We start from the raw sequence: 84,228 nt of genomic DNA, 5'->3' as shown, positions 1-84,228 counted from the left end.
GTCTGCCCCGATCCGTGGGCGCGTTTTTTATGTGACCGCGCGTTATTTTTCGAGACTATTGCCCGAGCAGCCAGATTCGTGCAAGCACTTTCTAGATTTAGTGGCAATCTGTTAGGCCAACACAAGTGTCGTGTTCAGAGGAGCCCCAACTTTTCCGCACGCTCAAGCAGCATTTTGACCGAAGACGGCTGCCAGCTGGTGCGCCCTCGAGGGGTGCGCTCACGCATCGATTCCAGCCGGTCGCAGATCGCCTGCAGTGTTATTTCGGGGTCCGAGCCTTTGATGGCAGCCACGATAGCCGGCAGGCGGTCATCGGTTTCGCGGCGTCCGGCGCGGCCAAGCACAGCATCTGGTAGAAACCCGTCGCGGACATAGGCTTTCACAGCACGGAGTAGGCGGCTTTGGGTCCAGTGCCGGTCGTGGGGCAGGGGGCCATTAATGATTCGCAAAACATCTTCCCAGGCCATATCCGGCCGCAGGCGTCGCACGTGGGGCACCCAATCCTGCGCGGTTTCGTTCAGGCGCTCCATGTAGCCGTCCTGTCGTGCCAGCCACACCTTGCGCAGCGCGGCGGGGTCTTTGGTGCGAAGCCCAGGATTGCCACCAACGCGGCCCTTGGCGCGCGCAGAGACAAGCCCGGCCTTCGTGCGCTCACGTATCAGCGCGCGTTCGAACTCCGCCGCGGCGCCCAGAACCTGCAATGTGAATTTTCCTTGAGGGGAGGCGGTGTCGATGGGGTCCTGCAGCGAGCGGAAGAAAGCTCCCTTGGCCTCCAGACGCTCGATCACCTCCAGTAAGTGCGACAGAGACCGCGCAAGCCGGTCGATCCGCACGACGACCAGCGTATCGCCGCTCTGGACGCGTTCGAGCACCCGCGTGAGCACAGGACGCGCGCGATTGCCGCCTGAGGCGTGCTCTTCAAAGATCTCGGCACAGCCCGCCGATTGCAGCGCCTCGGACTGGGGCAGGGGGGTCTGATCCTCTGTGGAAACGCGGGCATAGCCTATCAGGGGCATGAAATCTGGCCGTTTGCAATTTTATGTATCACTAATAAACGACCGCTTGCGGACTGAAGGCTATAGGCGGGCGGACTTGGTCAGGTTCCGCCGGAACCGATCTCGGAGGCGCTGGTAGCGACGTGTCATCTTGGCCGAAGTGTGGCCAAGCTGTTTCCGGACACAGCGCTCGTCGACCTCGGCTGAACTCGCGAGACTGGCGCGCAGCGAGTGACCGGAAAACAGCGCCAAACGGTTCGCCTGCGGTAGGTCGGCCCGGATGTCGGCGTCCAGAACGGTGCGTTTGATCAAACGCGACGTGTTTATCGTTGAGCCGCGTTTCGAGTGCGTTGTTGCCGTCCCGCGAGGTGGCAACGAAGACCGGACAGAAAACGATCCTGGCGAAGTGCAGCCATCGCTGGAGGGCGTGGACCGGGCAGCCCTGTTCCTTGGAGCCGCGGCCGATCTCGACTTCGCGCCGGCCGCTATTTGCATTGAGGGTGAGAAGAGCACCCTTCTTCAGGATCTCGACCCATCCGCCACTGTCTGGCGTGTCGTCCTTACCCACATCGAGGGTCACGATTTCTGTGCGACGAAGGCCGCCAGCGTAGCCAATCAAAAGGAACGCGCGATCTCGCAGCCCGCGCAGAACGAAAGGAAGGGTGGCGACCATCGCGAGGATGTATTCGGCGAGAATTACGGCCTTCTGGACTGGCGGGCGCGCGTGTCTCTGGATTATTCCAGCCAGGACAGTCGCGATGTGGCGGTCCTTGCGATCTAGAGTGAGGCCCCGCTGCGCGTAGGTCCAGGCGAGACCCGAGAGGCGGCGGTCAATCGTGCTGACAGCGAGGGCAGGGGAGGGGCCCGACCCGGCCGCCAGGTCCGCGAGATAGTGTCCGGTCATCTCTGGGGATGGGGGCAGTGGCTCCGCGCCTTTCATGCGGCACCAGCGTGCGAAGTGAGCCCAGTCCTTGGTTAAGGCCTTGATCGCGTTCTCGGAAGCCGCAGCCTGGGCGTAATCGCGCGGTGTCGAAAAGGCGACCCAGCGTGCCCGACCCGGCGACATGGGCGGGCAGGGCGATGTTATTGCCTGCCTTTTGCTCTCTCGTCGCCGCTCGCATCATCGAGCGCACCGGAGGGCGCTGATGTCGATTTGTCGGTCTTTGAATCTATCGCTTTCCCTGAAAATTCGCTGATTTTGAGACTGTGTCGCAGTATATCTCTTCACGTCCGATAAGGGAACTTCATAGGACTTGCAGCGCCGGAAATCCGCCGCTTTGCGTGTGCGGAAATGCAACACGAGCATGACAAAAATTCTGCTGCCAAATGGTGCGTTCTCAAGTCATCTCAGGTTGCCTTAAGACGGCGGAAAAACTTTTCAGAAGACGCACACGGCATTTGAGGCGGCATAGATGATCTCTACAGGTTTGAGGAAGCTTATGAAGGTGGCACTGGGGCTACTCTTCCAAAGCGTCTTGTTCACGATTTCATTCGTGACCGTAGCATTGGCTCAGTCCTTCTCGGTGAGCTCGGTCCCCAATGATGACACCGTCATCATGTCGGATGGGAACGGCAATACTATAACAATTACAGGCACTCCATCTCCTGCGGCGTGCTTCAGCTCAGATGCATCTGGTAGAGTCACTGTGAACGCTGGCAGTGGAGTTGGTTGTGCTGCTGGTCAAACGGTTGCGATGCAGTTCCGAACAAATGGCTTTTTTATTCGCCAAATCGGATTTCTGGACATGGACGACTTCGACGGCAGCGCGTCCAGAGATGCTTTTTCGGCAAGCGTTCCAGGCACGTGGTCCAACTTGAATGGGATGGAAGTTAACAGCTTTGCGTCACCTCCAGCTTATGCCAATCAAGTTGCGCGGCTGAGTTCTGCTGGCGGAGTAGGTACATTTGTCACCGGTCCAGACGGCGTGAACAACCCGACGGACGGCCAAGCAAGCTTTAGTCCCTCAACTCCGACGGATGCATTTACCATTTACTATGACGATGTTGAGGGGACTCAAAATGTTCGCGCATTCTTTGATTTCTCCTCTCCTGTACCTGTAACAATCAGCGCCCCTACCGCAGTAGATGATATTTCTAACAACAACACAGCTGATGCGATAGTCACTGTCTCTGTTCTAGCCAACGACGTGGAAAATGATTTTCCAATCGATCCAACAACCGTAGTACTTACAGGAACAGGAGCGCCTGCGGGCTCGATACTTGCTGCGGATGGAAAGACGCTCTCGGTTCCAAATGAAGGTGTCTGGGTTGTCAATCCTATCACAGGTGACGTCACCTTTACTCCCGAGGCTGGGTTTGCATCCGATCCAACCGTTGCACCGTACATCGTTTCGGATACGAATGGAGCACCGTCCGCAGCGGCAGACATCTCGATCAGTTACGATTTTCTCCCGACCGCCGTCGATGACACTGTGACGGGCCTGCCCACCAACACACCGGCCGTGGCCGATGTCCTGGGCAATGACAGCGACCCAGATGGCACGCTCGATCCGGCCACCGTTCAGATCGCGGGCACCGCGGCTGCGGGCGACGACCTGATCGTCCCGGGCGAGGGCACCTGGTCGGTGGATACCACCACCGGCGAGATCACCTTCACCCCCGAGGCGGGCTTCACCGCCGACCCGACGCCGATCACCTACACGGTCGCGGACAATGACGGTAACGTCTCGAACCCGGCCTCGGTCGCGCTCGACTTCGACGCGCAGTCGCCGACCGCCGTCGATGACACCGTGACGGGCCTGCCCACCAACACACCGGCCGTGGCCGATGTCCTGGGCAATGACAGCGACCCAGATGGCACGCTCGATCCGGCCACCGTTCAGATCGCGGGCACCGCGGCTGCGGGCGACGACCTGATCGTCCCGGGCGAGGGCACCTGGTCGGTGGATACCACCACCGGCGAGATCACCTTCACCCCGAGGCGGGCTTCACCGCCGACCCGACGCCGATCACCTACACGGTCGCGGACAATGACGGTAACGTCTCGAACCCGGCCTCGGTCGCGCTCGACTTCGACGCGCAGTCGCCGACCGCCGTCGATGACACCGTGACGGGCCTGCCCACCAACACACCGGCCGTGGCCGATGTCCTGGGCAATGACAGCGACCCAGATGGCACGCTCGATCCGGCCACCGTTCAGATCGCGGGCACCGCGGCTGCGGGCGACGACCTGATCGTCCCGGGCGAGGGCACCTGGTCGGTGGATACCACCACCGGCGAGATCACCTTCACCCCCGAGGCGGGCTTCACCGCCGACCCGACGCCGATCACCTACACGGTCGCGGACAATGACGGTAACGTCTCGAACCCGGCCTCGGTCGCGCTCGACTTCGACGCGCAGTCGCCGACCGCCGTCGATGACACTGTGACGGGCCTGCCCACCAACACACCGGCCGTGGCCGATGTCCTGGGCAATGACAGCGACCCAGATGGCACGCTCGATCCGGCCACCGTTCAGATCGCGGGCACCGCGGCTGCGGGCGACGACCTGATCGTCCCGGGCGAGGGCACCTGGTCGGTGGATACCACCACCGGCGAGATCACCTTCACTCCCGAGGCGGGCTTCACCGCCGACCCGACGCCGATCACCTACACGGTCGCGGACAATGACGGTAACGTCTCGAACCCGGCCTCGGTCGCGCTCGACTTCGACGCGCAGTCGCCGACCGCCGTCGATGACACCGTGACGGGCCTGCCCACCAACACACCGGCCGTGGCCGATGTCCTGGGCAATGACAGCGACCCAGATGGCACGCTCGATCCGGCCACCGTTCAGATCGCGGGCACCGCGGCTGCGGGCGACGACCTGATCGTCCCGGGCGAGGGCACCTGGTCGGTGGATACCACCACCGGCGAGATCACCTTCACCCCCGAGGCGGGCTTCACCGCCGACCCGACGCCGATCACCTACACGGTCGCGGACAATGACGGTAACGTCTCGAACCCGGCCTCGGTCGCGCTCGACTTCGACGCGCAGTCGCCGACCGCCGTCGATGACACCGTGACGGGCCTGCCCACCAACACACCGGCCGTGGCCGATGTCCTGGGCAATGACAGCGACCCAGATGGCACGCTCGATCCGGCCACCGTTCAGATCGCGGGCACCGCGGCTGCGGGCGACGACCTGATCGTCCCGGGCGAGGGCACCTGGTCGGTGGATACCACCACCGGCGAGATCACCTTCACTCCCGAGGCGGGCTTCACCGCCGACCCGACGCCGATCACCTACACGGTCGCGGACAATGACGGTAACGTCTCGAACCCGGCCTCGGTCGCGCTCGACTTCGACGCGCAGTCGCCGACCGCCGTCGATGACACCGTGACGGGCCTGCCCACCAACACACCGGCCGTGGCCGATGTCCTGGGCAATGACAGCGACCCAGATGGCACGCTCGATCCGGCCACCGTTCAGATCGCGGGCACCGCGGCTGCGGGCGACGACCTGATCGTCCCGGGCGAGGGCACCTGGTCGGTGGATACCACCACCGGCGAGATCACCTTCACTCCCGAGGCGGGCTTCACCGCCGACCCGACGCCGATCACCTACACGGTCGCGGACAATGACGGTAACGTCTCGAACCCGGCCTCGGTCGCGCTCGACTTCGACGCGCAGTCGCCGACCGCCGTCGATGACACCGTGACGGGCCTGCCCACCAACACACCGGCCGTGGCCGATGTCCTGGGCAATGACAGCGACCCAGATGGCACGCTCGATCCGGCCACCGTTCAGATCGCGGGCACCGCGGCTGCGGGCGACGACCTGATCGTCCCGGGCGAGGGCACCTGGTCGGTGGATACCACCACCGGCGAGATCACCTTCACTCCCGAGGCGGGCTTCACCGCCGACCCGACGCCGATCACCTACACGGTCGCGGACAATGACGGTAACGTCTCGAACCCGGCCTCGGTCGCGCTCGACTTCGACGCGCAGTCGCCGACCGCCGTCGATGACACCGTGACGGGCCTGCCCACCAACACACCGGCCGTGGCCGATGTCCTGGGCAATGACAGCGACCCAGATGGCACGCTCGATCCGGCCACCGTTCAGATCGCGGGCACCGCGGCTGCGGGCGACGACCTGATCGTCCCGGGCGAGGGCACCTGGTCGGTGGATACCACCACCGGCGAGATCACCTTCACTCCCGAGGCGGGCTTCACCGCCGACCCGACGCCGATCACCTACACGGTCGCGGACAATGACGGTAACGTCTCGAACCCGGCCTCGGTCGCGCTCGACTTCGACGCGCAGTCGCCGACCGCCGTCGATGACACTGTGACGGGCCTGCCCACCAACACACCGGCCGTGGCCGATGTCCTGGGCAATGACAGCGACCCAGATGGCACGCTCGATCCGGCCACCGTTCAGATCGCGGGCACCGCGGCTGCGGGCGACGACCTGATCGTCCCGGGCGAGGGCACCTGGTCGGTGGATACCACCACCGGCGAGATCACCTTCACCCCGAGGCGGGCTTCACCGCCGACCCGACGCCGATCACCTACACGGTCGCGGACAATGACGGTAACGTCTCGAACCCGGCCTCGGTCGCGCTCGACTTCGACGCGCAGTCGCCGACCGCCGTCGATGACACCGTGACGGGCCTGCCCACCAACACACCGGCCGTGGCCGATGTCCTGGGCAATGACAGCGACCCAGATGGCACGCTCGATCCGGCCACCGTTCAGATCGCGGGCACCGCGGCTGCGGGCGACGACCTGATCGTCCCGGGCGAGGGCACCTGGTCGGTGGATACCACCACCGGCGAGATCACCTTCACTCCCGAGGCGGGCTTCACCGCCGACCCGACGCCGATCACCTACACGGTCGCGGACAATGACGGTAACGTCTCGAACCCGGCCTCGGTCGCGCTCGACTTCGACGCGCAGTCGCCGACCGCCGTCGATGACACCGTGACGGGCCTGCCCACCAACACACCGGCCGTGGCCGATGTCCTGGGCAATGACAGCGACCCAGATGGCACGCTCGATCCGGCCACCGTTCAGATCGCGGGCACCGCGGCTGCGGGCGACGACCTGATCGTCCCGGGCGAGGGCACCTGGTCGGTGGATACCACCACCGGCGAGATCACCTTCACTCCCGAGGCGGGCTTCACCGCCGACCCGACGCCGATCACCTACACGGTCGCGGACAATGACGGTAACGTCTCGAACCCGGCCTCGGTCGCGCTCGACTTCGACGCGCAGTCGCCGACCGCCGTCGATGACACTGTGACGGGCCTGCCCACCAACACACCGGCCGTGGCCGATGTCCTGGGCAATGACAGCGACCCAGATGGCACGCTCGATCCGGCCACCGTTCAGATCGCGGGCACCGCGGCTGCGGGCGACGACCTGATCGTCCCGGGCGAGGGCACCTGGTCGGTGGATACCACCACCGGCGAGATCACCTTCACTCCCGAGGCGGGCTTCACCGCCGACCCGACGCCGATCACCTACACGGTCGCGGACAATGACGGTAACGTCTCGAACCCGGCCTCGGTCGCGCTCGACTTCGACGCGCAGTCGCCGACCGCCGTCGATGACACCGTGACGGGCCTGCCCACCAACACACCGGCCGTGGCCGATGTCCTGGGCAATGACAGCGACCCAGATGGCACGCTCGATCCGGCCACCGTTCAGATCGCGGGCACCGCGGCTGCGGGCGACGACCTGATCGTCCCGGGCGAGGGCACCTGGTCGGTGGATACCACCACCGGCGAGATCACCTTCACTCCCGAGGCGGGCTTCACCGCCGACCCGACGCCGATCACCTACACGGTCGCGGACAATGACGGTAACGTCTCGAACCCGGCCTCGGTCGCGCTCGACTTCGACGCGCAGTCGCCGACCGCCGTCGATGACACCGTGACGGGCCTGCCCACCAACACACCGGCCGTGGCCGATGTCCTGGGCAATGACAGCGACCCAGATGGCACGCTCGATCCGGCCACCGTTCAGATCGCGGGCACCGCGGCTGCGGGCGACGACCTGATCGTCCCGGGCGAGGGCACCTGGTCGGTGGATACCACCACCGGCGAGATCACCTTCACTCCCGAGGCGGGCTTCACCGCCGACCCGACGCCGATCACCTACACGGTCGCGGACAATGACGGTAACGTCTCGAACCCGGCCTCGGTCGCGCTCGACTTCGACGCGCAGTCGCCGACCGCCGTCGATGACACCGTGACGGGCCTGCCCACCAACACACCGGCCGTGGCCGATGTCCTGGGCAATGACAGCGACCCAGATGGCACGCTCGATCCGGCCACCGTTCAGATCGCGGGCACCGCGGCTGCGGGCGACGACCTGATCGTCCCGGGCGAGGGCACCTGGTCGGTGGATACCACCACCGGCGAGATCACCTTCACCCCGAGGCGGGCTTCACCGCCGACCCGACGCCGATCACCTACACGGTCGCGGACAATGACGGTAACGTCTCGAACCCGGCCTCGGTCGCGCTCGACTTCGACGCGCAGTCGCCGACCGCCGTCGATGACACCGTGACGGGCCTGCCCACCAACACACCGGCCGTGGCCGATGTCCTGGGCAATGACAGCGACCCAGATGGCACGCTCGATCCGGCCACCGTTCAGATCGCGGGCACCGCGGCTGCGGGCGACGACCTGATCGTCCCGGGCGAGGGCACCTGGTCGGTGGATACCACCACCGGCGAGATCACCTTCACTCCCGAGGCGGGCTTCACCGCCGACCCGACGCCGATCACCTACACGGTCGCGGACAATGACGGTAACGTCTCGAACCCGGCCTCGGTCGCGCTCGACTTCGACGCGCAGTCGCCGACCGCCGTCGATGACACCGTGACGGGCCTGCCCACCAACACACCGGCCGTGGCCGATGTCCTGGGCAATGACAGCGACCCAGATGGCACGCTCGATCCGGCCACCGTTCAGATCGCGGGCACCGCGGCTGCGGGCGACGACCTGATCGTCCCGGGCGAGGGCACCTGGTCGGTGGATACCACCACCGGCGAGATCACCTTCACTCCCGAGGCGGGCTTCACCGCCGACCCGACGCCGATCACCTACACGGTCGCGGACAATGACGGTAACGTCTCGAACCCGGCCTCGGTCGCGCTCGACTTCGACGCGCAGTCGCCGACCGCCGTCGATGACACCGTGACGGGCCTGCCCACCAACACACCGGCCGTGGCCGATGTCCTGGGCAATGACAGCGACCCAGATGGCACGCTCGATCCGGCCACCGTTCAGATCGCGGGCACCGCGGCTGCGGGCGACGACCTGATCGTCCCGGGCGAGGGCACCTGGTCGGTGGATACCACCACCGGCGAGATCACCTTCACTCCCGAGGCGGGCTTCACCGCCGACCCGACGCCGATCACCTACACGGTCGCGGACAATGACGGTAACGTCTCGAACCCGGCCTCGGTCGCGCTCGACTTCGACGCGCAGTCGCCGACCGCCGTCGATGACACTGTGACGGGCCTGCCCACCAACACACCGGCCGTGGCCGATGTCCTGGGCAATGACAGCGACCCAGATGGCACGCTCGATCCGGCCACCGTTCAGATCGCGGGCACCGCGGCTGCGGGCGACGACCTGATCGTCCCGGGCGAGGGCACCTGGTCGGTGGATACCACCACCGGCGAGATCACCTTCACTCCCGAGGCGGGCTTCACCGCCGACCCGACGCCGATCACCTACACGGTCGCGGACAATGACGGTAACGTCTCGAACCCGGCCTCGGTCGCGCTCGACTTCGACGCGCAGTCGCCGACCGCCGTCGATGACACCGTGACGGGCCTGCCCACCAACACACCGGCCGTGGCCGATGTCCTGGGCAATGACAGCGACCCAGATGGCACGCTCGATCCGGCCACCGTTCAGATCGCGGGCACCGCGGCTGCGGGCGACGACCTGATCGTCCCGGGCGAGGGCACCTGGTCGGTGGATACCACCACCGGCGAGATCACCTTCACTCCCGAGGCGGGCTTCACCGCCGACCCGACGCCGATCACCTACACGGTCGCGGACAATGACGGTAACGTCTCGAACCCGGCCTCGGTCGCGCTCGACTTCGACGCGCAGTCGCCGACCGCCGTCGATGACACTGTGACGGGCCTGCCCACCAACACACCGGCCGTGGCCGATGTCCTGGGCAATGACAGCGACCCAGATGGCACGCTCGATCCGGCCACCGTTCAGATCGCGGGCACCGCGGCTGCGGGCGACGACCTGATCGTCCCGGGCGAGGGCACCTGGTCGGTGGATACCACCACCGGCGAGATCACCTTCACTCCCGAGGCGGGCTTCACCGCCGACCCGACGCCGATCACCTACACGGTCGCGGACAATGACGGTAACGTCTCGAACCCGGCCTCGGTCGCGCTCGACTTCGACGCGCAGTCGCCGACCGCCGTCGATGACACCGTGACGGGCCTGCCCACCAACACACCGGCCGTGGCCGATGTCCTGGGCAATGACAGCGACCCAGATGGCACGCTCGATCCGGCCACCGTTCAGATCGCGGGCACCGCGGCTGCGGGCGACGACCTGATCGTCCCGGGCGAGGGCACCTGGTCGGTGGATACCACCACCGGCGAGATCACCTTCACCCCGAGGCGGGCTTCACCGCCGACCCGACGCCGATCACCTACACGGTCGCGGACAATGACGGTAACGTCTCGAACCCGGCCTCGGTCGCGCTCGACTTCGACGCGCAGTCGCCGACCGCCGTCGATGACACCGTGACGGGCCTGCCCACCAACACACCGGCCGTGGCCGATGTCCTGGGCAATGACAGCGACCCAGATGGCACGCTCGATCCGGCCACCGTTCAGATCGCGGGCACCGCGGCTGCGGGCGACGACCTGATCGTCCCGGGCGAGGGCACCTGGTCGGTGGATACCACCACCGGCGAGATCACCTTCACCCCGAGGCGGGCTTCACCGCCGACCCGACGCCGATCACCTACACGGTCGCGGACAATGACGGTAACGTCTCGAACCCGGCCTCGGTCGCGCTCGACTTCGACGCGCAGTCGCCGACCGCCGTCGATGACACCGTGACGGGCCTGCCCACCAACACACCGGCCGTGGCCGATGTCCTGGGCAATGACAGCGACCCAGATGGCACGCCTCGATCCGGCCACCGTTCAGATCGCGGGCACCGCGGCTGCGGGCGACGACCTGATCGTCCCGGGCGAGGGCACCTGGTCGGTGGATACCACCACCGGCGAGATCACCTTCACCCCGAGGCGGGCTTCACCGCCGACCCGACGCCGATCACCTACACGGTCGCGGACAATGACGGTAACGTCTCGAACCCGGCCTCGGTCGCGCTCGACTTCGACGCGCAGTCGCCGACCGCCGTCGATGACACCGTGACGGGCCTGCCCACCAACACACCGGCCGTGGCCGATGTCCTGGGCAATGACAGCGACCCAGATGGCACGCTCGATCCGGCCACCGTTCAGATCGCGGGCACCGCGGCTGCGGGCGACGACCTGATCGTCCCGGGCGAGGGCACCTGGTCGGTGGATACCACCACCGGCGAGATCACCTTCACTCCCGAGGCGGGCTTCACCGCCGACCCGACGCCGATCACCTACACGGTCGCGGACAATGACGGTAACGTCTCGAACCCGGCCTCGGTCGCGCTCGACTTCGACGCGCAGTCGCCGACCGCCGTCGATGACACCGTGACGGGCCTGCCCACCAACACACCGGCCGTGGCCGATGTCCTGGGCAATGACAGCGACCCAGATGGCACGCTCGATCCGGCCACCGTTCAGATCGCGGGCACCGCGGCTGCGGGCGACGACCTGATCGTCCCGGGCGAGGGCACCTGGTCGGTGGATACCACCACCGGCGAGATCACCTTCACCCCGAGGCGGGCTTCACCGCCGACCCGACGCCGATCACCTACACGGTCGCGGACAATGACGGTAACGTCTCGAACCCGGCCTCGGTCGCGCTCGACTTCGACGCGCAGTCGCCGACCGCCGTCGATGACACCGTGACGGGCCTGCCCACCAACACACCGGCCGTGGCCGATGTCCTGGGCAATGACAGCGACCCAGATGGCACGCTCGATCCGGCCACCGTTCAGATCGCGGGCACCGCGGCTGCGGGCGACGACCTGATCGTCCCGGGCGAGGGCACCTGGTCGGTGGATACCACCACCGGCGAGATCACCTTCACCCCCGAGGCGGGCTTCACCGCCGACCCGACGCCGATCACCTACACGGTCGCGGACAATGACGGTAACGTCTCGAACCCGGCCTCGGTCGCGCTCGACTTCGACGCGCAGTCGCCGACCGCCGTCGATGACACCGTGACGGGCCTGCCCACCAACACACCGGCCGTGGCCGATGTCCTGGGCAATGACAGCGACCCAGATGGCACGCTCGATCCGGCCACCGTTCAGATCGCGGGCACCGCGGCTGCGGGCGACGACCTGATCGTCCCGGGCGAGGGCACCTGGTCGGTGGATACCACCACCGGCGAGATCACCTTCACTCCCGAGGCGGGCTTCACCGCCGACCCGACGCCGATCACCTACACGGTCGCGGACAATGACGGTAACGTCTCGAACCCGGCCTCGGTCGCGCTCGACTTCGACGCGCAGTCGCCGACCGCCGTCGATGACACCGTGACGGGCCTGCCCACCAACACACCGGCCGTGGCCGATGTCCTGGGCAATGACAGCGACCCAGATGGCACGCTCGATCCGGCCACCGTTCAGATCGCGGGCACCGCGGCTGCGGGCGACGACCTGATCGTCCCGGGCGAGGGCACCTGGTCGGTGGATACCACCACCGGCGAGATCACCTTCACCCCGAGGCGGGCTTCACCGCCGACCCGACGCCGATCACCTACACGGTCGCGGACAATGACGGTAACGTCTCGAACCCGGCCTCGGTCGCGCTCGACTTCGACGCGCAGTCGCCGACCGCCGTCGATGACACCGTGACGGGCCTGCCCACCAACACACCGGCCGTGGCCGATGTCCTGGGCAATGACAGCGACCCAGATGGCACGCTCGATCCGGCCACCGTTCAGATCGCGGGCACCGCGGCTGCGGGCGACGACCTGATCGTCCCGGGCGAGGGCACCTGGTCGGTGGATACCACCACCGGCGAGATCACCTTCACCCCGAGGCGGGCTTCACCGCCGACCCGACGCCGATCACCTACACGGTCGCGGACAATGACGGTAACGTCTCGAACCCGGCCTCGGTCGCGCTCGACTTCGACGCGCAGTCGCCGACCGCCGTCGATGACACCGTGACGGGCCTGCCCACCAACACACCGGCCGTGGCCGATGTCCTGGGCAATGACAGCGACCCAGATGGCACGCTCGATCCGGCCACCGTTCAGATCGCGGGCACCGCGGCTGCGGGCGACGACCTGATCGTCCCGGGCGAGGGCACCTGGTCGGTGGATACCACCACCGGCGAGATCACCTTCACCCCGAGGCGGGCTTCACCGCCGACCCGACGCCGATCACCTACACGGTCGCGGACAATGACGGTAACGTCTCGAACCCGGCCTCGGTCGCGCTCGACTTCGACGCGCAGTCGCCGACCGCCGTCGATGACACCGTGACGGGCCTGCCCACCAACACACCGGCCGTGGCCGATGTCCTGGGCAATGACAGCGACCCAGATGGCACGCTCGATCCGGCCACCGTTCAGATCGCGGGCACCGCGGCTGCGGGCGACGACCTGATCGTCCCGGGCGAGGGCACCTGGTCGGTGGATACCACCACCGGCGAGATCACCTTCACTCCCGAGGCGGGCTTCACCGCCGACCCGACGCCGATCACCTACACGGTCGCGGACAATGACGGTAACGTCTCGAACCCGGCCTCGGTCGCGCTCGACTTCGACGCGCAGTCGCCGACCGCCGTCGATGACACTGTGACGGGCCTGCCCACCAACACACCGGCCGTGGCCGATGTCCTGGGCAATGACAGCGACCCAGATGGCACGCTCGATCCGGCCACCGTTCAGATCGCGGGCACCGCGGCTGCGGGCGACGACCTGATCGTCCCGGGCGAGGGCACCTGGTCGGTGGATACCACCACCGGCGAGATCACCTTCACCCCGAGGCGGGCTTCACCGCCGACCCGACGCCGATCACCTACACGGTCGCGGACAATGACGGTAACGTCTCGAACCCGGCCTCGGTCGCGCTCGACTTCGACGCGCAGTCGCCGACCGCCGTCGATGACACCGTGACGGGCCTGCCCACCAACACACCGGCCGTGGCCGATGTCCTGGGCAATGACAGCGACCCAGATGGCACGCTCGATCCGGCCACCGTTCAGATCGCGGGCACCGCGGCTGCGGGCGACGACCTGATCGTCCCGGGCGAGGGCACCTGGTCGGTGGATACCACCACCGGCGAGATCACCTTCACTCCCGAGGCGGGCTTCACCGCCGACCCGACGCCGATCACCTACACGGTCGCGGACAATGACGGTAACGTCTCGAACCCGGCCTCGGTCGCGCTCGACTTCGACGCGCAGTCGCCGACCGCCGTCGATGACACCGTGACGGGCCTGCCCACCAACACACCGGCCGTGGCCGATGTCCTGGGCAATGACAGCGACCCAGATGGCACGCTCGATCCGGCCACCGTTCAGATCGCGGGCACCGCGGCTGCGGGCGACGACCTGATCGTCCCGGGCGAGGGCACCTGGTCGGTGGATACCACCACCGGCGAGATCAACTTCACTCCCGAGGCGGGCTTCACCGCCGACCCGACGCCGATCACCTACACGGTCGCGGACAATGACGGTAACGTCTCGAACCCGGCCTCGGTCGCGCTCGACTTCGACGCGCAGTCGCCGACCGCCGTCGATGACACTGTGACGGGCCTGCCCACCAACACACCGGCCGTGGCCGATGTCCTGGGCAATGACAGCGACCCAGATGGCACGCTCGATCCGGCCACCGTTCAGATCGCGGGCACCGCGGCTGCGGGCGACGACCTGATCGTCCCGGGCGAGGGCACCTGGTCGGTGGATACCACCACCGGCGAGATCACCTTCACCCCGAGGCGGGCTTCACCGCCGACCCGACGCCGATCACCTACACGGTCGCGGACAATGACGGTAACGTCTCGAACCCGGCCTCGGTCGCGCTCGACTTCGACGCGCAGTCGCCGACCGCCGTCGATGACACCGTGACGGGCCTGCCCACCAACACACCGGCCGTGGCCGATGTCCTGGGCAATGACAGCGACCCAGATGGCACGCTCGATCCGGCCACCGTTCAGATCGCGGGCACCGCGGCTGCGGGCGACGACCTGATCGTCCCGGGCGAGGGCACCTGGTCGGTGGATACCACCACCGGCGAGATCACCTTCACTCCCGAGGCGGGCTTCACCGCCGACCCGACGCCGATCACCTACACGGTCGCGGACAATGACGGTAACGTCTCGAACCCGGCCTCGGTCGCGCTCGACTTCGACGCGCAGTCGCCGACCGCCGTCGATGACACCGTGACGGGCCTGCCCACCAACACACCGGCCGTGGCCGATGTCCTGGGCAATGACAGCGACCCAGATGGCACGCTCGATCCGGCCACCGTTCAGATCGCGGGCACCGCGGCTGCGGGCGACGACCTGATCGTCCCGGGCGAGGGCACCTGGTCGGTGGATACCACCACCGGCGAGATCACCTTCACCCCCGAGGCGGGCTTCACCGCCGACCCGACGCCGATCACCTACACGGTCGCGGACAATGACGGTAACGTCTCGAACCCGGCCTCGGTCGCGCTCGATTACGATCAACTCCCGAGCATTACGCTTTCAAAATCCGCAACGCTGGATAATGGTGGTGATGGTGTTGCCAGTGTTGGTGACTTGATCACCTACACCTTCACCGTGACAAATACGGGCAATGTGACGCTCACCGGCGTGACCGTCAGCGACCCGCTTGTTCCAATCATTGGAGGCCCGATCGATCTTGCTCCCGGGGCTTCGGATGCGAATACCTTCCGGGCGAGTTACGAGCTGACACAGGATGATATCGACAATGGTAGTGTGACGAACACGGCCCGGGTCACTGCAGAGGATCCGGATGGCGCGGCTGTCTCAAGCCTGTCCGACGATCCGTCGGATCTATCGGATCGTGACAGCGATGGCGACGGAAACCCCGATGACCCGACTGTGACGCCGCTTCCGGATGCGCCTGGCATTGCCCTTGTCAAGCAGGCGACCGTTGCCGACACGAACGGATCTGGTGTGACTGATGCCGGTGACGTGATCACCTACACATTCGATGTGACGAATACAGGAAACGTGACCCTGAGTTCCATTGATGTAGATGATCCGCTTCTCGGCGGAGTCATTGGTACGATTGCCGGGCCATTGGCGCCAGGTGCAACAGACAGCTCCCTGACTGCGACCTATACGATCGTTCAATCCGACGTAGATGCAGGATCTGTGAATAACACGGCCATTGCGTCGGGCGATACACCGACCGCTGCGGCGGCTGTCAGCGATATTTCCGGATCTCTGAACAGCAACAACGATCCAACGATCCTTCGGATTCTGAGTTTGCCCGAGCTTTCAACGTCTCTCAGCGTTGACATCACTCAAGTTACAAATCCGAATGTCGGGGATATCCTCACCTACACACTGGTCGTTACGAACACCGGCAACGTGGTTCTGAGCCCGGTTAATCTTTCGGATGAATTGGGTGTGGGTGCGGACGTTGTTCCGGCTTTGGCGCCGGGCGAGTCCGTGACGCTCACATTCACATATGCGCTCACCTATGAGGATATTCGGAGCGGGTCCGTCACAAACGTCGCACAGGCACTTGGCCAAAGCTCGGCAGGCGCAAACGCAAGCTCGACCTCAAATGAGGTTGCGACAATGATCGGTCTCGATCTAGTTGGCCAGATCAAGGACGAGCTGGAGCAGATTCTTGAGGATGACCTGCGGGAAACCACAACCAAACAGTCGATGTTATTCGAAGATATCGCTGGTGGTGCACGCGACCGTCTTGCGGCCCTGTTGCCGGACCGCTGTGTAGCCGCGTTGAATGATGAGGTGCGCAGACAGCCCATCTTGTTCGACACGGCGAGCGCTGTGATCAGGGATGAAAGCGCGGCCCTTCTGGATCGTCTGGCACGCATCATGGGGTCTTGTGAAAGCGCCCGCATCGAAATCGGCGGGCACACAGACTTCCGCGGCGGTAAGGACTACAATCTCGATCTTAGCCACCGTCGTGTGAACGCGGTGCTCGAAGCCTTGCGAAAGCGTAATGTCAATGTCGATCGTCTCATGGCGGTCGGATATGGTGAGAACTTGCCGATCGCAGATAACAGCACCCCCGAAGGCATGGCGATGAACCGCCGGGTCGAGTTCAGAGTTATCCAGCGGAGTGCACAAGAGATCGCGGAGAACATGCCCTGCGGAGTGATTACGCCTTTCGACGTTGCAGGCTCTGCGGAGGCCGGTGCCGCCGGTCTCAACACGAAGGGAACTTTTGGCGGTGAAACCTATGATTGCTTCACTGGCGAACGTCAGATCATTCGTGGCGATTTCAGCCTGAGCGACACGGATGATTTGGGAATGCAGGCAGCACTCTCCGCAACTTGGCAATACGAACGCTTGGTTGGCGCCGAGCATCTGCGGGGCTATTTCCTTGGCCTCTACGGCAGCCAGACGAGTGTGCTTTCCGGTCGCGCAGATGGCAATATCACAGGAATCGGAGGATTTGGTGGACTCTACGGAGCAAAAGCTTTCAACCAGAGCAGATTGATCTTGGACTATTATGCTGCTGGCTCCATCGGCCGTCATGACTATGACCTGACTTTCTCGAATACCGCGCCTACGGACATCGACGCGGATGGACGCTACGACTACTGGGCTTTGTTCGGTGGATTGTCCGTTTCGGGCGAGCGGGAATACGAAAGCTTTACTCTGGTGCCACGTTTCGGAGCACATTTGCGTTATGCCTCAGCATTAAATGCGAACGTGACCGCTTCAATTCCAGGTTACAATGAAAGCTCGACACTGAGTCTCGAGGATCAAAGCGGGATACGCTTCCTGGGAGAATTGGATTTTGCGTTTGGTGACACAGATCCGTACTCAGGCGAGGAACGATACTCTCAAACGACAATCTTCGCCCCGGGCATATACTGTGATGCCACTTTTGGTGCTGACCATGGTTCGATTTGTGGCATACGAGGTGGTGTTGAACTGGTTCGCACGGACGCGCTCAACGGGACGTCCTGGGGCTTCGAAGCCAACTTGGAGGTCGATAGCAACGCACGTAGAAGCTCCATGGGCGCCTTCTATGAACGACGGCTAGGAGCTGTCGGCAGCTTAAACTTTGGCATCGATTTAATTGACACAATGAGACCGAGCGTGACAGGGAACCTCGAAGTCAAATTCTAAGCTTAGAATTCATGTGACTAGATGACGTTACCGGCAGAAGCGACGGTAGAACAGACAGCTATAGGGCATTTGGAGCATCAAACGGCGTCAAAGCTTGAGCAGGAAAACGTGCGCTTAAGAAGATCGTTGCCGATCTTTCGCTGGACAGTAACCGACGACCTCGTCGCACCTTCCCGCGCCTGGTCTGATCTGAGATCGGCCCGTTCATGAACTAACCTGCCACAGAATTCTTGCTGCACCGTCCATTAAAGTCCGGCCCAACCTTGATGTGCTGCCCAACGCGCCCTCGGCCGTTGTCAGAGTTTCCGCCCTGCGATCAGGTGCACGGGCTGGTGTCGTGCGCTGATTTCATCAACTCCGCCGGGACCTTGTGCCCGACGGCGCTGTGCGGCCGTTCCTCATTGCAGTCTCTACGCCAAGCCTCCAACTTTTCCGCCGCATCTACAAGGCTCATGAACCAATGGCAGTTCAGGCATTCTGCCCGGAATCGTCGATTGAACGCCTCGATGAAGGCGTTGTCCGTCGGTTTGCCTGGCCGAGTGAAGTCGAGGGTCACGCCGCGCTGGTAGGCCCAGAGGTCCATATCGCGTGAGATGAACTCGCTGCCCTGATCGACCCGGATCGTGTCCGGATATCCGATACGACGGCACACCTGGTCGAGCGTAGCCACCACGTCTTCCCCACGGTAGCTAAACCGCACATCGAGCACCGGCACGTAGCGGGAGAAGGTCTCGACAACGGTCAGAATCCTGATCTTCCGCCCCGTTGCGAGTTGGTCATGCACCAAGTCCATGGCCCAAACGTCGTTCGGCCCGACGGCTTCCGCCCGATCCTCCCGAAGCTTCGCCTTCACCCGGCGCTTCGGCGTCTTGTTCCAGAGCTGCATGCCCAACTCCTTGTAAATGCGGTAGGTCTTCTTCGCATTGATCTCTCAGCCCTCGCGCTTCAGCAGCACGTGCACCCGCCGATATCCGAACCGGACACGGGTCTGGCAAATCTTCCTGATCCGCTGTTCCAACGCGGCCTGTCCGGGCCGACGAGACTTGTAGCGGTAGGTCTTGGGATCGAACCGGATCACCGCACAGGCCCGGCGGATCGAAACCTGCCAATCCGCCCGCATCTCATCGACCTGCGTCCTCTTCCGGGCAGGCCTCAGAGCTTTCGCTTAATGACGTCCTGCAGCATCTCCTTGTCTAGCGACAGGTCAGCGACGATCTTCTTCAGCCGCGCATTCTCCTGCTCCAGCTCGCGAAGCCGCTTTATCTCCGACGGCATGAGCCCCGCATACTTCTTCTTCCAATTGAAGAAGGTCGCCGAACTGATGCCCGCCTTCCTGCAGACTTCCGCGACAGACGTCCCGTCCTCCGCCTGCTTGATGATGAACGCCTTCTGCGCGTCGGTGAACTTCGATGCTTTCATGCGTTTCCGCTCCTCTCCCAGCCAAGGCTTCGATGCGGAAAACTCTTACCAAAATCGGGGGCGTTTCAGGGGATCACATCACGCTCCTCTCCCAGCCTGGGAAACTTAGCGGAAAACTCCAGCTTCAACCAATCCATTTCCCGGGGGCAGAGCGCAACCCACTCGCCATAAACACGAGACTAACGAAAAATGACATGTCAAGTTTTCCATAGCGCCTCCTTCAGTTGTCGCCGCTATCACGCCAGAGTTACTCGTTTTCAGACATAATTTTTCACTAAATCGGTCTAAAAAAATCATAATTCACGTGCCTTAATAGCAGTCCGATGTCGAAGGAAATCGAAGATGCGCATACTTATTGTAGACGACGATCGACTATTTTTGGAGTTGGTTTCTGTCAATCTAGAGAAAAAGGGTCTGGCTGATCTCACGTTCGCCGTGTCCGCCGAAGACGCCCTGAAGGTGATCGATAAGCAGATTGTACCATTCGATTGCGTCCTCTTGGATATTGTAATGCCCGATATAGATGGCATCGAACTATGTACCAATTTGAGGCAGCGACCGGAATACCGTACCACGCCCATCATAATGATTACGGCATCCCAGTCAGCTAAACAAATGGATTGCGCTTTCGAAGCAGGCGCCACAGATTTTTTACGAAAACCACTTGATGATATAGATCTTACTGGCCGGATCCATGCGGCAATGCTTCTGGTGGAAGCCTTACGGAATGAGAAAAAAAGCCGCAAAGCACTTCAGGCTGTTTTTGATCGTAGCTCGCAATATGACTTGATTGATCCAAACAAGCGAACTTGCTTCCCTGATGCCGAAGGCATGCTGGACTACTTCCAGTTTGAGAATAAGATACTACAGCTAGTGGAAGGTAGCTATCAGGCCGCACTGTACCGGATAGATATGACTGACGTGTTTCGAAGTCTGAGACGGCATCCATCGCAAAATTTAGTCGCATTTTTACATATGTTTAGCAAAGAACTTGGCAACATCAGGCTAAAGAAGTCTTTCTGGTACTCCTATATTGGATCTGGTCGCTTTATTTGCTGTGTTATCGGTCGACTTCCCGTTAATGCAACATCTCTTGATGAGCAGATCGATGAGATTATCCATAAAACATATCAGACAGCCAACTATCTGAGTTCCGACACTTCTTCGATTACTAAAACGTCACTCAACGAACAGCGAATCGTTTCTAGGTCGACTCTTCTTGGTCTTATTCGGAGTGAATTTCAGTCAGCAAGAAACTCCGTGCTTCAAGGCTTGCCGGAGGTACGGATGATCGAAGATAATATTTTCGCGCAAATCTCTGAGGCAATGACTATCAATTCGTAACCTCAGCGGGCCAAGATAGTTCCATTGAGCCGACGGCCTGAAGCAACGATTATAGTCAAGATTCGTCAAGAATCTTCGATCCGCTCAAGATCATACTCAGCCATTAATCGCTTGCACTCGACTGAATAGCCCCGTGTATCGTGGACGCCTTCTTTGCTAATTTTGAGGCAAGGAGGCCATGATGAGCAGCACCAAGTTCAGCGACGAATTCAAGAGAGACGCGGTCGCGCAAATCACGGAGAGGGGCTACCCGGTCAGGGAGGTGGCTGAGCGTCTGGGCGTGAGCCAATACTCGCTCTACTCCTGGAAGAAGAAGTTCGCGAAGGCGTCATCGGGAGAGGTGGAGAAGGACACGGAGATCCGTCGGCTCAAGCGTGAGCTCCTGAGAGTGACGGAGGAGCGTGACATCCTAAAAAACCGTTCCGGTCCGCAGCCCGCCTGTGCGCGGTAGTAACAGCCTGTGCTACGCTTCGCCCGAAGGGCAGTTGCCGATCGCTTATTGGTGGGCTGGACCCCGTTAAAAAACGTGGCACATGGGCTGATGCGCACTTGAGAGTGGTGACGCCGCCATCGCGGCGATCCCGGTTAGGAAGATGACGAACTTGCATGGCCCACGCTCTTCGCCTTGAACGGAGGAGAAGCCATGACGAAGCATAAGACCGGCGACCACCCGGACCTGAAGTTGGTCAACCCTCAGGCGGCCGCGATCGACATCGGCTCGACGATGCACATGGCGGCTGTGAACCCTGACGCCGATATTATGCCAGTGCGTGCTTTCGGGACATTCACTCAGGATTTGCACGACCTTGCCGACTGGTTCAGGTCCTGCGGCGTCACCAGCGTGGCCATGGAATCGACCGGCGTCTACTGGATACCGGCCTTCGAGATCCTGGAGGCACATGGCTTCGAGGTTATTCTCGTGAATGCCCGCTATGCCAAGAACGTGCCAGGTCGCAAAACTGATGTGAGCGATGCGGGATGGCTGCGCCAGTTGCATTCCTACGGCCTGCTCCGTGGCAGTTTCCGCCCTGAAGCGGAGATCACCACCTTGCGCGCCTACATGCGCCAGCGAGAGCGTCTGACAGAATATGCCGCCGCGCATATCCAACATATGCAGAAGGCGCTGATGGAGATGAACCTGCAGCTGCATCACGTCGTGTCCGACATCACCGGCGCAACAGGCATGCGGATCATCCGTGCCATCGTCGCCGTCGAGCGCGATCCGGAGGTTCTCGCCGCTCATCGTGATCTGCGCTGCAAAGCGTCCACCGAGACGATCAAAGCCGCGCTGGTCGGCAACGACCGTGAGGAGCATGTCTTCGCGCTTACTCAGTCTCTGGAACTTTACGACTTTTACAAAGCACAGATCGAGGTGTGCGACCGAAGGCTGGAGGCGGCGGTTGGAGCGCTTACTGTCCGGGCAGACGATGATCTGGCTCCGCTGCCGAAGGCACGGATCAGAGGCAGGCAGCAAAATGCACCGTCCTTCGATGTTCGGGCCGCACTTTACGGGGTGTTGGGCACGGACCTGACGCAGATCCACGGGCTTGGGCCATCGCTGGCTCTGAAGCTTGTGGCCGAATGCGGCACGGACCTGTGCGCCTGGAAAAGCGCCAAGCACTTCACGTCGTGGCTCTGTCTGGCCCCGGGCAACAAGATCTCTGGGGGTAAGCTGCTGTCCTCTCGGACACGCCGATCCTCCAGTCGTGCCGCTGCACTCTTGCGTCTGGCGGCAGTCACGATTGGCCGAAGCGACACGGCATTGGGCGCGTTCTATCGGCGGCTGTCATCACGCATTGGCAAGCAGAAGGCGGTCACGGCGACAGCGCGCAAGATCGCAGTGCTGTTTTACAACGCTGTGCGGCATGGCATGACCTATCAAGATCAAGGCGCCGCAGCCTACGACGAACGACACAGGCAACGTGTTCTCTCAAATCTCCAGCGGCGCGCCAGGATACTGGGTTACGCCTTGGCGCCCATGCCAGAACAGCAGGCTGTTTCTTAGGAAGGCGACCGCGTATTTCGCCAGGGATGCAAAGTGAGATACGCGTTCGTGGCCGAGCATCGCGGACAGTTTTCTGTCAGGGCCATGTGCCGTTGCCTGCGCATACAGCCGAGCGGGTTCTACGCGTGGCTGAAGGCGCCGCTGAGTAAGCGAACTCAAGAAGACAAGCGGCAGACCGAGATGCTGAAGGAGGCGTGGATGGAAAGCGGCAAGGTCTACGGCCACCGCAAGCTGCATGACGACCTTCTCGAGCAGGGCGAAAGCGTCTGCTTGAACCGTGTTGCCCGCCTAACGAAGCTCGCCGGCATCAAGGCGCAGATCGGCTACAAACGCCGACCGGGAAAACATGGCGGGAAGCCTTCGGTGGTCGTCGACAACACGCTCGACCGGCAGTTCGACGTGGCGACACAGGATACGGCTTGGGTGACCGACATCACCTACATCCGCACGCAGGAAGGCTTCGCCTATCTTGCCGTGGTCATCGATCTGTTCTCGCGCCGTGTCGTAGGCTGGGCGATGCAGAGCCGCCAGACGACAGACGTTGTCCTGCAAGCGCTGCTGATGGCGACATGGCGGAGAAAGCCCAAGGGGAAGGTTCTGATCCATTCGGACCAGGGCAGCCAATTCACCAGCATGGACTGGGCCGCGTTCCTTCAGGCACATAATCTGGAGCATTCTATGAGCCGCCGCGGAAACTGCCATGACAACGCGGTTGCGGAGAGCTTCTTCAACCTGCTGAAGCGAGAGCGGATCAGGCGACGGACCTACCGAACACGCGAAGAGGCCAGACAGGATGTGTTCGACTACATCGAGATGTTCTACAACTCGAAGCGCAAACACGCCCGGAACGGAATGATGTCGCCGGTCGACTTCGAGCGGCAGCAGAAACTGAGACACGAAGGCGTCTAAGAAACGCGGGGCTATTCAAGCAGCGCCTCAAGCGCGACCTTAGCCTTGAATTGATCTGTAAACTTCCGGCGTTTCTCCTTCTCGTATCCCTCCAAAAGGTTCAGGATACACCTTAGCCAACCGTCCGAATTTCCGGGACCACTTCACATAGCTCTTCCAAAACGAATCGATATGCACACTACCCTGCAAACCTACACCAGGATTAAACTGACCTTTTCAGTTTCGCGTGCAGTATCGAGGCTAATTTGGCATCTTTGTAAGCATTGTTTCGATTTCCTACGATATAGTTAAAAAAGTCAAAATTTTAGAGCTTTCGTGGCGGTTGTGTGGCAGGAATGCGGCGGGGAAATTTTGAGGTTTGACATGGAATATCTGTTGCTGCTTCTAGTAGGTTTTTCGGGTCTCGCTTTCTTAGGGGGAGGAGATAACGATAGCTCGTCAGATGACGACCGCTCCTCCGACGATGGAGGCGATCCGGCCCTGAATGGAGATGACACTGCTGGCGGTGGTGGTGAAGGTGACGCTGCTGGCGGTGGTTCGGGCTCTATCGAGGATGTCTTGTTTGGCACAGAGAATGCAGATGATCTCGAGGGGACCGACGGTGAAGACACTGTCGTTGGAGATGAAGGCGATGACACGATAGATGGTGGCGCCGGTCATGATGTCTTGGATGGATCATCAGGCGATGATCAAATCTTTGGTGGTGATGGGGCAGACTCGTTGTTCGGCGCTGACGGGAACGATCAACTCGACGGTGGGAACGGCGATGACCTTGTTGCAGGCGAAGATGGCGATGATCAGGTTCAGGGTGGTTCGGGAGACGACCAACTCTTTGGCGACGACGGGAACGATGAACTCAATGGCGGAGATGGCGATGATGAACTCGTTGGCGGTGTAGGGAATGACACGATAGAGGGGGCTTCAGACAACGACTCCCTTTTTGCGGGCAGTGGAAACGACATCCTGGATGGTGGAGACGGAGACGATTTCCTCAGAGGCAATGAAGGTGAGGATACTCTAGAAGGAGGCTCTGGGAACGACATCCTTTGGGGCTACACAGACGGTGAAAACGACGAAAACTTCCGCGGGTCGGATATCATTGACCCTGACACCATCAATGGTGGAGAAGGCTTTGATCAGATTATTTTGGGCAGTGGTGACACAGCTACTGGTGGCCCGGGCGGAGACTCCTTCTTTACCGGTACCTGGGTAGATCCGACGTCGCCCCCAGTTATCGAGGATTTTGAAAGCGATGACGTGTTGCTAGTCGTTCATTCCGAAGTTGATGGACTTGGTGGAGATCTGACGACTGAGGTCGACCTGGCCACTGGAGATACCCGCGTGCTAGTCGGTGACCAAACGGTGGCCTTGATCCGTGCAGGAGCAGTCGCTGTCGATCCATCTCAAGTCGGGTCGCTTGCAAGAGCCAACTTCGTATAACTCTATCCAAAAGGAAGAAACCTATGCTTCGTCTTATCGCAGCTACTGTGGGCTTTGTGGCTTTGTCGACACTTCCTGGCTTTGCACTTACAGAGCCGCCGTCTGAGCCAAGCTACGATCGTCCCAGCTTTGACCGCACACCTGAGCCTCCGTCTCACAATGCCAATCCGCCTGAGCCGCCTTCTCATGGTGGTAACGACCCAAGGAAACCGCCGCGAAAAGTCTCCGTGCCACCGGAAGAACACGTCGTAGTTTGTGAAGTCGAGAACCATGAACTGGTTGTTAGATTCACGCGGAACGTAGAACCTCGATTCTATAAAGAAGGGATCAAGTTTTGTAAGAAACAGCATCCCATTCAGCCAGCAAAGCTTCGGTGTGTGAATGATGATGGAGATCGCAAGATCCTTGCAAGCAAGAATTCGTCTAGTTATGCACAAAGGCAGGCTAACCGCTTTTGTATGTGCGTCTGGGGTTTGGACTAAAAGCAACAATAAAGTCGCTTGGCTTTCTCAATAATTCTGGCTGGTGTTCTCTCGCAACGTCGGCCAGTAGCACGTTTTCACGTGGCGTTTCTGAGTAGTGTTTGGTGCCTCAATTGCACATGTCAAACTAAATTCAAAAAATAGTTCATTATCCACTTCCATCTTCACCTGAAGCTTTATGGTGTTGAGCTACTTAGCAAATTGAGTCTGTTACTTGTTGTTAGGCATTCGAACTTCAGAGGCGTAATCGGAAACCTTGGTGTCGCGAAGTCAGAATGCGAGAGAGGCATCAATCCACTTGATCTATTGTAATTCTGGCGCCTCGCGTTTTGCTTTTTAGTGCAGATAAAGTCGAATAGACTGTTAAGAATCGAAATACACAGTCAAAAAAAGGGGGCATATTCGAAGCCCCCGCCACTGGGGCGAGTGTGGCGAGGGCACTGGGTTGTGTGTGCTGTGAACACACATGCATAATACTCAAAGAAATCGATATGCCAAGCGCTTTTTCTTCAACCGTAAGTTACCTAGGAAGCTTCGGCGAGAGGCATCATAAGGCTTTCGGTTATTGCAAACTGCAAATCTATTCGCTCGTGTTTAGACTGTGACGCCTTATGTCGAACAGACTGTTTCCCAATTGACTATAAATACGAGGTGTCGACTGTAGTAGAAAAATCAGGCTTGGATATAATCATGTGGCAAATGAAATGCCTCTAACCAGTTAAAGTGTCCTGTGTATAATCTGCTTGCGTGATTGCGATCAAACAAGCCGAGTTTCCTTTGGGGTAAATGATTGAAAAGTGAAAAGCTGCCGGTGCGAATAAAACCGTACATTTTCGGCCTTGTGTTAGCTGTGATTGCGGCGATTACAGCCAACGCGGATACGTTATCTAAACTACCGAAGGCACCTACCGCCAGCGAGTTCCCAGTAGACGATCCACTTCTTGTGATGTTGGGGCAGAAGTTGTTTTATGACCCAATATTAAGCGGCAACAAGAACATCTCCTGCGGGACATGCCACAACCCGTTGCTGGGCACATCCGATGGATTGTCTCTCGGTTTGGGCGAGGGCGCGATAGGTCTTGGCTCGGCCCGTCGCATCACGGAAACAAACATCAATCGCCAGCGTATCCCACGCAATGCACCGGCGCTCTGGAACAAGGGCAGTGATACGTTTCGCGCATTGCTACACGATGGTCGGGTCATGATCGATCCAGATGAACGCTTTGGAATCAAAATGCCGTCCGGTCGTGAACTCGAGCGACCCGTGAATAGTCTCCTAGCCGCACAATCCTTGTTACCCATTCTTTCCGCTGATGAGATGGCAGGACATCCCGGTGAGAATAACATTGGCAATGCTGTCAATGAGGAACGTATTCACGGACCTCAAGGTGCTTGGCAGCTGCTCGCCGACCGCGTCTCGGGTATCCCTGAATACCGCATTTTGTTCGAATGGCTGCACGGCCCTGACCACGCGCTGCACATAACGGATATTACGAATGCCATAGGCGCATTTGTCGCGTTTGAATTTAGGAGCACGTCTAGCCCATTCGATGCTTTTCTCGCGGGCGACGAAAACGCTTTGAGCCCCGCACAAGTAGCTGGTATGGAACTGTTCTACGGCTCGTCTGGGTGCAGCGCGTGTCACTCGGGCAAATACCAGACCAGCCAAACCTTCCAATCCATCGGCCTGCCCCAGATCGGTCCTGGCAAAGGTCAAAAAGGAGAAGACACCACTGACAAGGGGCGGTTTCTTGTCACGGGGGAGCAAGATGACACTTATAAGTTCCTGGTGCCGAGCTTGCGCAACGTAACGCTGACCGCACCTTATGGACATGATGGCGCCTACCCGTCACTGCGAGAGATCTTGGCGCACCACCTGAACCCCTTGGAGCGCCTGATGGATTATCAGATCTCGCAGGCCAGGCTCTTCGATGTTCCCCAATGGCGACAAAATGACCGAGCAGTGATGGATGACATCAATGAACTTGTCCGGATCGGCGCAGCGATTGATGTTCGTCTTCCATCCTTAAGCTCCAACGAACATGATAACATCATCGCCTTCTTGGGCGCCCTCGAGGACCCCTCGGCGGCAAGAGGGCGCCTAGGTGTTCCCGATCGCGTACCTTCTGGATTGCCTGTAGAAAGCATTGAAGACGTCTCTTCAATTTCCACGTGGGAGAATGCCGGATTGAGTGAGATTGACAACGAAGCTCCGATAGCAAAAGTCATCGCTTCGGCAGCAAAGATGCGTTCGGGCCCGAGTACGAAAGACAGCGCCATTGCCGTGCTGATGCACAATTATATCGTCGATTTGCTCGACACGAGCAAAGTTGGCTGGTGGAAGGTCAGTACTCATGACGGAATAGAGGGCTTTGTCGCCTCTAGCTTGCTCGAAAGAACTGAGCCTTAATGATCGCTACCAGATTTCAATTATTTCGAGTTTGGAGCTGATTAGCGATCAGCCTCGCTGAGGCCGCAGACGGCCTTTGCGACTGTTTCAGTGACGTCGGCTCAGCGTACTTTTTAGTCGCAACTTGATATAATCGACGGCTCCGAATACGCGGCCGTGACATGAACGCCTTGTATTGACTGACCGAACCGCGCCGGGGTTGCCGGAGGCTCCAACTCTTGAGTAGGATGGAGCATCATGAGCCAGACCAGGAACATGTTTTCCCTTGAAGTGCCTGAGCGTGCCGTGCGGATGGTCCGCGACGGCGCGGGGCAGCATGGATCTCGCTGGCACGCGATCACGTCGATTGCCGCGAAGGTCGGCTGCTCGGCGAACACGCTGAACGACTGGGTTAAGAAGGCGGAAGTCGATAGCGGCGAGAGCGCAGGTATTCCCAGCGAGATAGCTGAGAAGATGAAGGCGCTGGAGCAGGAGAACCGAGAGCGCCGGCAGGCTAACGACATACTTCGCAAGGCCTCGGCGTTTTTTGCGATGGCGGAGCTAGAACGCCGGTCGAAGTGATGGTGGATTTCATCGAAGCGCATCGTGGCGCGCACGGGATCGAGCCGATCTGCGCTGTGCTGCCGATCGCCCCTTCCACCTATTACGATCACCTGGCGAAGCGGGCCGATCCGGCTCTGCGTTCGTATCGTGCGCGTAAAGACGAGGCTCTGCGGCCCGAGATCCGGCGCGTCTTCGAGGAAAACTGGCGCGTCTACGGCGTCCGCAAAGTCTATCACCAATTGCGCCGCGAGGGGTTCGACGTCGCCCGCTGCACGGTGGCACGTCTGATGAAGGACATGGATACTCAAGGTATCATCCGTGGGAAGCCGCACAAGACGACGATCCCGGACAAGAATGCGCCGTGCCTCTTGGACAAAGTGAACCGCGAATTTCGCGTACCCGTGCCCAGCATGCTCTGGGTCAGCGATTTCACCTATATCGCGACCTCGAAGGGGTTCGTGTATGTCGCCTTCGTCATCGATGCCTACGCGCGCAAGATAGTCGGTCGGCGCGCCAGCACATCAACGTAGACTGGTTTCGTCCTCGATGCGTTGGAACAGGCCGTCCATGATCGGCGGCCTACGAAAACCATGGGTCTCGTTCACCACAGCGATCGTGGCTCGCAATACGTGTCCATTCGCTACACCGAGCGCCTCGCTGACGCAGGCATCGAACCATCGGTCGGAAGCGTCGGCGACAGCTATGACAATGCTCTCGCCGAGACCATCAACGCCCTCTTCAAAGCCGAGGTCATTCACCGCCGCGGCCCATGGCGCAGCTTCGAGGCCGTCGAATACGCCACGCTGGAATGGGTCAACTGTTTTGGCAACCGCCGTCTTCTCGAGACCATCGGGAACATCCCGCCGACCGAGGCAGAAGCCAACTTCTACGCGGCTGTGAAAACCAAAGACATGGCCGCATAACTAACTAAAATCAGCCTCCGGAAAACCCGCGCGGTTCAAACCCTTACCAGAGATGGGGTCAAGTCCAATCGGGATAAAACTATCTCAGTTGGTGGAACACTTCATTGGAGGCACTCAAATGCGTCGAAACAATATTGCGATGAAAATCGCGGGTGGAACGACAATGAGACAAGCGGCGGAGGATGTGGTCAATTTCAGCCCATCTTAGTTCATTCGCGATTTCAAGCGCATTTATGGGCAATCGCCGCGACAATGGGGTTAGGCGCAGCAGCTGCCGATGGGTTTTGCATGACCACGCTCAAGCTAGCAAAGAGCGGACTTTTTTCCACCCAGCTGACACCGCAACTTCTAGCGCACGAGCGGCCGAAGTGCCGTATGGATTTCAGTAATAAAAGCAATTTTCAATGAACGTTCTCGCGACATACGCCGCAATGCAGCAATGATCCAGCTGCAACAGCGAGTGAATGCGGCGTCAGCGACAGTCGCAGCTGCACAAGCCTGAGCTGTCCTGTGAATAGCGCCTTGGCCAAGTTAATAATGCGCACCGATCAATAACGTTCTTCTCAACATAAACTTCATTATGCGATTTTATACTTAGTGTTGCGATAGTATACTATCGTATGTATGCTGAACTCCTCTCACGGAGGATCCTCAGCATGCGCCATTTACTCAAGAAGCTCCTCTCCCCGGCCGCCGTCGCTTTGACCGTGACAAGTTTCGCGCTGCCGGCACCCGCCCGCGCGCAGACATACCCGATCGACTGTGCGATCCTCTTATGCCTGTCTGGCGGCTGGCCTGCATCTGTCCCGTGCGCCCGGGCCCGCGCCGAATTCATCAGGCGGATCAAGCCCTGGCCGGTGGAACCGCCACTGCAAATCTGGCGCTGTCCCATGGGCGCCTCCTATGAGAACGATCGGCCATCAAACAACGCTGGCCGCATCTTTGAAGCCTTGTACCAAGCGGACAGCCGTCGACCGCTCCAATCCTTGCCAGTCGACGATCTCGCTCCTACCGACCAGGCACTCCGGCTCGTTCAGGATCGCGCGGACATCGATATCAGCGGACCTGAGTTCAACTTCGTGCGGTCCATCCGAGTCTTTGATGTTCGCTATGCCCGGCAGCATGAATCCGGTCGTGACGGCGACTGCAATCGCAGCGCGACCGTGGTCATCGGCACTTACGGAACCCAAGGCGATTTCTCTTGGCAGAGGTCTTCCGTAACTGCCCTACCCTCAGTTCATGAGGGTCTTGAAAGATGGGGCCAGAATTGCCCCAGTATCTATCATCGATCCGTCTTCGTCGATTGGCGTGACTATGAAGGCACCTACGGGTTCGAGCAGGTGAATTACTAGCGCCGACAAAGACAGTATTGTCATAGAACCGCAGTAATTTAATCTTGCTGCGTCACTCAATTACCGGCCGTTCGCTGATGTCGGCGCCAAGGTCCGGGGAGCGGACCTTGCCGACCTTCGAAGAATGGCCGCTTCCGGCGAGAGGCAAATTCGGCTCAAGCTGCAAAGACCGGGGCAAGGCGCGATTTTCGACACAGCCATTGGAGACAAGCGCTAGGAAAGGGTCTCGCAGGCTGGGAACGGTCGCATCTCTCGTCCCAAATCAAAACGGGCTTAATCATCGATCACGCCCGTAGAGACGACTTCACTCGTCGTCCGACGTGACAAGCGCCTAGCCGCCGCGATAGGCGAGCTTGCCAGCGCCCACGGCGCCCTTGGCGACGAGACGCGTCGTGCCGGCCGCGACATCCACGGTATTGTCGATGGCTTTCTCCGTCGAGCAGGCGGAAAGAGCCATAGCGCCGGACAACAGGACGGTCAGAGCAGCAGTGCGGATCGAAAGCGTCTTCATGGTCGGATCCTTTCTTTCAGAAGGTTCGATGGAAGCCGCCAAGATCGTTCGAATTTCCCGCCTCGGTCAGCTTGCCTGATGCCGAGATACGCACTGGCCACGCATAAGGGAAACGAGATCGAATTGCTGTTGAGGCGAGTTTATGTCATGCATCGTCCCTATGGACATCACCCTCATGCGAACCTTTCTCGAAGTGGCGGCGAGCGGCAGCTTCGTGCATTCGGCCGACAAGCTGTTTGTCACCCAATCGGCCGTCTCCCTGCGGATTAGACGGCTTGAGGAGCAGTTGGGTCACGCGCTCTTCACCCGCTCGAAGGCCGGTGCGGAACTGACACCGGAAGGCGAGGCGTTCTCAGCCTACGCGCTCTCTCTCGTGAAGATCTGGGAAGAAGCGAGACAGCAGATCGGCGTGCCTGAGGGCTTCACCAAGGCGATCACCATCGGTGCGGAACACTCGCTCTGGTCGCGCTGCGGTTTCCGCTGGATCGACGAGATGCAGGCGCGAACGCCGTCACTCAGTATTCGAGCCGAGTTGGGCACGCCCGATCGCCTGACGCGCTTCCTGATCGAGGGCGTGATCCAGGCGGCTCTGACTTACCTGCCCCAGATCCGGCCTGGAATCCGGGTCGAGAAACTCTTTGAGGAAGACCTTGTTCTCGTGGCCGGCTGGCCCGAGCCGGACCTGACCGTCATGGACGACCGCTACGTGATGGTCGATTGGGGTCCGGAGTTCGTGCAGGCGCACGCAATTGATCTGCCAGACCTGCGCTCCGGCAAGACGCTCGCACTCGGGGCGCTTGCGACCGATTTTGTGGTGGGCCGCGGCTTGGCGGCCTATCTGCCTGCGCGAACGGCGGCGCCGTATCTGGATGCCGGGCAGCTACACCTTGTGCCGGACGCGCCGATCTTTCCTTACGCTATCTGGCTTGTTTGGCGCGAGGACATGGACGACGAGATAAAGCAGTGCGCCCGCGCGGCGCTGACGAAGGTCGTGGCCGGAGCCGTTTCGGTTCAAGAGGATGTCATCGAAGAGCTGGAGCAGGCGTCGGACGATGAGATCGAGATACTGGGGCAGTTAGATGAGCAATAATCGCTTTAAGGCAGAGTATTTCGAATTTCCCTAATTGATGGATCGAGGGCATGTGAGCTTCAGAGGGAAGCGCCGGCTTGGATAATCCAGCAGGCGGTCTGCCCCAAAGGAGAGGACTGCCTCCATGACCAAGTTCCTTGCAACCACCGCCGTAGCGCTGCTGATGGCGTCCCAAGTCCACGCGCAAGCCACTGGCCTGACCGGTGTTGACCGGCTGGATGATCGTATCGACGACATCACCGAAGATGCCCGCGACGACCTCGATGAGGGCAACGACGCTCAGCGGTTTTCGATCAATGGTGTGCCTCAGGGCCTTCGCGGATCGGCCGCGCTACAATTCTCTGCCGCCGACGGCAACTCCGACACCGTGGAGCTCTCCACTGCCGCACGTCTGACCTACGGTGTGGGCGACTGGTCGCACTCGTTCGGCCTGGCCGCCGAGTTCGGCGAGGCGAATGGTGAGCGCAACGAAGAGAACTTTTTCGGCACGTACGAGGCGTCGCGCGCCTTCACTCCCCAACTCTACGCCTTCGGCACCGGCCGGTTCGAATATGATGACTTCGAGACGGTCGAGCGCGATGCCTTTATCGGCGGCGGCCTCGGCTATCGGATCGTCAACACCGAGCAATTCGCATGGCGCGTCCAGGGCGGACCCGGCGTGCGTTACACCCGGCTCCAGGACGGCACTGACGAGACCGAAGGGGCGGGCATCCTGTCGTCGCGGTTCTTCTACGGCCTGACCGATGCGGTCTCTCTGACCAACGACACAGATATCCTGGGCTCAGACACGAACACCCTGCTCACGAACGACTTCGGCGTGAACTTCCGCAGCACGGACACCTTGTCGACGCGGGTCAGCTACCGGTCCGAGTACAACGACAATCCGCTCGCCGGTTTCGAGGAATGGGACAACACGTTCGGCATTTCCCTTGTGGTCGGCTTCTAGGCCGACACGCTGGGAAATCGTGGCCGGCGGCGGCAGTCCCGCCGCCGGCCTCACGGCTGCCGTCCGGGAGCACCTCATGCCCGGACGGCACGCTGAACGCGGGAGGATCGATCATGCTTGACGATCAAGACCTGACCATGGCGCCGTTCGTGGAAGTGTTGACCGCGGCTGTGTCGGGACGGCTGATCGGTTATCGCCTGCCCGGCAGCCGTCCAGGGCCGCAGGTCGTGATCGCAACCTACAAGGCGTTGCTTGAACCACTTGGCTCTCGTCTTTCTGCCCTACCGACGCTTGCCTGGATGCGTGGCACGCTGTTCGTCGTCGACATCGATGCGATCGGAGACAGCGCTTGGCAAGTTCCTCATGTTGTCGACGCTATACTCGCGCTGCCAATCCATTCGGGAGGCGAGGTTGCTGAAACGCAGATATACTGGTCCACTCTTCGTCTTTGCGCTCGTCTTCGAATGATTGAAGGTCGAGGCGTCACGCTCCGATAAATTTCGCGAGGTTGATGGCGGAGAGGTTTGCCACCAGCACTCCCTATCAGAACTCGTGTGGTTCAGTATTTCTGTTTATCGTGTCACTGGCCGACAAGCCTCTCGCTGCGTCGAAAAACGCCCTTCGCCTCCCTCCCCGAAAGTGCAAGTTGGGCTCAGAGTCCGCATTCGCCGCGTGCGACCCCAATGTCCGGTATACCGGCCGACCCCAACCATCAAATATGAACTGGCGGCTAGCTGCGGAGCCTATCCGCCTTCGCCGCTTCCGATCCGCTTCAAACCATGGAAGTCGATTTCCTGCTGCTGTTCGGCAGTCAGATCCGGCCGGATTTCCTGCACCGGCTGGGGCCCGTGTACGTCCCACATCACCGCATGCGCGCCTGTCGTCCAGCGATACACCCAACCAACAATGCTGCACCCATCGGCCCCGATCAGATTGGCGATCGCGACGCCCTCACCTTTGTCATCGTTCACTGTTTACTGACTTCCTGCACTTTGGCTCTTCTTTTGCGGCGTGACGTGCTTTGGTGCTTGCTTGCACCGCATGCCGCACTTGGTGGATGTTGGCTGATAGCTCTTCCCTGAGGGAACTCACTTCACGTGGGAACGTCCGAAGCGGAACGTCCCAAAAATTCTTTGCTGTCAAATCCTGTGGTCGGGCTCCGTGGCGGCTTCGACGATCGACAAGACTTCATCTTTGTCAAAGCCAATGACCCTCGCCAGAACTGTAAACTCCACGACGTCGATTCGGCGCTCGCCGCTTTCGAGACGCGCCACAAACGACTGGTGGCGTTTGAGCTTGGCCGCCAACTGCTGCTGGCTGAGACCCGCATTCTGACGTGCATCAACCAACGCACGGACGAGCGCCAACTGGCCATTTGTTCTGATTGTTTTCGCCACGCGTCACATACCTTTTGTGACGTCGCTAGGGGATGAAATCTGTTATCTAAAAAGTAGATATATGAGGGTGTTATCGGCGTCTGGTTTCCATGGGCTGCAAGTCTGATGCTCCCGAGGTTGCCCATCAATCCCCTGCCAATTGCAGAAATCGGCCATAGTCCTCGCTGACTTCGCGCGCTTCCTCGAAGGCGCGGGCGCGTTCGCTGTCGAGGCAACGGAAGTAGCTCTGGATATCCTGAATGTAATCTTCGAAATCGCCACGGATGATGTCTGCATAGTCCCGCGCTGCCTGCGAATCGCTTGGCAGGAAGGGACGGGCCGGGGCGAAGCAGGATTCCGCCAAAACTGGTCCGGGAACGCAGATCAGAAGGACCATAGCTTGCAATGGGAGCAGGCCTGTCAACCTTGGGTTTCTCAAACCTGTTATCTCCTTGATCGCAGACACTGGCCGTGACTAGTGTTTGCGTGACCAAACTACAGCTAAAGCACGATATTACATCTTGCGGTTGATAGTATACTATCGTAACTCTGGGCTTCAAGTGGGAATGCCTGGGGTCGCGCCATTGGAGAAAGCGTGAGCCGGGCCATGAACTGGGACATCGAAGCACCAAATGTGGTTACGGAAGCCAGGTTCCGCGAACTCGTGGAAAGCGGCTATAGCGCAGAAATCCTGTGCCAGGAGTCGGCACATAAGAAAGGCCCCAGCTATTACGGGGTCTGGATTATGCGCGTTGTCTCTGATGATGGCGTGGAAAAGCTCCTCGTCACCGCCCGCACGCGGACGACCTACAACGATATCAAGATCCGCGAGTTCAAGACGATCTCCGGCGTGGTGTCTTTCTTTATTGGCCTTGGCTTTGCACATGTCGACCTGCCGCTTGAGGCGGGGACAAGCCGTACGCATAAACTCGCCCCGCCAGACAAAGCGCCATCAGACAAGGGCGCTGGCAGCTAACCTCGTCTGTCTCTGGCTGGTCGCAGCACCTGCCTCAGCGCAAATGGTCCTGGTCATGGAGAGCGACGGCTCTCTGACCCCATCCCGGTCTCAGAGCAGTTTTGCTCGGAACTACAATGACGGCATCGGTCAGGGATCGGCAGCCGACGAACTTGCGATTTTCGGCAGCGATGAAACTGTGCCAGAGCGAGAAGCGATGCGCTTTGCAGCCCGTGTCGGTCCGGCACCCCTGCCCCGTGCCGATGTCCTAAACGCCATAGAGACCACGGCCCTGCGTTATGCCAGCCACCCCGGCCTAAGGCGCGCGGAGCTTTCCGTCACGGACTGGCTGAGCCTCTACCGCGCCAATATCGAGGTTGAGAGCGCCTATCGGCAGGATGCGATCTCACATGCGGGCGCCATTGGCCTTGGTCAGCTGATGCCTGACACCGCGCGTGATCTGGGCGTCGACCCGCGTGACCCCCAACAGAACCTCGACGGCTCCGCCCGCTACCTCGCGATGATGCTGGAGACGTTCGGCGATCCGCATCTGGCGTTGGCGGCCTACAACGCGGGGCCGGACGCCGTGCGCCAACACGGTGGCATTCCCCCTTACCGAGAAACCCAGAACCACGTGGCCCGCGTCATGGCTGTTACGGCCCGATTGGAAGGATCAAATTCATGAGACAGATTTCAAACCTATTCATCGCAAGTTTGGCCCTCTTTCTGGTCATTTCCGAACCCGCCCTTGCGCAAAGCATCGATCTCTCCCCGATCCAGAGCTTGTTGCAGGGCATTGTCGATGCGCTGACCGGCCCTCTTGGTGTGGTCATCGCCACACTCGCGGTCCTCGGGGTCTTTCTCAGCTGGTTCTTCAACATCATCGATCTGCGCCAAGCGCTCTGGGTCCTCGTGGGCATCGCCGGTGTTGCGGCCGCCCCCACCATCGTTGCCGCGGTATTTGCCGGTGGCTGAGCGCGCGCCTCTCTTTCTTGGGCTCGTGCGCCCGCCCAAGCTTCTTGGCCTGCCCATCATGTATGCGATGGTCTGGCTCTTCGGTTCGGTGCTCTTGTTCGTCTGGGTCCAGCACATCGCGGTGCTGGGTTTCGCGGCCCTGCTCTATCCGGTGCTGTGGAAGGCCGCAGATTGGGACCCGCGTTTCATCGACGTGATGATGACGGCCCTGCAGGAGACACCGCCCACGCGCAACAGGTCCATCCATGGCGGGGACAGCTATGCCCCGTGATGACGCCCCTGATGCTGCGCTCGATCCCCGCACGATGACGCCAGAATGGTATGCGCGCGAGACCCGCCTCGCGCATATGCTGCCCTATGTGAGCCTCGTCGACGACCAGACCGTGCGCACCCGGGTCAACGAGCTCTTCCGCTGCATCCGGCTCGAGGGGATCAACAGCTACACGACGGACGATGCCTATCTCGACAAGGTGACCGCCCTCTTTGCCCGCATCGTCGCGCAGCTCGGGCCGGAATTCAGCTATTACGTCCACAAGGTCTCCAAGGCCATCAAACCTGATCTCGACCCCATCCGTGAGGACAGCTTCGCGGGCGAGGTGGACCGGCGCTGGCGCGCGAAACTCGAGACCAGCGGGCTCCGCGACAAGACGCTGACGCTCACCGTCATTCACCGCCCGCCCCCGAAAAGCCTCCTGCCGCACCTCGGCCGCAGCGCGCCGGACCGACTGAAGGAGGAGACCCGCAAACGCCTGCAGCGCTTGGGCGAGGCCGTGAACGTCTTCCTTTCGGGGCTTACCGAGCTCAAGCCGCGCCTGCTGTCGGCTGCATCGGGGGAATTGGTGGGGTTTCTGGGCGCGCTGAACACGGGCACCGAGCTGCCGCTCTACCCTGCAAACACCTACGGCTTTTTGTCCGTCAATGTCGCCAATACCCGCGTGACGTTTCATGGCGATCATTTCGAGCTCTCTGAAGGCGTCGTGGGGCATCGCTACGGCAAAAGCTTCACCATCGGGGAATACTCCGAAGGCACCTCCTGCACCATGTTCGACATGCTGAACCTGCCGGTCGACATGATCGTGACGCACTCCTTCACGCCGATCAATTCGAACCTCATGGCCGGCCGCATCAAGCGGCAAAAGCGGCAGATGCAGGCGAGCCAGGACGCGGCCCTCTCGCTCCTGGAAGCCCTCGATATCGCCGCCGATGATCTCGAGGCCAAGCGCCAGAGCTTTGGCGAGCACCATATGGTCGTGACGCTCTTCTGCGACACGCTGGAGGAATTGCAGACCCTCAGCGCGGAGATCGTAAACGCCGCCGCGACTGAGGGCGTGAAAATGATCGGCGAGCGGGTCGCCGCAAAGGCCCATTACCTCAGCCAGCATCCCGGCAACCAGCCCAAGCGCGTCCGCGCCAGCGCCGTCACCAACCGCAACTTCGCGGATTTTGCGGCCTTCCACCGGACACAGCTCGGCAAACCTGCAGCACTTACCCCCTGGGGCCGGGTCGTCACATATTTGCCCACGCCGGAGCAGAGCGCCTACCGGTTTTCCTATCACGAGCAGGGCGCGCCCGACAAAGAACCCACCAGCGGGCATACCCTGATCATGGGACGGCCCGGGTCGGGCAAATCGGTGCTGTCGGCCTTCCTGATGACCCAGGCCCGTCGCGCAGGTGCCCGGATCTTCGTCTTCGATTACCGTCTTGGTATGGAGATGGCGGTCCGCGCCAATGGCGGGCGCTACGCGTCTCTGAACGCCGGTCAGCCCACGGGCCTCAACCCGCTCTGGACAGAGACCGATGCCCGCGGCACCGCCTGGCTCTCGGACTGGCTTGCCACCCTGCTCTACCGCGCTGACAAACCCCTGACCCCGGCGCAGACCAATCGCATCCAGGAAGTCGTGCGCCAGAACGCGCAGGCCACAAACCCGGCCCTGCGGAACTGGCGGGATTTCGCATCGCTTTTTGTGTCCACCGACGATGGCGGCGATCTGCACCAGCGCCTGCTCGAATGGACCGAGGACGGCCGCTATGGCTGGATCTTCGGGCAGAGCCTCGAGGACACGTTCTCGCTCAAGGGCGATGTGGTGGGCTTCGATCTGACCGGCATTCTCGACAGCGAGGCCGACAAGGAACGGATGGCGGTCCTCTCCTATCTCTTCCGCCGGGTCGAGCGCGAAATCGAGGATCGCCGCCCCACCATCATCGTGATCGACGAGGCCTGGAAGGCCCTCGATAACGCGTATTTCGCCGAGCGGCTGTCGAACTGGCTGGTGACAGCGCGCAAACAGAACACCGTCGCGGTGATGATGACGCAATACGCAAGCCAGCTCGAGCGCACCCGAACCGGCAAGACCATCGTCGAGGCGGTGCCGACGCAAATTCTCCTCCCGAATATCCGCGCCCATGCGACCGACTACGCGATGCTGAACCTCTATGAGAAGGAACTCGACGTGCTTCTCAACACCGGCAGCGACAGCCGCCTTGCGCTGATCCGCGATGACCAAGGATCGATCGTCGTCGATGCCGATCTGAGCGCCCTTGGGCCCAATCTCACCATCCTCGGCGGCATGGAAAAAGGCGAGGCCCTCGTCGGTGCCGACTACCGCAACCGCCCAGACTTCTGGAGACTTTCATGACACGCATTGTGTTGCTTCTCGCCGCGCTCGGCGCTTTAGCCTCCTGCGCACAGTATCAGGAACCGCAGGCCAATTGCTTTACCTTCCTGGCTTCGACAGCCTTCGTCGCGCCAGATTGTTCCTTCACGCCTCTTGATGCGCCGGAGGGCGACATTGAAGTCTAGCCTGCTCCATATCCTTGCGCTTTGCCTGCTTCCCGGTCTCGCCCTATCCCAAGGTGTGCCGACCAATGACAGCGGGCTGACCGCGCGTGACATCGTCGAGACCGGCGATCGCGAGGCTGACTTGGCCGCTCAGGCCGACAAGCTTGCCGTGCGCGAACTCATCGCCGAGATCGAACGCGAACAGCTGGAAACCCTGCAACGCATCCTCGATGCCCAGACCAGCTTCGGCGGTCAGGGCCTGCCGGCGATGGTCTCGGGGCTGGAGAGCGGCAACGGCGATCCAGCCCGTTCCGTCGAAACGGTCTACGGCAATGCCGAGATCGATCCAAATCCCGGCGGCGCGCAGATGTTCGGCGATGCGGCGGAAAACATCGAGCAACTCATCATCCGCGTCGCGCAGGAGACCAGCGGGTTTGCAGGCGTGGGGCGCGCCGGTCTCTCCCCAGTTCAATGGCGGGCCCTGCTGCAGGCGCTCATCTGGCAGGAAAGCCGGTTTACGATTGGTGCGCGCTCGCCGGTCGGGGCCTTCGGCCTCACCCAGATCATGCCCGGTACGGCCAGCGATCTCGGCATCAACCCGGAATATTACGACAGCCCCTACCTGCAGGTGCATGGCGGCGCGCGCTATCTCGCCACCCAACTCAACACCTTCGATGGCAACATCATCAACGCGCTCGCGGCCTATAATGCCGGCCCTGGCCGGGTCTTTGAATATGGCGGTGTCCCGCCCTTTGCCGAGACCCAGCACTACGTCCAGGTCATTCCTGAACGCTACAATCTCTATCTGAGCCGCATCGGTGGGATCGAAGCGCTCGGCACGATCGATCCGGCGCTTCTAGCTAATGCGAACCTCTCAATCACCGGGCACGGCGCGGCCTTCTATGCCAGCAACTCGCCCGCCGCGATCCGACAGTCCGCCCTGCGCATAGCGGATATCGTCGAGCGGATTTCCGAAATGGAAGATGTGCAGGAGAGCGTCGCACTCAACACCTATGCCCGCGCCGAACTCGTGCGCCTCGTCGCGGCGCGCATCCGGCTTCAGGCGGCGCGCACCCGCGTCCTGAGCGCAGAAGAATTGGCGCAGGCCAGCGCCCGCATGGCCGAGGGCGCATTCATGGATTTTACTATCAGGGAGATTGAATGATGGGACGGATGTTTCTGAGAACAGCTTTGGCCACGGCACTTGGGATTGGCCTGCATCTCGGCACGCTATCCCCTGCTCTGGCGCAAGGCGTACCCGTCGTCGATACCCAGAACATCGCGCAAAACATCCAGCAGCTCCGGCAGATGATCGAAGACGAGATCCTGCAGAACGAGCAGCTGACGCAGCTCCGTGAACAGCTTGCGACACTCACGGAACAACTTGGCGAATTGCAAAAAACCTATGAAGCCCTCACCCGCCTCGCCGAACTGCCGGAAATCATCCGCACGGAGATGGAAGATGAATTGAACGGTCTTCTCGACCAGGAGTTCGGGGACATCCTTGCCACGATTGAGGCCATCAAAACGGGTGACTTCTCCGGCCTCTCTGGCTCCGGCGCGGGCGAGATCGAAACCCAGATGGACCGGGTGCTGGCCGATCTCGGATTTGACGACAACACCCTCTCGGAAATGGCCACCAGCGGAAATCCCGGGGCCAACCGCGTGGCGACGCAGGCCACCACCGGTGCCCTTGTGTCGGCCGCGGCCCAGAACAGCTATGAGGACGCGGGCCAATCGCTGGAACGCGTCGACCGCCTCGTCGGTCTCATCGACGACATGGACGAACTCAAGGAAAGCGTCGATCTTAATACCCGCGTCACAGCGGAACTGGCCATCGCGCTCGTCGCCATGTGGCAGCTCGAAGCCGTGCAGACCGTGGGCGATGGCACCGGCGGCGTCATCGATGCCGCCACCATCGCCGAGGAGCAGCGCTTCATGGATTTTACGCTGCCTGACCTCAGCGCGGACTAATTTCGAGGTGTGACGCGTGGTGAGTGAACAAGAAGTCATCGAAGAAGAGCTGGTCTATGGCGCGTTGCGCCGTGAACGGTTCTGGCAACGCCTTGGGCTCGTCGGGCTGATCTTCGGCATCCTCGGGTGCCTGAGCGCCGCGGCTGTCGCAATCCTCGATGTCGACCCCCCGCCCGTTGTTGTCCCCTATGATCCCGCCACCGGCTTTGCACTCCCCGAAGCCTCGGTGGGCGCCTCCTCGGTGACCGCCAACCAGGCGATCATCGAGGCGGAAGTCTTCCGCTATGTGACCGACCGGGAGGTCTATAACCAGCTCGACAATGACCTGCGCATCCGAAGTGTCCTGCGCCGCTCGGACGGGGCTGCAGAGAGCGGGCTGCGCCAGATCTGGAACAGCGCCAACGAGAATTACCCGCCGACGGTCTATGGCCCCAATGCGCGGCTCGACGTGGAAATCCTCAGCATCAACCGGATCGGAACCAACCGCGCGACGGTCCGCCTGCGCAAGCGCCTGACGTCCATTAACGGCACCCAGACCGGCCTCTTCACTGCGACGCTACTCTTCGAGTTCCGCCCGGAGACCCGTCGCTCCATCGATGAGGTCTGGACCAATCCATTCGGCTTCACGGTCCTCGAATATTCCATCCGCTCCGACAGATTGGAGAATTAATGCGTTTCCGGAATTCAAATCAAAATACTCTGTCGCCAATGTCCCGAGAGCGCGCAGCGCGGCAGGGTATTGGCGACACTCCTCGTTCCGGAAACGCATGTTTGTTGTTCACAAGATCGCTTGTTTTTGTCATTGCCCTGTTGCCCGGCCTTGCCTCCGCCGAAGCAATTCCGCGTGGCGGTCCCAACGACAGCCGGGTTCGCTTGGCCACCTACCAGGAGGGTCAGGTCTACCGTCTCAGCGTCTCGCTCACCCATGTCACCACTGTCGAATTTGGAGAGGGTGAAAGCATCCGCTCAATCATCGCGGGCGACACGGAGGGCTTCGAGATTGACGGCGTCCCCGGCGGTCAGGCCTTTGCGATCAAGCCGGTGGCGCGCGGTGTCCATACAAACGTTACCGTCTACACGAACAGGCGGAGCTACTATTTCAACGTCCAGGAGGTCCGCAGCCCAACCTTCTACGTGGTGCAGTTCCACTATCCGGACGACAATGCACGGCCCACGCGTGCCATCGCGGCCCAGGCCCCGAATTACAATTACGGGGCCAGCGCGCGCACCGAGTTCACCCCGACCCGCGTCTGGGATGACGGGACCTTCACGTATTTCGAATTCCCGCGGAACGCGCCGGTGCCCGCGATCTTTCGTTACGCCAATGGCCGTGAGCGCACGGTCAACACGCAAGCCACCGACGATGGCGTGATCCGCGTCTCCGGGGTGAACCGGCAATGGGTGCTGCGGATCGGTGACGAGGTGGTCTGTATCGCGGCCACACCGCCTGCGGGGGTGGGATCATGAGCGATACTGGAAACGCAGACCTCGAGAAACGCCTCGCTGCTCTCGAGCACGGCAAAGGCGCGAGCTCGCCCCCTACCCCACGGCGCTCACCGCTGCTTGCTTTGGTCGTCGTCCTCGTGATCGGCGCGGGCGGTGCCTTGCTCTATCTCATGCCACAACCCGAGGAAGAGGAAGCCCTGCCCACGGCGACGCCGGATGTGTTTCAAAACGAAGGCGACGGCTTCGGCGCCATCGAAACCCTGCCCCCACCCGAGCCCGAAGTGGTTTTGGTCGCTCCCGAGCCTGTCGAGCCCAATGCCGAGCTTCTGGCACAGCTCGCAGCCCTTCAGGCCCAGATCGAGGAATTGCGCAACGCGCCCGAACCCGTCGTCGAGGAAGACACGGCTGCCGCCGAAGCCATTGATGCACTGACAGCGCAGATCGCCGCCCTGCAGTCCGCCTCGGAAGCCGCACAGCAACAGTTTCGCGATGAGCTCACGGCCCGCGATCGCGAGCTTGAACAACTCCGCATGGATCTGGAACTGGCCCAACTCGAGGCCAACCGCCCCGTCCCCGCACCCATCGGTCCCACCGAGGACGAGTTGCGCGCGCGAGAAGAAGAACGGCTGCGCCGCGAGGAGGAAGCAAGACGGCTCGCGGAACTTGAGCGCCGCGCGGCCGAAGAGCGTGCGTTTCAGGAGCGCCGGATCGCCTCGCCCACCATCGCCTTTGGCGGCACATCAGGCGCGAATGAAACGGCACTGACCGAGCGCACCTTTGGCGAGGTGACGGATTTCGTGCTGAACGGCGCGCTGCCAACGTCCGTGACGCAGGCTGAGGTCATCGCCAACCCCTCCAACACCATCATCCAGGGCACGATGATCCAGGCCGTCATGGAAACCGCCCTCTACAGCTCCCTGCCCGGTCAGACCCGGGCCGTTGTTTCCGAAGACGTGTTCAGTTTCGATGGCAGCCGTCTCCTGATCCCGCGTGGGTCCCGCCTCATCGGGCGCTATCGCTCTGGCGTCGATATCGCGCAACGCCGGGTCACCATCGCTTGGGACCGGATCATCCTGCCCGCGGGCCAAACCGTCCAGATCAGCTCCTTCGGCGGTGATGAACTTGGCCGTTCGGGTGTCACCGGTTTCGTGGACACGCGCTTTGATGAGCGCTTTGGCTCGGCAGCGCTGATTTCGCTGATCTCCGCCGCGCCAAGCGCCGCCGCTGCCAATGTGCAAGATGAGACCACAGCGGATGTGCTCGAAGACGTGGGCGATGATCTGGCCGATGCCACAGACAGCGTGATCGGCGATTATCTCTCGATCGGTCCGGTCATCTATGTCGACCAGGGGGCCCGCGTCACAGTGATGGTCGACCGCGACCTGGAGATATTCTGAGCCCATGTCGCTGAGTTATCTCCAGACCTCTCTCGACCGGATCGATGCCGCCGCCCGCGACGATGTCATCGAGATCTGCATCAATCCCGACGGCACCTGCTGGGGAGAATTTCAGGGCGATCACTTCATGCGAAAGCTGGACCAGGCACTGACCGCGACGGACGTGAAGGACCTCGGCAACCAGATCGCCTCCTCCGCCAACACCACGATGAGCAAGGACCGCCCGATCGTCTCGGTCTCGATCACCTACAAGGGGCGGCCGATCCGGGCGCAGGTCATTACCTCGCCCGCCGTGCTCTCGGCCATGTCGATCAGCCTTCGGTTCTTCTCAAGCCTGCCGCTTGACGGGATCGCGCTCGACTTCCTCTATGGCAAGGAGCGCAAACTGGAAGAGCTCCGTCTCGAGAAAACCCGCGAACTCCGCGAGGTCGTGGCCGCGGGCGTAATCGAAGATGCGCTGGCCTTCTGCGTAGACAACAAGCTCAACATGATCGTCTCGGGCGGCACCTCCACCGGCAAGACCGTCGCCGCGCGGAAGATCCTTGCTCATGTGCCGTCCGCGGAACGCATCGTCACCATCGAGGAAGCCGCCGAGCTTCTGTTGACCCAGCCCAATGCCGTAACCCTCATCGCCAATCGCGACGCGGAGTTCCAGACTGCTGACGTGCTGCTCACTGCCACGCTGCGCATGCGCCCCGACCGGATCATCCTCGGCGAGGTGCGCGGCAAGGAGGCCATGACCTTCCTGGAGGCTATCAATACCGGCCATGGCGGGTCCATGACTACCCTTCATGCCGAAACCCCGCAACTCGACGTGCAGCGTCTGGCCATCGCCGCGCTCAAGACCGAGATCCCGATGACCTATACCGACATGATCCAGTACATCGAGAACTCCATCGATGTGATCATCCAGGTCGGCCGCCATGACGGCAAACGCGGCATCACCGAATTCTACCTCCCCGGCGCCAATGAGATCGGAGCTTCCCAATGAAGACCTTTGAGTACGACATCCTGTTTTTCCAGGTGAAGAAACAAAAAGACTACGACGCGATGCGAAGCGCCTTGAATGAGCGCGGCGCAGAGGGATGGGAAGTCATTACAGCTGAAGCCGGTGACTACGGCTATACTACGTTCTTGAAGCGTGAATCTTTGGCGACGGAAGTGGCTTCAGAATGATCCAGGTCGTTGCGATGGCAGGCCTGCTCGCCGTTCTCGATGGGACCGCTGGCGTCGCCGAACGGAACCTGATCCCAACGCTCGAAAACCAGCCAGATGTCTGTCCCGACCAACCTCCAGAGCCACAATGGATGCAAGACATCGATGTACGCGAGTCCCACAAGCGGCTTCTGATCCAACAAATCTATCGGGCACAGAGCATGCAACGCATCTTTGAAGCCCAAAGCTGTGAATGTCCAACACGTTATCCGTCTTGGGAGGCAGCCGAAGACGTCTTCGTCGAGCATTTCGCCGCATCTGAATACTGGGATATCGTCGAAGCGACGTCCACGTACCGACGCCAGGCAAATGAGCTTCGGCGCGAAGCCATGCAAATCTGCGAAGCTGCTGGAAACTGGTAGGGTTCCATGAGCGTCGTCACCTACTTCGTGGAAACGGCGGAAGGCTATCTAAATACCGCTGCCGAGACACAATTTGGCGCGGTCGCTGCAACAGTCGGAACGATGCTCGTCCTCGGCACCACGTTCGTTGTCATTCTGGTTTTCATCAACACGATCTACCAGTATCGCGCCATGGACGGGCGCACGGCCATTTGGCTCGCCGTGAAGGTCGCGCTGATAGGCGCATTTGCAACCAACTGGGTACAGTTCAACATCCTTGCTGCGGCGATCCTGAACGGGATCGACAGCATTGCCGGGTCGCTCGTGGCCTCTGTCGGCGGCGGATCACCGGGCCCATCCGGTACCTTCGCAGAGGAGTTCGATGACCTGATCGCAGCGCTCGGGGACTATCTGAATGCCGCGGGGTCTGAACTGAACTGGATGGCAGGTGCCCTGTTGGACACACTTGGCGTTTTGCTGCTCTCGATCCTCGGTGGCTTGGCGGCGTTCATAGTCGTTGCGTCCAGGCTCATGATCGCTCTACTTATCGGGATCGCGCCGGTCATGATCTTCCTGACACTGTTTGAAGTGACCAAGGATTATTTCGCGCGCTGGCTTTCGGCGCTGATTTCCTTTGCGATGTACCCGATTGTCGTTGCCGGCGTGTTCGCAACGATCACGGGTGTCTCGCGAGCGCTTCTTGCCGAGCTGGGCGACCCGGAAGGCGCCTCCAACATCGGCGCGCTCATCCCGTTCTTCATGATGGTGCTGATGGCGAAGGGATTCATCATAGCAACGCCCTTCCTTGTTCGGGCGATCTCCGGAAACATCATGATGCCAGCACTCTCAGCCGGCTTTGGAGGAAGCTATGCCTTTGCCCGAGGGCTTGCCGGCAGCCAACAGGTCTACAACCGGTACGCCATCGGAGGTGCGACTGGCGCGGAGTACGCAGCCCTGCGCGCGCGCCAATTCTTTGGTGTTCAAGCGTTGCCAAGCCGACCCAACACTGCGGGAGGGCCAACTGCAGCTCCTCCCCGCGACGGGACCGGCACAGGAGCCCGAATGCTTGCACAGCTTTCAAGGTTGGGTCGCCTCGGCAGGCGGTGACGGCCCTTACCTACCGCTCAAGCAGCGGCCCGTCGCTGCAGTGCAGCCACCCCGAACCAGCCATCCGTGGCCACGTGCAGCATAGCCTGGCAGCCCAAAGTCAGCAGTACGGGACAGGGCGGACATTCATTCATGATTGCAGATCGGCGAGAAACTCCCGGCAGAAAAGATCGCGCGCTTCACGATCTTGCGCAGCCGCAATCCAGCGACAGTCTAACTCCAGTTTTCCGACCGCGACGATCTCTTTCGCGATCGCTCTCGGGGTGGTCTCGTCGATCCGACCTTGAGCCCAGTCATGAAAGGCGGATGAGTATCGGGCAACCGCGCCGTCTGTCGACAGGTCAATTGCCCCACCTTCCGCGAAGAACGTAAGGTCGTCCCCCATCTCTTCGCCAATCAATCTAAGCCGCGCTCCGAGGCGGTGTTTCAGGATGGCGACGAAGACGATTGCAGCAGAGAAGGTGAACTTGTCGACAATAACACCAACCCGCCGGTCCTCTCCGCCCTCCGAGATCGCGTCGATCAATGGCAGGGCCTTGAAGAAGTTGCCGCCTGTATTTCCTCTGATATCGATTAGAAGGGGCGTCGAGGGGCGCGACCGTGCCAGCTCCGACGCTTCGTCAATCGCATTGGCGAGCATCGTTTCACCGGGATCGAAGAAGCTCGGAAGCACCATCAGCAGTCCGTGTCGGCCGAAATCCTTGATCTCTAAAAAGGTCCCATGAGGCCAGGTCACTTCGGATTTCCCATGCTCGTTTCGCGGGTAAAGTGATGATCCGGGAACCCTGTTCTTCCAATCCGGAACAAGCTCGATGAGCCGCCCCGTCTGGTCGCGCATCTGGTATTTGATCGGCCCGTTTTCGGAACACACGCCCAAACGGACCAATGCACTCGGCCAGGCGAAGAGGATTGGCCCAATGACCCGTTTTCGCTGTCTCGTTCCCGCCAGAAAAGGCGATGCGGCGTCCTCGATCTCGCTGACGGGAAAGTCATTGATGGAAACCAATTCGCTCCCGGTCGACGCGTCGAAATCAGTCGGGACACCGAGCAATCGCACGGCCGTCCCTACCGTTACAAAGCGAAGCGGCAGCACCGAGATCGCATGGTTCGGGATCAGGCGAGTATGCCCATTCCCCGGAAGTGCGAGAAGTCGCATCAGAGACAGAAGAAACGCATCCTTTTCTGTCGCGAGTGCATTTTGCCGGACGTCATTGATGTGACGATCCATTTCCTCGATATCGATGGCACGAAAGCTCGGATCGGTCGGCAAGACCAATCTCTCAATTCTCTTTAAATCTTCGATCATCGACATGGAGCATGTCTGTATCCAGATGTTGCCGAATGTCGAGAAAGGCTCAAAGCTACCATGCGGCGCTGCGGCAGGCGCGCACCGCCGCAATTGCGACACAGCGCCGGGGATTTGCTATGCCAAGTCGTCGGCATGATGCCGAAGACGTGGCGGGCGTGGTGGATCGGAGGAACCACCATGCCGACTACAAACCTGCCAGCCATCCGAGCCTGCCGTCCCGCTTGGAACAAGGGCCGCATCGTCGGCCAGAAGCGTCCGCTCGAGCCGAAGCATGTGTGGGCGATCCGGGTCCGACTCGAGATCGCCCAGCGGCTTCGCGAACTGGCGCTCTTCAGTCTTGCCATCGACAGCAAGTTGCGCGGATGCGACCTTGTAAAGCTTAAGGTCGCTGACGTCTACGCGGCCGGACATGTCAAACACCGCGCTTCGATCGTCCAGAGCAAAACCCATAAGCCGGTGAGCTTCGAGATCAGCGAGGGAACGCGAAAAGCCATCGCGGTTTGGCTCGAGGCTCCACTGATGATCGGGTCGGAGCATCTCTGGCCCGGTCGCTTTCACGAACGCCAGCATATTTCAACAAGGCAATACGCCCGCCTCGTTCGGAATTGGGTGACGTCTATCGGTCTCGAGCCAAGCGCCTACGGCACGCACTCCATGCGCCGGACCAAGGTGGCGCAGATATATCGCAAGACTGGCAACCTCCGCGCAGTGCAGCTTCTCCTCGGCCATACGAAAATGGATAGTACGGTGCGCTACCTCGGCGTCGAGCTCGAAGATGCGCTCGCCATCGCGGAGGCGGTGGAACTCTAAGAAGTCGGGCCGGTCTGTAGAGGTCGGCCCGAAGTCGACATTACTTGAAGTACGAGCAAACGGCGGCCTTGGCTCAGCGCGAGGATGTCAGCGTGAACTGGCCCAAAAGCCATCTGTGCGGTTGTTGCACAGCAAAACCGGCCATCAAACCAGCGGCACATATCGAAGGGCTGGAAGTGTTCAAACGTTCTTGCCTCGACGTATCTCGTCCGCTTGCACAAAAAACCAAGCCAATCCCTCTACAAGATATTGACATCGCCTCATCACGAGGATCAACATGCAGTTGTCTTGGTGCCCGCGAGTCATTGCGTCGGGTGAAAAGGGAAGCTGGTGAAAATCCGGCACTGCCCCCGCAACTGTAAGCGGCAAGCTCAGGTCAAAGCCACTGGTGCGTGATGTGCCGGGAAGGGGACCTGCGCACTTGAGCCGTGAAGTCAGGAGACCTGCCAGGACCATATAAACGACGACCGCGGGCGGAGGGCCTGGGCGCGTGATCGGGTGTCGCGTGTCGCGCACGCCCCGGTTCCGTGTCCCTGTCCTGTAGACCGCATAACAGACAAGGGACAAAGAGATGACCATCACCGTCTATTCCAAACCTGCCTGTGTGCAATGCACCGCGACCACCCGCGCGCTCGATGCCCGCGGCTTGCCCTATGAGGTCGTCGATCTGACCGAGGATGCCGCAGCGATGGATCGGGTCCAGGCGTTGGGCTACCGCCAGGCCCCAGTGGTCGTCGCGGGCGAGGACCACTGGGCGGGCTTTCGTCCCGACATGATCGGTCGGCTGTCCTAATCTGATGGCCGGGCTGGTCTACTTCTCAAGCGGGTCGGGCAATACGGCGCGGCTGGTGGAACGGCTGGGCCTGCCCGCGGTACGCCTGCCCATCCGCAAGAGTGATCCGCTGCCGCAGACGGATGGCCCCTTCGTGCTGATCAGCCCGACCTATGCCGATGCCGAGGGCCGCGGCGCGGTGCCGAAACAGGTCATCCGTTTTCTCAACGACCCTTCAGCTCGTGCGCGCTTGCGCGGCGTCATCGCAGGCGGCAATCGCAACTTCGGATCCACGTTCGCAATGGCCGGCGACGTGATCGCCGCCAAATGCGGCGTGCCCGTCCTGTACCGGTTCGAATTGGCTGGAACCGACACTGACATCACCCGCATCCGCTCCGGGCTCGCCCGGTTTTGGGCCGATCAAGAGGACAAGACATGCTTGATGCAAGCGTAACCGCAGATCTCGACTACCACGCGCTGAACGCGATGCTGAACCTCTACGACGAGGAAGGCCGCATCCAGTTCGACGCCGACCGCAAGGCCGCGCGCCAATATTTCCTGCAACACGTTAACCAGAACACCGTGTTCTTCCACTCGCTGGATGAAAAGCTCGGCTACCTGGTAGATGAGGGGTACTACGAGCCCGAGGTACTGGCGCAATATGACCGCGCCTTCCTGCATGAGATCTGGGATGCCGCCTATGCGCTGAAATTCCGCTTCCCGACCTTCCTCGGCGCGTTCAAATATTACACCTCCTATACGCTGAAGACTCGCGACGGGCAGCGCTATCTTGAACGCTACGAGGACCGCGTGGTGATGAACGCGCTGACGCTGGCGCGTGGGGACACGGCGCTGGCGCTACGCCTGATGACCGAGATCGTGGAGGGCCGTTTTCAACCAGCGACGCCCACCTTCCTGAATGCCGGAAAGAAGGCCCGCGGCGAGTTCGTCTCGTGCTTCCTTCTGCGGCTCGAAGACAACATGGAAAGCATCGGACGCGGCATCAATTCGGCCCTTCAGCTCAGCAAGCGCGGCGGAGGCGTGGCCCTGATGCTGACCAACATCCGCGAACACGGCGCACCGATCAAAGGGATCGAGAACCAGTCCTCGGGTGTAATCCCGGTGATGAAGCTTCTTGAGGACAGCTTTTCCTACGCCAATCAGCTGGGCGCGCGTCAGGGCGCGGGCGCGGTCTATCTAAACGCGCACCATCCCGACATCCTACGCTTCCTCGATACCAAGCGCGAAAACGCCGATGAGAAGATCCGCATCAAAACGCTGTCCCTCGGTGTGGTGATTCCCGACATCACCTTCGAGTTGGCTAAGAAGAACGAGGACATGTATCTCTTCTCGCCGCATGACGTCGAAAAGGTCTATGGCTGCGCCTTCTCCGATCTTTCCGTCTCCGAGAAGTATCACGAGATGGTCGACGATCCGCGAATCCGAAAAAACAAGATCAACGCGCGCGCCTTCTTTCAGACCATAGCCGAGATCCAGTTCGAAAGCGGCTATCCCTACATCATGTTCGAAGACACGGTGAACCGTGCCAATCCCATCGCGGGTCGCATAGCCATGTCGAACCTCTGCTCCGAGATCCTGCAGGTGAACGAGGCGTCGGAATTCAACGACGATCTGAGCTACGCCCATATGGGCACCGACATCTCGTGCAATCTGGGCTCGATGAACATCGCTCGGGCGATGGATGGCGGCGATCTGGCGGCCTCGGTTGGCACGGCGATCCGCGCGTTGAACGCGGTTTCCGAGATGAGCGCTATCGACAGCGTGCCTTCGATCCGAAAGGGCAATGACCGCAGCCATGCGATCGGGCTGGGGCAAATGAACCTACACGGCTATCTGGCGCGCGAATGCATCCATTACGGATCGCGCGAAGGGATCGACTTCACCAATATCTACTTCTGCACAGTGCTCTACCACGCGCTTACCACCTCGAACTCTTTGGCGCGAGAACGCGGCACGCACTTTGAGGGCTTTGAGAAATCCGCCTATGCCGACGGGTCGTTTTTCGCCAAATACGTCGATCGCGACTGGCAGCCCGAAACCGACCGTGTCCGCGATCTCTTCGCAAAAGCGGGCATCCCGGTGCCTTCTCGCGCGGATTGGACGGCCCTGCGAGACGCGGTGATGAAAGACGGACTTTATAACCGCAACCTGCAGGCCGTGCCGCCCACCGGGTCAATCAGCTATATCAATAACGCCACCTCCTCGATCCATCCGATCACTTCGAAGGTCGAGATCCGCAAGGAGGGCAAAATTGGCCGGGTCTACTACCCCGCCCCCTACATGACCAACGACAACCTCGAATATTACCGCGATGCCTACGAAATCGGCCCGGAGGCTATCATTGACACCTATGCAGCGGCGACGCAGCATGTCGATCAGGGCCTTTCGCTGACCCTGTTCTTCCCCGCCGAGGCTACGACGCGCGACATCAACCGTGCGCAGATCTATGCGTGGAAGAAAGGCATCAAGACAATCTACTACATTCGCCTGCGCCAAATGGCCCTTGAAGGGACCGAGGTGCAGGGCTGCGTTTCCTGTTCCCTGTGAGGCCGACATGAAAGACTTCATCCAAACACAATCCCGCCCGATCCCCCGCGCGATCAACTGGAACCGTCTGGAAGACGACAAGGACCTGGAAATCTGGAACCGGCTGACGGTCAATTTCTGGCTGCCGGAGAAGGTGCCGCTGTCCAACGATGTGCAAAGCTGGTCGCAACTGACCGAGGATGAGCGCGCGCTGACGATCCGCGTCTTCACCGGGCTGACGCTTCTGGACACGATACAGAACTGCGTGGGCGCGCCGACATTGATGGCAGATGCAATCACTCCGCACGAAGAGGCGGTGCTGAGCAATATAGCCTTCATGGAGGCCGTGCATGCGCGCAGCTATTCGTCGGTCTTCTCGACCCTGTGCCAGACCGCCGAGGTCGACGAAGCCTTCCGTTGGTCAGCCGAAAGCGAGCATCTGCAAGCCAAGTCACGGCTGATCCTCGACGAATACGATGCAACCGCTTCGCCCCTGCGCAAGAAGATCGCAAGCGTCTTTCTCGAAAGCTTTCTGTTCTATTCCGGCTTCTACCTGCCGATGCATTGGTCCTCGCGGGCACGGCTGACCAACACCGCCGACCTGATCCGCCTGATCATCCGCGACGAGGCGATCCATGGGTACTATGTCGGTTACAAATTCCAGCGCGGGTTGGAACGGATCGGCGCGGCCGAACAAACAGAGCTGAAGGACTTCGCTTTTTCGCTTCTGTTCGATCTCTACGAGATCGAGGCACGCTATACCGAACACCTTTACGACCAGCTGGGCCTGACCGAGGATGTGAAGCAGTTCCTGCACTACAACGCCAATAAGGCGCTACAGAACCTCGGCTTCGAGGCGCTGTTTCCCGACGAAGCTTGCAAGGTCAATCCGGCGATCATGGCCGCGCTCTCGCCCAATTCGGACGAAAATCACGACTTCTTCTCTGGATCGGGCTCGTCCTACGTGATCGGCAAGGCGGTCGCGACGGAAGACGACGATTGGGACTTCTGATTTCGGAAGTCTGGGCTTTGAGAAAAGCGGCCATTCGTCTAAGGCGCAGCGAATGGCCGTAAACCGCCCCGGTCGACCGGCATACGACCCTCGCTACCCTATCGGGTTACCAGCTTTTGACCACCTTCCTCCTGCAGCATCGCTTCCATGTCTTCTAAGCCATCGACTGCAGAGCGCATCTGCGCCTCATCATCCACGCGCACTGTCTCGGTATCCGCGACCGGGCCCCCAAAATCCATCTCCATCTGTCGCTGTTCCTCCGCGACGACGGCGTAAACGACAGGCGCAGTCTTTTTTGGTGCGACGTCGGTTTGCCCTGACGTTTGACTACCCGCTTCTTGGCGTGTGGTCTCCACAACGGCGTCAGACCCACTTGGTCCGTTCGCGGGCGGAGTCATCGGCATGGCGCGCACGCTCAGCGGCAGGTTCCCCTGCGGCCCCCCTCCTCCCGGCTTCGGAAACGGCAACTCCCCCGTCTGTGCCGCGTGGATTGCCTTGAACAGCCGATCGTCGAAGTACTGGATCCGCTTTGCCCGGACCGGCATCTGGGCATCGATGACCATGACTATCTCGTCGAGCGGCAGGCGGCGCGCTTCATCTTCAGGAAGCAAGGAGCTTTCCTCGGTCCGTGTTGATTGGCTGCGCCCCTCGAAGGGGTTCTTGCCGATGGATTGCGACCGCGTGACCACGGTCTTCGTGGTCTTGCCGACCGCCTTGCTCAGCTCCTCGACGGTCTTTTCGTCAGAGGGCGTGAGGTAGAGCTTCACGCCGGCGTTACCCTGCAGGGCGCGGCGGGTGTTCTCGCCGTAGATTTCATCGAGGGCGGGGATGGTTTGCGTGACCACGGCCAGATGACCGCGATAGGTCCGCAGCGTCTCGATGCTCTCGACCACGATCGGCATTTTGCCCAAGCGGTTGAACTCGTCGAGCATGATCATCACGGGCCACGGCTCGTCAGGCCCCGGGTCCTTTTCCTGCATGGCGGAAAGAAGATCGGAGAAGAAGAGGCGGATCAGCGGCGCGAGCGGTTTCACCATCAGCGGCTGGACCACGAGATAGACCGAAAAGGGCTTCTTGCGGATCGTCCGGAAATCAAAATCCGAGACCGCCGTCGCCTCGTCTATGGCAGGATTCTGCCATTGGTCGAGCCCCGAGGTCATCAGGAGCGAGACATAGGAGGTCAGCGTGTCGTTATTGGTCGAAGCGAGCCGCGTGAAGATCAGTTTGGCCGCCCTGTTGTCGACCTCGTGGCCCCGCGCGAAATACTCCTTCTGCTTGTTCCCGCCCGAGGCCGCGATGCGGTAGATCTCGCCCAGGGTCGGGCGCTTGCGCTGGAAGGCCAGCAGGCCTGCCGCCACGAAGAGATCGATCCCGCCTTTGAGGAGGCCCTGCACCCGGTCATTGTCGCTCTGCAGGAAGAGCGTCGCCAGAAGCTGCAATTCCATCTGCTGGCGCGCGGGGTCTTTCAGTTGATAGATGCGCAGGAGCGGGTTGTAGCGATGCGTGCGCTTGCCCTCCCAATCGGTGGGGGCAAACCGATAGACCTTGTCGCCCTGTGCTGCGCGGTGGCGGGCGGTGGCCTCGAAACACTCGCCCTTCACATCAAGCGTCACGGCAGAGCCTTGCCAGGTCAGCAGGTTCGGAATGACAAAGCCCGTGGTCTTACCGCGACCCGTGGGCGCCACGATCAGCGCATGCGGGAAGACCTTGGAGCAAATGTATTTTGCGCGGGAGCCGGGCGTCCCCAGCTTGCCGAGGATGAAGCCGGTGCCGGGCGCGCCAAAAAACCCGTTGGCCTTCATCTCGCGCGCGCTCTGCCAATGGGTTTGGCCAAACCGTGTCAGAGCTGAACCTGAGAGAGCGAGGCTCAGCATCATGCCAGCGGCGGCGAAGCTGCCGATGATCAGGTGAATAAGTTGCGCGTCCTCCGGGCGGCGATCGCGGATCCCCATGTAGTTCTGCGCGATATAGGCGAAGTCGATCTCGGCCCCGAAGCCGAGATCCTGGTAGGTCAGCACCGCCGAGGCGATGGTATAGCCCATGGCGGCGGTCACCAGCGTTACCAGCAAAACGCCGGTCGCGATCCGCGCCTTTCCCATGGGCGCGCTCAATGGACCTGGCCCCGCTCAGTCTCGCCGTCCACGTCTGTCGCGCGGTGTTTTTCATACTCGGCATCGGCCAGATCATCGACCACTTGACGCAGGGCCTCGGTGTTGGCCGTTGCGGCATCGGATTGCAGGTAGACCTTGGCGACATAGAGCCGGTCGAGGCGGTCCTCGAGAACCTTGTCCAGCGCATCGGCATCGCCGGATGTGAGCCGCGCAAGTTGGCGGTCATCCAGCACCCGCGCGATCTCGCCGCGGAAAGCGTCCCGCTCCGCCTCGGTCTCGAAGGGCGCGGACAACTCCCCCGCCCGCTCATGGTCCAGGACACGCGCGATTTCGTCTGCGAGAAGGTCGGTACGGTCAGTCTGCGGCGCCGTTTCATCGCGGGTGGCTAGACGTTCGTCACGCGTGCCAACCCCAAGCCCCTCGCGCAACTCGTTGTCGCGGCGAACCTGATTGATGGCCTCCGTGTCCCGCATATCGACGACGTCGGCATAGGTCGCGCCGAGCCCACGGGCGAGGTGGGACGGCATGTCTGGATAGCGCGCGCGCAAGTCCTTGGTGACAGCATCCGCAACTGGGGTGCGGACATCGCGACTCTCCATGATCCGGTCGACCTCGCGGGTGATCTCGCTGGCGCGGGCCGCATCGGTGATGGCCTCCCTGTAGGGTTCAGACCGGTCGATCACATCGCCCGGCCGTGCCAGCAGCTCCGGGTGTTTCTCGAGATACGCGCGCTGCTCCGCCTCAACCCGGTGCTCCGCCCTTGCCACAACCTCCCAGTCCCGGTCCTCGATCTGCTGCGCTGTCAGGCCGTCTGCGCGCATCTCCTGACGGATTGTCCCTTCCATCGCCCGGACCGCGTCCTCGTGATAGTGGAACCGCTCGCTGACCGGTTCCGCTTCCATGACGCCATCCCGACGCAGCACGTTCTCCCGTTCCAGAAGCGTGCCAAGCGCGACATGCACATCGTTGAGAATGTCGCGCGCCTGCTCCAGATCGGCGCGGCGTTCAAGGGTCAGATCGCGCGCCTCAGCTACTTTGGAGAGATCATTGGCGATCCATTGATGCTCGAGCGCTGCATTTGAGGCGCCCGTCTCGATCCGGGCCACCACTTCCGATGTGCTGATCCCGGTGCCCCGTAGTGCCGCGTCAATGCGCGATCTCAGGTCGGGCTCGGCCAGTCGCTCGCGCTGGCTGGCGTCAATATTGGCCTCGGAATAGATCCCGCCCTCCGAGGGGGTTTCTGACAGCGTGGATGATCGCAAACCGAGAGGCTGCATGTGCTGGACCTGCGTCTGGATCTGGATGAGGCGTTTTTCCAGCACAGGACGTTCCGCATCGGACTTCTCGGCGATCATGCCCTGCACCCGCGCGAGCTTTTCCGCATAGAGGCTTCTCAGATCCTCGAAACTTTGATCCTCGGCCATGTACACATCTCCTGTTCGGTCCACCTGCCCGCCATGCGCCAGCACCTCGCCCGCGCGGAAGAGGGCCGCAGCGATGTCTTCCCGCGCCTCGCGCGAAGCCTCCGCGGCAAGCGAGTGGTAGACAGTTCTTGTGTTGGCGATCTCCGCCAGCGTCCGCGTCAGGTCCTGCCCCACGCGTTCCCGTTCGCGGGGCGCGCGGCCCTCTTCCCTCGCCGCATAGACCTCGCTGGTCCGGGCGGGGTAATGCACGACGCCGCGATCCACCCGGCGCGCGGCTTCCAGGCGCACGCCGTACTTCTCCGCCTCCTCGACCATGGCGAGGCGGAAGTCGTCATAGTTGAAGCGATGGTTGCGCCCGAGGAAAAAGAACTCGCCTTCCTGCGAGCGGCGGTTCAGCACCAGATGCGCATGGGGGTGATCGCGGTCCTCATGCACCGCGATGATGTAATCGAAATGCCCCTCATCAGTCTGGAAGAACCGCTCGGCTACATCCGTTGCGATGTCGCGCACATCCTCGCCGCGCGTGCCGATGGGGAAGGACATGAGCATGTGGGTGGTCTGGCCAAGCTTGGGTTTGAAGCCTGCATCCCACCGCTTAGCAAAGCGCTCGGTCAGATCCTTGATGTCACCCGCCTCGAGCTTTGCCTTGCCATCCAGAAACCCGCTACTGTCCACGATATGGGTGGACTTGGTGGTGAGGTACTCGAGCTGGTTTGTGAGCTGTGATTTGGTATGCGTACCGCCGCCCCGGATCGCCTTAAAGACGGCTGGCCGATGCCCTGCCGCCGCGCGCACAAGCTGGCTCTGCTTGGCGACATGCAGCCCCTGCATCGAGCCCCGGATCCGGCTCCAGCCGTCCCGGAAGACCTCGCCCGTGACGGCATCGACGGCATCATTCAGCCGCATGGGCAAACTCCCTCAGCGCGGCCGTGGCCTCCAGCTGCATCGCGTCCCGACGGCGGCGCAGAAGCAGGTCGATCTCGTCAGCACTGTCTAGGATGAACCGCGCCAACCTGCGCATCTGCGCGAGGCGCAATTCGGTGAACGCGGCACGCGTGCCACCGTCAGTCCCCTGCCCCATCCGGTTGGCCCGCGTCATCTGCTTGGCGATCTGCGCGACCCCATTGCCAACCTCGTGCAGAGAGGCGCGGTAGCGCGCCATCTCTGCTGCCATCTGCGCGTCCGGAACGAACACCCCGCCTGCCGCTTGAATGAGCCGCCGCAGCCCCTCGGCCCGGCTCTCGATCCCCGCCTTCGCCAGTACCTCGTCGAGCGCCTCAAGCTCCTCAGCCGTAACCTTCACACTGACTGCTGAGACCGGGATCGCGGCATCCGTCTGGCGCTCGGCATCGGCTTTGAGCGTGTACTGGATCGCCCGCACCGAAACGCCAAACCGTTCCGCCAGCACTGAAGTGGAAACGCCTTCCGCAGCTTCGCGAACGATCTCCATGCGGTCCGCATCTGTGAGACGTTTTGAGCGCGACATGCGAAGAAAGACCCCCTATTTCCTGCCACCTTCCACCAAGGCTGCCCCTACCTTACGATAATATACCTAGCTGTCAATTATATACTTACGTCGTATTCAGGCTCAGGCAGCCTTGGTGTCCGCTTGACGCCGCGGCCCGCAGGGACGCGGCTCTGCCGCCCTCACCACCAGCACAGCCTCCAGCTTCAAAGGCCCCTTCTCCAGCACCGCCCGAGGGTCTGGACGAACACGCATGTGTTCGGACGGAACCGCGGGCGGGCGCAAACCCCACCGACAGGGCGGACAGTCAGGGTCAAGGCGGGCCAGATTTGGCTTGCCAAATCTCCGCCGCAAAAACCGGGAGGCCCTGGCCGATAGGTTTTTGTGGATGGCCCCCTTGAGGCTGACTGGCCGGTCTGTCGCGGCCTGATCATTTCGGGGGGAGTGCGTCCGTTGAACGCGCAGCGGCCGACGGCTTCGTGAAGTCGCCTCGGGCGATCTGACCGCCGGTGACGGCATCCCTGGAACAGGGATCGGGCCGCCCCAAGATCGTCCCGGGGCGGCCCATCCTCGTCAGAGGATTCAGTCCTGAGGGTCCTTTGCGCTCGGCGGGAACATCACCAGCTCCGAGACCGCGACCGGGAAGTCGAGCTTGAGGCTGAAGAACTCCGATCCGTCCCCGTTGCGGGTGTTGCGGAACATCGCGCCCACGCGCTGAAAACGGGTGCGCTCCTGGCCATCGGTGTCGGTGAACTTGACGGGGACGGTGGCGACGTAGTGGTTGGTCATTTGGGTTACTCCTTGTTGCGATGGGGATCACCCGGCACGGGGGCAAGAGGCCCGGTCGCAAGCGCAAATGCGGAGGGTCCGCGGCTAGCCGTGGAAGCCGTATTTGGGCTTGCCGGAGCGAAGCGCAGGGCACGATTGGGCCGACCCCGTGCGATCCACATCTATGAGCAATAAGGAGAGACCCGATTTTGTGCCGCCACTTTGCAGTCGCGTTCGCACCCGTCGATACCGGTCTGAGGTGGCTTGGTTCGTTCTGATCCAATGCATCTGGATAATGATCCGTCACGCGCACCACACAGCGGGTCAGCGTTCAGCCGCGCGCGAAGATTCGTCGTCTGTGTTGGGTGAGTGCCCCTGCTATCGGCACCAGGGTTGAGGGCGTGGGGGACAGCTGGTGCGACCACATCTGTACGGCACGGCCAGACCTTCAGCAATGAGCGTGCTGCCGACGTCCCGACCGTCAACGAACAACGAGCCGCAGAACCGCCCAAAGTTGCACTGATCCGTGCCCTCTGTCCCGGGCCGGCAGGAACAGGCCACGCGCTCAAATTCAATTGATGTCGCACCCCGCACTAATTGACCTAGACGCGCAGTCGCGCGATCCCCGACCTCACGCTCTGCAGTGCAGGCTGGTCTCCATGTCTCAGGCGCGTTAAATCCAACGAGACGCACGTTCGCTCTCAGGCCTCGAACATTGATCGTATCACCGTCGATGATCCGCACATCGCTGGCGCGAAGCGACCGGTCCTGCGCAGCGGGTCGCTCTGTAGGTGGTGCCACCGACGACAAGAAGCTGGAAGACATCCAGCCCGTACCAAAGTTGGATCGAATCTGGGTCCACTGCCCCTCATCGCGCAGCGTTTCGACGCGGGTCCCCTCGCTCAAGACACCCATCACGGCATTCGAAGTAGACGGTCCAGCACGTTGATTGACACGTGTCCCTATCACATAGACGTAAGCGGCGTCGGCAGTTTGCGATGAGGGAACAGCTGACGGATTGTAGGGTGTGGATCGCGTGTTCGATGATTCAAACAATGATCCAACCAATGCGAAGAATCCGTCAGCGATCACCAACGGCACCATGATTTGGCGTTGAGCCTTGCGCACGGCCCGCCGAGGTGCATTGATCGCGCGGGTCACGGAGACCAGACGGGGTCTTGCCTGACCCGTTCTAGTACTGCGCTTCGGTGCTGGTTGAGAAGTTTTGTGGTCGGCTGCTGCCCTTGTCTGGGCCGGTTTTTCCCGTTCCAGTTTCAAGACTTTGTGCAGGCTCGCATACTGCGCTTTGCTCAGGCGCGTCTCCGTTCCATAACGCTGAAACCGTTCAGCCATGTTTGTGAGAAAAGACACTTCCCAATCGTTTGCCTGCCCGGACCGCAAACGCGCATCAATGCGTGATTGGATCTCTTTGGTGCGTTCCGGAGAAAAAGGCATCGAGGAAAAACCTGTTCGGGTGTTGAGCTGCGCAACAAATGTCTTCTGCCGCACGGCCACATTAAGCTGTGATTGCATCGAGATACCATCCAGCCATTCCCAAAAACAGATTGGCCGGATTGCAGTCATCAAGACTTTTGCTACCCGTTGCTGGAGTTCGCTGCGACACCCCTGAGGTTCGCAAACATTTGAGAAACGACGAAAGGGCCGCCCGAAGGCGACCCTCTATGTTCACGTCTCCGCGGTCTTCTTCGCCGGGTCCGCAACCCGCATGACCGTCAGGCCTTTCGCTTCTGCCTTCTGCCCGAGGTTCAGCGCGACCCCGTTGCCGCCGAAGAGTACAACCCCCGTCGCCGCGAACTTGTCGTCCAGCATCTCGTCGTTGCACTTGAACGGTGCCGCCCGCCCGTGCGCGGACCAGCGCGGATCGAAGCGCGCCTGCGCTACCCCGCGTGCCCGGGCCCACCGAGCCGCAATCATCTCCGCCCCGTGCTTGCCACCCTTGTGGCAGAGGAATATCTCCTGGTTGCGGTTTTGCCTGATCCGCTCGCGAACCTTGTCGAGCGTGTTGAAGATCACCTCGACATCGGTCCAGTCGGTGGCTCCCGAGACGATCAGGGGCACCCCCTCGACTTTCGACTTCTCGGCGGTTTCACGGTCGTGCTGCTCCAGGAGCTGCCGCGCCTCGAAGACCGCCCCGGTCTCTTGCGCCCGGACGCTTGCCCGCGATCCGGCTGCCGGGATGAAGGCGTGGCCCGTTTCGATCTCGTAGCATTCCGCTGCGGCCTCGCTCATCACCTCGATCGCGCCGACGATCTCGCGCAGCTGCAGAAAGCGCGCCTGCGCCTCTTCGAGCGCGGTCTCGGCGATCTCCGATCCGTCATGGGATTTTGCCAGCGCGCCGATCTTGTCGGCGGTGCGGTCGACCTCCTTGCCAAGCGCCACCTTGCGGCGCTGCAGGATCGTGGCGAGCCCATGGGCCAGCGGTTCGATTTCCGCTTCAAGCCCGGTCCCGCGCAGCGGGCCAAGCAGAGCCTCGAAGCTCTCGCGGATGATGCGGTCGGTCAGGATGTGATCTTCCGGGATCGGCAGCTGCGCGTCCTTCTCGGTCAGCCCGAAAAGTTCGATCGTCTCGTAGGTGTTTGCGGTGTCGTAAGCCATGTCTGGTCTCCAGTGTTCGGTTCCTAGGCCACCACGTGAGTGTGGGGGCATGGCCGAATGCTTGGTTTCCGAATCTGCCCGGGTCAGGGACGGCGCAGCCGCCGGCTTGCCGGGCGCAAAAGTTTTCTGCGCGCAGCACCGGACACATGCGCGCCCTCACGCACGGGACCATCCCGCGCCACATGCCCCGACCTCGCCGAAAAGTTTTGCGATCCTTGACGCGGGCTGATTTGGGGGCCATCCGGAGGATATGCTTCCGCACTCATGTGTGTGTGTTATGACGGTAGGTTTGACCGACCCGAGCAGGCAAACGGCCCGACCGGACGCGGGAGACGGATGGAGTGGCGGGATCGTTTTGCTCTCAAGCAAAACAGACCAGAGCGCAATCCGGCGGAGCGGTCGGGGAGGGACGTGCTCGCGAGGCGGGCAAACCGGGATGCCAGGCGCGACGCCGCGGTGAGGCCGCATGGCCGAATGCGCGACGGACCGAAGGGCCGTTTTCCCTTGCGACACGCGAAGCCGAGCAGGGGAAGCCGGAAGGCATCGGGCGGTACGATCAAAACAGCGAAATTCGTAATGTTTCAGTTGCTTAATCCGTTGTCAAGGAACAAGATGGGAACAAACAGGACACCGAGCAATGGTTGATGACATCGAAATGCCCTCTGAACTGTCGGAAGCACTTCGACTGCAAAATGAGATAGACCGGGCGGAGGCCGGGCAGAAGGCACCAGTGTCTGGCTTCACCTACAAGGGTGTGCGGCTTAAGAGCAGATGGGCGGTCCTTCGTGAGCTGGAGGATATGAAGCGCATTGTCGATGCCATGCCCGAACTCATGTCTCGACGCCTCGAAACCATCTGGTGCGACTCCAAAGCCGGCGCGACCTACACCGTGACCGTAAAAGACAGACTCTGGGTTCCCGATATGAAATGGGCAGTCTCGGACGCGATCGTGGACACGGTCGGCGGGCACAACGGAATTTACATTGACGGCGACACACCCGCCGGAATGGAAGTTGACCCGTATTGGCCGGACGACTACGCTCGAGATCGGGATTCAACGGGCGAAAAGAGCGCAAAAGCCCCCATTTCACGTTGACAGGTTTTCCACCCCACGGGTAGGGTGAGTTTCCATACCCACCTGTGGCGGGATATCGTACACCTAAGTATCGTGTTCCAATAACCGCGAGTCAGGGAGTAGCGGAATACCGATATTCGGGTGGGGTGGAAATTGCAGCACCCGAAGGCCCGGCCAAGCCATTGAGAAGACGCCCAAGCCTCCGTAGATCGAATGACAAGGAGGCCCGCAATGGCAAAGACAACCACGACCAGAACAAGCAAGACGCGCAAGAAGGCGCCGGAAAAATCCTCGACCGAACGCATCTTCGGACCGAAAGTCTATTCGCATGGGTATACAGGCGTTCCAAATATTCTGCTGCGCGCGCAAAACCGGCTGGGGATCACCCCGACCCAGTTGACCATCATCGTCCAGCTTCTCGGTTACTACTACGATCCGCTCCGCCCGCCTTTCCCGACGAAGCGCGATCTTGCAAAGCGCATCGGCATCACCGAGCAGACGATCAGGATCAACATTAAAGCGCTCGAGGAAGCAGGGCTCGTCACGCGCGAACAGTGGAAGACCAGCGCCGGTGACTACGGGCCGAACCGGTACCACCTGACCGGGCTGATCAACAAGCTGAAGAAGCTCGAACCGGATTTCGAGGAGGAACGGAAGGAGCGGGAGGAAGCCCGAGCCCTGACAGAGACACCGCGCGCCAGAGCCAGCGCCCGCGCCAGAAAGGCCAAGGGCGATGGCGGCACAAAATAAGCGCATCCTCTGTTTCATCGACGAATGCGGAACCGCCGGCGAATCCGGCTTCGCGCTCGGATGCGTGATGGCCTGGGCGCGGGAGTGCGGACGCGCGGACAAATCCTTGAGCGATTTGCTGGAGCCGAATGCGAACGAGCTGCATGCGGCGAATCTGAGTCGTGAATATCTGCAAAGTCTTCTGGCGCGCTTCGCACAAACTGACCGCCCCGAGGGCATGATTCTGATGAATAGGCTAGGAACGGTCACGGAGGGCACTGCGCCGGCGATCTACGCCGGAAATGTCATCGAGACTGTCAAGGTCGCCGTCGGGCAGTTCCGGAAGCTGAACCGGATTCGCGGCCGGGGCGTCGGCAATGTGGAACTCATCCTCGATCTGAACCATCACAACACGGACCCCGAATGCCAGCGGATGATTTCAGAGGCGTGCCAGAATGACGGGCGATTTAAGGCAGTGAATCGCATCAGTCAGATCGATTCCGCAGCATCGCGCCTTCTCCAACTCGCTGACGTAGTCGCCTATGCGCGCACGTGGATTCACAAGGGCGAAGAGAATGCAAAGGGTCTACATGAGAACTACGGGATCCGGGTCCTTTGAATCAGAAAAACCGCCCTTAGGGCGGTTTTTAGGAGCGGCTTGCAACCGAACCATCTGCGGTTCGGGTCACCGCGACGCTCGCCCTGCACACAGCATGACGGGTCGCCGACAGGTCTCTGTCTGAGATTTAGATAGCATGTGTGGATTAAAATTTCAACTACTCCCATCCGAACGACCCACCCAGAGGTGTATAAGAAAATATTCGCCGCGTGAATATTTTTTGAATATTTTCTGGACATATGGCGTAGGGTGTGCGATCTAAGGTGCGAGGCGCGAGAAATAAAACAGCAAAAGGCGTAGAAACTTGAACCGAGACAACGCACTGCAGGCGGCGCGCGACCAGTTGGAAGCATCGATTTGGGACCTTTTGAGCGAGCTTGAAAATTCGCTAGCGTCTCTCGCAAGCGTACCGCACATGAATATTGAGTGCCCTCGCGCTATAGGATCAGTCTTGAACTCAGCTCTTCCAGCAGCAGCTCAGGAGGCTGGGATCGAGAAAGACGGGCTTGAAGTTAAATACTGCCGCAATGGACAGTGCAACAAGATTTCCGGGCACGTGAAATCGGGCGGCGAAACCTTCCCCGTCAGCCTAGAGCTGCATCTGTCCGGTCCACGTGGCGGAACGACAAAATCGAAACATCAGTTTGCATTCTCGGAACCCGCCGTATGCGACATTGAACGTCAGCCGTCGCTTATCGATTTTGATGTTAACGCGCCTGAGAGACTGCTGCTCTTTGTGGCGTGTCATCTCAGCGGCACAGGCGTGGCGGTGTCACGAGCGTACTTGAAATTTGCGGATGGCGTAGATCAACGAATGATTGAGTTGTACCGCCCAGCCGAAGGAGCGTCTAAGGCATCCGCAGATGTTGGGCCTGAACAGGGCCCGCGCGGCGCAATATTGAAAGTGAAGAGACCCGAGGGAGACAAGAAAGAAGATGGCATCAAAACAGATAAACGGGGGGATGCTGCTTCTAGCTCGTAAGAGACGACGGAAGACTCAAAAGGAATTGGCCGCAGAGACCAGAGTCGCACAGGCGGCGATCTCCAGAGTCGAAAACGGTACAAAGGACGTGCTGTCGCATGAAGAGATTCAGTCGATTGCGCGCTCTTTGGGATTCCCAGTTAGTTTTTTCTTTGAGCAGGAGCCGCTCTACAAAACACCCCTCAGTATCCACGGCGCGGCTTTCCGCAAGAAGTCGGCGGTTTCTGCGAAAGATCAAGGTGCAGTCGTCGCGCTAGCAAATCATCTTGTACTGCACTTGCGCAGAATGCTTGAAGCAGTCGACTTGGAGCCCCAGTTCCCATTGCTTCAGTTTGAGGTTGTGGATGACAAGTCGAGCGTAAGCGAACACGCCCGTGCCGTTACTTCTGCAGCCGAAGCGGCTCAAAAAGTCCGAAAGTCGTGGCAGTTGGACGATGGACCTTTGCCGAATCTCGTCAAGTACATTGAAGCTACCGGTGTGTTCGTGGTTCAAGGCGATTTTGGCGGTGCCGACATTGACGGCGTAACCATTAGGCCCCCAGGAATGAAACCGGTGGTGGTTCTAAACGAAGACCGGCCCGCCGATCGGAAGCGGTTTAGCCTTGCCCATGAATACGGCCATGTGATCTTGCACCCTTTCCCGTACGACGCGATGGAAAAGGAGGCCAACGAATTTGCCGCTGAGTTGCTCACTCCTGCCAGAGGAGTGCTACCAGATCTCAAGAAACCGTTGACCATTCCAAGACTTGGGCAATTGAAGCTGAAATGGCGTGTGGCAATGGCAGCATTGATCTACCGCGCTAAAGCGCTGAACGCGATAACCGATCAAGCTGCGACGTCTTTGTACAAGAAGATGAGTTACTACGGCTATCGAACGCGAGAGCCTGATGAGTTTAGTATTGAACATGAACAGGGCTCTTTATCAACTCAGCTCTTGGAATTGCACACAGAGGATTTGGGATACTCGTTCGACGAGTTGGCTGATGCTTTAAGAACTTTCCCAACTGAATTGGCAGAGATGCACGGCCTGAAACCGCCAGACCAGCGCCCGAAACCAAAACTGAAGCTGGTTATTGGAGGCGAGCTATGATCGATTTTGCACGCTGAGTTGGACGTGTCAGGCACAATATAGACGACCGCAATAGCTTCCAACCCGTCCACTTCTTTTGTTGCAGCTATTCGCTTTCGCACAGTCCAAAAAACAAAAAGGGGAACCGTGATCCCACGGCTCCCCTTTCAGTTTAGATCGTCTCACCTTGCGCGCCGATTAGGCGACCAGCGAGAGCCCCGCGCCCGCGTCCTGCGGCTGCTCACCGCTGTCGATGAACGGGATGATCGAGAAGGTCTGCCCGCCGCGCTGTTCTTCGTTCTGCACGGCGTTGACGCGCAGGTCGCCATCGGGCGTGTTGATCAGCAGCGACAGGTAGTCATTGCCCGTGCGGCGGCTCTTGGCCATCCACGCCGAGCCAACGCGGATCGGTGTGCCCCGGGGCGAGCTGACCTCGATGCGGTAGTCAGGGTGGGTCTCCTCGGTCTTGTAGCTGTTCTCGATCAGCATGAACTCCAGATCGAACATCATATTGGCGATGTAGCCGGTGAAGGCGTTGTCAGCGTCCATGGCGGTGAGCTCGCCCGAGATCGAGCCGGATTTCATCAGACCGTTCGAGACCAACGGGATGATCTCGAATTCGCCGCTCTGGGCCGCGCGCGCCTCTTTCGTCTGCACCGCGTTGACCCGGAACGGGCCGAGGCCCACATCGATCTGCATGGAGATGTAGGGGTTACCGCTGGTATTGCCGGTCTCGTTCCAGGCTGTGCCGATGCGCACCTTGCGGCCCGACTTGTTGACCGCGGTTACATCAAAATCCGGGCTGCGTTCGGACATCTTGGCCCGTGCCTCGAGCTGGATGGCAATGTCAAAGCGCGTCGAATGGATCATGCCGGTGTATTCGGCGGCTTCGGTCTCGACATTGCGGGTGAGGGTTCCTGCGAACATGGGATGGTTCCTTTTGGATTGGCCGGTGCCTGACGTTTTTGCCAACGCATCCGGGATTGCTTTCTCGACCCCTTGAGGGATCACAAATCAGAAAGCCTGCTTTCCTTTCAGCCCCGCCCACGGGTCAAAGCTGCCGTCCGAGTGGGAATGCCCCCGCGCCTCCGGGTGCTACGCCCCTCCCCTGCCCGTCTGGTCTTGATTGGTTGCCCGGATTTTCTGCGGCGTCCTTCGATTGCGCGACGAAAAACTCCGTTTCTTTTCCGTTCAACCGGTGCCCGCCCCGGTCGGTCAGACCGATGCAGCTACCATTCGGCACATAGGTGATGAGGTACTGACCGAGCCGGTCCTTGTGGACGACGTAGCCGGTATTGGCCCAATGCACGGTCTGGCCCGCATCGACGGCCGCCTTGATATCATTGAGTGTCATGCGATCCTCCTCAAGAAGAATGGTGGGGAAACGACGCAAGAAGCCCGATCTTCCAACCGGGCTTCCATACAGTATTCGTTTGGCAAACGGCCGAGAGCTGTCAGGCGCTTTGCGTGGCCCGCGTCGCGCGCGCCGCCATCCAATCTTTCAGGCCAAGAACCGTTCGTCCGGCGGCGACCTCGGAGGCCCAGGCAACCCTTGGGTCGCCGCAGGGCTCATCGCCGGAATGCCGGTCGATGTGGCCATTGGCCATCCATGGCTCAGGCTGTATCCGTCGCAGCCAGTCCGCCATGCTCGGGATGCGGCCCTGGCAGTCTTCACGGATATGCTGCTCGCCGATCCAGCGCACGGGGATGTCGCGGCCCGCACTATTGGTCAGTGTCAGGCCAAAAACCCGTTCGGCCTCAAAAAGGCCTTGCGCATGGTGACGCATGGCTCTGTGCGTGAAGAGCGCGAGGTGCTCTTTGGAAGCGTCGAACCAGTCGTGGACGGCTTGATAGTCGGACGGCACCCCGCCGAATTTCCGGGCAGAGCTTTCGGCATGATGAAGCGGATGGGCCATCTCACAGCCCCTCGTCATAGCTGTGCGAGCATTCGACATAGCGGTCGGCATGATCCAAGGTGACACTGTCGGCGGTGATGTCCCAGGTCAGCGTGCCGTAGCCGCCCTCGTTGTTTTCGAACCCCGGGTGATGGTGATAGGCGAGCGACCAGGCGAAGTCGCCAACCTCTGTGGCAAGCGGCTCCGGCAGTTGGACCTCTGCAGGCTGCACCGTCACATCCTCGACATTGCCGGAGTCGCCATAGCCTTCGTATTCGACAGCGACCTCGCTGATGCCAAGCGCACGTAGTTGCGCGAGCAGCTCCACTCTGGATGCCTTCAAGGTGGTTTCGCGCTCTGCACGCCACTGAGCCGCCATTGCGGCATAGTCGATCTGGGGATTGGTCATGGGTCTGTCCTCTTGTCAGAAGTTGGGGGGCCGGGCCTGGCATTGGTCAGCGCGCGCCCGGAAAGCGCAGATCGGCCAAATCCCATCCACGCCGCCCGACCGGAAGCTCGCTTTGACTTTTCAGGCGGCTTGTTCTGCCACCTTGGCGACTCGCTGCCCCACGATCCGGGCCAGAATGCTTCCCGTGTCGATCCCGTCCCCATGCGGCAGGAACACACGCAACTGGAAGGCGATGATCTCGGTGAAGCAGCCGAGCGCCTTGAGGCCATCGATCATGCCCCGATCCGCACCGCCCAACTCAAGGCGCATCTCGCCTGCGACCCGGCGACGGGTCAGGGTCAGACCCCGGCCCAGATCGACAGGTGCGGTGGTGCCGAGGGCGGCGGTCAACATCTCCTGTGGCGTTTGCGGATTGGAGACGAGGAAGCGGGCGCGCAGCGAGGCCGCCCCTTCTTCGCTCAACGTGCGCCCGATCATGGCCGTCGCCCCGTCTGGCGTGACACGGTAGATCCGCTCATTGGTGGTCGGAATGTCCTTCCAGATCGGCAGCAGCAGCCCGGTCAGCAGGTAGAGCTTGGTCGTGGTGGTTTTTGGCAGGGACGCAGCCTCGGCCTCCCAAATCTGCGCAAATTCGGGCCTGTCGATCTCTTCCCAAGCCGAGGACTCAAACCGTGCCTCTTCGAGATAGCTCGACCCGTTTGGCCGCACCGCCTTGCGCATCAGCGTGACAATGTCCTCGTCATACATCTGCATGGGCCGCGCCGAGATCAGCGCCGCGCGACCGGAGGCGCGATTCACCATCGGCAGCTTGTCGGGATTGCGCGATATGGCCTCTTCGGCGACCAGGACATACACTGGGTCCGTCACCTCAAGTCCGATAATCCGCGTCACGGCGCCGGATTTCGGGCAGGTCCAGAGATCCTCGGTGGAGACCTGCTCGATCTTTTCGCCACGTAGGGTTTCCACGCCGAGATCGAGCGTGCCCGCCGCGCGCGCCCGCTCAGACTGATCGGCAATCCGGCGCATGAACTCGGCAAAGAGCGCGTTCTGCATGTGGATGGGAAGGGCAAGCACCCGGTTGAGAAACCGCTGGATCGGGGGAAGCTCTTCGAGCAGCACCCCGTCCTTGTCGATCAGCCGCAGGGCCGTCCAGTCGGTGAAGCTCTCGTAGCTCATCGCCTCGGCGCGCCCGGCGGCAAGATCGGCGAAATACCCACGCAGCGCCGCTCGCGCGATCGGGCTTTCGAGATTGTCCTCCTCGCGGAACATGCCTTGCGAGCCGGTCTCGCGCTGGCCCTTGGTCAGGGCCCCCAGCTGGTCGAGGCGTTTGGCGATCGTCGAGGTGAAACGTTTCTCGCCATGCACATCGGAGGTGCAGACCCGAAAGAACGGTGCGCTGACCTGGGCCGAGCGATGCGTGCGGCCGAGCCCCTGGATGGCTGCATCCGCGCGCCAGCCGGGCTCCAGAAGATAGTGCCGCCGCCGTTTCTGGTTCTTCGCGGTTTGCGCCGCATGGTAGGACCGGCCCGTACCGCCCGCGTCAGAAAAGATCAGGATATCCTTTTCGCCGTCCATGAAGGCTTGGGTCTCGGACGAATTGCTGCTGGCGCTGCGCTTCTCGATGAAGAGATGGCCATCCTCGGCCTTGAGTGGCCGGATGAACCGCCCCGTGACTTCTGCCACGGCCTCATCGCCAAATGCCCAGAGGATCTGATCGAGCGCCGAGGGGATCGGCGCCAGCGTCATCAATTCCATCATGGCCGCGTCACGCAAAGCGAGCGCCTCGCGCGAGACAACGAGCGCCCCGGTCTCATCCCGCAAGGGTTCCGCCACCATATTGCCGTCGATCTCCACGAGCTTTTGCGCATGGATCGGGAAGGCCTGTTCGAGGTAGCCCAGAACATAGTCGCGCGGCGTCAAGGCACCCTCGACGAGTTCATCCTCCGGGTCCATCGCCTCAAGCCGACGCTTCAGCAGGCTCTCGCCTGTCGAGACAACCTGGATGACGCAAGCATTGCCTGCCGCCAGGTCGTCCTTGATCGCACGGATGATGGTCGGGGCTTTCATGCCCATCAGGAGATGGTTGAAGAAGCGCTGCTTCGTGCTCTCGAAGCGGGACTTGGCCGAGGCGCGTGCGGCCGACGCATTAGTTTCCCCCGAGGCGTCGTTGACGCCGGTCGCAGTCAGCGCCGCTTCGAGATTGTGGTGGATCATCCGAAAAGCACCCGCGTATGCGTCGTAGATCTCGATCTGGGCCGGGGTCAGCGCGTGTTCGAGCACGTCATACTCCACCCCATCAAAACTGAGGGCACGCGCCGTGTAGAGCCCGAGCGTCTTGAGATCGCGCGCGACCACCTCCATGGCAGCCACGCCGCCGGCTTCCATCGCAGAAACGAAGCTCTCGCGGCTTGGGAAGGGGTATTCGGGGCCCTGCCCCCAGAGCCCCAGCCGCGCGGCATAGGCGAGGTTGTGGACGCTCGTCGCACCCGTGGCCGAGATGTAGAAGACGCGAGCGCGGGGTGCTGCCAGTTGCAGCCGGAGGCCAGCAAGGCCCTGCTGGGAGGGTTTGACCCCCCTGCCCTGCTCGGACCCGGCCGCGTTCTGCATGGCATGGGCCTCATCAAAGGCCAGCACGCCTTCAAAGTCTTCGCCCATCCAGGCGAGGATCTGGCTCAGTCGCGTGGTGCCGCATTTGCCCGCGGACCGCAGCGTGGCGTAGGTGACAAATAGGATGCCGTCGCCCATCGGGATGGACTGGTCCGGTTTCCATTTGGAGACCGGCTGGATGTCGGCGGGCGAGCCGCCGAGATCGGTCCAGTCGCGGATGGCGTCCTCGATGAGCGTGGCGGATTTGGAGACCCAGATCGCCTTCCTGCGCCCGGCCAGCCAGTTGACAAGGATGAGCCCCGCGCATTCGCGCCCCTTGCCGCAACCGGTGCCGTCGCCGAGGAAATAGCCAAGGCGATAGGCACGTGCATCCGGGTCATCATCGGCGCGCGTCAGCTTGGTCTGGTCGTCATCGATGGTAAACCGACCGGGCAGGTCGCGCCCATGGGCGTCATGCGCCATGATGATGGTTTCCAGCTGCGCCTCGGAGAGGTGACCCTCCTCGACCAACCGTGCGGGCAGGCGCAAGTCATCACGAACCGTATTTGAGGGCATGGGCGGGGCAACCGAGGCCATGGCGATGCTCTCGACGAGCGGGGTGGGATGTTCCTGCGCACCCGCGATCTCGATCCGTTGCGGACGGTAGCGCGCATAGATGTCCGAGATGGGCGTGTTGTCGCGCGGGATATCAAAGCTCGTGAAAGTTAGCGGGACAACGGCATTGGCCCGAGGCTTGGAGGCGGCGACAGGCGCAGCGGCGGTCTTGCGCGGAGCAGAGGATGGAACGGTCGGCCGAATGTGCGGGATCGCTGCTGCCCGTTGGGCGGGGTGCATCTCAGGCCGGGTTGCGGCCACGGCGTCGACAAAAGGAAGGGCTTCATCCAGATCGCACACAACGGCGCGGATCATCTCGCAATCCTCCTGCACCTTGTCGAAGATCATGAGCTGGGTTTCCACAGTTGTGCCGAGCTTGCGGTAGACCTGCCCCGGCATCGTCAACGCCAGTCGCGGCGTCAGGAGGCTGCAGGCGCGGGACCAATGCGCGGCATCGCGTTCGGGCGTGAACCCCGGCGGCATGATCGCCACCAGGCGCCCACCCGGCGCGAGACGCTTTGCAGCCGCGATGAGATGTTTGGCGGCGATGTGCTTGTCCCGCGACCGATCGACCGAGGCGGCGAAGGGCGGATTCATCACCACGACGTCGGGTAGAACCGGCCTCTGCAGCAGATCATCGATATGCTCGCCGTCATGGCCTGTGACCTCGCCGCCGAAAACCGCGCGCAGGAGGCGCTGGCGAAAGGGGTCGATCTCGTTGAGCAGAAGCGTGGCACCGGCCCGGGCGGCGAAAGCAGCCAGGGCACCGGTGCCAGCCGAGGGCTCCAGCAAAGTCTCGCCCTTGCGAACGGCTGCCGCCCGCACGACCATTGCCGCGAAAGACAACGGCGTGGAAAACTGCTGCAGCCGGATCTGCTGCTCTGACCGGCGGGTTTCCGTCAGCAGCCGCGAGGCAAGCAGCTTTGCAGCGGCGATGTCACCTGCCACGCCGTTCCCACGCAGCAGCACCTGGACAGCCGCGGCCTGCATCAGGTCATATGCCATGCGCCAGTCCCAGGCACCGCCGGCATTGCTGCCAAGAAACGTCTCGCGCATGACGCGCGCGAGCGCTGAGCTGCGCAGGGGTTGGTGGTCGATCTCTGTGCCGATAAGCGCTAGCGCAGAGGCGAGATCGGCTTCGGAGATTGCGAGAGCCGGGTTGGCCGTTCTGGGTTTGGACATGGGGATTTTCCTTTGGATCAGGGTCTGAGTTCCAAAGGACAAAAAGCCCGCTCTACACTTTGAAGGCGTAGAGCGGGCAATTTCTTAGCGGGGGGCCTGCACCCCGATCATGGCCACTGCTGCGCAGCATGAAGAACGCGCAAAATGGTCACCATCTCAGGGCTTTCAGCATAAACCACGATGTAGTTCGGCCGAACAACCATCTCCCTAGTCCCGTCCACACGGCCCGCGCGGTACATCTGAGGGCGTTCTGGAAGGAGGGACGTCTTGTGTTCAATCTCGTCTTTGAGAACTTGGGCGGCATCCGGGTTGTCGTCAGAGATGTAGTCAATGATTGCCAGCAAGTCGGCTATGGCCGTGGCTTTCCATTCAAGATTTGGCAAGGCGCTTCCCGTCAATCAATGCCTGGGCGTCTTGCATCGCCTTGGCATGGGGCGTTGTGGGCCTTGGATCGTCCAGCGCTTCCTGTACCTTCGCCCTGAACCAGGCGTCATAGGCATCCGGATCAGCGGTCAATCCGGCAGGCAAGCCGCCTTCTGCGGCCACGCGGGTCAGAAGAATACGCACCGCGTCGGAGAGCGTCAGACCGACGCCCGCAAGTGCGTCCGAAGCCTGTGCTTTCAGCTGATCGTCAACACGGACATGAAGCATGGATGTTTGGGCAGGCATGGATGGTCCTCCAGTTGATGGAAGTGTTGTATCTCATTTGAGATACGAATTCAAGTCGGCAGTATGTGCGCGCGTGGTCCCGTGGTGTTGTCTCAGCGGGAAACTCAGCCACCCTGCCCCGCCAGGAACTCCGCCAGCACAGGACTGGCCTCGCCTTTTGCGGAGCTGAGCAGCTCCGAGCCCGCAAGCGAGGCCTTCGACAGGCGTACGAGCCCACCGGTTTCCTCGATGCGGTAGCAGCGGCGTTTTTGCCGCCCCCGCTTGTAGTACGTCGCGGTGACGATCTGGCATGTACTGCCATCGGTGAGCGTCACGGGCGTGGCGAGCCTGATCTTGTCGCCTTCCTCGTAGTCCGGGATCGCAGCCCAATTCCGGCAGCGCTGACGCCAGTCCTGGGCGTAGCTGTCCGGGTCTTTCAGGTCGGAGAGAAGCTCGATCAGCCCAAGCGGAGCACGAGATTCGTTCGGGCCAGCACTTTCCTCCATGTCCTTGTAGCCCCAGCAGCCGTCATCGTATCGGGTGAGGAAGACAGCCCCGAAAGTGATGGAGCCATCCGCATCGGTGACATAGGTCGTGTCTTCGACAGGGGTGCCGTCGAGATTGGTGACCTTTGCCGCCGCATACCAGGTTGAGCCGACCTTGCAGGCCTTGACCAGTTCAGTTTTGCGCGTGTCGCCATGAGAGGTGCAGAGCCTGGCGATTTCCGCTTTCTCATCCGCGTAGGTCTGAACGCGGCGATCGGTGTAGAAAAGCCAACCCATCACGCCACCCTCCGGTCATCGAGTTCCATTAGGGCATCGAGCGGCACGCGGTAGGGCTGCATGGCGTCGAAATCCTCGCAATTGCCGCAGTTCTGCACGATCGCGAAGGTGTCGCAGGCATCCTTGAGGATAACCCGGAAGGTGCCGCCGAGGCCCGAGGGCACTTCGTAGGTTCCGCCGATGAGATAATCCGAGGCCCGGCGCACGAAGACGCGGATGCTGTGGCCATCGGTGACGAGCCGGATGGCCCCTCGCCCCCGGTCGATGAGCACCTGCACGTCATCCAGGATGTCGGTGTAGAACTGGCCGGTCAGATCACGAAACGCCATGCGGCGCTGCGCCATCCAGTCGGTGTCCCGAAACGGGTTCATGCCGTCGGCGAAGGCGAAGGAAGGATCGGCCTGCTCGGTGGTAACGATACGGGTGGTCGTGCCATCGATGCCGTTCGAGCGCAGATGCACACCATTGCCGACGATGAGGATCAGGGCGGGCCTGTCCACGGGCCCGTTCCAGTTGGGCAGGAAGGTCTTGCAGGCGCGCGCATGCGCGATTTGCGCCGCAACAGCGGAGGCAGAGAACTTGAGAATAGCCATGGGGATGTCTTTCCGTTGGGTGTGGGAGGGGTCGACCCGCGCGGGGAATGCCTCGCGCGGGTCGCGTGAGGACTCAGGCCGCTTGCGCGACCTCGCTGTCAGGCTCCGGAGATTCCTCGATGGGCTCCGCCTCATCACAGGCGACACCGGCCGTCTGCATCATCGGCGGGCACCAGGCGACCACGGCAGCGCGCTGCGCGTCCGTGAGCGTGGCGAAGGGCTCGGCGAAGAGCTTGTCGCAGAAGGCGACGATCTCTTTCTTGCTCGACGAGGCCAGCGTCACCGCCTCCTGGGCCAATCCCAGATCCTCGCCGAGGATCTTCAGGAGCCAAGCCTTCTTGAAGCGGTTGAAGAGCGCCGCATTCGGCGTCCAGTGGGCGCGGATGTCGGGCATGATCTCGATCTCGAACGCATGCATCAGGCTGTCGCGCTGGCGGTCCCGCGCGAAGCAGGACTGCGTGGTGCTGGCCGTGGCATAGGCCACGAGCTTGGCCTTCTCGCCGGCCTCCAGCGCGCGAAACGCCGCGAACTGATCGGCGGGCGCGCGGGTGTCATCGAGCCAGGAGAGATCAAGCGCATCATGCGCCGCCGCCACCTGCTCGAGCGAGGTCTCGTCGATCTCGTCCATCTTGGCATGGCTGCGGTATTCCTTGCGGGCATCGATCTTGATCGCCTGCGTCACGGCCATGCCGCTGGCCAGAACGTCGCTCACCAGCTTGAAGAGCGTCAGATCGAGCGTGGCTTCCGGATGCAGCGCCATCGCGGCCCCCAATGCCATGGCCCGCTCGGTCTTGAGATCGTCGGCCAGCGAGGCCGGGTAGGTGATTTCGCCGGCGTCGGGGGCTTCCTCCCCGGTCGTGTTGGCTGAGGCGGCGCGCGCGCCCTCTTCTTTCACGATGTCCTCCGGGCGCAAGAGGCCCACATGGAGCGTCACCTGCCCGCCCGACCAGGACGCGATCACGCCTGCACGGGCGAGATCCTCGGCGCTATAGGCCTCCTGCAGGTCGCGGGCTTCCTCTTCCAGAGCGTCGACGCGGTCGTAAAGGGCGTTGTAGGCACCGTCGTCGAGCCCCTCATCTTCCATCTCGAGTTGCAGTTGCTCAAGCTCGGCGGTGATCTCATCGATGCGCTTCTGGGCAGCCTCATCCGGCTCGATCGGGCCGGGATAGACCCGGCCATAGTCCGCCATGGTCGCGTAATCGTAGCGGACCATCGCATCCGCCCAGGCAAAGCCCAGTTTCGCGCGAGCCTCCTCGGCGGCGACCCCGAGCTTCTCGAGCAGGATGGTCTCGACCAGCGCCGCATCCTCGAGCACGGAATGCTCTTCCAGAAGGTCAGCCGCGACGGCACCGCCACGCGCCTCGTAGTCCGCGCGCACGAAGGCTCCGATATCGTCGCTGACCTGCACGCCGCGGGATTTGAGCGCTTGCCGGACGGTATAGGCCTGCAGATAGCTGTCTTCCTTGGTGAGCGCCTCGTAGACCTCGCGCTGAACCTCCTGGCTCGGGTGCTCGGCAAAGGCCTTCATCGTGTCGAGCGTGATCGTCTTCGCCCGAGCGGCGGCGCGGATATCGGGGTGGATCAGCCCGTAGCGCAACCGGCCTTTCACGGCGGCAACGGTCGTGCTGAAAGTCTTTGCGATGGTCTCAGGCGTCTGACCGTCGACCTCCATCATCCGCGCGAAGGCCTCGAACTCGTCAATCGCATTCATGGGGGCCTGCGTGATGTTCTCGGCGAGCGACAGCGCCGTGGTGACGTCGCAATCGTCCGGCACGAGGCGGCAGTCGATCTTGGTTTTCGCGGTGAACCCCTTCGCGACCTTGTCGGCGACCAGCTCCTTCAGCGCGGCATGGCGCCGGCCACCAGCGAGGACGGCGTATTTGCCGTCAAGCTTCTGGACCAGGAGCGGCTGGAGCAGGCCCAGAACGGCGATGCTGGCTTTGAGATGCGCGATGTTCTCGGGGTCATAGGTTTCCGGGGAGTTGCTGCGCACGTTGGCGGGATGGGCGGTCAGATCGCCGATAGCGACGGAGACGGGTTTGAAACTTGCGGTCATAGGATGTCCTTTTCGATGGGTATGGTGCGGCCCGCGCTCGCGCGCGACCAATCCCCGGCTTCGGGGATCAAAACGACAGAAGGCCCGCTTTGCCTTTTGAGGGGCAGCGGGCCTTCATCGTCTGAGATGTCAGGGGGGGGGGCGTCCCCTGCCCCTTTACCAGTCGCGCGCCAGCATGATGGTCAGCACGCGCATGGTGGTGGCGGGGTTGTCCGGGGTCTCGGCCCCGTAGCGGAAATCCGAGCCTGCTTCATACAGATCCAGTTTCCAGAACACGGTCTCGCCCCGGATCTCGACCGCCCCGAAATCGTGCCAGCCTTCCGGGTCATTCTCAGGCTCGAACGTGGCAAACTCACCGGTTGCCTTCACCGCCTCGGCCATGAAGCCGTCACCGGCCTCCATGAGCGAGCGAGTCACATGCATGCGGCCTTGTATGGGCGCCTCTGGCGCTATCCCGAGGCAGGCGAGCTTGCGGAAGGCATCGTTCTGATCGGCGATTACGGCGGGGTCTGGGCGGTCTGTCAGAGGGTGTGCTACGGAGGTCATGGGTCTGTCCTTTGAGAAGTTTGAAATACCCTTCCCAAAGCCTGCTTTCCCTTTGCCGAGACACATTCCCTCAAGCGGCCTGGTCGACCTCCCCTGCCCTGCCCGCCTCCGATCTGGCGATCAGATAATCACAGGCGCGCTGCGCATCGGCGGCGTGCCGGAAGATCGCGCCCTTGTCGGAGCGCAGGACACGCAACCAGTTGTGGAGGTAGGCGGCATTCATCTCGAGCGTATGCGCCGTGAAGCCGAGCGTCTGCCCCAGAAACACCGAGGTCAGTTCCGCGACGATCTCCTCGCGCGCATAGGACGTGTTGCCAAACTTCGAGAACCCGAAATCACGGTTCAATCGATGGGGGGCTTTCGTCGCATGGGCCAACTCATGCGCCCAGACCCCGTAGAAATTGCGCGGGTCCTGGAACCGCGTGATGGATGGCATGTAAACCTTGTCCACGGGGGGCAGATAGTACGCTTCCGTTCCCGTGAAGACGGTTGTGATGTCGATGGCATCGAAAAACGCCTGCATGTGCGGGATGGGCTCGGACGGCGGATGCTCGGGCTCGGGCTCCGGATCGGGGAAGAAGCTGTCGGGCAAGCCCTCGATCTGGCAGGCATTGAATACGCGGTAGGATTTCTGGAAGCGGTAGATGCCGGCCTCCTCGGACCGATCATCGCTCTCCTCCTGATCATCCTCGCCGCCGGCGTCTTTCCGGCTTTGGCCGTAGTAGACAACGACAGAGGACTTCTCGCCTTTGCGCACCTTCGCGTCCAAGGCATTGGCCTGAGGCAGCGTCATCCAGAAGGGCGAGCTATGGCCCGCCATCACGGTGCGCATGGTCAGCATGAAGTTGTTGACCCCCTGGTACGGCTCTCCTCCAACGCGCAGAGGACGCGAGCTGCCACCTGCGGTCCATGGCTTGCGCCACGGCAGTACACCGCGCTCGATGATGCGAATGATTTCGCTTGTGATGACCTCGGAGGCATCGAATTTGGGCGTGCGGGATCGGGCCATGGCTGGCGTCCTTTCGTGTGTTGGTGAGAAGTTTGGGGATCAGGTTGACCGACAGGGCCGCGGATCGTTGGTGATGCTCGCGCCGAGCTTTTCGACCATGTCGATGTAGGTGGTCAGCGAGACAGACTGGCCGGCACTTGAATGGTCAGCGTCGACCGATCCGCCTCGCGCCACCCGCGGCACGTTCGCGAAGGCGATGACGTCACTGATGGGTCGGATATCGATGAACGGCGTCCCTCGCGCGACCGTAAGCGCGGCCAAGGGAAAGCGCTCGATCGGCGCGAAACTCGACACGGTGGTCCAACCGAGATGGAGGAATGTCCCACCCTCGCCGCAGATCACACGCGCGTTTGGCAATGACGCCGCCTGCTTCAGATAGCCGAGATCACGCAGGACGGTCTGGCGTTCGAGCCGCTGTGCCAGCGCCGTCTGGCCAGTTCGGCGCAGCTCTCTATGTCGCCACCAGGAGGCGGCGGTTGCGCGGAGCACGCGCAAGACACCTGTTTGCATGGGAATGCCCTTCATCCGGAACGGCAGACCGGAACCCGGCCCGGACCCATCTGAGGGACCCCAAAGGCCCTCATCCGTCAGTCACAAAACCCGAAGAACACTTTCACTTTTCGTGGACCAAACCCATGAAACACCCAATCGCCACCGAACTGTACTGGTACGACGGGATCAGAACTTCCACAGGGCCCATCGGCTAGACCTGTGGCGGCTCCTTCTTCACGAGATAGCCCAAACCGTTCAATCGGCCCGCAACTGCCAACTTCTTCATAAAGCGTGCTGATGCTTTGGCTTCCCGCCGATGTAGCGGATCGGCACCCTGGAAAGGGAAACCATGTCGATGATGGCTGTTATGGGCATAATTTCTCATCGCGAACACTAAAACACAATAACCCATTGTTATTAAATCGCTTTCATCCACCGGGTGGATCAGATCATTCCGCAGCCAACATCAAAGCACTCTTTTGAAGAGTTCGGGTGTCATGAAATCAAGAGATCAAGTTGCACCCGCTGTTCTTCGATGTCGTCGCCGTCCACTACGACCAAATCAGTGGAACGCGGGACCGCTGGCAACCAGCTGCTGCGCTTGAGGAACCGATTGCCTCGCTGGCCATGTCGCCATTATCGAAGTGACTGAGAAGTTACCGGCTCCCCGCGCGCGGGAATTCGAGGATCGAGCCCTTGGTCAAACGGTTTTGGCAACCATCGATCGTCTGCTCCTTGTGCGCTACGGCCCGTAGCCACGATATCATGCAACAGACATCCACAACCTACCTCTCAGGCATTAGCACCGATGAAGGCCAAGGGAATATCCGAGGCCAGGACCCAAATCGCCGTCAGCAGGCGCCGGATAGCGTTGAGCCAATTGTTGAGGGTATTCATCATCAGATCTCAGACATCGAAAAGGGCAGGGGCCGCGGAGGCGCGCAACTGCTAGGTTGGCTACAGCGCAACGCTCTGTATGTTCTTCGCTAGCCGCCTTTGCGCTACTAGCAGCGATGGTCACCAGCTGAGGTTTTACCATGATGATCGGGATGCCCTCGTCATCAGATCTTCGCCGCGACGAAGACGAAAGCCACTTTCACGATCTCAAATACCGCCACACCTCAACCCCCTAACTTTTCTCTATCGAACACCGTTTGTGTGCCGAGAGCCTACTTAACAGCTGTTAAGTTATGCCATGCCAGCCGCACGAGATCGGAGTTTAACAGCTGTTAAGCCGCGTTCCGCCGGCCAATCAATGCCATGACCATTGGGCCACAGGAAAACTCGCCTGCCGCAGCTTTGGCAGTCAGAGCTCGCAAGTATCCACCAGGCGATCTTATGTCGGCGAAGCGTTCCAGCATGGCAGCAACGACGATCGACGCTTGCTCCGGACCCATGAAACGCTGTGCTTCTTCCCATGCAGACGCACTGATGCCCATGGCTGGCCGCACATGGCACGCCGCATCGAAAAGCTGATGCCAATGCCGGATCTCACCTTGGTAGAAGGTCTTGAGCGAGGGACATGCCGCGATCACTAGGTGCAGCGGGATCTTTGGCAGGTGTCTTGTGTCCTGTTCATCAACGTCAGCCACCGGCTCATTCGTATCCACATCTGGCACACCCGCCGCCGCCCCGCTTTTTTCTAAAGCAGGTTCAAGATCTATAGATTCTTTATTTGAATTATGATGGTGACGCTCAGATTGGGCATCATTGGTGTTCATTTCTTCTGTTTCAGGGCCATCAATGATGTTGCGTGCCTGGTCAAGGAGAGCTTCAAGGTCGGCTCGATAGGCCGCGAGGTCCTCAACTGAAAGCTTGCGGCGAAGCGCGCGGGCTGTGAGGGCAGCCCTGTCGCGAAGCTGATCCCAGAAGCCTAGGCCTGGCTGCATCTCGTCTCCGAACTCGGCGAGGGCCGCGAGATCGCGGCGCATGAGGCTTACGACCTCTCTCAGGCGCCTGACGCGCTCCTCAGCCTCACGTACGGCCTCTGCGGCCCGTGCTATCTCCTCGGACTGACAGTAGAGCGGGGAAAGATCGAAGCCAAAGGCAACGCGGTCTTCGCCGTGCTTACGGACGTAGCGCTTCCCATTGGGGCTATCGCGCCGCTGGAGCAAGCCAGCCTCGACAAGACGCGCGAGGTGACGACGCATCGTGGAGCAGGGCATACCATTCAGGCGCTCACAGATCGCCTTGTTCGAGGGGAAGACGACCATCTCGGCGTTCCCGCCAAGCGCATCGTCCGGAAAGAAGCTGAGGAGCCCCTGCAAAACCGTCAGATCACGTTCCGAGACCCCAAAGGCCGCTTGCGCCTTGGAGAGCTCGCGCAGGAGTTCCCACTTGTTAACGGGTCTGGCTGGAACAGATGCCTCGGGTCGCTCAATGACGCGCAAATGGGCGTGCGAAATCGGCCGCATAAACGGCGAGATTGGTGTGTACTCCATGAAAATGTCCACGAAGACAAAAATTCTAGGGCCCGCGAATCGCTTTGCGCTTGCGGGGTAGGGGCCAGAACGCTACATTCAGAAGTGCGAAAACTGAGATTTTGTAGCGGGCTGATCCCGGTGCGAAACCTTACAAAGGTCTCGTGAAGCTAGCTTCTCGGGGCCTTTTTCTTTTTGCCTGTATCGTGCCTCCTTCTTGTTGGTTGCTCTTCCTCAGTCTCCTGAACGCTTCCAGCGCTCATGAAGCTCGGTAATCAGCTTTGGGGCGTTGCCCTCCAACCAGCTGATAAAATCAGGTTCATCCGTAGTTAGATCAAGTTTGAGCTGCTTGCCTTGGCGGCTAGTCTTGACCGTCGCAGCTCCAACACCGGGGATCGCCAAAGCAGGCACACCCTTTCTAGACGGGCTTGCTTTCTTCTCTGCGCTCTTCGCAGCTGCCAGAACTGCGAGAAACGCACGCTCAGAAACCTCATCGGCCGAGCCGGAACTTCCGGACTTGGCTGCATGAGCTATGGCTAGCAGTTGGTCCCGATCACCGTCGTAGGCACCCAAAGCCTTTTTGAGCTCTTCCCATCTCGGGCGACCAATCCCAGGAGCTGCACCAATTGCCTGGATGAGATCCTCGCCGACCGTCCGAACGACACTCAAGAGCTGTGAAACCCCAGCTTCGTGGAGGTTAAGGACTTCGGCGACACCACGATTGGTGCGCTCAGCCCCTTCCAAATGGTCGCCGTCTAGAAGCGCCGTCGCTACAAGCGCACGTTCAATAAAGCTCAGATCACGACGCTCTTGGTTCTCGAGAAGCTGATCTCGAAGCGCTTGATCACCTTCAACCTCTGTGACGATGGCTCGAACTTTGATACCGAGTTCGCGACATGCTTCCAAGCGTCTGCGGCCATAGATCAGGTTGTAGCGATCGCCTTCCAGTGGGCGGACCAAGACAGGCACACGCTGACCGTTCTTGGAAATAGAGTTCTTCAGGCCCTCAACTTCAATCTGAAGCCTGTCATCCAACCGTCCTTCGGTAACAATCTGCACCGGATCGATCTCAAAAACACCGCCACGCAGTCGGCGCCCTTCAAGAGCGTCAGGAGCGTTGCGAAGGGTCTGCAGCGGCAGGCCAAGTTTAGGCTTTCTTGCCATTCCGCCCCCATGTGTTCTGGATGATTTCAGCGATCTCATCGTTCACTGCGTTCATAGATTCGATCGCACGATCAAACGTCTGACGCGTGAAGTCCTTCTTGTCAGCTTCGTAGAGCGTTTGCTTGGTCAAGCCGGCATCAGAAATTGCGGTCGACTCAACCATGTGATTGGTCAGGACCGACCTCCCAAAGAGCCCGCGAATGAAGGCGATGACTTCGGTCTGTGGCGCGTCGCCGACTTTGTATCGCGTTGGCAAGAAGCGAAGCCAATCGAAGCGCAGATTTGCGCCTGCATCCCTGATTACTCCAAGGAGATCCGCAGTCATTCGCAGGAATTGGGACATCGACATAAGGTCAAGCATCTGCGGGTGAACCGTCACGAGCACACCCGAGGACGCGGAAAGTGCTGACATTGTCAAGAAACCAAGTTGCGGCGGACAGTCGATCACAACAACGTCGTAGTTCGCTTCAACACTATCGAGTGCGTCATGAACTCTCGCGAAGAACGCCTTCGCTCCGCCTCGCTGGATCGCAGCAGGCGTCTCGTGCTCGAACTCCATGAGTTCAAGGTTGCCCGGGATAAGATCAAGGCCGCGGATGTAGGTCTTGCGGATCACTTCGGCGATCGGAACCGGATCGTCATAGCGAACGGCATCATAGAGGGTTCCGCCCTCCATGAGGTCGAGTTCTGGCTGGATTCCGTGAAGAGCCGAAAGAGATGCTTGGGGGTCGAGATCGATCGCAAGAACCCTGTACCCCTTGAGCGCCAAGCGCTGAGCGAGGTGAGCAGACGTCGTCGTTTTGCCGGACCCGCCCTTGAAGTTCACCACTGAAATGACTTGAAGCTCGTCACCGTCGCGACGTCCAGGCACGTAAGTTCCAGACTTTTTTGCGTTTCCTTCAAGCGTCTGTCGGATTTCCCAGATATCGTCGAGCGTATAGCGGCGATGACTTCCAGCCGTCGTCTCGACGTCAACGATCTTTCCTTCTCGATGAAGCTTCCGAAGATAGGTATGGTCGACGCCAAGGAGCTCAGCAGCTTCGCCGCTGGTCAAAGTGCGCATCTCCTTCTTTGCATCTGGTGGGAAGTGTGCAGCGCGCTGAGCATGCAGGTTCGACGCGAGAAGTTCCGCGTAGTGCCCGATGGCGATATCTAGATCCTGTTCTGCTTCGCTCAT

73 protein-coding genes, 6 pseudogenes, 1 riboswitch and 1 other annotated feature are annotated in these 84,228 nt (G+C 60.9%); of the genes and pseudogenes, 49 read left to right on the top strand and 30 right to left on the bottom strand.

Features of this window, described 5'->3' with window-relative positions:
- Nucleotides 1-134: 134 nt before the first annotated feature.
- Together FIV09_RS20065 and FIV09_RS20675 are read right to left on the bottom strand one after the other, a co-directional pair.
- Complete coding sequence (locus tag FIV09_RS20065; RefSeq protein ID WP_090525067.1) at nucleotides 135-1,016, bottom strand: recombinase family protein; 882 nt, start codon at nucleotides 1,014-1,016, stop codon at nucleotides 135-137.
- A 60-nt stretch (nucleotides 1,017-1,076) separates the two neighbouring features.
- Nucleotides 1,077-2,168, bottom strand: a pseudogene (locus tag FIV09_RS20675) (tyrosine-type recombinase/integrase).
- 239 nt (nucleotides 2,169-2,407) lie between these two features.
- On the opposite strand from FIV09_RS20675, the pseudogene FIV09_RS20785 reads away from it, so the two are divergent.
- From FIV09_RS20785 to FIV09_RS20010, 13 genes and pseudogenes are all read left to right on the top strand, one after another.
- Nucleotides 2,408-3,316 (top strand): annotated as a pseudogene (locus FIV09_RS20785) (hypothetical protein); the annotation flags it as partial.
- A gap of 111 nt (nucleotides 3,317-3,427) precedes the next feature.
- Nucleotides 3,428-4,066, top strand: coding sequence for an Ig-like domain-containing protein (locus FIV09_RS20780; RefSeq protein ID WP_172975808.1), 639 nt, complete (start codon nucleotides 3,428-3,430; stop codon nucleotides 4,064-4,066).
- Nucleotides 4,063-6,609, top strand: coding sequence for an Ig-like domain-containing protein (locus FIV09_RS20050; protein ID WP_152453413.1), 2,547 nt, complete (start codon nucleotides 4,063-4,065; stop codon nucleotides 6,607-6,609). The genes FIV09_RS20780 and FIV09_RS20050 overlap by 4 nt, the downstream gene beginning before the upstream one ends.
- Nucleotides 6,606-8,516, top strand: a complete 1,911-nt coding sequence (locus tag FIV09_RS20045; protein ID WP_152453411.1) for an Ig-like domain-containing protein — start codon at nucleotides 6,606-6,608, stop codon at nucleotides 8,514-8,516. Before FIV09_RS20050 ends, FIV09_RS20045 begins: the two co-directional genes overlap by 4 nt.
- Nucleotides 8,513-10,741 carry an Ig-like domain-containing protein gene (locus tag FIV09_RS20040; protein WP_152453409.1) on the top strand — a complete coding sequence of 743 codons (2,229 nt, stop codon included), beginning with the start codon at nucleotides 8,513-8,515 and terminating at the stop codon, nucleotides 10,739-10,741. Before FIV09_RS20045 ends, FIV09_RS20040 begins: the two co-directional genes overlap by 4 nt.
- Nucleotides 10,738-11,058, top strand: a complete 321-nt coding sequence (locus tag FIV09_RS20520; protein ID WP_152453403.1) for an Ig-like domain-containing protein — start codon at nucleotides 10,738-10,740, stop codon at nucleotides 11,056-11,058. Before FIV09_RS20040 ends, FIV09_RS20520 begins: the two co-directional genes overlap by 4 nt.
- Nucleotides 11,055-12,011 (top strand): Ig-like domain-containing protein, encoded by a 957-nt coding sequence (locus tag FIV09_RS20035; protein WP_172975809.1) that lies wholly within the window; start codon nucleotides 11,055-11,057, stop codon nucleotides 12,009-12,011. The genes FIV09_RS20520 and FIV09_RS20035 overlap by 4 nt, the downstream gene beginning before the upstream one ends.
- The gene (locus FIV09_RS20030) at nucleotides 12,008-12,964 is read left to right on the top strand and encodes an Ig-like domain-containing protein (protein WP_152453405.1); all 957 of its coding nucleotides are present in this window, start codon (nucleotides 12,008-12,010) and stop codon (nucleotides 12,962-12,964) included. Before FIV09_RS20035 ends, FIV09_RS20030 begins: the two co-directional genes overlap by 4 nt.
- Entirely contained in the window at nucleotides 12,961-13,281 is a 321-nt protein-coding gene (locus FIV09_RS20025; protein WP_152453403.1) for an Ig-like domain-containing protein, read from the top strand. Before FIV09_RS20030 ends, FIV09_RS20025 begins: the two co-directional genes overlap by 4 nt.
- Nucleotides 13,278-13,598, top strand: coding sequence for an Ig-like domain-containing protein (locus FIV09_RS20515; protein ID WP_152453403.1), 321 nt, complete (start codon nucleotides 13,278-13,280; stop codon nucleotides 13,596-13,598). Before FIV09_RS20025 ends, FIV09_RS20515 begins: the two co-directional genes overlap by 4 nt.
- Nucleotides 13,595-14,233, top strand: a complete 639-nt coding sequence (locus FIV09_RS20020; RefSeq protein ID WP_172975808.1) for an Ig-like domain-containing protein — start codon at nucleotides 13,595-13,597, stop codon at nucleotides 14,231-14,233. Before FIV09_RS20515 ends, FIV09_RS20020 begins: the two co-directional genes overlap by 4 nt.
- Nucleotides 14,230-15,186, top strand: a complete 957-nt coding sequence (locus FIV09_RS20015; RefSeq protein WP_152453399.1) for an Ig-like domain-containing protein — start codon at nucleotides 14,230-14,232, stop codon at nucleotides 15,184-15,186. Before FIV09_RS20020 ends, FIV09_RS20015 begins: the two co-directional genes overlap by 4 nt.
- Nucleotides 15,183-18,407, top strand: coding sequence for an OmpA family protein (locus FIV09_RS20010; RefSeq protein ID WP_152453397.1), 3,225 nt, complete (start codon nucleotides 15,183-15,185; stop codon nucleotides 18,405-18,407). Before FIV09_RS20015 ends, FIV09_RS20010 begins: the two co-directional genes overlap by 4 nt.
- Nucleotides 18,408-18,723: 316 nt before the next feature.
- Here FIV09_RS20010 and FIV09_RS20005 read toward each other — a convergent pair.
- A pseudogene (locus tag FIV09_RS20005) lies at nucleotides 18,724-19,826 on the bottom strand (IS3 family transposase).
- A gap of 342 nt (nucleotides 19,827-20,168) precedes the next feature.
- Between FIV09_RS20005 and FIV09_RS20000 the strand changes: the two are divergent.
- From FIV09_RS20000 to FIV09_RS19965, 8 genes and pseudogenes are all read left to right on the top strand, one after another.
- Nucleotides 20,169-21,170: a PleD family two-component system response regulator gene (locus FIV09_RS20000; protein WP_152453395.1), complete on the top strand. Its 1,002-nt coding sequence runs from the start codon at nucleotides 20,169-20,171 to the stop codon at nucleotides 21,168-21,170.
- Nucleotides 21,171-21,351: 181 nt separating this feature from the next.
- Nucleotides 21,352-21,585, top strand: a pseudogene (locus FIV09_RS19995) (transposase); the annotation flags it as partial.
- 228 nt (nucleotides 21,586-21,813) lie between these two features.
- Nucleotides 21,814-23,175 (top strand): IS110 family transposase, encoded by a 1,362-nt coding sequence (locus FIV09_RS19990; protein ID WP_152453393.1) that lies wholly within the window; start codon nucleotides 21,814-21,816, stop codon nucleotides 23,173-23,175.
- Nucleotides 23,176-23,184: 9 nt separating this feature from the next.
- Nucleotides 23,185-24,084 (top strand): annotated as a pseudogene (locus tag FIV09_RS19985) (IS3 family transposase); the annotation flags it as partial.
- A 363-nt stretch (nucleotides 24,085-24,447) separates the two neighbouring features.
- On the top strand, nucleotides 24,448-25,524 hold the full coding sequence (locus tag FIV09_RS20735; RefSeq protein ID WP_152453391.1) for a calcium-binding protein: 1,077 nt from the start codon (nucleotides 24,448-24,450) through the stop codon (nucleotides 25,522-25,524).
- A 1,272-nt stretch (nucleotides 25,525-26,796) separates the two neighbouring features.
- Entirely contained in the window at nucleotides 26,797-28,416 is a 1,620-nt protein-coding gene (locus FIV09_RS19975; protein ID WP_152453389.1) for a cytochrome c peroxidase, read from the top strand.
- Nucleotides 28,417-28,653: 237 nt separating this feature from the next.
- Nucleotides 28,654-29,882: pseudogene (locus tag FIV09_RS19970) on the top strand (IS3 family transposase).
- Nucleotides 28,935-29,051 (top strand) — a sequence feature (AL1L pseudoknot). It overlaps the preceding pseudogene by 117 nt.
- Nucleotides 29,883-30,538: 656 nt before the next feature.
- Nucleotides 30,539-31,234, top strand: a complete 696-nt coding sequence (locus FIV09_RS19965; protein WP_254702479.1) for a hypothetical protein — start codon at nucleotides 30,539-30,541, stop codon at nucleotides 31,232-31,234.
- 331 nt (nucleotides 31,235-31,565) lie between these two features.
- On the opposite strand, the gene FIV09_RS19960 is transcribed toward FIV09_RS19965, so the two are convergent.
- Complete coding sequence (locus FIV09_RS19960) at nucleotides 31,566-31,745, bottom strand: hypothetical protein (RefSeq protein ID WP_152453387.1); 180 nt, start codon at nucleotides 31,743-31,745, stop codon at nucleotides 31,566-31,568.
- A 160-nt stretch (nucleotides 31,746-31,905) separates the two neighbouring features.
- Here FIV09_RS19960 and FIV09_RS19955 point away from each other — a divergent pair, with 160 nt between their 5' ends.
- From FIV09_RS19955 to FIV09_RS19945, 3 genes are all read left to right on the top strand, one after another.
- Nucleotides 31,906-32,835, top strand: coding sequence for a LysR family transcriptional regulator (locus FIV09_RS19955; RefSeq protein WP_152453385.1), 930 nt, complete (start codon nucleotides 31,906-31,908; stop codon nucleotides 32,833-32,835).
- A 124-nt stretch (nucleotides 32,836-32,959) separates the two neighbouring features.
- Nucleotides 32,960-33,781, top strand: coding sequence for a YdiY family protein (locus FIV09_RS19950; protein WP_152453383.1), 822 nt, complete (start codon nucleotides 32,960-32,962; stop codon nucleotides 33,779-33,781).
- 113 nt (nucleotides 33,782-33,894) lie between these two features.
- The gene (locus FIV09_RS19945; protein WP_152453381.1) at nucleotides 33,895-34,278 is read left to right on the top strand and encodes a hypothetical protein; all 384 of its coding nucleotides are present in this window, start codon (nucleotides 33,895-33,897) and stop codon (nucleotides 34,276-34,278) included.
- A gap of 246 nt (nucleotides 34,279-34,524) precedes the next feature.
- Here the strand turns inward: FIV09_RS19945 and FIV09_RS19940 are convergent, their stop codons facing one another.
- The 3 genes from FIV09_RS19940 to FIV09_RS19930 all read right to left on the bottom strand — a co-directional run bounded on the left by FIV09_RS19940 (nucleotide 34,525) and on the right by FIV09_RS19930 (nucleotide 35,554).
- Nucleotides 34,525-34,752 (bottom strand): hypothetical protein, encoded by a 228-nt coding sequence (locus tag FIV09_RS19940; RefSeq protein ID WP_152453379.1) that lies wholly within the window; start codon nucleotides 34,750-34,752, stop codon nucleotides 34,525-34,527.
- A gap of 168 nt (nucleotides 34,753-34,920) precedes the next feature.
- Nucleotides 34,921-35,178: a helix-turn-helix transcriptional regulator gene (locus FIV09_RS19935; protein ID WP_028284972.1), complete on the bottom strand. Its 258-nt coding sequence runs from the start codon at nucleotides 35,176-35,178 to the stop codon at nucleotides 34,921-34,923.
- Between the two features lie 124 nt (nucleotides 35,179-35,302).
- Complete coding sequence (locus tag FIV09_RS19930; RefSeq protein WP_037275520.1) at nucleotides 35,303-35,554, bottom strand: hypothetical protein; 252 nt, start codon at nucleotides 35,552-35,554, stop codon at nucleotides 35,303-35,305.
- A gap of 210 nt (nucleotides 35,555-35,764) precedes the next feature.
- Here FIV09_RS19930 and FIV09_RS19925 point away from each other — a divergent pair, with 210 nt between their 5' ends.
- From FIV09_RS19925 to FIV09_RS19860, 15 genes are all read left to right on the top strand, one after another.
- The gene (locus FIV09_RS19925; protein WP_009807505.1) at nucleotides 35,765-36,133 is read left to right on the top strand and encodes a hypothetical protein; all 369 of its coding nucleotides are present in this window, start codon (nucleotides 35,765-35,767) and stop codon (nucleotides 36,131-36,133) included.
- Nucleotides 36,134-36,176: 43 nt separating this feature from the next.
- On the top strand, nucleotides 36,177-36,797 hold the full coding sequence (locus FIV09_RS19920) for a lytic transglycosylase domain-containing protein (protein WP_043872273.1): 621 nt from the start codon (nucleotides 36,177-36,179) through the stop codon (nucleotides 36,795-36,797).
- Nucleotides 36,794-37,087 (top strand): TrbC/VirB2 family protein, encoded by a 294-nt coding sequence (locus tag FIV09_RS19915; protein WP_043872272.1) that lies wholly within the window; start codon nucleotides 36,794-36,796, stop codon nucleotides 37,085-37,087. Before FIV09_RS19920 ends, FIV09_RS19915 begins: the two co-directional genes overlap by 4 nt.
- Nucleotides 37,080-37,358 carry a type IV secretion system protein VirB3 gene (locus FIV09_RS19910; RefSeq protein ID WP_040104433.1) on the top strand — a complete coding sequence of 93 codons (279 nt, stop codon included), beginning with the start codon at nucleotides 37,080-37,082 and terminating at the stop codon, nucleotides 37,356-37,358. The genes FIV09_RS19915 and FIV09_RS19910 overlap by 8 nt, the downstream gene beginning before the upstream one ends.
- Entirely contained in the window at nucleotides 37,348-39,723 is a 2,376-nt protein-coding gene (locus FIV09_RS19905) for a type IV secretion system DNA-binding domain-containing protein (RefSeq protein WP_152453377.1), read from the top strand. The genes FIV09_RS19910 and FIV09_RS19905 overlap by 11 nt, the downstream gene beginning before the upstream one ends.
- Complete coding sequence (locus FIV09_RS20510) at nucleotides 39,720-39,887, top strand: hypothetical protein (RefSeq protein WP_172975807.1); 168 nt, start codon at nucleotides 39,720-39,722, stop codon at nucleotides 39,885-39,887. The genes FIV09_RS19905 and FIV09_RS20510 overlap by 4 nt, the downstream gene beginning before the upstream one ends.
- A gap of 55 nt (nucleotides 39,888-39,942) precedes the next feature.
- A complete protein-coding gene (locus FIV09_RS19900) occupies nucleotides 39,943-41,031 on the top strand; it encodes a lytic transglycosylase domain-containing protein (RefSeq protein WP_152453418.1) in 1,089 nt (362 codons plus the stop codon).
- Nucleotides 41,031-41,840: a type IV secretion system protein gene (locus FIV09_RS19895; protein WP_152453322.1), complete on the top strand. Its 810-nt coding sequence runs from the start codon at nucleotides 41,031-41,033 to the stop codon at nucleotides 41,838-41,840. The genes FIV09_RS19900 and FIV09_RS19895 overlap by 1 nt, the downstream gene beginning before the upstream one ends.
- Nucleotides 41,841-41,856: 16 nt before the next feature.
- Nucleotides 41,857-42,510: a virB8 family protein gene (locus FIV09_RS19890; protein ID WP_152453275.1), complete on the top strand. Its 654-nt coding sequence runs from the start codon at nucleotides 41,857-41,859 to the stop codon at nucleotides 42,508-42,510.
- A 101-nt stretch (nucleotides 42,511-42,611) separates the two neighbouring features.
- Nucleotides 42,612-43,307 carry a TrbG/VirB9 family P-type conjugative transfer protein gene (locus FIV09_RS19885; RefSeq protein WP_152453375.1) on the top strand — a complete coding sequence of 232 codons (696 nt, stop codon included), beginning with the start codon at nucleotides 42,612-42,614 and terminating at the stop codon, nucleotides 43,305-43,307.
- On the top strand, nucleotides 43,304-44,683 hold the full coding sequence (locus FIV09_RS19880) for a TrbI/VirB10 family protein (RefSeq protein WP_152453373.1): 1,380 nt from the start codon (nucleotides 43,304-43,306) through the stop codon (nucleotides 44,681-44,683). Before FIV09_RS19885 ends, FIV09_RS19880 begins: the two co-directional genes overlap by 4 nt.
- Nucleotides 44,684-44,687: 4 nt before the next feature.
- Complete coding sequence (locus FIV09_RS19875) at nucleotides 44,688-45,674, top strand: ATPase, T2SS/T4P/T4SS family (protein ID WP_152453371.1); 987 nt, start codon at nucleotides 44,688-44,690, stop codon at nucleotides 45,672-45,674.
- Nucleotides 45,671-45,859, top strand: coding sequence for a hypothetical protein (locus tag FIV09_RS19870; protein WP_152453369.1), 189 nt, complete (start codon nucleotides 45,671-45,673; stop codon nucleotides 45,857-45,859). Before FIV09_RS19875 ends, FIV09_RS19870 begins: the two co-directional genes overlap by 4 nt.
- Nucleotides 45,856-46,260, top strand: coding sequence for a hypothetical protein (locus FIV09_RS19865; RefSeq protein WP_152453367.1), 405 nt, complete (start codon nucleotides 45,856-45,858; stop codon nucleotides 46,258-46,260). Before FIV09_RS19870 ends, FIV09_RS19865 begins: the two co-directional genes overlap by 4 nt.
- A gap of 6 nt (nucleotides 46,261-46,266) precedes the next feature.
- Nucleotides 46,267-47,346 (top strand): type IV secretion system protein, encoded by a 1,080-nt coding sequence (locus tag FIV09_RS19860; RefSeq protein WP_152453365.1) that lies wholly within the window; start codon nucleotides 46,267-46,269, stop codon nucleotides 47,344-47,346.
- Between the two features lie 130 nt (nucleotides 47,347-47,476).
- On the opposite strand, the gene FIV09_RS19855 is transcribed toward FIV09_RS19860, so the two are convergent.
- Nucleotides 47,477-48,658, bottom strand: coding sequence for a peptidase S41 (locus tag FIV09_RS19855; RefSeq protein ID WP_152453363.1), 1,182 nt, complete (start codon nucleotides 48,656-48,658; stop codon nucleotides 47,477-47,479).
- A 174-nt stretch (nucleotides 48,659-48,832) separates the two neighbouring features.
- Between FIV09_RS19855 and FIV09_RS19850 the strand changes: the two genes are divergently transcribed.
- The 5 genes from FIV09_RS19850 (at nucleotide 48,833) to nrdF (ending at nucleotide 53,796) form a co-directional block, all read left to right on the top strand.
- A complete protein-coding gene (locus FIV09_RS19850; protein ID WP_152453416.1) occupies nucleotides 48,833-49,465 on the top strand; it encodes a tyrosine-type recombinase/integrase in 633 nt (210 codons plus the stop codon).
- 272 nt (nucleotides 49,466-49,737) lie between these two features.
- A riboswitch (cobalamin riboswitch) is annotated at nucleotides 49,738-49,931 on the top strand.
- Between the two features lie 105 nt (nucleotides 49,932-50,036).
- On the top strand, nucleotides 50,037-50,258 hold the full coding sequence (nrdH, locus tag FIV09_RS19845; protein WP_152453361.1) for a glutaredoxin-like protein NrdH: 222 nt from the start codon (nucleotides 50,037-50,039) through the stop codon (nucleotides 50,256-50,258).
- Nucleotides 50,259-50,262: 4 nt separating this feature from the next.
- Entirely contained in the window at nucleotides 50,263-50,691 is a 429-nt protein-coding gene (nrdI, locus tag FIV09_RS19840) for a class Ib ribonucleoside-diphosphate reductase assembly flavoprotein NrdI (protein ID WP_152453359.1), read from the top strand.
- Complete coding sequence (nrdE, locus tag FIV09_RS19835) at nucleotides 50,673-52,805, top strand: class 1b ribonucleoside-diphosphate reductase subunit alpha (RefSeq protein WP_152453357.1); 2,133 nt, start codon at nucleotides 50,673-50,675, stop codon at nucleotides 52,803-52,805. The genes nrdI and nrdE overlap by 19 nt, the downstream gene beginning before the upstream one ends.
- Before the next feature lie 7 nt (nucleotides 52,806-52,812).
- Complete coding sequence (gene nrdF, locus FIV09_RS19830; RefSeq protein ID WP_152453355.1) at nucleotides 52,813-53,796, top strand: class 1b ribonucleoside-diphosphate reductase subunit beta; 984 nt, start codon at nucleotides 52,813-52,815, stop codon at nucleotides 53,794-53,796.
- A 98-nt stretch (nucleotides 53,797-53,894) separates the two neighbouring features.
- Here the strand turns inward: nrdF and FIV09_RS19825 are convergent, their stop codons facing one another.
- The 6 genes from FIV09_RS19825 to FIV09_RS19800 all read right to left on the bottom strand — a co-directional run bounded on the left by FIV09_RS19825 (nucleotide 53,895) and on the right by FIV09_RS19800 (nucleotide 62,180).
- Complete coding sequence (locus FIV09_RS19825; RefSeq protein ID WP_152453353.1) at nucleotides 53,895-55,895, bottom strand: type IV secretory system conjugative DNA transfer family protein; 2,001 nt, start codon at nucleotides 55,893-55,895, stop codon at nucleotides 53,895-53,897.
- A gap of 8 nt (nucleotides 55,896-55,903) precedes the next feature.
- Entirely contained in the window at nucleotides 55,904-58,237 is a 2,334-nt protein-coding gene (locus tag FIV09_RS19820; RefSeq protein ID WP_152453351.1) for a relaxase/mobilization nuclease domain-containing protein, read from the bottom strand.
- On the bottom strand, nucleotides 58,224-58,817 hold the full coding sequence (locus FIV09_RS19815; protein WP_152453348.1) for a helix-turn-helix domain-containing protein: 594 nt from the start codon (nucleotides 58,815-58,817) through the stop codon (nucleotides 58,224-58,226). The genes FIV09_RS19820 and FIV09_RS19815 overlap by 14 nt, the downstream gene beginning before the upstream one ends.
- Nucleotides 58,818-59,378: 561 nt before the next feature.
- Nucleotides 59,379-59,585: a hypothetical protein gene (locus FIV09_RS19810; RefSeq protein ID WP_007120662.1), complete on the bottom strand. Its 207-nt coding sequence runs from the start codon at nucleotides 59,583-59,585 to the stop codon at nucleotides 59,379-59,381.
- Between the two features lie 357 nt (nucleotides 59,586-59,942).
- Complete coding sequence (locus tag FIV09_RS19805; RefSeq protein ID WP_254702482.1) at nucleotides 59,943-61,148, bottom strand: SH3 domain-containing protein; 1,206 nt, start codon at nucleotides 61,146-61,148, stop codon at nucleotides 59,943-59,945.
- Nucleotides 61,149-61,250: 102 nt separating this feature from the next.
- A complete protein-coding gene (locus tag FIV09_RS19800; protein ID WP_152453344.1) occupies nucleotides 61,251-62,180 on the bottom strand; it encodes a DUF2493 domain-containing protein in 930 nt (309 codons plus the stop codon).
- 637 nt (nucleotides 62,181-62,817) lie between these two features.
- Between FIV09_RS19800 and FIV09_RS19795 the strand changes: the two genes are divergently transcribed.
- The 5 genes from FIV09_RS19795 (at nucleotide 62,818) to FIV09_RS19775 (ending at nucleotide 66,675) form a co-directional block, all read left to right on the top strand.
- A complete protein-coding gene (locus FIV09_RS19795; RefSeq protein ID WP_152453342.1) occupies nucleotides 62,818-63,276 on the top strand; it encodes a hypothetical protein in 459 nt (152 codons plus the stop codon).
- A 210-nt stretch (nucleotides 63,277-63,486) separates the two neighbouring features.
- Nucleotides 63,487-64,005, top strand: a complete 519-nt coding sequence (locus FIV09_RS19790; protein WP_152453340.1) for a helix-turn-helix domain-containing protein — start codon at nucleotides 63,487-63,489, stop codon at nucleotides 64,003-64,005.
- Nucleotides 63,989-64,603 (top strand): DUF3800 domain-containing protein, encoded by a 615-nt coding sequence (locus FIV09_RS19785; RefSeq protein WP_152453338.1) that lies wholly within the window; start codon nucleotides 63,989-63,991, stop codon nucleotides 64,601-64,603. The genes FIV09_RS19790 and FIV09_RS19785 overlap by 17 nt, the downstream gene beginning before the upstream one ends.
- 304 nt (nucleotides 64,604-64,907) lie before the next feature.
- Complete coding sequence (locus tag FIV09_RS19780) at nucleotides 64,908-65,585, top strand: hypothetical protein (protein ID WP_152453336.1); 678 nt, start codon at nucleotides 64,908-64,910, stop codon at nucleotides 65,583-65,585.
- 25 nt (nucleotides 65,586-65,610) lie between these two features.
- Nucleotides 65,611-66,675 (top strand): ImmA/IrrE family metallo-endopeptidase, encoded by a 1,065-nt coding sequence (locus tag FIV09_RS19775; RefSeq protein WP_254702480.1) that lies wholly within the window; start codon nucleotides 65,611-65,613, stop codon nucleotides 66,673-66,675.
- A gap of 177 nt (nucleotides 66,676-66,852) precedes the next feature.
- On the opposite strand, the gene FIV09_RS19770 is transcribed toward FIV09_RS19775, so the two are convergent.
- From FIV09_RS19770 to repA, 16 genes are all read right to left on the bottom strand, one after another.
- Complete coding sequence (locus tag FIV09_RS19770) at nucleotides 66,853-67,581, bottom strand: DUF736 family protein (protein ID WP_152453334.1); 729 nt, start codon at nucleotides 67,579-67,581, stop codon at nucleotides 66,853-66,855.
- 124 nt (nucleotides 67,582-67,705) lie between these two features.
- Complete coding sequence (locus FIV09_RS19765) at nucleotides 67,706-68,008, bottom strand: hypothetical protein (protein ID WP_090525091.1); 303 nt, start codon at nucleotides 68,006-68,008, stop codon at nucleotides 67,706-67,708.
- A gap of 100 nt (nucleotides 68,009-68,108) precedes the next feature.
- Nucleotides 68,109-68,570: a hypothetical protein gene (locus FIV09_RS19760; RefSeq protein WP_090525089.1), complete on the bottom strand. Its 462-nt coding sequence runs from the start codon at nucleotides 68,568-68,570 to the stop codon at nucleotides 68,109-68,111.
- A 1-nt stretch (nucleotide 68,571) separates the two neighbouring features.
- Entirely contained in the window at nucleotides 68,572-68,958 is a 387-nt protein-coding gene (locus tag FIV09_RS19755; protein WP_090525086.1) for a DUF6878 family protein, read from the bottom strand.
- A 120-nt stretch (nucleotides 68,959-69,078) separates the two neighbouring features.
- Nucleotides 69,079-73,341, bottom strand: a complete 4,263-nt coding sequence (locus FIV09_RS19750) for a strawberry notch family protein (RefSeq protein ID WP_152453332.1) — start codon at nucleotides 73,339-73,341, stop codon at nucleotides 69,079-69,081.
- A gap of 107 nt (nucleotides 73,342-73,448) precedes the next feature.
- Nucleotides 73,449-73,724, bottom strand: a complete 276-nt coding sequence (locus FIV09_RS19745) for a type II toxin-antitoxin system mRNA interferase toxin, RelE/StbE family (RefSeq protein ID WP_071974127.1) — start codon at nucleotides 73,722-73,724, stop codon at nucleotides 73,449-73,451.
- Nucleotides 73,711-74,010 (bottom strand): type II toxin-antitoxin system RelB/DinJ family antitoxin, encoded by a 300-nt coding sequence (locus FIV09_RS19740; protein ID WP_044353023.1) that lies wholly within the window; start codon nucleotides 74,008-74,010, stop codon nucleotides 73,711-73,713. The genes FIV09_RS19745 and FIV09_RS19740 overlap by 14 nt, the downstream gene beginning before the upstream one ends.
- A gap of 104 nt (nucleotides 74,011-74,114) precedes the next feature.
- Nucleotides 74,115-74,771: a hypothetical protein gene (locus tag FIV09_RS19735; RefSeq protein WP_090525082.1), complete on the bottom strand. Its 657-nt coding sequence runs from the start codon at nucleotides 74,769-74,771 to the stop codon at nucleotides 74,115-74,117.
- Nucleotides 74,771-75,364 carry a regulator gene (locus FIV09_RS19730; protein ID WP_152453330.1) on the bottom strand — a complete coding sequence of 198 codons (594 nt, stop codon included), beginning with the start codon at nucleotides 75,362-75,364 and terminating at the stop codon, nucleotides 74,771-74,773. Before FIV09_RS19730 ends, FIV09_RS19735 begins: the two co-directional genes overlap by 1 nt.
- 73 nt (nucleotides 75,365-75,437) lie before the next feature.
- Nucleotides 75,438-77,420 carry a ParB/RepB/Spo0J family partition protein gene (locus tag FIV09_RS19725; RefSeq protein WP_152453328.1) on the bottom strand — a complete coding sequence of 661 codons (1,983 nt, stop codon included), beginning with the start codon at nucleotides 77,418-77,420 and terminating at the stop codon, nucleotides 75,438-75,440.
- 156 nt (nucleotides 77,421-77,576) lie between these two features.
- Entirely contained in the window at nucleotides 77,577-77,966 is a 390-nt protein-coding gene (locus FIV09_RS19720) for a DUF3768 domain-containing protein (protein WP_090525076.1), read from the bottom strand.
- Between the two features lie 70 nt (nucleotides 77,967-78,036).
- Nucleotides 78,037-78,975 (bottom strand): ArdC family protein, encoded by a 939-nt coding sequence (locus FIV09_RS19715; RefSeq protein ID WP_090525075.1) that lies wholly within the window; start codon nucleotides 78,973-78,975, stop codon nucleotides 78,037-78,039.
- A gap of 39 nt (nucleotides 78,976-79,014) precedes the next feature.
- Complete coding sequence (locus FIV09_RS19710) at nucleotides 79,015-79,485, bottom strand: hypothetical protein (RefSeq protein ID WP_172975811.1); 471 nt, start codon at nucleotides 79,483-79,485, stop codon at nucleotides 79,015-79,017.
- 1,211 nt (nucleotides 79,486-80,696) lie between these two features.
- Nucleotides 80,697-81,908 carry a plasmid replication protein RepC gene (repC, locus tag FIV09_RS19705; RefSeq protein ID WP_089963197.1) on the bottom strand — a complete coding sequence of 404 codons (1,212 nt, stop codon included), beginning with the start codon at nucleotides 81,906-81,908 and terminating at the stop codon, nucleotides 80,697-80,699.
- A gap of 213 nt (nucleotides 81,909-82,121) precedes the next feature.
- Complete coding sequence (gene repB / locus FIV09_RS19700) at nucleotides 82,122-83,051, bottom strand: plasmid partitioning protein RepB (RefSeq protein ID WP_090525071.1); 930 nt, start codon at nucleotides 83,049-83,051, stop codon at nucleotides 82,122-82,124.
- Nucleotides 83,035-84,228: a plasmid partitioning protein RepA gene (gene repA / locus FIV09_RS19695; RefSeq protein WP_090525069.1), complete on the bottom strand. Its 1,194-nt coding sequence runs from the start codon at nucleotides 84,226-84,228 to the stop codon at nucleotides 83,035-83,037. The genes repB and repA overlap by 17 nt, the downstream gene beginning before the upstream one ends.

It is taken from the genome of Roseivivax sp. THAF197b (assembly GCF_009363255.1).
In the GTDB taxonomy this organism is placed as follows: domain Bacteria; phylum Pseudomonadota; class Alphaproteobacteria; order Rhodobacterales; family Rhodobacteraceae; genus Roseivivax.
Note: the sequence above shows the minus strand (reverse complement) of the source record. Positions and strands in the feature narration are given on the sequence as shown.

Excerpts from the sequence above, each read along its gene's own strand:
- FIV09_RS20065 (WP_090525067.1), bottom strand. The coding sequence starts at position 1,016 with ATGCCCCTGATAGGCTATGCCCGCGTTTCCACAGAGGATCAGACCCCC.
- FIV09_RS20000 (WP_152453395.1), top strand. The coding sequence starts at position 20,169 with ATGCGCATACTTATTGTAGACGACGATCGACTATTTTTGGAGTTGGTT.
- FIV09_RS19990 (WP_152453393.1), top strand. The coding sequence starts at position 21,814 with ATGACGAAGCATAAGACCGGCGACCACCCGGACCTGAAGTTGGTCAAC.
- FIV09_RS20735 (WP_152453391.1), top strand. The coding sequence starts at position 24,448 with ATGGAATATCTGTTGCTGCTTCTAGTAGGTTTTTCGGGTCTCGCTTTC.
- FIV09_RS19965 (WP_254702479.1), top strand. The coding sequence starts at position 30,539 with ATGCGCCATTTACTCAAGAAGCTCCTCTCCCCGGCCGCCGTCGCTTTG.
- FIV09_RS19960 (WP_152453387.1), bottom strand. The coding sequence starts at position 31,745 with ATGAAGACGCTTTCGATCCGCACTGCTGCTCTGACCGTCCTGTTGTCC.
- FIV09_RS19955 (WP_152453385.1), top strand. The coding sequence starts at position 31,906 with ATGGACATCACCCTCATGCGAACCTTTCTCGAAGTGGCGGCGAGCGGC.
- FIV09_RS19950 (WP_152453383.1), top strand. The coding sequence starts at position 32,960 with ATGACCAAGTTCCTTGCAACCACCGCCGTAGCGCTGCTGATGGCGTCC.
- FIV09_RS19945 (WP_152453381.1), top strand. The coding sequence starts at position 33,895 with ATGCTTGACGATCAAGACCTGACCATGGCGCCGTTCGTGGAAGTGTTG.
- FIV09_RS19930 (WP_037275520.1), bottom strand. The coding sequence starts at position 35,554 with ATGGTCCTTCTGATCTGCGTTCCCGGACCAGTTTTGGCGGAATCCTGC.
- FIV09_RS19925 (WP_009807505.1), top strand. The coding sequence starts at position 35,765 with ATGAACTGGGACATCGAAGCACCAAATGTGGTTACGGAAGCCAGGTTC.
- FIV09_RS19920 (WP_043872273.1), top strand. The coding sequence starts at position 36,177 with ATGGTCCTGGTCATGGAGAGCGACGGCTCTCTGACCCCATCCCGGTCT.
- FIV09_RS19915 (WP_043872272.1), top strand. The coding sequence starts at position 36,794 with ATGAGACAGATTTCAAACCTATTCATCGCAAGTTTGGCCCTCTTTCTG.
- FIV09_RS19905 (WP_152453377.1), top strand. The coding sequence starts at position 37,348 with ATGCCCCGTGATGACGCCCCTGATGCTGCGCTCGATCCCCGCACGATG.
- FIV09_RS20510 (WP_172975807.1), top strand. The coding sequence starts at position 39,720 with ATGACACGCATTGTGTTGCTTCTCGCCGCGCTCGGCGCTTTAGCCTCC.
- FIV09_RS19895 (WP_152453322.1), top strand. The coding sequence starts at position 41,031 with ATGGGACGGATGTTTCTGAGAACAGCTTTGGCCACGGCACTTGGGATT.
- FIV09_RS19880 (WP_152453373.1), top strand. The coding sequence starts at position 43,304 with ATGAGCGATACTGGAAACGCAGACCTCGAGAAACGCCTCGCTGCTCTC.
- FIV09_RS19875 (WP_152453371.1), top strand. The coding sequence starts at position 44,688 with ATGTCGCTGAGTTATCTCCAGACCTCTCTCGACCGGATCGATGCCGCC.
- FIV09_RS19870 (WP_152453369.1), top strand. The coding sequence starts at position 45,671 with ATGAAGACCTTTGAGTACGACATCCTGTTTTTCCAGGTGAAGAAACAA.
- FIV09_RS19865 (WP_152453367.1), top strand. The coding sequence starts at position 45,856 with ATGATCCAGGTCGTTGCGATGGCAGGCCTGCTCGCCGTTCTCGATGGG.
- FIV09_RS19860 (WP_152453365.1), top strand. The coding sequence starts at position 46,267 with ATGAGCGTCGTCACCTACTTCGTGGAAACGGCGGAAGGCTATCTAAAT.
- FIV09_RS19855 (WP_152453363.1), bottom strand. The coding sequence starts at position 48,658 with ATGTCGATGATCGAAGATTTAAAGAGAATTGAGAGATTGGTCTTGCCG.
- FIV09_RS19850 (WP_152453416.1), top strand. The coding sequence starts at position 48,833 with ATGCCGACTACAAACCTGCCAGCCATCCGAGCCTGCCGTCCCGCTTGG.
- nrdH (WP_152453361.1), top strand. The coding sequence starts at position 50,037 with ATGACCATCACCGTCTATTCCAAACCTGCCTGTGTGCAATGCACCGCG.
- nrdI (WP_152453359.1), top strand. The coding sequence starts at position 50,263 with ATGGCCGGGCTGGTCTACTTCTCAAGCGGGTCGGGCAATACGGCGCGG.
- nrdE (WP_152453357.1), top strand. The coding sequence starts at position 50,673 with ATGCTTGATGCAAGCGTAACCGCAGATCTCGACTACCACGCGCTGAAC.
- nrdF (WP_152453355.1), top strand. The coding sequence starts at position 52,813 with ATGAAAGACTTCATCCAAACACAATCCCGCCCGATCCCCCGCGCGATC.
- FIV09_RS19825 (WP_152453353.1), bottom strand. The coding sequence starts at position 55,895 with ATGGGAAAGGCGCGGATCGCGACCGGCGTTTTGCTGGTAACGCTGGTG.
- FIV09_RS19820 (WP_152453351.1), bottom strand. The coding sequence starts at position 58,237 with ATGCGGCTGAATGATGCCGTCGATGCCGTCACGGGCGAGGTCTTCCGG.
- FIV09_RS19815 (WP_152453348.1), bottom strand. The coding sequence starts at position 58,817 with ATGTCGCGCTCAAAACGTCTCACAGATGCGGACCGCATGGAGATCGTT.
- FIV09_RS19810 (WP_007120662.1), bottom strand. The coding sequence starts at position 59,585 with ATGACCAACCACTACGTCGCCACCGTCCCCGTCAAGTTCACCGACACC.
- FIV09_RS19805 (WP_254702482.1), bottom strand. The coding sequence starts at position 61,148 with ATGACTGCAATCCGGCCAATCTGTTTTTGGGAATGGCTGGATGGTATC.
- FIV09_RS19800 (WP_152453344.1), bottom strand. The coding sequence starts at position 62,180 with ATGGCTTACGACACCGCAAACACCTACGAGACGATCGAACTTTTCGGG.
- FIV09_RS19795 (WP_152453342.1), top strand. The coding sequence starts at position 62,818 with ATGGTTGATGACATCGAAATGCCCTCTGAACTGTCGGAAGCACTTCGA.
- FIV09_RS19790 (WP_152453340.1), top strand. The coding sequence starts at position 63,487 with ATGGCAAAGACAACCACGACCAGAACAAGCAAGACGCGCAAGAAGGCG.
- FIV09_RS19785 (WP_152453338.1), top strand. The coding sequence starts at position 63,989 with ATGGCGGCACAAAATAAGCGCATCCTCTGTTTCATCGACGAATGCGGA.
- FIV09_RS19770 (WP_152453334.1), bottom strand. The coding sequence starts at position 67,581 with ATGTTCGCAGGAACCCTCACCCGCAATGTCGAGACCGAAGCCGCCGAA.
- FIV09_RS19765 (WP_090525091.1), bottom strand. The coding sequence starts at position 68,008 with ATGACACTCAATGATATCAAGGCGGCCGTCGATGCGGGCCAGACCGTG.
- FIV09_RS19760 (WP_090525089.1), bottom strand. The coding sequence starts at position 68,570 with ATGGCCCATCCGCTTCATCATGCCGAAAGCTCTGCCCGGAAATTCGGC.
- FIV09_RS19755 (WP_090525086.1), bottom strand. The coding sequence starts at position 68,958 with ATGACCAATCCCCAGATCGACTATGCCGCAATGGCGGCTCAGTGGCGT.
- FIV09_RS19750 (WP_152453332.1), bottom strand. The coding sequence starts at position 73,341 with ATGTCCAAACCCAGAACGGCCAACCCGGCTCTCGCAATCTCCGAAGCC.
- FIV09_RS19740 (WP_044353023.1), bottom strand. The coding sequence starts at position 74,010 with ATGCCTGCCCAAACATCCATGCTTCATGTCCGTGTTGACGATCAGCTG.
- FIV09_RS19735 (WP_090525082.1), bottom strand. The coding sequence starts at position 74,771 with ATGGGTTGGCTTTTCTACACCGATCGCCGCGTTCAGACCTACGCGGAT.
- FIV09_RS19730 (WP_152453330.1), bottom strand. The coding sequence starts at position 75,364 with ATGGCTATTCTCAAGTTCTCTGCCTCCGCTGTTGCGGCGCAAATCGCG.
- FIV09_RS19725 (WP_152453328.1), bottom strand. The coding sequence starts at position 77,420 with ATGACCGCAAGTTTCAAACCCGTCTCCGTCGCTATCGGCGATCTGACC.
- FIV09_RS19720 (WP_090525076.1), bottom strand. The coding sequence starts at position 77,966 with ATGACCTCCGTAGCACACCCTCTGACAGACCGCCCAGACCCCGCCGTA.
- FIV09_RS19715 (WP_090525075.1), bottom strand. The coding sequence starts at position 78,975 with ATGGCCCGATCCCGCACGCCCAAATTCGATGCCTCCGAGGTCATCACA.
- FIV09_RS19710 (WP_172975811.1), bottom strand. The coding sequence starts at position 79,485 with ATGCAAACAGGTGTCTTGCGCGTGCTCCGCGCAACCGCCGCCTCCTGG.
- repC (WP_089963197.1), bottom strand. The coding sequence starts at position 81,908 with ATGGAGTACACACCAATCTCGCCGTTTATGCGGCCGATTTCGCACGCC.
- repB (WP_090525071.1), bottom strand. The coding sequence starts at position 83,051 with ATGGCAAGAAAGCCTAAACTTGGCCTGCCGCTGCAGACCCTTCGCAAC.
- repA (WP_090525069.1), bottom strand. The coding sequence starts at position 84,228 with ATGAGCGAAGCAGAACAGGATCTAGATATCGCCATCGGGCACTACGCG.